The organism is Pseudoalteromonas sp. MMG022 (genome assembly GCF_021654245.1).
In the GTDB taxonomy this organism is placed as follows: domain Bacteria; phylum Pseudomonadota; class Gammaproteobacteria; order Enterobacterales; family Alteromonadaceae; genus Pseudoalteromonas; species Pseudoalteromonas amylolytica.
Map to the genome: position 1 here is coordinate 230,687 of NZ_JAKFZQ010000001.1, position 115,343 is coordinate 346,029.

The 115,343-nt window shown below is 42.7% G+C and carries 85 protein-coding genes and 2 tRNA genes (1 of these 87 cut by a window edge); 30 read left to right on the forward strand and 57 right to left on the reverse strand.

The window, feature by feature from the left end:
• Positions 1-53: 53 nt before the first annotated feature.
• Together L1070_RS00880 and L1070_RS00885 are read left to right on the forward strand one after the other, a co-directional pair.
• The gene (locus L1070_RS00880) at positions 54-1,682 is read left to right on the forward strand and encodes a M28 family metallopeptidase (protein WP_070985377.1); all 1,629 of its coding nucleotides are present in this window, start codon (positions 54-56) and stop codon (positions 1,680-1,682) included.
• Between the two features lie 72 nt (positions 1,683-1,754).
• A complete protein-coding gene (locus L1070_RS00885; RefSeq protein ID WP_237124116.1) occupies positions 1,755-2,891 on the forward strand; it encodes a putative manganese transporter in 1,137 nt (378 codons plus the stop codon).
• 3 nt (positions 2,892-2,894) lie between these two features.
• Here the strand turns inward: L1070_RS00885 and L1070_RS00890 are convergent, their stop codons facing one another.
• Complete coding sequence (locus L1070_RS00890) at positions 2,895-3,329, reverse strand: AAA family ATPase (RefSeq protein WP_237124117.1); 435 nt, start codon at positions 3,327-3,329, stop codon at positions 2,895-2,897.
• 326 nt (positions 3,330-3,655) lie between these two features.
• On the opposite strand from L1070_RS00890, the gene asnS reads away from it, so the two are divergent.
• The gene (gene asnS / locus L1070_RS00895) at positions 3,656-5,053 is read left to right on the forward strand and encodes an asparagine--tRNA ligase (protein ID WP_237124118.1); all 1,398 of its coding nucleotides are present in this window, start codon (positions 3,656-3,658) and stop codon (positions 5,051-5,053) included.
• 106 nt (positions 5,054-5,159) lie between these two features.
• Here asnS and L1070_RS00900 read toward each other — a convergent pair whose 3' ends face one another.
• The 4 genes from L1070_RS00900 to L1070_RS00915 all read right to left on the reverse strand — a co-directional run bounded on the left by L1070_RS00900 (position 5,160) and on the right by L1070_RS00915 (position 12,076).
• Positions 5,160-8,027, reverse strand: a complete 2,868-nt coding sequence (locus L1070_RS00900; RefSeq protein ID WP_237124120.1) for a TonB-dependent receptor — start codon at positions 8,025-8,027, stop codon at positions 5,160-5,162.
• Between the two features lie 515 nt (positions 8,028-8,542).
• On the reverse strand, positions 8,543-9,775 hold the full coding sequence (locus L1070_RS00905; protein WP_237124121.1) for an amidohydrolase family protein: 1,233 nt from the start codon (positions 9,773-9,775) through the stop codon (positions 8,543-8,545).
• A 12-nt stretch (positions 9,776-9,787) separates the two neighbouring features.
• Positions 9,788-11,170: an amidohydrolase gene (locus L1070_RS00910; RefSeq protein WP_070985371.1), complete on the reverse strand. Its 1,383-nt coding sequence runs from the start codon at positions 11,168-11,170 to the stop codon at positions 9,788-9,790.
• Between the two features lie 111 nt (positions 11,171-11,281).
• The gene (locus L1070_RS00915; protein ID WP_237124122.1) at positions 11,282-12,076 is read right to left on the reverse strand and encodes a hypothetical protein; all 795 of its coding nucleotides are present in this window, start codon (positions 12,074-12,076) and stop codon (positions 11,282-11,284) included.
• Between the two features lie 217 nt (positions 12,077-12,293).
• Here L1070_RS00915 and L1070_RS00920 point away from each other — a divergent pair, with 217 nt between their 5' ends.
• The gene (locus L1070_RS00920) at positions 12,294-12,653 is read left to right on the forward strand and encodes a DUF3718 domain-containing protein (protein ID WP_070985369.1); all 360 of its coding nucleotides are present in this window, start codon (positions 12,294-12,296) and stop codon (positions 12,651-12,653) included.
• A gap of 56 nt (positions 12,654-12,709) precedes the next feature.
• Here the strand turns inward: L1070_RS00920 and L1070_RS00925 are convergent, their stop codons facing one another.
• Positions 12,710-13,405, reverse strand: a complete 696-nt coding sequence (locus tag L1070_RS00925) for a DUF445 domain-containing protein (protein ID WP_237124123.1) — start codon at positions 13,403-13,405, stop codon at positions 12,710-12,712.
• A 183-nt stretch (positions 13,406-13,588) separates the two neighbouring features.
• On the opposite strand from L1070_RS00925, the gene L1070_RS00930 reads away from it, so the two are divergent.
• Both L1070_RS00930 and L1070_RS00935 read left to right on the forward strand, forming a co-directional pair.
• A complete protein-coding gene (locus tag L1070_RS00930; RefSeq protein ID WP_237124124.1) occupies positions 13,589-14,443 on the forward strand; it encodes a fructosamine kinase family protein in 855 nt (284 codons plus the stop codon).
• An 84-nt stretch (positions 14,444-14,527) separates the two neighbouring features.
• Positions 14,528-14,731, forward strand: a complete 204-nt coding sequence (locus tag L1070_RS00935) for a CPXCG motif-containing cysteine-rich protein (RefSeq protein WP_070985367.1) — start codon at positions 14,528-14,530, stop codon at positions 14,729-14,731.
• A gap of 47 nt (positions 14,732-14,778) precedes the next feature.
• On the opposite strand, the gene L1070_RS00940 is transcribed toward L1070_RS00935, so the two are convergent.
• Complete coding sequence (locus tag L1070_RS00940) at positions 14,779-15,411, reverse strand: riboflavin synthase subunit alpha (protein ID WP_237124125.1); 633 nt, start codon at positions 15,409-15,411, stop codon at positions 14,779-14,781.
• 161 nt (positions 15,412-15,572) lie between these two features.
• On the opposite strand from L1070_RS00940, the gene L1070_RS00945 reads away from it, so the two are divergent.
• The 5 genes from L1070_RS00945 (at position 15,573) to L1070_RS00965 (ending at position 18,388) form a co-directional block, all read left to right on the forward strand.
• Entirely contained in the window at positions 15,573-16,928 is a 1,356-nt protein-coding gene (locus L1070_RS00945) for an MATE family efflux transporter (protein ID WP_237124126.1), read from the forward strand.
• A complete protein-coding gene (locus tag L1070_RS00950; RefSeq protein ID WP_237124127.1) occupies positions 16,900-17,916 on the forward strand; it encodes a DUF3080 family protein in 1,017 nt (338 codons plus the stop codon). The genes L1070_RS00945 and L1070_RS00950 overlap by 29 nt, the downstream gene beginning before the upstream one ends.
• A gap of 97 nt (positions 17,917-18,013) precedes the next feature.
• Positions 18,014-18,090, forward strand: a tRNA-Val gene (locus tag L1070_RS00955).
• A 10-nt stretch (positions 18,091-18,100) separates the two neighbouring features.
• A tRNA-Val gene (locus L1070_RS00960) sits at positions 18,101-18,177 on the forward strand.
• 160 nt (positions 18,178-18,337) lie between these two features.
• A complete protein-coding gene (locus tag L1070_RS00965; protein WP_237124240.1) occupies positions 18,338-18,388 on the forward strand; it encodes a hypothetical protein in 51 nt (16 codons plus the stop codon).
• 290 nt (positions 18,389-18,678) lie between these two features.
• Here the strand turns inward: L1070_RS00965 and L1070_RS00970 are convergent, their stop codons facing one another.
• From L1070_RS00970 to L1070_RS00990, 5 genes are all read right to left on the reverse strand, one after another.
• Positions 18,679-20,568 (reverse strand): M6 family metalloprotease domain-containing protein, encoded by a 1,890-nt coding sequence (locus L1070_RS00970; RefSeq protein ID WP_237124128.1) that lies wholly within the window; start codon positions 20,566-20,568, stop codon positions 18,679-18,681.
• Positions 20,569-20,837: 269 nt separating this feature from the next.
• The gene (locus L1070_RS00975; protein WP_070985361.1) at positions 20,838-23,108 is read right to left on the reverse strand and encodes a S8 family serine peptidase; all 2,271 of its coding nucleotides are present in this window, start codon (positions 23,106-23,108) and stop codon (positions 20,838-20,840) included.
• Between the two features lie 311 nt (positions 23,109-23,419).
• The gene (locus tag L1070_RS00980; RefSeq protein WP_070985360.1) at positions 23,420-24,340 is read right to left on the reverse strand and encodes a DUF6363 domain-containing protein; all 921 of its coding nucleotides are present in this window, start codon (positions 24,338-24,340) and stop codon (positions 23,420-23,422) included.
• A gap of 56 nt (positions 24,341-24,396) precedes the next feature.
• Positions 24,397-25,149, reverse strand: coding sequence for a transporter substrate-binding domain-containing protein (locus L1070_RS00985; RefSeq protein WP_237124129.1), 753 nt, complete (start codon positions 25,147-25,149; stop codon positions 24,397-24,399).
• A 205-nt stretch (positions 25,150-25,354) separates the two neighbouring features.
• Positions 25,355-27,538 (reverse strand): OsmC domain/YcaO domain-containing protein, encoded by a 2,184-nt coding sequence (locus tag L1070_RS00990; RefSeq protein WP_237124130.1) that lies wholly within the window; start codon positions 27,536-27,538, stop codon positions 25,355-25,357.
• Between the two features lie 503 nt (positions 27,539-28,041).
• Here L1070_RS00990 and sbcB point away from each other — a divergent pair.
• Complete coding sequence (sbcB, locus tag L1070_RS00995) at positions 28,042-29,508, forward strand: exodeoxyribonuclease I (protein ID WP_237124131.1); 1,467 nt, start codon at positions 28,042-28,044, stop codon at positions 29,506-29,508.
• 39 nt (positions 29,509-29,547) lie between these two features.
• Here the strand turns inward: sbcB and L1070_RS01000 are convergent, their stop codons facing one another.
• Positions 29,548-30,432, reverse strand: coding sequence for an NAD(P)-dependent oxidoreductase (locus L1070_RS01000; RefSeq protein ID WP_237124132.1), 885 nt, complete (start codon positions 30,430-30,432; stop codon positions 29,548-29,550).
• 138 nt (positions 30,433-30,570) lie between these two features.
• On the opposite strand from L1070_RS01000, the gene L1070_RS01005 reads away from it, so the two are divergent.
• Positions 30,571-31,086, forward strand: coding sequence for a glutathione peroxidase (locus L1070_RS01005; protein WP_237124133.1), 516 nt, complete (start codon positions 30,571-30,573; stop codon positions 31,084-31,086).
• A complete protein-coding gene (locus L1070_RS01010) occupies positions 31,052-32,035 on the forward strand; it encodes a 2-hydroxyacid dehydrogenase (protein ID WP_237124241.1) in 984 nt (327 codons plus the stop codon). Before L1070_RS01005 ends, L1070_RS01010 begins: the two co-directional genes overlap by 35 nt.
• Positions 32,036-32,104: 69 nt before the next feature.
• On the opposite strand, the gene L1070_RS01015 is transcribed toward L1070_RS01010, so the two are convergent.
• On the reverse strand, positions 32,105-32,992 hold the full coding sequence (locus L1070_RS01015; RefSeq protein ID WP_237124134.1) for a DMT family transporter: 888 nt from the start codon (positions 32,990-32,992) through the stop codon (positions 32,105-32,107).
• Between the two features lie 180 nt (positions 32,993-33,172).
• Between L1070_RS01015 and L1070_RS01020 the strand changes: the two genes are divergently transcribed.
• The gene (locus L1070_RS01020) at positions 33,173-33,931 is read left to right on the forward strand and encodes a transporter substrate-binding domain-containing protein (RefSeq protein ID WP_237124135.1); all 759 of its coding nucleotides are present in this window, start codon (positions 33,173-33,175) and stop codon (positions 33,929-33,931) included.
• A gap of 9 nt (positions 33,932-33,940) precedes the next feature.
• Here the strand turns inward: L1070_RS01020 and L1070_RS01025 are convergent, their stop codons facing one another.
• The 8 genes from L1070_RS01025 to L1070_RS20390 all read right to left on the reverse strand — a co-directional run bounded on the left by L1070_RS01025 (position 33,941) and on the right by L1070_RS20390 (position 47,234).
• The gene (locus L1070_RS01025; protein WP_237124136.1) at positions 33,941-36,637 is read right to left on the reverse strand and encodes an ATP-binding protein; all 2,697 of its coding nucleotides are present in this window, start codon (positions 36,635-36,637) and stop codon (positions 33,941-33,943) included.
• A gap of 70 nt (positions 36,638-36,707) precedes the next feature.
• A complete protein-coding gene (locus L1070_RS01030; RefSeq protein WP_237124137.1) occupies positions 36,708-38,945 on the reverse strand; it encodes a TonB-dependent receptor in 2,238 nt (745 codons plus the stop codon).
• A 96-nt stretch (positions 38,946-39,041) separates the two neighbouring features.
• Positions 39,042-41,288 carry an NAD(P)-binding protein gene (locus L1070_RS01035; RefSeq protein ID WP_237124138.1) on the reverse strand — a complete coding sequence of 749 codons (2,247 nt, stop codon included), beginning with the start codon at positions 41,286-41,288 and terminating at the stop codon, positions 39,042-39,044.
• A 22-nt stretch (positions 41,289-41,310) separates the two neighbouring features.
• The gene (locus tag L1070_RS01040; protein ID WP_070985351.1) at positions 41,311-42,267 is read right to left on the reverse strand and encodes an acetoacetate decarboxylase; all 957 of its coding nucleotides are present in this window, start codon (positions 42,265-42,267) and stop codon (positions 41,311-41,313) included.
• A gap of 28 nt (positions 42,268-42,295) precedes the next feature.
• Complete coding sequence (locus L1070_RS01045; RefSeq protein WP_237124139.1) at positions 42,296-42,886, reverse strand: hypothetical protein; 591 nt, start codon at positions 42,884-42,886, stop codon at positions 42,296-42,298.
• A 340-nt stretch (positions 42,887-43,226) separates the two neighbouring features.
• Positions 43,227-44,609 (reverse strand): cytochrome c oxidase accessory protein CcoG, encoded by a 1,383-nt coding sequence (ccoG, locus tag L1070_RS01050; RefSeq protein WP_237124140.1) that lies wholly within the window; start codon positions 44,607-44,609, stop codon positions 43,227-43,229.
• 144 nt (positions 44,610-44,753) lie between these two features.
• A complete protein-coding gene (locus L1070_RS01055) occupies positions 44,754-46,196 on the reverse strand; it encodes a sigma 54-interacting transcriptional regulator (protein WP_237124141.1) in 1,443 nt (480 codons plus the stop codon).
• 75 nt (positions 46,197-46,271) lie between these two features.
• Positions 46,272-47,234 carry a helix-turn-helix domain-containing protein gene (locus tag L1070_RS20390; RefSeq protein WP_237124142.1) on the reverse strand — a complete coding sequence of 321 codons (963 nt, stop codon included), beginning with the start codon at positions 47,232-47,234 and terminating at the stop codon, positions 46,272-46,274.
• 97 nt (positions 47,235-47,331) lie between these two features.
• On the opposite strand from L1070_RS20390, the gene L1070_RS01065 reads away from it, so the two are divergent.
• On the forward strand, positions 47,332-47,751 hold the full coding sequence (locus tag L1070_RS01065) for an MAPEG family protein (RefSeq protein ID WP_237124143.1): 420 nt from the start codon (positions 47,332-47,334) through the stop codon (positions 47,749-47,751).
• Between the two features lie 112 nt (positions 47,752-47,863).
• A complete protein-coding gene (gene rsmF, locus L1070_RS01070) occupies positions 47,864-49,303 on the forward strand; it encodes a 16S rRNA (cytosine(1407)-C(5))-methyltransferase RsmF (protein ID WP_237124144.1) in 1,440 nt (479 codons plus the stop codon).
• A gap of 252 nt (positions 49,304-49,555) precedes the next feature.
• Here the strand turns inward: rsmF and L1070_RS01075 are convergent, their stop codons facing one another.
• The 3 genes from L1070_RS01075 to L1070_RS01085 are packed head-to-tail and all read right to left on the reverse strand — an operon-like array spanning position 49,556 to position 53,003.
• Positions 49,556-51,058, reverse strand: coding sequence for an aldehyde dehydrogenase (NADP(+)) (locus L1070_RS01075; RefSeq protein WP_237124145.1), 1,503 nt, complete (start codon positions 51,056-51,058; stop codon positions 49,556-49,558).
• A gap of 26 nt (positions 51,059-51,084) precedes the next feature.
• The gene (locus L1070_RS01080; protein WP_237124146.1) at positions 51,085-52,086 is read right to left on the reverse strand and encodes a 4-hydroxyproline epimerase; all 1,002 of its coding nucleotides are present in this window, start codon (positions 52,084-52,086) and stop codon (positions 51,085-51,087) included.
• A gap of 5 nt (positions 52,087-52,091) precedes the next feature.
• The gene (locus L1070_RS01085; RefSeq protein ID WP_237124147.1) at positions 52,092-53,003 is read right to left on the reverse strand and encodes a dihydrodipicolinate synthase family protein; all 912 of its coding nucleotides are present in this window, start codon (positions 53,001-53,003) and stop codon (positions 52,092-52,094) included.
• Between the two features lie 253 nt (positions 53,004-53,256).
• Here L1070_RS01085 and L1070_RS01090 point away from each other — a divergent pair, with 253 nt between their 5' ends.
• From L1070_RS01090 to map, 4 genes are all read left to right on the forward strand, one after another.
• Positions 53,257-54,501 (forward strand): FAD-dependent oxidoreductase, encoded by a 1,245-nt coding sequence (locus tag L1070_RS01090; RefSeq protein WP_237124148.1) that lies wholly within the window; start codon positions 53,257-53,259, stop codon positions 54,499-54,501.
• 8 nt (positions 54,502-54,509) lie between these two features.
• Positions 54,510-55,739 carry a Xaa-Pro peptidase family protein gene (locus L1070_RS01095; RefSeq protein ID WP_237124149.1) on the forward strand — a complete coding sequence of 410 codons (1,230 nt, stop codon included), beginning with the start codon at positions 54,510-54,512 and terminating at the stop codon, positions 55,737-55,739.
• A gap of 86 nt (positions 55,740-55,825) precedes the next feature.
• Positions 55,826-56,029: a ParD-like family protein gene (locus tag L1070_RS01100; protein WP_070985339.1), complete on the forward strand. Its 204-nt coding sequence runs from the start codon at positions 55,826-55,828 to the stop codon at positions 56,027-56,029.
• A complete protein-coding gene (map, locus tag L1070_RS01105; protein WP_237124150.1) occupies positions 56,022-56,810 on the forward strand; it encodes a type I methionyl aminopeptidase in 789 nt (262 codons plus the stop codon). Before L1070_RS01100 ends, map begins: the two co-directional genes overlap by 8 nt.
• A gap of 83 nt (positions 56,811-56,893) precedes the next feature.
• Here map and L1070_RS01110 read toward each other — a convergent pair whose 3' ends face one another.
• Together L1070_RS01110 and L1070_RS01115 are read right to left on the reverse strand one after the other, a co-directional pair.
• Positions 56,894-59,557: a TonB-dependent receptor gene (locus L1070_RS01110; RefSeq protein WP_237124151.1), complete on the reverse strand. Its 2,664-nt coding sequence runs from the start codon at positions 59,555-59,557 to the stop codon at positions 56,894-56,896.
• A 380-nt stretch (positions 59,558-59,937) separates the two neighbouring features.
• Positions 59,938-63,015 (reverse strand): error-prone DNA polymerase, encoded by a 3,078-nt coding sequence (locus tag L1070_RS01115; protein WP_237124242.1) that lies wholly within the window; start codon positions 63,013-63,015, stop codon positions 59,938-59,940.
• Positions 63,016-63,320: 305 nt separating this feature from the next.
• Here L1070_RS01115 and L1070_RS01120 point away from each other — a divergent pair, with 305 nt between their 5' ends.
• From L1070_RS01120 to L1070_RS01140, 5 genes are all read left to right on the forward strand, one after another.
• Positions 63,321-65,789: a TonB-dependent receptor gene (locus L1070_RS01120; protein ID WP_237124243.1), complete on the forward strand. Its 2,469-nt coding sequence runs from the start codon at positions 63,321-63,323 to the stop codon at positions 65,787-65,789.
• Positions 65,790-66,125: 336 nt separating this feature from the next.
• Positions 66,126-66,287, forward strand: a complete 162-nt coding sequence (locus L1070_RS01125; RefSeq protein WP_170829129.1) for a hypothetical protein — start codon at positions 66,126-66,128, stop codon at positions 66,285-66,287.
• A gap of 177 nt (positions 66,288-66,464) precedes the next feature.
• Entirely contained in the window at positions 66,465-67,427 is a 963-nt protein-coding gene (locus L1070_RS01130; RefSeq protein WP_237124152.1) for an MvdC/MvdD family ATP grasp protein, read from the forward strand.
• A gap of 124 nt (positions 67,428-67,551) precedes the next feature.
• Positions 67,552-68,562 carry a hypothetical protein gene (locus L1070_RS01135; protein ID WP_237124153.1) on the forward strand — a complete coding sequence of 337 codons (1,011 nt, stop codon included), beginning with the start codon at positions 67,552-67,554 and terminating at the stop codon, positions 68,560-68,562.
• Positions 68,563-68,581: 19 nt separating this feature from the next.
• A complete protein-coding gene (locus tag L1070_RS01140) occupies positions 68,582-69,748 on the forward strand; it encodes a hypothetical protein (protein ID WP_237124154.1) in 1,167 nt (388 codons plus the stop codon).
• A gap of 162 nt (positions 69,749-69,910) precedes the next feature.
• On the opposite strand, the gene L1070_RS01145 is transcribed toward L1070_RS01140, so the two are convergent.
• The 10 genes from L1070_RS01145 to sdhC form a co-directional block, all read right to left on the reverse strand.
• Positions 69,911-71,314, reverse strand: coding sequence for a DNA polymerase Y family protein (locus L1070_RS01145; protein ID WP_237124155.1), 1,404 nt, complete (start codon positions 71,312-71,314; stop codon positions 69,911-69,913).
• Positions 71,311-71,994 (reverse strand): translesion DNA synthesis-associated protein ImuA, encoded by a 684-nt coding sequence (gene imuA, locus L1070_RS01150; protein WP_237124156.1) that lies wholly within the window; start codon positions 71,992-71,994, stop codon positions 71,311-71,313. Before imuA ends, L1070_RS01145 begins: the two co-directional genes overlap by 4 nt.
• Before the next feature lie 240 nt (positions 71,995-72,234).
• A complete protein-coding gene (gene sucD / locus L1070_RS01155; protein WP_237124157.1) occupies positions 72,235-73,107 on the reverse strand; it encodes a succinate--CoA ligase subunit alpha in 873 nt (290 codons plus the stop codon).
• Positions 73,107-74,273, reverse strand: coding sequence for an ADP-forming succinate--CoA ligase subunit beta (sucC, locus tag L1070_RS01160; protein ID WP_237124158.1), 1,167 nt, complete (start codon positions 74,271-74,273; stop codon positions 73,107-73,109). Before sucC ends, sucD begins: the two co-directional genes overlap by 1 nt.
• 179 nt (positions 74,274-74,452) lie before the next feature.
• Positions 74,453-75,958: a 2-oxoglutarate dehydrogenase complex dihydrolipoyllysine-residue succinyltransferase gene (gene odhB, locus L1070_RS01165; RefSeq protein WP_237124159.1), complete on the reverse strand. Its 1,506-nt coding sequence runs from the start codon at positions 75,956-75,958 to the stop codon at positions 74,453-74,455.
• Between the two features lie 10 nt (positions 75,959-75,968).
• Positions 75,969-78,782 (reverse strand): 2-oxoglutarate dehydrogenase E1 component, encoded by a 2,814-nt coding sequence (locus tag L1070_RS01170; RefSeq protein ID WP_237124162.1) that lies wholly within the window; start codon positions 78,780-78,782, stop codon positions 75,969-75,971.
• An 85-nt stretch (positions 78,783-78,867) separates the two neighbouring features.
• Positions 78,868-79,587, reverse strand: a complete 720-nt coding sequence (locus L1070_RS01175; RefSeq protein ID WP_070985309.1) for a succinate dehydrogenase iron-sulfur subunit — start codon at positions 79,585-79,587, stop codon at positions 78,868-78,870.
• 10 nt (positions 79,588-79,597) lie between these two features.
• Entirely contained in the window at positions 79,598-81,370 is a 1,773-nt protein-coding gene (gene sdhA, locus L1070_RS01180) for a succinate dehydrogenase flavoprotein subunit (protein WP_070985306.1), read from the reverse strand.
• Complete coding sequence (gene sdhD / locus L1070_RS01185) at positions 81,371-81,718, reverse strand: succinate dehydrogenase, hydrophobic membrane anchor protein (protein WP_070990766.1); 348 nt, start codon at positions 81,716-81,718, stop codon at positions 81,371-81,373.
• Entirely contained in the window at positions 81,709-82,086 is a 378-nt protein-coding gene (sdhC, locus tag L1070_RS01190; RefSeq protein WP_070985301.1) for a succinate dehydrogenase, cytochrome b556 subunit, read from the reverse strand. The genes sdhD and sdhC overlap by 10 nt, the downstream gene beginning before the upstream one ends.
• A 399-nt stretch (positions 82,087-82,485) precedes the next feature.
• On the opposite strand from sdhC, the gene L1070_RS01195 reads away from it, so the two are divergent.
• The 3 genes from L1070_RS01195 to L1070_RS01205 all read left to right on the forward strand — a co-directional run bounded on the left by L1070_RS01195 (position 82,486) and on the right by L1070_RS01205 (position 85,505).
• Complete coding sequence (locus L1070_RS01195; protein ID WP_070985300.1) at positions 82,486-83,772, forward strand: citrate synthase; 1,287 nt, start codon at positions 82,486-82,488, stop codon at positions 83,770-83,772.
• A gap of 102 nt (positions 83,773-83,874) precedes the next feature.
• Positions 83,875-85,092 (forward strand): cysteine desulfurase, encoded by a 1,218-nt coding sequence (locus tag L1070_RS01200; protein ID WP_237124164.1) that lies wholly within the window; start codon positions 83,875-83,877, stop codon positions 85,090-85,092.
• A gap of 5 nt (positions 85,093-85,097) precedes the next feature.
• Positions 85,098-85,505 carry a SufE family protein gene (locus L1070_RS01205; protein ID WP_267894528.1) on the forward strand — a complete coding sequence of 136 codons (408 nt, stop codon included), beginning with the start codon at positions 85,098-85,100 and terminating at the stop codon, positions 85,503-85,505.
• Between the two features lie 35 nt (positions 85,506-85,540).
• On the opposite strand, the gene L1070_RS01210 is transcribed toward L1070_RS01205, so the two are convergent.
• The 7 genes from L1070_RS01210 to L1070_RS01240 form a co-directional block, all read right to left on the reverse strand.
• Complete coding sequence (locus L1070_RS01210; RefSeq protein ID WP_237124165.1) at positions 85,541-86,281, reverse strand: transporter substrate-binding domain-containing protein; 741 nt, start codon at positions 86,279-86,281, stop codon at positions 85,541-85,543.
• A gap of 131 nt (positions 86,282-86,412) precedes the next feature.
• Positions 86,413-87,213, reverse strand: a complete 801-nt coding sequence (gene tcdA / locus L1070_RS01215) for a tRNA cyclic N6-threonylcarbamoyladenosine(37) synthase TcdA (RefSeq protein ID WP_070985293.1) — start codon at positions 87,211-87,213, stop codon at positions 86,413-86,415.
• Position 87,214: 1 nt separating this feature from the next.
• On the reverse strand, positions 87,215-87,880 hold the full coding sequence (locus tag L1070_RS01220) for a TIGR01621 family pseudouridine synthase (RefSeq protein WP_237124244.1): 666 nt from the start codon (positions 87,878-87,880) through the stop codon (positions 87,215-87,217).
• 45 nt (positions 87,881-87,925) lie between these two features.
• Entirely contained in the window at positions 87,926-88,123 is a 198-nt protein-coding gene (locus L1070_RS01225) for a Trm112 family protein (protein WP_070985289.1), read from the reverse strand.
• On the reverse strand, positions 88,113-89,093 hold the full coding sequence (lpxK, locus tag L1070_RS01230; RefSeq protein ID WP_237124166.1) for a tetraacyldisaccharide 4'-kinase: 981 nt from the start codon (positions 89,091-89,093) through the stop codon (positions 88,113-88,115). Before lpxK ends, L1070_RS01225 begins: the two co-directional genes overlap by 11 nt.
• A gap of 2 nt (positions 89,094-89,095) precedes the next feature.
• Positions 89,096-90,832, reverse strand: a complete 1,737-nt coding sequence (gene msbA, locus L1070_RS01235) for a lipid A export permease/ATP-binding protein MsbA (RefSeq protein WP_237124167.1) — start codon at positions 90,830-90,832, stop codon at positions 89,096-89,098.
• A 145-nt stretch (positions 90,833-90,977) separates the two neighbouring features.
• Positions 90,978-93,245, reverse strand: coding sequence for a DNA internalization-related competence protein ComEC/Rec2 (locus L1070_RS01240; protein WP_343221721.1), 2,268 nt, complete (start codon positions 93,243-93,245; stop codon positions 90,978-90,980).
• Here L1070_RS01240 and L1070_RS01245 point away from each other — a divergent pair.
• Entirely contained in the window at positions 93,225-93,731 is a 507-nt protein-coding gene (locus L1070_RS01245; protein ID WP_070985280.1) for a DUF2062 domain-containing protein, read from the forward strand. The two genes, L1070_RS01240 and L1070_RS01245, sit on opposite strands and share 21 nt — an antisense overlap.
• Positions 93,732-93,782: 51 nt before the next feature.
• On the opposite strand, the gene L1070_RS01250 is transcribed toward L1070_RS01245, so the two are convergent.
• From L1070_RS01250 to pepN, 13 genes are all read right to left on the reverse strand, one after another.
• Entirely contained in the window at positions 93,783-95,528 is a 1,746-nt protein-coding gene (locus L1070_RS01250; protein WP_237124169.1) for a DUF3466 family protein, read from the reverse strand.
• Positions 95,529-95,539: 11 nt separating this feature from the next.
• On the reverse strand, positions 95,540-97,450 hold the full coding sequence (locus L1070_RS01255) for an ABC transporter ATP-binding protein (RefSeq protein WP_237124170.1): 1,911 nt from the start codon (positions 97,448-97,450) through the stop codon (positions 95,540-95,542).
• A gap of 1 nt (position 97,451) precedes the next feature.
• Positions 97,452-97,682 carry a glutaredoxin family protein gene (locus L1070_RS01260; RefSeq protein WP_070985276.1) on the reverse strand — a complete coding sequence of 77 codons (231 nt, stop codon included), beginning with the start codon at positions 97,680-97,682 and terminating at the stop codon, positions 97,452-97,454.
• Positions 97,675-99,786, reverse strand: a complete 2,112-nt coding sequence (gene rlmKL / locus L1070_RS01265) for a bifunctional 23S rRNA (guanine(2069)-N(7))-methyltransferase RlmK/23S rRNA (guanine(2445)-N(2))-methyltransferase RlmL (protein WP_070985274.1) — start codon at positions 99,784-99,786, stop codon at positions 97,675-97,677. Before rlmKL ends, L1070_RS01260 begins: the two co-directional genes overlap by 8 nt.
• 59 nt (positions 99,787-99,845) lie before the next feature.
• Positions 99,846-100,376, reverse strand: coding sequence for a cell division protein ZapC domain-containing protein (locus tag L1070_RS01270; RefSeq protein ID WP_237124245.1), 531 nt, complete (start codon positions 100,374-100,376; stop codon positions 99,846-99,848).
• A 122-nt stretch (positions 100,377-100,498) separates the two neighbouring features.
• A complete protein-coding gene (pyrD, locus tag L1070_RS01275; RefSeq protein ID WP_070985272.1) occupies positions 100,499-101,509 on the reverse strand; it encodes a quinone-dependent dihydroorotate dehydrogenase in 1,011 nt (336 codons plus the stop codon).
• Positions 101,510-101,605: 96 nt separating this feature from the next.
• Positions 101,606-106,444 carry an NAD-glutamate dehydrogenase gene (locus tag L1070_RS01280; protein ID WP_237124171.1) on the reverse strand — a complete coding sequence of 1,613 codons (4,839 nt, stop codon included), beginning with the start codon at positions 106,442-106,444 and terminating at the stop codon, positions 101,606-101,608.
• Between the two features lie 201 nt (positions 106,445-106,645).
• Positions 106,646-108,976 (reverse strand): MMPL family transporter, encoded by a 2,331-nt coding sequence (locus tag L1070_RS01285; protein WP_070985269.1) that lies wholly within the window; start codon positions 108,974-108,976, stop codon positions 106,646-106,648.
• Positions 108,976-109,974, reverse strand: a complete 999-nt coding sequence (locus L1070_RS01290) for a YCF48-related protein (protein WP_237124172.1) — start codon at positions 109,972-109,974, stop codon at positions 108,976-108,978. The genes L1070_RS01285 and L1070_RS01290 overlap by 1 nt, the downstream gene beginning before the upstream one ends.
• A gap of 103 nt (positions 109,975-110,077) precedes the next feature.
• Positions 110,078-111,445: a DUF1329 domain-containing protein gene (locus tag L1070_RS01295; protein WP_237124173.1), complete on the reverse strand. Its 1,368-nt coding sequence runs from the start codon at positions 111,443-111,445 to the stop codon at positions 110,078-110,080.
• Between the two features lie 11 nt (positions 111,446-111,456).
• Positions 111,457-113,574, reverse strand: coding sequence for a DUF1302 domain-containing protein (locus tag L1070_RS01300; RefSeq protein ID WP_237124174.1), 2,118 nt, complete (start codon positions 113,572-113,574; stop codon positions 111,457-111,459).
• Positions 113,575-113,811: 237 nt separating this feature from the next.
• Complete coding sequence (locus L1070_RS01305) at positions 113,812-114,033, reverse strand: DUF2835 domain-containing protein (RefSeq protein WP_083330491.1); 222 nt, start codon at positions 114,031-114,033, stop codon at positions 113,812-113,814.
• 8 nt (positions 114,034-114,041) lie between these two features.
• Positions 114,042-115,343 carry the 3' portion of an aminopeptidase N gene (gene pepN / locus L1070_RS01310; protein WP_237124175.1) on the reverse strand. 1,293 nt of this gene lie beyond the right edge of the window, so the window shows 1,302 of its 2,595 coding nt (coding positions 1,294-2,595); its start codon lies beyond the right edge, outside the window; the stop codon is at positions 114,042-114,044.

Consider the following 115,343-nt stretch of genomic DNA (forward strand, 5'->3'; position numbering starts at 1 on the left):
TGGATTTTTATGTTTATACTTACGCGTCTTAACTTAATAACAAAAGAACAGCTATGAAATTAAAAATGACTCTCAGCGCTTTGGCTGTTGCTGTACTTGCAGGATGTGCGAGTACAACTTCTAACACCAATGCGGATGTACAAGCAGCTTATGATAGCATCAATGCTCAGCAACTGGCTCAGCACATCAAAACTCTAGCATCAGACGAATTTGGTGGCCGTGCGCCCTCATCAAAGGGTGAAGAATTAACACTCGCCTATCTAAGCGAGCAATTTAAAGCACTTGGTTATCAACCTGGTAACGGCGACAGCTTCTTTCAAGAAGTGCCACTTGTTTCAATTGAAGCCGACGCCAACATGACCTTAGATATTGGAGGTAAGGCATATCAATATAAGAAAGACATGGTCATGGGCACCAGTCGAATCAGTCCATTAGAGTCAATTCAAGATTCTGAGTTAGTATTTGTAGGTTATGGTGTTAACGCGCCTGAATACAATTGGAATGACTACGAAGGTCTTGACGTTAAAGGCAAAACAGTTGTTATGCTAGTTAACGACCCAGGTTTTGCAACCAAAGACCCAAGTATGTTTACTGGTGAAGCAATGACCTATTATGGCCGTTGGACTTACAAGTTTGAAGAAGCGAGCCGTCAAGGAGCTGCAGGCGCTATCATTGTTCATGAAACAGCACCTGCATCTTACCCGTGGAGCGTGGTTGAAAACTCTTGGAGCGGCGAGCAATTTGGTTTCCAAAAAGCCAACAACAACATGGATAGAGTGGCTGTTGAAGGTTGGGTCACGGTAGATGTAGCTAAAGAGTTGTTTAGCAAAGCCGGTCTTGATTTTGAAACTGCCAAAGCGAGCGCAGCAAAAGGCGCGTATCATGTTGATATGGGAGATTTAACCGCCTCTGTCACCGTTAAGAGTAAGATTAAAACTTCAACGTCATACAACTTTATTGCCACGCTACCTGGCAGTAAAACACCTGACGAACATGTGATTTATTCAGCTCACTGGGATCACCTAGGCACAGATAAGAATCGTAAAGGTGACCAAATTTACAATGGTGCCCACGATAATGCGACTGGCACAGGGGGCATGATTGAAGTGGCCGAAGCATTCGCTAAGTTACCAACTCGCCCAGACCGCTCTATTACCTTTTTAGCAGTAACCGCTGAAGAACAAGGCCTACTAGGCTCTAAGTTTTACGCTGCTAACCCCGTGATCCCAGCGGATAAAACCGTTGCCAACATTAACATGGATAGCTTAAACCTACTGGGTAAAGTAAAAGACATCAGTGTGGTTGGTATTGGTAAATCTTCGTTAGACACCACGCTTGCAGATGCTGCAAAGCAGCAAGGCCGAGTTGTTTCAGGCGATCCTAAACCTGCCTCAGGTGGATACTATCGCTCTGATCACTTTGCATTTGCTAACATGGGTGTCCCTGCCATGTATGCAGGCGGCGGTACTGAAGCCCTTGATGAGCAAACCGCTGATTACCGTAAGCGAATGAGCCTTGTTCTACGTGGTTGTTATCACCAACCATGTGACCGTTATCGCGACGAGTGGGACTTAAGTGGTGCGGTGCAAGACTTGCAGTTGTTTTATAAAGTAGGCTATGAGGTTTCTCAACAACCACAATGGCCAACTTGGAACGCAAGTTCTGAGTTTCAACGCAAATAGATCTAAATGATATTGATTATCATTCAGATCTAAAATATAGTGTAACCCTATTGTTTTACTGGGTTACACTATATGCTTTCATCTTCTATAAAGTATCGCTTTTACTTCAACACCCTAGCTCGCCAGTATGTTTATAATAAACGCTTGATATTGCCGCTGCTACTAATCTGTGCAATTGTCTATTCGCCAACACGCACTACAACCATTACAACACTTGCAGACGCGTTCTTTCAGGTTGCTGTATTTGTGGCTGGTACTTTATATATTTATCACCGAGTAGTAGGTCGCCTTCCCCAGCTTGAATTACGCTATTTGAGTAGTAAGTCGCCCGCGCTTGAAGTCTCATTCGCTTCTGTTCTAGGCGCGTTACCTGGTTGTGGTGGTGCAATTATAGTGGTCACTCAATATACTCAACGTCAGGCCAGCTTTGGCTCTCTAGTGGCTGTATTAACATCGACCATGGGGGATGCCGCTTTTCTCCTACTGGCAAAAAAACCGCTAGATGGACTGCTGATGATCGCGCTCGGGATAGCAGTTGGCTTTGTCAGTGGGATACTTGTTAACACCCTGCCCGAGCCAGAATTGGAAGTTGCGCACCGCAGCCATACCCCAACTACACATAGCAGTGATGTTGTGAGTCGTATTGCCAGTAGATTGTGGCAATGTCTACTAATACCTTGCCTGTTGATTTCTCTATTACTGGCTGCAAATATACAACTCGGTGCAGTGTCTTACTTAGTACAACTCTTTGGCTGTTCAATGGCAATTTTTGCTACGCTTTGCTGGGCACTAGATGGCAACCTGCAATCGTCTTCAACACAAAACCTCGAGACCACTGACGATTTCACTTTAGCTGTCAAAGATACCCATTTTGTGAGTGTTTGGGTGATTGCCAGTTCTATGCTTTACGAAATCATAGTACTAGGAACGGGATTTGATATTGCAACTTGGTTTAGTTCTGTTGCCGCATTAACACCGATGCTAGGCATAATAATTGGTTTATTGCCAGGTTGTGGGCCACAAATCATTGTAGCCACACTTTATATACAGGGCGTGATCCCGTTCAGTGCATTGGCAGGGAATGCAATCTCCAACGATGGCGATGCGCTGTTTCCTGCCATAGCTCTCGCGCCTAAGGCTGCGCTTTTAGCTACCTGCTACTCTGTGCTGCCCGCTTTGTTAGTCGCTTATACGATTTACTGGTTCTAAAGATTACCACTCAAAGATATACGCCATTTTGCTGATGGTTTTAAGAGCAACGCCATGAGTATTGCGCTTTGCATAGAGGTGTTGCATTGACTTGTCTTTAACTTCACCCACTATCACTTCTTTGACTTGATAACCCATCGCTGTGGCCGCTGCGCTATAGGCAACAAATTCCCACTTTTTGATGTTAGTGTTATCTACAATTATCAGTGGGATCCCCTCGCTTAAGCCATTTATAAAACGTGCTAAATTGAGATTGTGGTACTGCGGCAGCTTGTACTTCTCAAAATGATATTCTCCGGCATCATTATAAAAGTAGTCATCGGTTGAGCAGATCAAATATTGGCTTTCATCGCCTGCTACCAGTTCATCAGCAAGCGTTTGCGCATAATGTGTCTTACCGCATCCGGGTAAGCCCCTCAAAATAAAAACTTGTTTCATCGACGATTAACGTTACCTAAGTCGTGAGCAATCCATAAATAAACGCGTATCATGACACACTTTTTAAATTTAATCATGAATTACATGAACAAAGTATGCGCGACATATGTTTCCAATCTCTAAAGTCATTAAAAATGCCACTTAATGCGTTTAAAAAAAGTACAAAACATCGCTTAAAAGGGCCGAATACCAATTAACTTGTAAAAGAGTTGCAATTGAGTGTTTTTTTATTGCTTTATCAAAGGTAAGATACGGTTCACGTGCCTGTTTAATCCTTACAGGTACAATCGAATAATTATTAGGTAACTTATATCATTGGAGTGAAGATGAGCCACATAGCGATAACGGAGCTACTCAAGGGCACCGTTGCGGTCGACAGCCAGGTAACAGTCAAAGGCTGGATCCGTACACGCCGCGATTCAAAAGCAGGTATTTCTTTCTTAGCCGTTCATGACGGTTCTTGTTTTGATCCTATCCAAGCAGTTGTTCCTAATTCGCTCAATAATTATGATGAAGTTACCCGCTTAACGGCTGGTTGCTCTGTGAAAGTAACAGGCGTGTTAGTTAAATCTGAAGGTCAAGGTCAGGCATTCGAAATTCAAGCCAACTCAGTAGAGGTATTAGGCTGGGTTGAGAACCCAGACACCTACCCTATGGCCGCTAAGCGCCATAGTATTGAATACTTACGTGAACACGCCCACCTACGCCCTCGTACTAACGTGATTGGTGCTGTAACACGCGTACGTAATTGCTTAAGTCAGGCGATTCATCGCTTCTTCCACGAGCAAGGCTACATGTGGATCAGCACGCCTATCATCACAGCGAGTGACTGTGAAGGCGCAGGTGAGATGTTCCGAGTGTCAACGCTTGATATGAACAACCTGCCTCGTACAGACAAGGGTGATGTTGACTACAGCGAAGACTTCTTCGGAAAAGAAGCGTTCCTTACCGTATCTGGCCAGCTAAATGGCGAAACATACGCAAGCGCTATGTCAAAAATTTATACCTTTGGCCCAACATTCCGCGCTGAAAACTCAAACACATCTCGCCACTTAGCTGAGTTTTGGATGGTTGAGCCGGAAGTCGCGTTTGCAGATCTAGAAGACGTTGCTAAGCTTGCTGAAGATATGTTGAAGTATGTATTCAAAGCCGTGTTAGCAGAGCGTCGTGATGATATGGAATTCTTTGCTCAGCGTATCGAGAAAACCGCTATCTCGCGTTTGGAAGAGTTTGTTGAAAAAGACTTCGCACAAGTTGACTACACCGATGCTATCGAAATTCTTAAAGATTGTGGTAAGAAGTTTGAATTCCCTGTTGAATGGGGTGTTGATTTGCAATCAGAGCATGAACGCTACTTAGCAGAAGAACATTTCAAAGCACCCGTTGTGATCAAGAACTACCCTCGCGACATCAAAGCCTTCTACATGCGTCAAAACGAAGATGGCAAAACGGTTGCCGCAATGGATGTGGTAGCGCCAGGTATAGGTGAAATCATCGGTGGCTCACAGCGTGAAGAACGTTTAGACGTTTTGGATGCACGTTTAGAAGAAATGGGCTTAGATAAAGAAGACTACAGCTGGTATCGTGATTTGCGTCGTTACGGCACTGTACCTCACTCAGGTTTTGGTCTAGGTTTTGAGCGTTTAGTGGCGTATGTAACCGGTATGGGCAACGTACGTGATGTAATTGCCTTCCCTCGTACAAAAGGCAGTGCAACATACTAAGCGTATATCAGCTTTATATTATAAAAATACCCAGCATTTGCTGGGTATTTTTTTGCCTGTTCTAATTGAGCGGTCAATCGATATGACCGCGCCAACAAGTTAAAACTTAGAAGCGTGCTATCCACTCTAATGAGTAGCTACGACCCATAACTGCTGTCGTTACAGGGTATCTTGCACGGTTAAACCAAGGATCGCCACCGATGTAACTCTCATCACTGCGTGCTTTAGAATCACGGAGGTTATTCACGCCAAACTTCACGTTGTGATTGTCGTTGACCACGTAAGTGATACCTAGGTTATACACCAACCAAGGCGCCATACGCGCAGCTAACGCACGACGATCATCGGCTGGGTTGCGGTCTGGATCAGGGTCTTCATAGTTCCAGCTTGAGCCTAAACGGGTTTGTTGCAGTTGAACAATCCAGTCATCTTTACGCCAACCAAATTTATTGTCCCAGCGTGAGCGGAAGTCATTGTTTAACCAGCTATCACGATATTCCTTGTCAATCTCATCTCCTGGGAACTCTTGGTTAACCACTTCAAGTACATGGGTATATTTTAAATCAATATCCAGCTGGCCGTAATCACCTAAATCAAAGCCTGCCTTAAGATTCATATCAAAACCGGTTTGTTCACTCAATGACTGGTTAATATAGGTGGTATGCGCCGTATTCACCGTTAAACCCACATTGGGCGCATCTGCATCAAAACGCTTGATACGATTGAGTACATCGTCACATAACGCTTGGTTGTCAGATTGACCGTTGCGACAAGCGGCTTCGGTTCTAAAGAAGTGATCCGTATCCCAGCTTTCTACTTTATCTTCAATACGGATACGGTATACATCGGCGATGAAATCGACCTCATCGGTGATACTCCATACAAAGCCAAGTGTGGCCGAGTAGCCCGTCTCTTCTTTAAGACCTTTGTTACCTGTTCGCGTACCTTGGTAGCGCTGTCCTTCTTTGAGTTTACCAGCACTGTCCATATCACACTGATAAGCAATCGCATCATTTTCTGCTTGCGACAGCCCAGTGTCTTGACCTGTTACTATCTGAACACACTTACTCTCAAGCCAATAGTCAGTAAAACCCTGATAGAAACCAGAAGGTCCAGCAAATACCTGATGGATATCGGGCGCTCTAAAGGTTGTGCCGTAATTTGCGCGAATTAGTAGCTCATCAAGTGGCCGGTATTCTAAACCTAGTTGGTAGGTGAATGCCCCATCCACGTCGGTTTCATCATCATAGTAATCATAACGACCCGCAATGTTTGCTTGTAGTTGTTCCGTAATTGGGACCCTAAATTCCAGTGCCATACCGTAACGGTCACGTTCACCTTCACCTTCTGTGCCCGTCAAGCCATTACCCCAACCACGGCTTTTATCCAATGTGCGTGGATCAAGCTTAATTTGGTAATCTTCAGAGGACCATTCTAAGGCAACCGCAAAATCAACCTCGCCTGACGGTAATTCAAATGCAGTACCAGTCAAAGACGCATTAATAGTAGTGACGGAGGCATCCGCTTTCGAGTCATTCACTTCAACAATAGCATTACGTCCCTGTGCATCCAAAGGACGCCAGAACAGGTCAAAGTCAGGATTGAATTCATTGGTCGTGCCTGCAACTGGTTGCCCTAAGAAATAATCCATCGCTTTATCTGATGCAATTAAGTTCTCATATTCAAAGTTGTCTGACGCACTATGAGAAAGAGACACTTCATAGCTCCAATCCTCTAATATCGTGCCCCTGAACCCTGCTGCAGCATAAAGCATTTCGTCTTCAAAATGACCATTTACATCTCCTACCTCTTCTTCAGAGAAGGTACGTTGCATAAATAGGTAGCGGTCATTGGTGGCATCCCACACCCATTGGTCTGCGATTGCTATACCCTCAGGTAGTCTGTCAGTTCCCCAGCTTATACCGTAACCACCGCGATTCTCCGCTTCACTATCCCAATAGAGCGCTTCTGCAAAAAACTCATGTTCAGCGTTTAGTTGCCAAGTTAAATTGGTGTATAAAGACAAGTGCTCACGGTCATTAATGTATGAGCCATCACCGGTGCTATCACGGCCACAGTAAAAGCCCCTAGAAGGTCTTTCAGATAACTCATAGCCACTCCATTGGTCACACAGATTGTTACCAAACTCATCAGGGTGTAAATAAGTGAACCCACCATCATAGGTTGCCGCCATTATAGAACGTGAATTAACCCTTTGATATTCTGGCTCTTCTTCTGTGGAAGGACCATCGTTAAAATCGTCCAACCAGTCGCGCTCATAGCCGCGTAACATATCTTGTTGGCTATATTCAAGTGCATAAGTCAGGCTAAGATCGCCCTCACTAAACCCACCCGTAATTGAGAACTTGTTACTATCACCACCACCTTGATCTGTGGTGCTATGGCGCAAACGTACCGTGGTATCCTCAACATTGGTTTTTGTGATGATATTCACAACCCCAGCGATGGCATCAGACCCATAAACCGCCGAGCTGCCACCTGTGAGGATCTCAATTCTTGAAATTGCAGCTGCACTGATAGTAGACAAGTTAAATACGTTATTCTCACCGTTAAATGCGCGTGGATAGTTGGCAACACGGCGGCCATTAAGTAACACAAGCGTTCGGTTTGCGCCCATACCACGTAAGTTCGCAGTTTCAGCATTCGGTGTGAAACTATTGGTGTAACCTTGGCCCTGTGTGTCTCCGGTTGCAGATGAAAGCGACTGAATCGCCTCAAATACGTTGCTAAACCCCTTCGCTTCAATATCTTCCGCGGTCATCACCACAACTGGCGATGGCCCTTCTATTTCGGCACGGCCAATACGAGAGCCGGTTGTAACAATACGTTCGATTTCTTTTTCGTTTTTTGCTTGACCACCCTCGTTTTCGGCTGCCATTGCAGTTTGACCAGATAATGCCAGACCGCCCATTAAAGCCAGTCTAATAGCATTACATAGCGTTGAGTTGAGCATAGATTTCCCCTAATTTATGAAACTCTATCGAAATGTTGATTTCGTTATGGATTATTGTTTTTATGGCGCGCATATAGAAACACACCATTAACAATATGTAAACATTAATGCGGCAAGATATGAAAACTTTCATCTCAAAAATACGTAGATTAGTCGCTTATGCAACATTGATTGCGTAAATTTATGCGCAGATGATCACAAAAACTTTATTCATACAAATTAGTTGCGCAGAAAATTACATGCACTAAAAAAACTGTGGAAAAGCTCAGCAACCCCCTTATAAAATTAGAAATACAACGAGAAACAAAGATTACAAAACATTTACACTGGTTATTCCCGAGCAGACAGGGTGATAGATATATACTGTCATAAAAGTGTAGTTTTGTAGCACCTTTATGCATATATGGCGCAAATTAGCAGTGAGTAATGCTAGCGAGAAGACAAACTTCTTGAGACCTATGAACGGGCAATAAAAAAGCCCAGCGAATAAGCTGGGCCCAAAAATTGAGAGTTTATTACTTGGTGTACGCGCGCGGTAACTCAGAATCCGTCGTATAACGTTCACGTAACTTATCATGGCGGGAGTCGGTCTTCACTTCTTCACCGTTAATCCACATTTTTTCTACCTTTGTGCTTAATTCGAATGGGTCTGCACTCCAAAGCACTAAGTCCGCAGGCTGACCAACTGCAATCTTACCGCCTTTAATATCAAACGCATCGGCAACGTTACTTGTTACTGCTTTAATTGCACTATCGAAACTCATGCCATTAGACACAGCGATACCAGCATCAAAACGCAGTTGATATAAGTTATGGCTACTATCGCCTGCAATCGCCAATAACACCTTAACACCCGCCTTTTCAAGCTTGCCGGCATTTTCTAAAGTTGCATGCATAGCATCAAAGTCAGAAGGTAAATTAGCGACGGCACTGACGATTACTGGGATCTCAGCTTTAGCTAATTCGTCAGCCAACAGTACCGCATCTGCAGCACCATTAATGATGATATCAAGGCCGTACTCTGATTTTAGCTTAATGATTTGCGCAATGTCAGCTGCACGGCTTGCATGAATTACAACTGGCATTTCACCGTTTAATAATTGGCTAAGTACACGCTCTTCACCGCTTGGCTTGGCACCTTCTTTTTTGTCGTCCTTTTTAGCTAGCTTAGCTTTTTGCCCTTCTAACTTTTCAATAAATTGCTGGAAAGCTAGCGCGCGTGAGCCTTTGCCCTTTGCACCAAGATAAATAACAAAAGCGGTATGTTTATCAGCAACGCTGTCAAACTCGCCGCTTAGGTTTGCTGTGAATGCAAGACCTTGGAACGAGCCATCGTAATTTATAGGGGATACCACACTTTGTGTGATCCCACCCTTTCTTGCGTAAGGGATCAAGCTTGAACGTGGGTTAAAAGCATAGCTTGGATCAAAATCTAAACCAGCCTTTTCATCCGAGGCATCGCGTGAGTTGGCTACAGCTCCCACTTCAACCAAGCCGAGCTGGTTCATTGAGCCAATGAACCCCGGTGTAAGTACTAAGCCATTTGCTCTGACTATTTCACTCGCGGTGACATTTTCAGGGTTGATTGCTTTGATTTTTCCGTCTTCGATCAGCACAGTTGCATTGTTTAGCGTCCCCTGCTCTGTCGCAGTATGAACAGTCGCTCCTGTAATAGCGGTAACTTGTGCAAATGCTGCCGAGCTGGCCAGTAATGCACCCGTGATCATAGATAAGTTAAATTTTGTCATGGTGTACGTTCCTTATCGTTGGCCTAACATGAAATCACTAACAGCTTGATATTTTTCATCTTTGCGGTCATATACTTTCGCGCCGTCGATGTAAACATGCTCAGCTTTTGCGTACACGCTAAACGGGTTTTTATCCCAAATAACGACGTCAGCTTGCTTACCTTGTTCAATAGAGCCTGTCTTGTCTGAAACGCCAAGCGACTTAGCAGCGTTATAAGTTATCCACTTGATAGCGTCTTGCTCTTTAAGATTGAAGCCTTTTTGATTAGCGGTATACATTACTTTACCCGCTTCTTGATTTAGGCGTTGGATAGTTGTATCTGAATCAGAGTGAACTACAGCACATGAATTCTTAACTGCATCTACAATTGCTACGTTCTCTTGCACCATGTCATAGGCTTCCATTTTAAAGCCCCACCAATCTGGCCAAAGAGCCGCACAGTTACCATTTTGCGCAAGTAAATCCGCTACTTTGTATGCTTCGATGCCGTGATGGAAAGTACCAGAGTGATAATTAAACTCTTTACCTAAGTCAATCATCATCGCCATTTCTTCTGCTTTATAACAATGGTTATGAATTAAGATTTCACCATCTAATACACCTCTAAGTGTATCGAGTCTAATATCACGCTTTGGTGCGTCAGGGTTCATTCCTGCAGCGTATTCTTGCTCATAACGTTCCCAAGCAAGTTTGTACTCAGTCGCTTCAATCCAAGCTTGACGATAACCGGCCATGTTCCCCATACGTGTGTAAGGTGCTACGCCCTTGCCACCGTATACACGTTTTGGATTTTCACCACATGCCATTTTCAAACCATATGGCGCATCAGGAAACTTCATACCTTGCATTGTGTGTGCAGGAACATTTTTTAACGTTACGCTGCGGCCACCAAATAAATTTGCAGACCCAGGTAAGATTTGTAGCGTAGTGATACCACCTTCGCGAGCTCTATTGAAACCAGGGTCTTGAGGCCACACTGAGTGCTCAACCCATACCTGTGCAGTATTTGGGCTGATCATTTCATTGCCATCCTGATGCGACTCAACCGCTGGGCTTGGGTATGCGCCTAAGTGAGAATGCACATCAATAATACCCGGTGTCACCCACTTACCTTGCGCGTCAACTGTTGTATCGGCTTGTACATTCAGATCAACACCAACCTGGCTGATTTTACCATCAACAATATAAACATCAGCGTTATCTAAACGCTCACCCGTACCAGTTAGTACCGTAGCATTGGTGATCAAAGTAGCGCTTGAAGGCATTGCTTTGTATGTGCTTGGGTAAGGGTTTTTATCGATATTTACTTTTTCTTTTTGCGGGCCTTTGTCTTGGCAGCCCGCCAGTGCAGCACTCAATGCCAGCACCAATATAGAAGGGGCAAATTTTTGCATTGTTTTATCTCTATTGTTTTTATTTCTATGGAACTGTACCTAAACACAACGAAAAATGCGAAGTAAAAACCTCTAATTGCATTTATACGCGATGAATGTTTGGTTTTCACACTAACGTGCAACGTAATCTCGATAAAGCTTAGCAAGTGCAGCGTCAATGTCTAACTTTGTATCTTGCTGCATCAGGCGTTCAGTCGCACGTGCTACAAAATCTGAGTTTTGTTTATGTTGTTTAGCAAAAACCTTAATTTTCTCCTTTGCAACATCAAGCACCCTAGGCGTGCTAAACCTGTGATGATATTGACTCAAGGCTTTATCAAAGTCACCCGCACACTCTTTCACTAACAAATCATAGAACTTACTTTTTTGTATGTTCAATACATCAAAACAGTAGTTCAATGCTTCATCAAACGTCGTGAACTCTCGATCATCTACAGTGAATTTTTCTCTTGGGGGCGGCATTATTTCGTTCGCATCATCACTTGATAAGACAAACGGTACAAACGCTAGGCGTTGCGCTGCTTCACTACCTAAAGACATACCTGCACTGATGCTTTGTTGGAACTCAGGGCTCATCTCATGAAGTTCCGCCTCGTGCCACATATGATAAACCTTCAAGGCTTTAGCATATTTTAATGCGAGTTTAGTTTTAAGCTTTTCAACTCTCTCTACCAGCGTCAACACTCGCTCGTTGTGAAGCAATGCATAACATTCATAACATGCAGGAACGCTTATAAAGTCTGCATTTTCAGAAAACTCCAGCACCAACTCAGCGTGAACTAAAGGGGGACAATAGTCAGTGTCGGTTGCTTCACATCCGCAATAATAACAGCGATTTGCATACTGTACTTGTTTTGCAAACCCGCGCTTATAGTAGCTTTTGAGTGTTTTATGACTGACAGCCATTAGATTTTCGCCCCCTTTACATTCTAAACTACAATGAAAAACATTGTAAAAACCACCTTACACTTATAATAAGTTTTTATATATTTTTCAGTACATTATAAAGAAATTGTAACACAATAATACTTACTTACATTGTTGCGAGTTTCCTTAACAACTACTCACAAATCTTTGGTCAATACTAAATGGGCACTTAACTTTAATTGAACGGAGAAGTACAATGAACAAATTAGCCCCTTTATGTACCATCACTTTGCTAAGTGGCTTACTCGTTACAACTGCACATGCAAAACAATTCGTCGCCGCTGACGACTCATTGGCAACAGAGTTGTGCATGGCCATTGCCAGTAATCACTCATTATCCCTAAGAAAAACGATGGCGGAGCACCATGTGAGTACAAACGTCATGCAAAACAGACTGGCCTGTAACGGTCAATCTACGACCAAGTTTGCATCCATACACAGGCTGAACAACACCGCTAAATTGCTTCGCTTGGATTTGACAACCCACACTGAGATCCGAGATTTGTCCGCAAGCACTACACAAGCCGATACTTTTGTCGTTTCTGGGTCTAAATAATGATTACAAAGACGCTGTAAACACTGTGCTAAGTTCAACATAGCACAGTGTTTCTATTAAGCTATGAGTGCAGCAACAAGTCCGAATAACCCACCAAACACACCACCCCAAACTACCAGCCAACCTAAATGCGTACGTATCATGTTTTGCACTATTTCTTTGACCATGTCAGGGGTTAATTCCTCCAAGCGCTGCTCTACTGCATTTTCTATTGTTGAAAACACCATTTCGGCACTGTGACCGCTGCTGAGCTCTTCGCGCATTAGCTTTTTGAACTTTTCTTCCTCGGTAATATCAATCAACGCATCTTGCATTTTTTCTACAAATGATGGTTTCATTGGCTGTAGTGCTTCATTTCCGCCAAACATTGCAAGCATGTTGCCAAATTGAGACGCTTCAATTACCTGTACGAGCTTGTCAAAAGCAGGACTCAAGTCGACCTTTTTTATCACCGGACTTAAATCTATTGATTTTTGCTGCTTATAAAGCAGCGCTGCAACTTTTTCCTGACTAAAAAACTCTTGCAAAATGAGTACGCTAATTGACTCTTTAAAATGTTGAAACTTGAGCTTGATAACGCCAGAGCCATACAAGAAAGGTACTTTTTCGAACAGCATATGAATTGCCAGTAGGTTTGTCATGGCACCGGACAGAGCAAATATACCAATTGAAAAAATAATGGGGAGCGATAAAAAGTGGCCAACAATAACGCAAAGTAACGCAAGTGAATTAGTAATATAACTTTTGTTCACTACTACCTCCTGATTAACGAACCGCAGCATTTTATACTTTGCGACCAATAAAATATAGCGTTCATCGCTTTCTTTAATAATGTCAGACAGTAAATAACACAATATTCGCTGTTTACAGTTGAGATCCACCATATTTCAACCATAGTTTGATTAAGGTATGTTTTTCTGATCAGGATGTCTGCGATGTGGAACGCCGTTAATCAACAAATATCTGAAGCTTTGCACCAACCCTTTACCCTGAGTTACAAAGAGCAACTTCGTGGTTGTGGTAATGAAAAGCGATTTTATATTGCCAACGACGAGCATAGGTATATTGTCAAAGTTGATTTACTTAGTGCGCTTGAGCGATTTGAGTCTGAGTCAAAAGTTCGCGACCTGCTGATTAGAGACAGCGATTTTTTAGTCGCAGATACTGTGATGATAGGCACGACACTAGAGTTTTGCTTTATGGTGCTTGAAGTCATTCCCAAGCAAAATGAACAAGAAAACTGGCATGAATGCGGTGTGTTATTGGCAAAAATGCATAACCGATTTGAGCAAAAAATGTTTGGCTTAGAGCAAGACAGCTACATTCATCACCTTATTCAACCCAATCAATGGCACAAGAAGTGGGAAACGTTTTTCGCAGAAGAACGAATCGGTTGGCAACTGCAGCTTCTCAAAGAGAAAGGTATTGAATTTGTCGATATTGACGATTTTGTCATTACCATCAAGTCACTATTACCACATCATAGTAAACCTTCATTATTACACGGCAATTTTTGGAAAGGTAATATCTACTTTAGTGGTGGTAAACCTTGTGTTGATAACCCCGCTTGTTACTATGGCGATCGCGAAGTTGACCTAGCAATGAGTGAATTATTCGCCCCATTACCAGAGTCCTTTTCTGAAGCCTATCAAGGCGTTTTTGAGCTACCGCTTGGTTATGAGTTAAGACGTCCAATCTATCAACTTTACCCCTTACTACTACATGCAAACTTATATGCAGGCGACTATTTAAATCAGGTTCAAAAACGCGTAAACGAAATATTAAAATAGCTGTAATAAAGCTTTCATAGTTGCATTAGGTGCTATAATTAAGCCAGTGCAATGGAGATAGGTATTTGCCTTCAGGAGAGCTATATGAAAGCGCTATATGAACAACGTATTACGTGTCCACATTGTGGCCACCATGTTTATGTGAGCCTTGATGCCAGTGAGGGCGATCAGGACTTTTATGAAGACTGCGCGGCTTGCTGCAACGCCATTCATTTTAACATGCATATCGATCAATCGAGAAATAAACTAGAGTTGCACATAGATAGTGATGATGAACAAATTTTCTAATTTACATTCTTTGTGACCTCACCGGCCCTATTCAGCTATCGGTAAAGTTATTTGCTGCTTTGCTTACGTAAATAACTTTCTACCGTCGTGACTATCGTATAAGTCTGCTGATCAACTTCAATATTGACCTTATTCCCTTCACGTAGACGCCCTAGATTTGTGATGTTTAATGTTTCAGGAATTAAATGCAGCCAAAACCCTTGTTCGTCAATTTCACCCACCGTTAGGCTTGCGCCGTTAACGCAAATAAAACCTTTGTATAGAATAAATTTCAACCATTGCTCAGGCAGTGTTAGATAGATCTTACAATTGTCTTCATCATTGATAATGTGTTGTGCAGAAGCTGTGCAATGCACGTGGCCAGATACAATGTGACCACCAATTTCAGTACCAAATGTAACCGACCGTTCGTAGTTTACTCTGGCACCTCGCCTCAATAAATCGAGGTTGGTTAATTTTAACGTTTCATCAATGACGTCAAAATAAACTTGGCCAACGACGTCTTGTCGATGTATTTCATATTTCACAACAGTAAGGCAGCAGCCATTAATCGCAATGCTCGCGCCTATATCTAAATGTGCTAAGTACTCAGTCCCTACAGATATTCCCAATCGCAGCACACCGTCTCTATACGCAGTACTAACTACTGTTGCTTGTGTTTGTACAATACCTGTAAACATAACCGACCTTCACATTTAAAAACGCGCTTATCATACAGGAATAATTAAGCACTCAGAAGCACCCTAACCATACAAAAAGAAGGTTTTTAATTTAATTCATCTCGTTCACTCGCTAATAGTCAACTCTATTGGTTACAATAATATTTTTATCGGTGATAAGTATGAAGTTTAGTCACTGGGAAAGTAAGCGTCTCTTGCAACTTGCCACCCCCGTATTTTTTGCACAAATTACCCTGATTTTGATGTCGGTGGTTGATACTATGATGGCAGGTCAGGTAGGCGCCAATGACTTGGCTGCACTGTCTATTGCAACGGGTGTATGGAACCCCTTAACTTTTTCCCTGCAAGGGCTAATACTCGCGCTGACTGGTATCGTGGCACACTGTCACGGAGCGAATGACCGAAGTGGTATTAAGTACTATTTTCAACAAAGCATCTATTTGGCATTGTTACTTACCCTTGCAGGCTTTGCTCTAGCTGAGTTCACCCCACTTATCTTCGAACGTCTAGGCACTACCGAGTCAATCACGTCACTCTCTCAACAATATATCGACTTTGTAAAATGGGGGGTAATGGGGTTCTTGCTTTTTTCGATTTATCGAAATGTAACAGAAGGCGTAGGCTTAACAAAACCAGCTTTTTATATCAGTATTGTAGGGCTTATCGTAAATGTATTTGCCAACTATGTATTTATTTATGGCAAATTTGGCATGCCAGCATATGGCAGTGCGGGATGTGGCCTTGCCACTGCACTCGTATTTTGGGCCATGGCTATATCGCAATGGATATATTGTAATCGCAGCAAAACTATGTGCGCGTTGTCTTTGCTTAGTGACTTTGCCAAACCCCAGCCGTCAGGTATAAGTTATATTGCTAGACTCGGTATTCCCATCTGCTTAGCAACATTTTTTGAAGTGACGCTATTTGCGTGTATTCCGCTGTTTATCGCCGATCTAGGCGCAATTGCCGTGTCCGGGCATCAAATTGCAGCAAACGTGACCGCAATACTATTTATGATGCCGTTAAGCCTTTCAATGGCTATAGCCATTAGGATTGGAAACTTGGCCGGACAGCAGGCCTATGAGCAACTCAGAACCGCTATCTTCACCAGTTTTTGTTTAGCCGCGATTATTTCAGTTTTTGTGGCACTTATCACACTCATAGGTAGAGATAGTATCGCTTGGCTATATACAAATAATGATGAAGTTGCCCTGCTTGCTTCGAGTATCATTGTCCTAGCATGTGTTTATCAACTACCAGATGCACTACAAGTTGCAGCACATGGCGTATTACGGGGCCTAAAATACACCAAACCAATTACTTATATCACATTTGTGTCATATTGGCTGATTGGCTTTTCACTTGGGTATATACTTGCTAAAACAAACCTCATAGTGCCAGCTATGGGCGCTATCGGGTTTTGGATTGGTATTATCGTAGGTTTAACTGTTGCAGCGGTGTTTTTATTACTCAGTGTGAGGGCTCGTCTTGCGTATATTTTGGCTGATAATCAGTAGCTTGATATGGGTGGTGGGTTGCACACCCGCCCCTACTGAAATCTATAACGAATACCAAAGCCGGTTGGCTAACGTCGTTGATAAAGCACCAGCGACCCAAGACGTGACATTACAAGTGCTTGAAACACCATCTTTGGATAAACCTGTTTCAAAAACAACCATTTCGTTTTTAGAACTTGCCAGCCTAGACCACTGTAAGCTCATGAACACCATTGCCAAAAACAATAATCAGCTTGGCAAGGTCAGACAGCCCAGTGAACAATTAAAGTACGCCTTACGGTTTATCAAACAAACTCAGAGTTGCTTGGCTGACTCAGAGCAATTAGATCCCGAATTAAAGGCCAAGCTCAATTCAGCATTAGACGAGAAGCGGTTACAACTACCACAGTATGTTGAGCGCATGATCTTTCATGAACGAGAGCTGGCGAAAATGTCGTTACTCAGTGGGCAAGAGATTGAGCTTGAGGATCATAAAGATGCCATGAATCAGTCATTAGAAGCTCTTGCTCAACTTGCAAATGCCTATAAGCAAATACGCTCTAGTGAGTTTGATATCAGTCAACTTGATGAGCCTGAAGAGTTCACTCGCTCATTGGCTAAACTCAATAACAATCACTTTGTTTCACGACTAATCAACTCCGCACGCAAACAAACCGCGTTAAACAATATCACCACACGCTGGCTCAGCACGTTAGATATCGACAACAATCTCTGTAAACCAGGTAGAAACCATGAGCAGGCTAACATTCTGAGTAATGTATTTAATCGATTCTACTTATCTCAGCTGCAAGCATATCAATCAAAACTAGCCAATATGTTACATAGTACCTCGATTCACCTACATGTACTTTGGCAAAGTAGTCATGAACTTAGTACATTGTTTAATGTAGAACTCCAACAATCATATTATCAACAACTCAAAGCAAGTACGGTTGAGCACGTAAAATGGTGGCAGGTCTTTTATAAAACGTGCAAAATACAGCCTTGATGCACAAAAAAACTGCAAACAAACAAAAATTTAGCGAACGCGCTTGATCCAATAAGCGAGTCGCTATATATTAGCCGCCGTTGCCTTGCAATACTGTACGACCGTAGCTCAGTTGGTTAGAGCACCACCTTGACATGGTGGGGGTCGGTGGTTCGAATCCACTCGGTCGTACCAAATCTAAAATACAACCGTAGCTCAGTTGGTTAGAGCACTACCTTGACATGGTAGGGGTCGGTGGTTCGAATCCACTCGGTTGTACCAATCTCCTACTCTTTAATGCTATTTATCTAAAAATACTTATATAGTTATCACTACCAATTTATTTTCGTTATGAGTGAGTAATGCAGGATTATTGTGCTGATTTACAATCTGCTTTGACGGCGGCTATCGACAGTACAACAGTGAACAGCTAAATCAGTTAATGTTCATTAAAAAAGCACGAAGTCTGGGCTTTTCACTATCTGATATCTAATAAAATTTCTGAGCTACAGCAAATGCAGTAAATGCGGCATGTGCTGACGAAGCTAGCGGATAGCTGCAAGGGGGATGAGAGTCCAAACTGCTGTATTCTAGAGCAACTTGCGCACGCTAGTATTTGAATGCCAATCAGGTCCAGTAAAGTTCAGTTTGTTTGCAATAATTGATTGAAATTATGTTGGTATCTGTTTCGGTTGGACCGCTATATTCTAAATTGAAAAAACGGTGTAAATTTTAAACGCATAATGGGCACGATGTTACGCGCACATTATGCGTTAGTGGTACTTACTTGCTTAAAGTCAAGCTGTAGTTACCCGCACCTGAATATGAATATACGGTAATTCTATAGTATCCACTTGATGCAGGGTAAGTGATAGACTCGTTAGATGTAGGTGACTCCGATATCGCGGCCTGTACCCAACGTCCACCCTGCCACACCTCTAATTTTAAATCAAAATCAGCGTTACTCGGCCCCTCTAAGGTCATATCCAAAGTGCCGCCCTCATAGTAAAACCAAGTACCATTGGGTACAATTGCTTGCTGTCCACTAGATAGGTAGCCCGTATATACATCTCCTTTGGGTGGGGTTGTCTGACCGATATCAAATGACATGGTTTGTGCTACATCACTTATATTGCTGATAGATAGACCAGAGTCACTGCCATTCCACCAAAGTGAATTAGTACCACGGCTACTTAGGCTGTTAGGAAACGTTGCAGAGAACTCCCCTGCTACGTCATACAAATCACCGTTGTCGCCTCGGTTTACTTTGTTTTCAGGATCTCGATTCCCATCAGCATGCTCCATTTGTACGTACGGATGCCATTCATCTGAATTATTACCAGCGCTATCCACATGCCAAATAGCTAACCCTTCATCTAATTGCTCCGAGTTTTGGCCTGAGCGATGAATTGCCTCAATATAAAACGCTTCATTGCGATTACTTGGGTTGGTCCATTTATAAGATGTATGACTGCCTGAGGTATGCGTCAACGTACCTGTAGGCGCATTGGGGTTAATAGCTGAATTAAGTTCTGTGACTGTATCCCAACCTGCAAGATTTCTAAAATGAGCAACAGGTGGGGTCGGCTTAAACTTATTAGTTTCTCCAATCGCTCCAAAGCCCATAACACCGAAACTAGCAACGGAGCCTTGAGAGCTGCCATCATAATCATAGAGATCCGGCCAGTTTGTGATCAAATGCCCTGATTCATGCACAAATGTACCAATCGCTAAACTGTTTCTCATATCTGTAATTTGATAGCGGTTGGTGCATACACCATCTGCACAAAATCTTGGGCTTAGGGTTGCCATGTGTGGCCAAAGCCCTTTAGACCAGCTGCTATCTGAATTGCCCGCATAAAAAATATTCAGACCTTTAATCTGGTTATTGCTATTTACTGACAGAGTAGAAAAGTCAAAACCTTGCGTGTACTCAAGCCAATTTAATGCCTCTTTGATAAGTTCTTGTGAGCGTACCGTTGAGCTATATCTATCGTCGGTATAGTAAGACTTGTTATTTTTAGCAGTATAATAAGTCGTCACTGTGTTGGTGTAATCCAACTTACCACCAGAGACACTTCTGAAATATCCCCTGACAGACTGAGCATTACCAAAATCCTGATAGTTTAAATCATTTAAAAATGACTCAACTTGCTGTTTACTGATTGTGCCTGCATGATCAGGAAAATCAATGATGATGGTCAACCCTTTGATATTTCCGCTAGATTGGCTGGTAAAACCTTCTTGAGTTGCTATTTCACTCTGAGTGTGAATTTGGCCAATTGACGTCTGTGCAGTGTCACCAAGCATTCTACGTTTAGCTGACTCTACTTTTCTCGCTATCGCTTCGGCATTCAAACTACGCTTAGTAGAACGCACGGATACCATTTTGCTTAACTTGTTGCTAACAAGTACACCTGTAGATATCAGCTCTTCTCCATCATCAGAAACGTTGGCGTAGGCTAAACCATTGAGATTTTCATCAAATACAACCAAACGACCATCGGATGAGCGCTGCATAGCAAAATAGTCATTACCATCAAGGCTAATGTTAACAACCTCGCCATTTGGTTGAGTATAGCTGTAATGGTGATCTTTATAAGGTATTGCACCATAGCTTAAAGACGTCATTAAAGCCAAAGGCGCAATCGCGAGTTTTGTTAATCGATACATGTTGTGTTCCTATTACGGTTTGAAGGAAACACATTTTTAACACCAAAAACACAATATATCAACAATCAAAGGACCGTGTTCGAGGTTACTTATAGAACAATTTGTTCCTATATATGCAACCTCTAGATCTAAACATAAAATACGCAATATTCAACAAGCCTATATTTAAAAACACCTAAGCGCATCAACGATCCATTGAGCAGCACCACTCTTTTATAAATAATAAAAAAGGTCGCACAAGGCGACCTTTGTTAAGGTTAATTAAATAATTACTTCGGTGTTGCAGTTACAGTCAGTGTTACACCACTTGCCGCTGAGTAACCGTATAGGTCGATGTACCATGTACCAGACTGTGGGTTCTGGAAGTCACATGACTCATTGTTACCACTCTCATAAGGGCGACAATCATAGTTTGAAGTCGTAGATTGAGCACCGTGAGTTACATATAGATCAGCATCACCGCTACCGCCTGAGATTGCTACGTTAAGGTCAGCATAGCCATCTACTAGGTCTAGCGTATAACGTGTCCAGCTTCTACGTGCAACGCTGATGTTGCTTTCAACTAGGTTGATTGGCTCAGCACCTGGTGTAGTTGTGTCACCGTCTGTGTAGCTCGCTACCAGTGATACACCAGAGAATGCACTATAACCTTTAACCATTACATGGTACGTACCGCCAGATTGCGTCAATGAACAGTTTTCATTGTTGCCACCAGCATATGGACGACACTCATAGTTTGAATCGCTAGGCTTAGAACCGAACTGTACGTATAGGTCCGCGTCACCTGTGCCACCGCTCATGTTCACTGTTACATCCGTCGCACCAGCTGGTACTTCGAAGGTGTAAAGTAGTTCGTCGCCTTTAGCACCTGCAAGACCTGTTTTAGCAACGCCATTTTCTAGCTCATTACCAGTTACAGGACCGCCATCGCCAGCACAGCCTTTCTCAGTGATATAGTCAATAGCCGCTTTTGTTTGTACAAGACCGTAACCAAATTTAACGTCACGACCAGCTGCACCTAAATCTTCAGCTGTGGCAGTTAATACAGTACGGATCTGCTGTGCTGTACAACTTGGGTGGTGGCTCCATACCAACGCTGCTACACCAGCAACATGAGGTGATGCCATTGACGTACCGCTCATTAGACCATAGTTACTAGGGTCAAGGTTTACTGAAGCAGTCATGCCAATGTTGTTAAGCATTTGTGCACCATCAGTATCGCTCACAGTTACTGCTGGGATTGTTGTTTGGTTAGTATCACCAAGCGTACCACCGAATGAACCAGCTGCGTTGTTATAGATGATTGCGCCAACACCGCCACTGTCTTCACAGTTTTTAACTTTGTCGTGGAAAGAAATGTTGCCACGTTGAATCAAACAGACTTTACCGCTTGCGCCACCGTCAACAGACTCACCTGTTGCAAAGTCATAAAGAGGTGCATTTGCATTACCTTGGTTCTCCATACCGTTTGAGTCATAAGATTGACCCGCAACGCTAAGGGATACAATCGTACCTAAACCTTCTGGGTAAGCTGAGTTTACGTCAACACCTGGTGCTGCGATCTCTACTTGGCTATTCTTTTGAGAGAAATCAGCCAATGCTTTGTTGCTATCGATAGCCGCTACAGACATTACTGAATCGTATGATGCTGGGTAGCTTTCTACGTCAGTTGTGTTTGTTGGAACACCATCATTACCTGCCGCTGCAATAAGTAACATACCAGCATCTGCAGCTGCTTGAATACCATTGCGTTCAGTAGTGCTTGAACCTTCGCCACCTAAACTCATGTTTACAACGTCAGAACCTGCTGCCTGACATTTGTTGATTGCATCGACTAATTCTGAAGAATAACCCCAACCATCAGCGTTAAATACTTTGATGATGTGCATTGAAGGGTCTGTGCCGATAACACCACGAACACCAATACCATTGTTTAGTGCTGCGATTGTACCCGCTACGTGAGTACCGTGAGGACCACCATGATCGTACCAATTTCCAGTACCAGAATCACTCGTACCAGAGATAGTGTCACCACGTGCACCCATGTCTTCATGAGGTAGGTCTAAACCTGAGTCAATAACACAGATTTTCTTACCACCGTTTGCAGCTGAAGCTACTGAATCGTCAACCAAATCAGCTTGAACCATCGCGATACCGTATGGCTGTGATTGTGACATTAGACGGCGAGGTAAATCTTCTTCTACATATTCAACCTGACTATCAGCACTCAAAGCAGCAATTTGTGCTTCGCTTAGTTGAGCAACTACTGCATTCAAACTTGCCTTAAACTGTGCATTTTGAATACCTAACGTCGCCATACGATTTGCTGCTGTTTGTGGCATATGCTCGCTAGCCATTGTTTCCATACCTGACGCAACAGAAACATCATTATTTTTGTATTTGATAATGTAGCGCTTTGGTAATGGAGACTCTGCTTTTTCAGCAGCTAGCTTAAGTGGAGACGCCTGTAATGATGCAGATACCGCTAGGGATAACATCGTAGTAGCAAATAGTGCTTTATTCGTGGTTACTTTCTTCATAAGGAATAATCCAGCTTGTTATTATTTTCGTAATGAAATGTATCAAAAAATAAAATAATTAACATAGCCAACAACAACGCTTTGTAAAGAATTGTTAATGATTCCTTCATAAAAATGAAAAAATAACATTAATTACAATGATTTAAAATTTCCATGTTGCAACATTTTAAACTAGAACAAATACTCGACATATTAGATAAACCGAAATTACGTCCCCTTTTGGTTAACAAAAAATACCTATAAAAGGAAATTATGCAGCAAGAAAATATAATTTTTCGTTATGGGTAACAATAACGTTAAAAGTAAATTTTTCATGTTATTGATGGTTCAAACTGATGATGCCAACGACGTAAAAAGTTTTTACCTTGTCGCAACCCTAACAAGTAATCATGCTGTAAGACCGCAGCAGACGATCCCAGTACCATACTTCGTAACGGCCCATTTGGTGCAATTTGAATAATTTCCAAATCACTTGGAGGATTGTTAATAAATTCCAGTGCTTGTGAGTATCTAGTTTGGTGATAATGATATAGGTCAAGCATACGCTTTGACTGTTTGAGGCGGCTGATAACGGGCTTCAATCTATCGAGTATTGGCATAGCGCCATTATGATGTGATTCAAATGTCCGGATCACTAGGATCTTTCTCGCTCCCTGTTTATAGGCCCACTCAACAGGTAGTGGATCTGCGACACCGCCATCCATGTAATTACGCCCTGCTATGTTTACACCACCTTGATACAAAAATGGAATCGCACTTGACGCTTTCAAGTGTTCAAGCATATTGTCATGCCATGTGTGCAGGTACGTAGGTTCCAGCGTTTGCGCGTCAGTCGCAACAGCATAAAAGTGATTATCCTTTGCTAAATAACCTGGATTGGTGATCACCTGTAACTTAGGCCGATGGTTTACCTGGGTAAAATACCAATCTAAATCAATCACTTTACCACCTGTGAAAAATTTACTTGGTTTGAAAAATGTTTCTGACGTTGTCAGCTCTTGGATAGCACTTCTAGCACACTGTCGCGCACGTGCCGAATAGGCTGCTAAGTTCTGTGCCCCTGCAGATACCCCTACCTTTAGATGGAATGGCCAAAAATCACCCTCTAAAAATGCATCTAATACCCCTGCGGTGAAGATACCTTTTTGTCCTCCTCCCTCGGCAACTAAAGCGAATTTGTGTTGCTGGGGAAGCGATGCTTGACTTGTATTTAAAGAGAGTTCTGCTTGCATGTTTGACCCTATACATTTCGTATTATATCCGTTCAAACGTCACACAAAAAAGTAACTTATTGAATATATTGGCTATTGCTACACGTAGTAATGCTATTCAAATGGGCGCCTTGTACTGTTTGTGCAGCTTCTATTAATTTTTTTACATATTTCTTTGGCGCATTTTTATTCGCTGCTAAATACAGCTGTGCGCTCAGCTTAGGAACTTCTAACACGAGCTCCCAAGACTGCTCCGTTCCCATTACATGGGCCATTTGCTCGACAAAGCTTTGTGCACCAAACAGAAAGTCTATTCTGCCTTTTTCCAACAGGCCTCCTGCTTGATTTAAGCTACTTAATGACACCAAATTTGATTTTTTAAACCCTTCATTTTTTAAATATTGCTCTGACGGCTGACCGGCTCCCACACCAACAATATAATGCTTGAGGTTGTTCAATGAATAATGAGGCTTAGGCGTTACACTACCCGCGCGCTGATAAAAGCCTACTTTCAATTCACACAACGGCATTATCCACTGATAATGCTGCTCTCTTTCGCTGGAACGAGCCAAAGAATACAAAAGTGCAGTGTTAGACTCATGAGTTTGTTGAACCGCTCTGAACCAAGGCAAAACATGAATTTGATAGTCAATCTGGGCCTGAGCCATCAAAAGCCGCACCATGGTTGTCGCTCCACCAGCGACTTCACCGCGTTCAGTTAAAAACTGATATGGTGGGAAATGTTCCGTGTAAATATCTATTTTTTCCTGCGAAAACGCACTATAACATGCCGAAATCATCCCTAATACAGCCCAACTAAGAGATTTCATCGTCTGGAATTACCACTGTACTTTCTTTTAAGTATAACTCAGCGTTACGATCTTGTTAGGTTGTAAGGCGTTTTTGCCACGCTAATGTGTTACGTGTTTGCAAGCGCATAGAATCAATGCTGTATAAAAGGCCGGTTAATCTGGCGGTTTTCACATAAAAAAGCCCAATGTGATTAACATTGGGCTTTTTTAGTCAAGTTACACATTAACCTTTGGCTTTTGCCGCGCGTGATTGGTGTAACTTCTTATAACTGTCAATCAGTCTTTGATGCTTCTCAAGACCGTCCAAATTCATATTTGTTGGTGTTAGACCGAAGAAGCGAACCTCACCATTTACTGAGCCTACCACATTATCCATGACTTCTTTGCTGAACATACGCTCAAAATTGACAATAAAATCTTCAAGCTCAAGCTCTTCATCAAGTACAACTTCCAGCACAGCATGAACCGCTTGATAAAACAGCCCTCGTTCTAGAGTATTATCGTTGTATTGTAAGAACGACTCGACCAAATCAATGGCCTCTTCGAGATCACCTAGTGCCAGATAAATCAGAATCTTTAGCTCAAGAATGGTTAACTGGCCCCAGACGGTATTTTCATCAAATTCAACCCCAATCAGCGTAATAATATCAATGTAGTTATCAAGCTGGCTTTCTTCTAAGCGTTCAACCAGATCGGCTAACTGTTCATCATTCAAGGTGTGAAGATTTAAGATATCGCTACGATATTGCAAGGCTTTGTTGGTATTGTCCCAAATCAAATCTTCTACTGGGTAAACTTCTGAATAATCTGGTACTAAAATTCGACAAGCGGTGCCGATATCTGAAAATTCTGCGACATAACACTCTTTACCCAGGTCTTTTAGAATACCAAACAGCGTTTCGCACTCTTGCTCATTGGTGCCTGAAAAATCCCACTCACAGAATTCATAGTCATGTTTAGCACTGAAAAAACGCCATGAGATCACACCTGTTGAATCAATAAAGTGTTCAACAAAGTTTTCTGGCTCTGATACCGCCATACTATTAAAGGTCGGTTTAGGTACATCATTTAGCCCTTCAAAGCTTCTGCCTTGTAACAGTTCGGTTAAGCTACGTTCAAGCGCCACTTCAAAACTGGGATGAGCACCGAAAGAAGCGAATACTCCACCTGTTTTCGGGTTCATTAAGGTGACACACATCACAGGAAATTGCCCACCTAAAGAGGCGTCTTTTACCACCACAGGAAAGCCTTGAGCTTCAAGTCCTTCAATCCCAGCAACGATACCAGGGTATTTGTCTAGTACTGACTTGGGCACATCAGGAAGTACGATTTCTTGCTCAATGATCTGACGTTTAACCGCACGTTCAAATATCTCAGACAAACACTGCACTTTTGCTTCATTGAGGTTATTGCCCGCACTCATACCATTACTGAGGAATAAGTTTTCAATGAGGTTTGACGGAAAGTAAACTGTTTGGCCATCCGAGTGACGTGTATAAGGAATCGAACAAATGCCACGTTCCATGTTACCTGAGTTAGTATCGATTAGATGAGAGCCTCTTAACTCGCCCTCAGGGTCGTAAATCTCACGGCAATACTCGTCCAAAATACCTTGTGGTAGTGCATCATCTTCACTGAGTTTAAACCACTTTTCATTTGGGTAGTGTACAAATTCAGCATTAGCGATTTCTTGCCCTAAAAACTGATCATTGTAAAAGAAGTTACAGTTAAGACGCTCGATAAACTCGCCCAAAGCCGAACAAAGTGCACTCTCTTTAGTTGCGCCTTTACCATTGGTAAAACACATTGGCGATGCCGCGTCACGAATATGTAACGACCACACGTTTGGCACAATGTTACGCCATGACGAAATTTCAATCTTCATGCCTAAGTTTGCCAAGATTTCCGTCATGTTTGCGATTGTTTGTTCAAGTGGTAAATCTTTACCTTCAATGAAGGTGCTAGACTCTCCGTCAGGCTTAACCATCAACATGGCCTGAGCGTCTTGGTCTAGGCTTTCAACCGTTTCAATTTTGAATTCAGGACCCGTTTGAACCACCTTTTTAACCGTACAACGGTCAATTGAGCGTAAAATCCCTTCACGGTCTTTATCGGAAATATTCTCTGGTAACTCTACTTGGATCTGGAAGATTTGGTTATAGCGATTCTCTGGATCAACAATATTATTTTGCGATAGCCTAATCCCTTCTGTAGGGATATCACGCGCATTACAGTATACTTTTACAAAATAAGCGGCACACAATGCTGATGAAGCTAGAAAGTAATCAAATGGACTCGGCGCGGAACCATCTCCTTTATAGCGAATAGGCTGGTCGGCAATAACTGAAAAGTCGTCAAACTTTGCTTCTAATCTCAGGTTGTCGAGAAAATCAACTTTAATTTCCATTACAGGATCCCATGTTTTCGTGCTGACGTGAGAAGGCATTTATCTAAGCTACGTCAGTCATTAAAATCTAATGGCGCTAATTATCTGCTTTTTCGCGCCAATAGTCTTGGGTAATTTGAAAAAAGCTGCACTTTATCGCCCTCAAAAGGCCAAAACCAGTTGTTTTGGCGCATTTCATAGGTGTTGATATTTGTATATGAGTATTTTTGGCTGGTGCTTGTGGCTCGTTTAGTCATCGAACTATTTCACAACAGAGCGATTTAAGGATGGAGCCAATATAAACACAGCTCTTTTATCCCTGTAGTTTGCAGGACGTTTTACCCTTACCCCTTCAGTGTGTGATAATATGCTTAGGTCGCTTTTTGTTTACAGGGTAACGTTTTGTATTCGACATTGTCTTGGTTTCAGCCATACACACATTTATCACGCTTGTTGAACATGATTACAATGTTTATCATTCACCAACAACAACCTCAATTCAGCTCAAAGGCCCTTTAATTACAATGAATAACCACAATCAAGGGACGCAAAATAATGACGCAAACATGCCTACTATTTTTTGGCATGATTACGAAACCTGGGGTGCGTCGCCGCAAAAAGACCGTCCAAGCCAATTTGCAGGCATCCGTACCGACTTGGATTTAAACATCATTGGTGAGCCACTGATTGAGTACTGTAAACCTGCGCCGGATTACTTACCACATCCAGAGGCTTGTTTAATCACAGGTATTACACCCCAACATGCGTTGAAGCATGGCCTCATAGAGGCCGAGTTTATAGCAAAAATTCATGCTGAATTTAGCCGCCCTAACACCTGTGTTGCAGGATACAATAGCATTCGATTCGACGACGAAGTCACGCGTTACAGCCTATATCGTAACTTCTACGACCCTTATGAACGCGAGTGGCAAAATGGCAATAGCCGTTGGGACATCATAGATTTGGTACGCGCCTGTTACGCATTGCGTCCAGAGGGCATCGAATGGCCATGCAAAGAAGATGGCTCACCAAGTTTTAAACTTGAACACCTGACCATCGCCAATGGCATCGAACATGGCGCAGCACACGACGCATTGAGTGACGTTACAGCTACCATTGCCTTGGCTAAACTCATTAAAGAAAAACAACCAAAATTATTTAAGTTTTTCTTTAGCCTCAGACATAAAAAAGCATTGCTTGATATGATTGATGTGTACAACATGCAACCTTTGGTACACACCTCTTCTCGTATCCCTGCAACGCAAGGCTGCACCACTTGGGTTGCGCCTATGAGTTTTCACCCAGTGAATAAAAACGCGGTGGTCTGTTTTAACTTAACTCACAACCCGCAAGTTTTATTAGACCTGTCAGTTGAGCAACTTCGTGAACGTCTTTACACCAAGCACAGTGATTTGGCAGACGGGGAGTTGCCCGCTGGCTTAAAGCTGGTACATATCAACAAGTGCCCTATTTTGGCCCCAGCTAAAACTTTGCTACCCGAAAATGCTGCGCGTTTGGGCATAGATAGAGAACAATGTCTTGAGCACCTAAAAGTTCTAAAAGCACACCCTGAACTTAGAGACAAAGTCGCACAGGTGTTTGCCGAGCAAGGTGATTTTAGTAGCACCACCAACCCCGACTACCAGCTATACAATGGCTTTACCAGTAAAGCTGATAAGGCAAAATTTGCCATTATTCGTGAGGCTCAACCACAAGCACTTGGATCTTTAGATTTAAGCTTTGATGATGCCAAATTTGTACCGATGTTGTTTCGCTATCGAGCCCGTAACTGGCCTGAAACACTCACCCCTCAAGAATTGGATAATTGGCGTAAGTATTGTCAAAACAAATTGATGCACGCAGAAGACAGCCCATCAATCAATGCAGAAGACTTTATGCTGACGCTAGAGAATTTGGTGCATGAGAATGAGGGCAATGAGCGTAACCTGAGCATTCTTAAAGCGCTTTATCACTACGCACAAAGCCTATAATCAAAAACGCCGAACTGGAGAGTTCGGCGCGATAAGCTATTATTTTTTATCGTGTATGGCATCAAGCCTTGCTAGTAAGCTGGACGTGTCATACCGTCCACCCCCTAGCGCCTGAACATCTGCATAGTATTGATCGACCATCGCCGTAAGCGGCAAAGAAGCACCATTGTTACGCGCTTCATCTAGGGCTATGCCTAGATCTTTTCGCATCCAATCAACTGCAAAACCAAATTCGTACTCACCCGCCAACATTGTTTTATAGCGATTTTCCATTTGCCATGAGCCAGCCGCCCCTTTTGAGATAGTCTCAATCACTTTTTCACCATCTAGACCCGCTTGTTTAGCAAAATGTAACCCCTCAGCCAACCCTTGCACAACCCCAGCAATACAAATTTGGTTCACCATTTTACATGTTTGGCCGCTGCCAACTTTTCCAAGCAATTGAGAAAATCGGCTATACGCAGACATAACTGGTTGTACACGGTCAAAAATGGCTTGTTCTCCGCCAACCATGACAGTCAGAACGCCATTTTCAGCGCCCGCTTGACCTCCAGATACAGGCGCGTCTAAAAACGCCACGCTCTGCTCAGCTGCTTTGTGTGCAACTTCAATTGAAACTTTGGCTGATGTGGTTGTGTGATCTACTAACACTGTACCTGCATTCATGCCTGCTAGTACACCAGACTCTGAGTAAACAACAGAACGTAAATCGTCGTCATTGCCTACACATAAAAATACAATATCTGCACCTTTAGCTGCTTGTGCGGGCGTCTCTGCATAGTCACCAGCATATTGCTGTGCCCAATCCTTGGCTTTGGCTGTAGTGCGGTTGTACACACACACTAGATGACCGGCATTGGCTAAATGACCGGCCATTGGGTAGCCCATTACACCTAGTCCGATGAATGCTAATTTCATTGACATAATTCTGTCCTATTTGACTGCTATGGTATCGATAATGGAGTTTTTATACCTAAGTAAAACAGGTATAGCAAATGAAAAGCATGAATTATCAATGAAAGATATGAACATTAGAACTAGCGAGCAAGGAGTCTAAACGCTATGGAAACTATACATCGTTACAGCGTTCAGCTTATTAATGGCGAAACGCTCGCGTTAAAAAAGCTGCAAGGCAAAACTATATTAGTCGTCAATATCGCCAGCAAATGTAGCTTTGCAGGTCAACTTAGTGCGCTGGAAAAACTATATCGGCAGTACAAAACATATGGCTTTGAAATATTGGCATTTCCTTGCAACCAATTTGGCCGCAATGAACCACTTGAAGGCGCCATGTTAAATGAGTTTTATAAGAGTCATTTTGGACTAACATTTAAAGTCTGCGACAAAGTTCAAGTAAATGGTCCTGATGCGCATCCTCTATTCAACTACCTGAAATCTAACACAAGAGGGATAGCACAAAACCGCGCAATAAAATGGAACTTTACCAAGTTTTTAGTAAACTCTCAGGGAGAGTTGGTTTCTCGATATGCACCGAGAACCAAACCTGACACCCTGAAACCCGTGATTGAGAGCCAATTAAATGATGAAAGTAGTCCTATTCAGTTCGCAAAACTATGAAAAACCTTTCTTCTCGCAGGCATTAAATGAACACCCAAACATAGACCTTCATTATGTTACTGAATCGCTGAACGAACAGACTGTTGCTTTATGTCAGGGCTTTGATGCCATTTGTGTTTTTGTTAACGACATCTTAAATGAAGCCGTACTGTCGAAATTGGCTGAGTTTGGTATTAAAGTTGTCGCTCTGCGCTGCGCTGGATTTAATAACGTAGATATAAAAATGGCTAATAAGCTTGGAATTAAAGTAGTCAGAGTTCCTGCATATAGCCCAGAGGCTGTCGCAGAACATTGTATTGCACTGATGCTCACCCTAAGTCGCAAGACCCATAAAGCCTATAATCGAGTGCGCGAAGACAATTTTGATTTAAATGGCTTATTGGGTTTTAACTTACACAACAAAACCGTTGGCGTCATCGGTGCGGGCAAAATTGGCCAAGCATTAATATCCATCCTTAATGGCTTTGGTGCCAACGTATTGGTATATGACCCAAATGTTGGAGAAGGCTCTTATACTCTCGCTTCACTGGATATGCTCTTAAAGCAAAGTGACATTGTCACATTACACTGCCCACTGACCGACAGTACTCACCATATGATTGATGACAATGCTTTTGCCAAAATGAAAAAAGGCGTTATGTTGATCAACACTAGTCGCGGTGCGCTTATCGACAGCGCAGCCTGTATCCGAGCATTAAAAAGCCGAACACTCGGTTATTTAGGCCTTGATGTCTATGAACAAGAGTCTGAGCTGTTCTTTAAAAACCGTAGTGAAGAGATCATCCAAGACGATATCTTTTCACGCTTAATTAGCTTTCCGAATGTGCTTGTCACAGGTCACCAAGGTTTTTTCACGCAAGAAGCACTAGAGCAGATTGCCGCCATTACACTATTTAATTTAAATGAAATAGCACAAGGTAATACACAACTCACAAATCAAGTGCTTTAAACAGTCATGTTCAATGAGCAAGACATTGCTCATTGAACATTGTATTTGTAAGGAAGCCGAAACCTTTCATTACCCAAGTAACAATACCGCTACACCAACTAATGCCAAACACCCACCGAGCACCATATTGAATGTAATAGGTTCACGCTTTGCAAAGCCTATTGTCATGACCATCAAAGGGGCTGTCGCAAAAATGGTTTGTGCAATAGCGGGGTCTGTATACTTGACCGATACAAGTTGTAACCACAAGCCGATGAAAGTACCAAAAAAGATAGCGACAAATAACCATCTTTTTCCTTCAACGCCACGCATTCGAATTGCTCTTCCCAGATTGTGTTCTCTCATCCAGGCGATAACCAAAGCCACGGCAAAAGTGCCGCTCAACAAACGAATAAGCGCAGCCCAAAGGCTACTAACTCCCTCCTCCTGCATTGCACCTTTTGACATCACTATGCCTGCAGCTTGGCATAGCGCAGCTAACAACGCAAAACTCAGCCCTTTGTAATATATTTGCTTTTCAACGGTCGGTAACAGCTGCTTTGGCTTGACCGCGATAAGCACGCCCACGGTTGTGATAACTATCCCTAGCCAAGCTTGGAGTGATAAATATACGCCTAGCATCAGAATATTCAGCAATCCGGCAATAGCTGGCGCAAAAGACTCAACGATTAAGGTTCTTGCTGCACCTACATTGCGTAGCGCCGCGAAATAAGCGCTATCACCTATCGCAATCCCCAAAATACCACTGGCTATTAGCCAGTACCAACTACTGATTTGTTGAGGAGATTGCCAGTCCTGCAAAGCTAGCATGGCAATCAGCATCATAAACCCAGCAATCATGCCTTTACACAAGTTTAACTCTAGCGGTGACAAATGATGGCTAAAGCGTTTATATAAAATTGTGGAACTTGCCCACACACCAGCGGCCAAAATTGCCGCACTTTCTCCAATCCCCATGAACAAAATCTATATTAACTTTTTGCGCAATTATGAAGCGGCCAGCTTGGATTACAAGTAAATCCGCCGAGCTGATCATAGCGACTAGCTACGCGTACATGAAATAAAACTAAACTTATGATTTTTATGAGATTATAAACTAGACTTAATTTACCATGTTAGACGAATGAGGCCTTTGTAGTGTCTGTATATAAATATTTCGGTATCTTTTTAGCGCTAACCGTTGGCGCCACAGTGCAGGCACAGCAATGTCGCTTGGACCTTAAACTCGGCATGGTGGATGATTGGCCCCCTCTGACCTATTTTGACAACGGAAAAGCTGCGGGACTAGATATAGAAATTGCAAAAAAGGTACTCGGTAGTATCAATGTATGTTTAACCTACGTGAAACTCCCTTCTAGTGCACGCGCGCTAGAACAAATGGATAGTGGCCAAATCGATATGGCTGTGATGGTCAGCTACACACCACAAAGAGAAAAGTATGGGTATTTTTCTATTCCATACCGCCATGAAAAGATGCGGCTTTTTAGCCTTTTACCTGCCCAGCCCATAGAAAATATTGCACAATTACTTGATGAGGCAAAAACCATAGGTTTAAGTATCGGCTCATTCTACGGCGAAGAACTTGCTTCTTTAGCGCGTTCGCCCAAATATCAGGAACAATTAGTGGGAATATCCAGCGCAAGTCGACGTTCCGATATGCTCGCTAAGAAACGTGTTGATTTTATTATCGACGACCAAATAACCGGTTTATACATTACAAAAACCCAAGGTCATGACCAAATCAAACTTTGGCCGTATGTGGTTCATGACAACGAAGTGCATATTTTACTAAGGCGAACACAACAAAATCAGGCGCTGATGAATGAGATTAATCTCGCCATTACCAAGCTAAAACCCGAGATAGATGAGTTAGTTACTAAGTACACACATAATTAATATAGCTCTTTAGATAACTACCTTATTGAAGTCGGAAGTATCAATCGCTCTATCCATTGCTAGAATCAACTCGCTCACCTGTTGCTCAAGCGCATCATCGTCAAAGTGCTCTTTGAGCATTTTATCGATTTGCGAGGCTATATTTTGGATCTCTGTACATTCAAACATTCCCGCTGTACCCTTAACAGCGTGTACAGAGCGGCATAAACCATCAATATCATGGTATTTCATCTGATTCTGGATCTGTACTTTTTGCTCATACAGGCCTGATATGTACTTACTTTTCAGCTGCTTAAATTCATCATTTGGAATATCAATATCATCAGATACTGAAATATTTAAATAGTGGCTAATCTTCTTACTAAACTCAGCTCTATCAATCGGTTTAGCTAAATGATCTGTGAAACCAAGTTTGAGGTATCTGTCCACTTCGTGCTGCATAGTGTTGGCAGTTAAGGCAAGAATAGGTGCTGTACAACCTGTCGCTTGTATAAAATTCAACGCCTGTTCTCCATCCATGACTGGCATTTGTATATCCATTAGAATCAAATCATAATCTTTGTCTAAAGCAGCTTGCACGGCCAACTGGCCGTTTTCCACAGCGGTCACGTTTAGTCCCATTCTTTCAAGGATACGCTGTATAAGTCGACTATTATCCCCATGGTCTTCAGCAAGTAATACATCGCCTTTAAGTTCGCGACCCTTTTCATTGCTATGAATGTCGCTGATGGAAGGTTGACTCTGAACCGCCTCTTCAAGGCTATTCACCCAGCGCGTATTTTCAGTTGTAAATAGTCCCAGCGTTAAGGTAAATGTTGTGCCTGATCCAACTTCACTTTCAACGGTGATATCGCCATTGAGTTTATTTGCCAAGTTTTTAGAAATGTTGAGCCCCAATCCCGTCCCCCCATATTTACGTGAGGTAGATGAATCCGCTTGATAAAAAGCACTAAACAGTTCTTTTTGTTCCGTCGATGTCATACCGATCCCGGTGTCTTTCACGGACACTTTCAACACATCTTCTGAGCACGAAACATCGAGCGTGATTTTTCCAACCGAAGTAAATTTCAATGCATTTGAAGTCAAATTTAACAAAATCTGCCGCAACCTAGTTGGGTCAATCACAATAAAGTCTGGTAGCGGGAAGGTATAATGTAGTTCAAACTCAAGTCCCTTATCCCTGATTTGTTTGCCTAATAAAGACTCAACATGGGCGATTGATTTAAATAAGTTAGCTTCAATAAGCTCAATCTCCAACCTATTCGCTTCTATCTTAGACATATCCAAAATATCATTTATCAAGCCCAGAACGTGTCGTGAGTTTTGCAAAATTACATTAATTGCGTGATTTCTCTCATGAGGTTTAATGTCGCCCAGAATAATGCCATCGGCATAACCAATGATTGACGTCATTGGGGTCCTGATCTCGTGACTCATGTTTGCTAAGAAGCGGCTTTTAGATTCACTTGCATCCCTTAGCTGAGATGCTAGTTGTTCTAGTTCATAAGTACGTTTTAGTACCTTGGTTTCGAGATTCTTGTTCAGTTCAATGTTTTCTTCATTTGTGAGCCTGAACTTATCGGCCACAGCAAATGCAAGTAACATTGCATCTAATGCCGTACCAACCAACCCCAACAAATATAGGTTAAGCGTAGATTGCGGTAAAATACCCAAATTGGTTAGATTACCAATCATGTTAGGCACCATCATTGCTATGTATGCTAGGACAAAATAGCGTGCAGGTTTAAACCCTTCTAATAGGCGCAGTACCCCAACATACATGCCTAAACACAGCGCACTCCCTGTCATCACTGTGGCCCACAAAAAACCAAACCCCGGAAATAGGATGCTAAACGGCAGTCCCAAAGCGGAGATAATCCCTAACCAGATTGACGCAACCGACAGGTTTGGATGTTTTTCTTTTAATTTCAATAAACTATTGTAAAAAAGGATATTTGTGATCGGCGCTAAGGTAAACCCTAGCCAATGCAAGTGCGCTGAGTACAAACCAAATAATTGGTCAGAAATATGAAAAAAATGGCTCCAGCTATATACCCAAACCGCGGCAAATAACGCAAAGTAGAGATGAGTTAAATCCTTTGAACCTATATAAATCAGCAGGTTATATATGCCTAGAATAATGCCCACACTGAAGCACAGTGTCATTAATAGGTTTTCTCTAATAACCAACTGGTTGAAGTCTTTTGTAGGCTTGATGACTAACTTAGTAGGTGTGTAAAAAAAATCACTTTCAAATACAGTAACTAAGTAATAGTTTGTGTTGGGTTTTAGATGAATGGTGTTGCCATAGTGAAAGGCAAATTCGTTTTGGTTCTTCCCCCCCGAGAAGTAGCGCTGGATTTCACCAGACTCACTATAAATTCTCGTTTCAATATTAGCCAAAACCGTATTGTATGGATAAAGCACTAAATCGTTTAGGTTCGATTTATTCGATATCTGTGTCACTAACCAATAACGACCAGAAAACAAGGCTCGAGATGGCAACGATTTTAAGCTACCAGCCCACTCTTCAACAGCATAAAAGTCGGAAGGAAAGCGAGTGCTTTCCTCAGAGACTAACAACTGCGCATGGTCATGCAAATTAACATCTTGTTTATCTATCGAATACTCAAACACATCAGCGGCACTATAGTTCGCAAAAACAGCGCCAATGATGACAATGAGTATTCTTATAAATGAACGCATAAGATGCCTTAGCTTTTTAAGTGCTTTAAACAAAAAGCACAGTTAAGCCTTAATAAACTTAACCTTTATCTTAAAATCGATAGCTCACATCAAGCCCGACCCGACGACCTTCGCCTTTAAAGTCTTCAAGCATACCTAAAAAATTGCGTAAATCGAACTTTAAATGGCTGTATTGCTCATCGAACAAGTTTTTAGCCCATAAATTTGCCTGCCATTTTTCTACTTCGTATTGGGCATTGAACCTCCACAAAACATAACCATCTTGCTTTGCATAGTCTGTTTGCTGTTGGTCAAAGTAGTACTCCGATTGGTAGTCAAAGCCGACACTTGTCTTTAATGTACCCGACGCAATATTGTGCGAATAGGACAATGCGCCACTAATATTCCACTTTGAAGTAAACGGAAGTCTGTTATCCGTTAGCGATACGCCCAAAGGATCAACAAATTGTTCAAACTCAGCATGCGGAATATAGCCAATACCAAGTTGTACTTCTAGCTGCTCCATTGGCTCATAGTAAAAGTCTGCTTCTGCACCATAGATCTTTGAGTCAGCAACATTTTCAAGCAGCTGTAACGGCACAGCACCTGGTACTACTGAAGGCTGATTCATAAATACCTGCTGATCTTTGTAATCATAGTAAAACAAAGCCGCATTAAATCTCATTGCTTGCTCGTCAAACAGCAACTTAGTTCCTATTTCATGCGCATTAAGCTTTTCAGCGCCATAGTCAGCTTGCAGGGCCTGTTCAGGACTCGACAGGAATCCGCCGTTGTAGCCACCACTTTTGACCCCATTTGCAAAGCTGTAATAAAGCATTTTATTTGGCTCAAGTGTGTAGTTAATAGCAAACTTACCCGATAAGTTATCGTCATCGTTGCGCCCTATCACATGATAAAATGGCAGCACTACATCAGTCATACTATTTGGGTCAACAATATTGATGTGCGAAAGTGAATCATACTCTATCGCTTCATCACTATACCTGAGCCCGAATGTCAACGTAGTGTCTGAACGCCATTGCCACTCATATTGCGCAAATGCAGCCAATACCTTAGTGCGGATTGCATTGTCATACATGAAAGTAGCTGAGTTTTGGCCGTTCTCGGTGCCTCTGAGAATACGAAGGATATCATTATAGTTATCTTGGTAGATACGTTCATCTAAGTGAAATAAGCCGGATATTAAATAACCTTGTTCATATTCCCTGTGATAACGCAATTCATTGTTGAGCAACTCAGTTTTTAATCCAAGGTTTCCTTCGCATGCCTGTAATGGTGAACCATCACAGTTGAAAGCATGCTCCCTGTCTAGGCGGCTAAAGGCATTTATCCACACCAAGTGAGACTGCTCACTTAGCTGATACTCCACTTCAGCCGTCCAGCCTTTACCTATGCTATGGTGGGGGGAGTCATTATTGACGTTAACGGCCCAAAAATCATCACTACCGTCATTAAAACCAAATACATCCGTGCATTGTCCTGATGCAGCCTCTTGTGCCGAACAGGACTCACCAGTCACAGGATTTTTTATAGTTCCAATGCTGCCCACTGGCTGCACTATCCCACTCCAGTGGCTGTAATTTGTTTTTAAATAAACACTTAACTTGTCCCACTGGCCAAAGTAACTGAGCCTAAGATCTGACTGTTCCATATTCGCTTCGGGTGCCGTTGGATGCAGGTTATATGTGGTGTAATCATATTTAACATGACTAAGCGCTGCTCTAACCGCCGACTCGTCATTAACAGTGGCGTTAAACATACCCTGTATCTTACGCCATTGGTCACTGCCATAACCAAGTGATACCTCACCATAAGTGCCTGCATCTGGACGCTTACTGCGGATCAAGACCGCACCGCCAGTGCTATTACGACCAAATAGTGTTCCTTGTGGACCCTTTAACACTTCTACTTGCTCGATGTCGAAAAAATTAACCAGTTGATTATTCGCTGACCCAACAGATGCCCCATCCACATACATCGCTACAGGTGATGTATTCGCTGTGTTGTAATCTAGCAGGCCAACGCCGCGTATGTTGATTGCAGGAGGTGTTCCCTCTGCGGCGTTTTGGCTCACCTTCATGTTTGTAACAAAACGGCCTAATTCTGTTGAATCTTTTACACCAGATAGGGCTAACTCGTCACCTTTGGCTGGCGTTATAGAGACACTCACATCGTTTAGGGATTGCGCTCGTTTTTGGGCATAAACTTCTATGACTTCAATTTCTTGATCATCAGCAGCAAATACAGGTAAGTTAATCACGCCTAAGACTGCACAACATACAAGGCTCAATGGGAGAGTCTGTTTCATATCCTTACTCTTTTATACAATTCATTAAGTTAGTGCAAAAAAGTATAGTCTATTTACAGATCCCCCACCAAGAATATATGGGAACATCTTCACTTTCTATGCCCCATCGGGTTCAAAGCCATTTTCTCCCGATATTTCATTGGGTAACCCACATATTGCACGAGAAGTTTGCATACCAGCCATGACTGCAGCTTCAACGCATCCTGCGTTAACTCCGGTTTTGATCCAATCTCCGGTCAGGTATAGATTAGCAAATATACTACCGTCCGTTGGTAGGCGATATTGGCTACTTCCCGTCACCGATAACACATAACGCTCACTAGGGTCCACATTGACACGCCAATACTGGTAGTTAAACCGCGCTGTGTTCAATTCTCCTACAGGAGCATACAAAACAGACCAATCAAATTGATTATTATCGTTATATGCATTAGGCCAAAGTGGCTTCATCTCTCTTTGTAGCTTCTCTATCGCGTTTGCTTTAACTTTGGCTGTTTGTTCATGAATAAAGTTGTGTTCATTACGTGCTGGATAATCTGAGCATGTAAATGCACTGCAAAAATAAGCGATGTTATCTGGCCCATCACCGGGCCAATCTTCCACATTCAGCAAATTCGACATTGCCGCCCAAGTATCAAATGGCTGCGAAAACCCGCTTAAAATAGCCCTTTCCTCGCTAGGTGGTGAGTAATTGAAGCCTAATTGTTCATCCGTTTTATTCAACCATAGTTGGAATGCCTGTGTTGCTACAGTCTTGACTTTTGTCGCTTGGTCTTTCAACTTACCATCTAGTTGTAGTAACTCAGGACATATATGTTCCAATGCTGCGACTGAAATACCGAATATCACTTTGTCAAAATCAACACCACGTTGCAGTGTTTTAGTCGGTAGTGGTTGCCCAAACTCCATTTGGTAAACACTCGGCCAATCTGACCAGTAAGACTCCAGATTAATATCATGATCACGGATTAACTGAGCTTGCTCAGGTAACACTTGATCTAACAAAGGTTTACTAGGCCAACACGGCAAGCCTTTTACGAATACAAAGGGCTGGTATGATTCGTCCACCAGAGTCACTTGCTCTGTAATGTGGATTTGCTCTACCACATCTTTTCCCTGCTCATTAAGGCCCGGACGCAGTGCACTAACTTCATTAAAGAACTCAAACTTGACGCCGCGACTTTTCAGTAACTCATAAATGGGAGCAAAAATCACATCCCCCATTCCAGCTTGCATCTTCCACATGACTCCACCGTGGTAGCACAGCATTAACCGCAACATCGCGAGTGTAGCCACACCGGCTTCAACATCGCCTTTGGAAAAATCACCGTCAACATACCCAAATACTAGATCGTAAAAACCTCTGACTGGCGCAGACTCAACAGTATACTGCTCATTCGCGCCATTTTTTGCTAGCCACGCTTTGAAGTCGATGTCATTAATACTGCCAAAGCCGTTCTCAAAAACTCGGTCTTTTAAAAGGCCAATCACGACCGCAATACCAAGATCGGCACAAATATAAGCTCTGCGAATATTGGGGTTTTCATCCAGCAACTCTAGCGCTTCACTATTAAGCCAACGTTTTAGTTTTCTAACCACATACCAAACCACTAGTCTATCTTTACTGTTACTCAAGTCTTTGTCTATGGCACGCAATGTAACTAACCGCTGTAGCTGTTGGCTCAAAAGGCCGGGTGTTGACCAAATCTCACTTAACTCATCGTGTGCGCTTTGGAAAAAATCATGAACATCATCTTCGATATCATCAAAGGCGTGACTAACTTGAGAGGCAAGATGTTGCAGCAAACTGCGATCTCGGCGTTTTCGGGTTTGCAAGCGGGTTTGTTTATGATGCTTTGATATTTCTGACTCCAACGTCCCTATAAATTTTCTTAACCAAGCAACTGCAAGTTCGATAAACTGCCAAAAATGCAGATCTAACGTGCCTTCGGCTGGATTGCCGTTGATCACGGGAAAATCAATTGGCCAGGTCTCCCATTCGTTATCTATGTATTCTTCAAGCACAACAAAGCTGTGGGGTTTAAATGCATCTTGCCAAGTGCTCAATGGCATATCACTTGGTCTGTTCAAACTGTTGTAAACATTTTCAATTGCACGAAACGAATTGACATATGCCCCAAACCACACGTGTAAACCATGCTCTTCAATACGCTCACCAAAGTCGGAGTTACGACCACTGGCACCTTTGCCGCCTAAACGCCACCCCAGTTGGTAAACAGTGATATCATACTTTTGTTGCCAGTCAGGTTGCTCTGTTAAATAGACTGCAGCGGTCATTGCCGATACTCCGCCGCCGAGTATCGCGATTTTTTCTTGACTCATGATTCTTATCCTTGCTCAACAATTACGCACCACTGACGATTTCATAGGCACCGTCTTGATCAAAGTCCATAGACACATAGTAAGGAAGCTTTGCCATTTGCTCGCCGATATTGATACCAAACATATCGTTAAGCGGAAAAGCGTCCAATCGGTTAATGGTCACTTTAAACTCGTCCTTCAAAAACCCCATTTTATGAATACGCTTTATTTCTGAAGGAGAATGTACAACGGCTTTATACACAGCGTTTTCAGCAAAGCCATCAGGAAATTGTTTAAACAGAATTTGGTCCATTTGAGGGTGCGTAAAGCCAGAGAGGAACTGCTTTAGTAAATCTGCACTAATGTTAATTTCATCACAGCTTGAGTGTAATAAATCCGCTACTTCATGCCCAATTTCAAACAACTCTTCAAACCAACTATCGTCATCCGAGTGCCTGGTGATGTTTAGCAACTCATGCCAAGCCATTTTTGTATCTGGGCTGAACGGGTTAAAAGTTTCCATGCTCAACGAGAAATAGTCCGCTTTTTTGTGCGAATCAGGCATCTCATAGCGGCATTGGTACTTATTATAGCCCCATGTTTCTCTACCATTTACGAGGGCGTTTATGTTATTTACTGTGATAAATGCGGGATACCAATACAGGTGGGTCATTTTGTTAGTTGCACTATCTATTTGCGCAACTGGCAACCACACGATAATGTCTGTTTCTTGCATCCAGCCGTAGCTTCTAAATGGCTCCACTTTGGATGCAATATTTTCAATATCGGTAAACGTGAGCAAGCAATACGAGGATAAAGCCTTAAAATGAAACTCGCTATTACTTATGCTATTTAGCGTGTTATCAATGTAACTTTGTATAGAAACATATGTGCCTTTAATGAAAAAGCCATACATCATGGCATTAATCATTCTACAAGGCGGTTTGGCGATTGGGTTTCCGTAAAAATGCTGGTAGGTGCCGTATTGCTCTTCGCTCATAGTTTATTCCTTCATTTTGTACCTGTTATTACACTTCAAGCTTCTCCTGTTCATGTGAGTGCTGAAGCATGACAATTTGTTGTTCACACAGGTGAGTATAGTGAAGGTATGCATATTTGTTGAACTGATTGGACAATGCGTTCATAAAACCATGGTTGTAGCGCGTCCGAGTACAACTGACATTATTCATTTTTTTTAAAACTTGTATCACAGGGGTGAGCTCAAAATGCGCCTCTTGTTGTGGAAATAGCAAATCTACTTGACATTTTGGCTGAACATCAATGTAGTTTCTAATTTGCCCAGGATAAAACCCTATCAGCTTAGCAGGCAAATTAGTTTGCATATTTGCTATGGCTCGCCATGCCGCAGAAGCACCTGCGCTGAAAGCTATAACAAGCTGTGGGCGGTGTGATACGATGGCCCTTTCGACTTTGCTCATATAATTGTCATGACCAACCGAATTGACGAACTGTGCGTATACATCCTCTTCGTTACGTTGTCGTATAGACTGTTTTGTTTCATATGGGGAGCAAATGACGATATCACCGACTAGTTCATTTGCGAAGGCGTCTAAATTGGCTGTATGACCATATATATCACTGACGATTAGCGTTACCATATCGATCTATCCTTTTAGTAAGTAGGTATGGCTGATGAAATGTTACGCCAACTCTTCATTTTACCTGATAGAGATATCATTGTATAACAAACTAAACGCCCATTATTACTTGCATGTCCATTGTCAACGGGCTCAAAATATCTTATCTATTATTATAGTTGGCTATTTAAATCTAGCAGCGTGATTACTTTTGTAAACACTTTTAAAACGAATATTTTACACGCAGATTGATGGTTGAAATATGACTATTTTAAGATGCGTTTAGTGACGTAGACATACGTCACTAAAAGTATTGTTGAAAGGCGTTCACAAGCACACAAGTTAAAGTGTGCTGTTTTGTTTATTCACTGTAGAAGTAACTTTGTTTTTCAAGATAAATAGTACTATCTTCAAGCGCACTGACGATAAAAGTAACTTTATGAACTCGATGCTTTAAATCGTTCTGATCCGCGCTAATAGTCACAGGCACCAATACCATTTGACCAGCTGCAACTTTTATATTGCTCGGTGCCACTAAACTGGCCCCATCAAAACCGTCCAACGCGATATTGTAACTCAAGGTTTGCTGGGTTTTATTAATAACACTCAAGGTATATGGATTCTCCACTATCCCCTGATAATCTAAACGATAAAGGGCGCTGCGGTCTCTTATCACTGACACTTCTAACGGCGTTCTCAGCAATAGCCATACTATCATCGAGGCGATGACAGCCACGGTTAAAATGGCATAGCCGAAGAGTTTCAATCTCATCGGTTTTGCTTGTTTCCCTGCCATTTGTTGCTCGCTTTTGAAGCTTATTAGACCTTTTTTGTAGCCAAACTTCTCCATGGTTTGATCACAAGCGTCTATACACAAGCCACAGTTAATACACTCGTATTGCAAGCCGTTTCGAATATCAATGCCTGCTGGGCAAACTTCTACACACAAGTTACAGTCAACACAATCACCCAGGCCAAGTGATGCAGGATTATCCTTTCTCTTACGACGTCCACGGCGCTCTCCGCGCGCGAAATCATAGCTTACCACCAGTGTATCTTTATCAAACATCACTGATTGAAAACGCGAGTATGGGCAAGCCACGGTACACATTTTCTCTCTTAAAAAGCCAGCATTACCATACGTACACAAGGTAAACAAAAACACCCAAAAACAAACTAGCCCTGACCACTGCAAGTTAAACATCTCGGTGTAAAGTGTTGACGCAGGTATAAAATAGGTCATAAAAGATGTGGCGGTGAATAGCGACATAAATAACCAAATACTGTGCTTGGTGAGCTTCTTTTGTATCTTAGTTAAATTCCACTGGCCTTGATCTAGCTTGATACGCTGATTTCGGGTGCCTTCAACCTTGTGTTCCACCCATGTAAACATCAGCATCCAAACAGTTTGTGGGCACACAAAGCCGCACCAAACGCGGCCCAGCCAGTTGGTAACAAAAAACAGCGCAAAGGCTCCCGCCATAAATACGCCTGCCAGCAACATAAAGTCTTGCGGTAAGAAGGTCGCACCAAAAATCTTAAACTGTTGATGTGCAACGTCAAATAAGATCGCTTGCTGTCCTTGATAAGTGATCCAGGGAAGACCAATAAAGACCAGCATAAGAAACCAGCTTAGGTAGCGCCTGATGCGTTGAAAGTATCCCTTTTGTTCTCGAATATAAATTGGCCCAGCGTGTTTATAGGGCTTGATGATGAGATCTTCTTCTTTAATGTCAAACTTCATAATACTTCTGCTTGTATTGGTTAATATCGAACACAAGCAGAATTGCAACTTTCAGACCATGCTGAAAATAAGTTTATCTTATTGATTTTAAATAACTTCAAGATAAACAACAAACCAAATTTAGCGATATATCACGATGTAACGCTAAATATCGCGATTTCGCTTAATACCCAGTTTTTTCATTTTTGACCTTAAAGTGCTTTCGTTCAATCCCAGTATATTTGCCGCACCATCGCCGCCAGCGACTTTCCATCTACAACTTTCCAACACATACAGAATATGCGCTCGCTGAGCGTGCTCTAAAGATAAGTCCGTCTTAGCTTGGCTCGGTGTTACACTTGTTTGCGCTGATAGCGGTTGTGATAGCTGTAAGAGGTTGGACGTACTTAAAATTGCTTCTCGCTCTAATACATTCTGCAATTCGCGAATATTACCAGGCCAATCATAGCGCTTTAGTTTATTCAAAGCATTTTTTGACACCCCCTTAAAATGCTTGCCTAGTCGCTTATTTAACTGCTTAATGATATTGGCACATAGCACAGGAATGTCTTCTTTGCGCTCTCTCAGCGCGGGTACTTGGATAGGAAAGACATTTAGCCTGTAGTACAAATCCATACGAAAATTGCCCTGTTCGACCATCTGCCACAACGCTCTGTTCGTTGCCGCTATAATGCGTATATCTACTGAGATCGTTTGGCTGCCGCCTACGCGTTCAAACTCTTGCTCTTGAAGCACACGTAATAGCTTGCTTTGCGCTTCTTGTGACAGCTCACCCACTTCATCTAAAAATAACGTCCCTTTATTTGCCAGTTCAAAACGGCCTTTGCGTCGTTCATTGGCCCCAGTAAAAGCCCCTTTTTCATGACCAAACAGTTCAGACTCAAGCAAACTAGGCGTAAATGCTGCGCAATTAACGCGAACAAAGGGTAGTTTAGAGCGTGCACTTAAGCGGTGTAAATTTCTGGCCACTAGCTCCTTGCCTGTGCCATTCTCACCTTGGATCAGCACTGTGCTGTTGGTTTGGCTGACAAGCTCTATTTGTGCCAGCATGGTTTTAAATATGTGGCTGCTACCGACCAAGCCTGAATCTTGCCAATTTTGATTCAACTCGGCGAGTAGGTAGGCGTTTTCATCTTGAAGTTGCTCACTTAATTGTTGCACTTTGTCGAGCGCCCTACGCAATGCTTGTTCGGTTTCATGCTGTTTTGACACATCACGAAATATTGCCACGGCACCGATTAACTTACCTTCTCTATAGATAGGTGTAGATGTGTACTCAACCGGAAAGCTTGAGCCGTCTTTGCGCCAGAATACTTCATCTTTGACGTGCCGACGTATGCCATCGAACATGGTGCAATAGATTTGGCACTGATCGGCTGGGTAAGGTGTGCCATCAGCGTGGCTATGGTGATGATACTGATGAATTTTCTTCCCCAGTAACTCCTGTGCTCGCCACCCAGTCATGCGCTCAGCCGCAGGGTTAACAAACACCGCATTACCAGACAGATCAAAGCCGTAAATCCCTTCGCCAACCGCGTTTAATAACAGTTCAGAATCACCTAGAAAATGATTAACTACACTAGCCATAAGTTACCTCGTGAAATATCGCGAAACACTATAGCACGACTCACCTAACAAAGCTCTGGCAAAGTATCTGATCCCTTAGCAAAATTGTGCCCTGTATTCGTTAAGTGTTTTACCATACTGCTCCTTAAATATACGATTAAACGAGCCAATATCCTGATAGCCAACTTGCTCCACTACATCACCAGTATTTATTCGCGTTGTACGCAGTAGTTGCTTTGCTTTTTCTAACCTAGCCAGCCTAACGTAATTTGACGGTGTCAGGCCTATTTGTTTTTGAAATCGTCGTATCAAAGTTCGCTCGCTAACACTCAACTGCTTAGCCATTTGCTCTACGGTTAATGGTGCTGATAGGTTGTTTTTTATATAGTTTTGTAGCGCGAGTAAACGTTCGTCCTGATGCAGTTCAAAGGCGCCTATTTGCATATAAGGTTGTTGCGATGTGGTCAGCTCAGGAATAGCAAGCCACGATGACAACTTATCCGCCAGCTCAATGCCACAAGTTTGGCGAATAAAGTGGAGCATCATCGTAAAATAACATTGCGCCGCACCTGAAGTGATCACCTTACCATCTTGCAAATACACTTTCTCTTGAGAGACTTTCAACTGTGGAAAATGTCTCTGGTAGAAAGCCTTAAGCCACCAACTGCTGGTAACATGATACGGGTCTAAAAACCCACTGCTTGCTAAGTAGCAAACGGACGTGCAGGTTGCAATCGTATACTCACTGCTTCGGGCTAATTCATTAATATGCTCACGGTAAGGAGTGAATACCCTACATGCTCGCCATAACTTTTGAGGCCCCTCGAATTGACTGCCAATCCACAGCATAACATCCGTACTGTGCAGGTCGGCTAGTTTAAGGTCGCAAGCGATTGTCAGCCCTTGACTCGTTTTGACGCTTTGTGTTTCGACCCCGACCAACTGCCAGCTAAACATTGGTTTTTTCGCCAAAATGTTAGCAACATTCAAGATATCTATTACTCCCGTGATACCTGTCGCTAAGGCACCCTCAGGACAAATAATAGCGACGTTATACACTTGTCAGTTTTACCTTTAATAATGTCATCAATGACACATTAACGCGAATGATAACTCAGGTAAAGTGACGTTAGTATTTCAACAGGAGGCCAATAGCATGTGGGTTCACTATCCAATTATGTTTTTAATTTTACTAATGTGTTTTTTATGGTTACTGACGACTGCGTTACGGATTTCAGCGTTCAAACGTAAGCGTGTTTCCGCATCTGATATTCAGTTTGTTCATAAAAATAACTTCGAAATAACAACGACTCTAGCGGGTAATAGTTATGACAATCAGTTTCAACAATCAACATTGTTTATTGTATTGCTGTGTTTGTTACATCAACAGCACATTGAGGGACATTTTTGGTTTGTAGTGAGTACCTTCTTTGTTGTTGCGCGTTACTGGCATTGCTTTGAACATATCGTGTGTCGAAATCTGTTAATGCGAACCATCGCTTTTGCGCTTGCTAGTAGCTGTTTATTTATCGCTTGGTTTGCATACTTATATGTCAATATCATGGGCAAGGTTTAGTTTCAGCCTCCACTCGAATCATTAAGCGCAGGGCTTTAAAAGAACTTTTAGCCCTGCCCCAAACAGTGATAAAATAATGCTTTGCTGTGAATTCATCGCCTAGGTTATATTTTTGAATACTTCTACTTATATTCCAGAGTCCTTTTTAGCAGACGTAAAGAGCTATATTCCTGATCACCTTAACATCGAAGATTTTGTGACGGCCTGTCAGAGCCCTTTGCGCCGTAGCGTACGCGTCAACACCTTGAAAATGTCAGTAGCAGCGTTTGAACAATATTGCCAACTCAATGATTGGCAGATTGAGCCTGTACCTTGGTGCGAGAATGGGTTTTGGTTAACGCGCCCTGAAGACGAAGAGGAAAATTTACCCATCGGTAATACCGAATTACATCTAAGTGGTTGTATTTACGTACAAGAAGCAAGCTCTATGTTGCCACCTATGGCTTTGGCTGACGCGCTTGAACATAGCCTGTGTGTATTAGATATGGCAGCAGCCCCTGGTTCTAAAACGTCGCAACTAGCAGCGATGATGAACAATCAAGGCGTTCTAATTGCCAATGAGCTATCATCATCTCGTGTTAAAGTGCTTGCAGCCAATATGAAACGCATGGGTGTTGCCAATTGTGCGCTATCTCATTTCAATGGCACGATTTTCGGCGACTATATGTTTGAGTGTTTTGACAGTATTTTGCTTGATGCACCCTGCTCTGGTGAAGGCACGGTTAGAAAAGATGCCGATGCATTAAAAAACTGGTCCCTGCAATCAAATATCGATATCAGTGAGGTTCAAAAGCAGTTGATCCGCAGCGCTTTTTTTGCACTCAAGCCCGGTGGAACGCTGGTGTATTCTACTTGTACGCTCACTCCTATCGAAAACCAAGCTGTGTGTACATATTTACTGGAACAATTTGCAGGACACATAGAAGTAGAACCTCTAGATGAACTGTTTGATGGTGCCCAAAGAGCAACTACTGAACAAGGGTACTTGCATGTTTGGCCACAGATTTTCGACAGTGAAGGTTTTTTTATCGCGAAGTTTAAAAAGGTAGGATCTGTCGAAAACCCCGAGCAAAAGTTTAAAAAAGGTGCTTTCCCGTTTATTGCCACCGACGCTAAGCTGCAAGTCTCATTTCTTGGGTATATCAAAAAGCACTTTGGCATCAAGTCATTAAACGGCACGTTAATGACCCGAGATAAGGAGCTATGGCTGTTTCCTGATGCTTTAGAGCAACTGCAAAATAAGATTAAGTACGCCAGATTGGGCATACAAATTGGTACAACCCACAAAAATGGGGTACGTCTTGAGCATGAGTTTGCAACCGCCCTTGGTCACCTTGCCGCAGACAATACTCTGGCGATGGACCAGCGACAGGCGTGTGATTATTTTCAAGGAAAAGACATCCGTCTTGCACAACCCACAACAAAAACAGGGGAAGTTATTCTAACCCTTTGCGGTGCGCCTGTTGGTTTAGGCAAATGGCAAAAGAATAAAGTCAAAAATAGTTTACCACGGGATCTGGTTAGCAACGCCCAGTTGATAACTTGGGTATAACTTGAAGATATCTTTTGATTATTTTTAGACTAAATAGGAATATAAACAATAACACGCTGTTTTTTAATGACTTTAAAAATATTTCATATGTTTGTAAGTTTTGTGAATTGTTAACTACACTTAAATTACTTTCTACTTCTCCCTAATGTATAGAAGGTGTTTTCAAGTAACGCATTGGCTCATACGAGCCATCCCCTAAACCCAGAGCATCCCTTTGCTCTGGGTCTTTTTTTGCTTAACATTTATCAACAATCAGTTTGCTCTTTGACGGCATAAAGGCCTTAAAAAGCGCTGCATCGCATTGAGGCCAACCGATGTACTCCTTACATCCGTGCTTGATGGAAATGGGCCGCCATGATTCATCGACGGGCACACCTCAACTCCTGTTGGCATTTGATTTTCAATCAATCTTCCAACTTTATACTGTAGTGATTCGATCACTTGATGATGGTTTGTGAAGTCTCCTTCTGTACCATGTATAGACGCCGTTAATTGCCCTTGTAAGTTATCCACAAGCTCAGAGAGTTGTGTTTCGTTTTCATACGTCACCAACATTGCACACGGCCCAAATACTTCCTCATGTAATTCACTATTTGCCAGATAGGTGTCGGCATCAGTCGCAAATAGATGCGCATTGGCGTGAAACGACTCCAGCAAATGCCCTTGTGCCAACAATGAAACACCCGAAGTTGCTTTGAGGCGCTCAATACTTTGCTTATAGCTGTTAACAATATTCGGGGATAAAAGCGTATCTGACTGACTGCCGTTGATCTGCTGCTTAACAGTTTCAATAAATGTTTCGCTGCCTGTTGGCACGATCCACAACCCTGGACTTGTACAAAATTGACCATTGCCCATCAATAAAGACTGACATAATTGCTGCGCCAGCGATTCGCTCTGTTGTACTAAACGCTCGTCGAAAATCAACTGTGGATTTATACTGCCCAGTTCACCGTAAAATGGGATACGCTCTGCGCGCTTTGCGATAGTATCCATTAGCTTTTGAGCAACGTTAAACGAGCCTGTAAAGCCAACCGCCTTGACTGACGGTGCAGCCACCAACTGGTGTGCGATATCGTAGCTTTTCGCTTGGATCATTGAAAACACCCCAGCAGGCATGTTGGTCTTACTAATTGCTCGGTCAATGGCTTTGGTCATAAGCTCACTGGTTGCAGGATGTGCCGTATGACTTTTCATGATAACCGGACAACCCGCTGCAAGCGCTGACGCTGTATCGCCACCTAGTGTTGAAAACGCATAGGGGAAGTTTGATGCGCCAAACACCGCCACAACACCTACAGGTAAATAATTCAACTGTGTATAAGGCTTTGGCAAAGGTGAACGGCTGGGATCTGCCAAGTCTTCCTGAGCTAAGTCTAAAACGCCATTACGACTTTGCTCCAAAGCTTGGGCAAAAGCGCGCAGTTGATTGAGCGTACGCCCTCTTTCTCCTTGCAATCGAGCTATGGGCAAGTTTGTTTCTTCATGTGTCACATGGATGAGGGCCTCGCCAAGCGCTTCTATTTCATCTGCAATTGCAAATAAAAATGTGGCACGTTGTGCAAAACTTGTTTGTCTGTAGCTTACAAATGCTTTTGCCGATGCATCAATCGCCTCTTGCAGCATTTGTGATGTCGCTTCATAGATAGGGGTTGTTAATGGCTGGTCGTGCTTTGGTGAAAAGCCAAAGAATGCCTGTGCATTTTCGGCTATTTGCCATTGTCCAGCGATATAACTTGCACCACTTATCTCCATGGTTTGCTCCTGTTGTTTCATTTGGTTTAAATCACTTGGAAGCCAAAAGCATAAGGATCACTGTCATCCACGCTAATGTTGCTAGTACCTGTTACTTTTGACCACCCTCGGATACTCGGTAAAATTGCTGGCTTTGTAGCCACTTCCGTTACGCCTTCTATACAACCTACAAACTGGCTGCCAATATAGCTCTCATGAACAAATTCTTGTCCAATGCTGAGCCTGCCTTTTGCAAATAGCTGTGCCATTCTCGCACTGGTGCCTGTGCCACAAGGTGAACGGTCAATCGCCTTATCACCATAAAACACCGCATTGGCAGCACTAGAATTGGCATGTTTTGGCTGTCCAGTCCAAAGTACGTGCGATGCTCCGTTGACCGTTGCATCCAATGGGTGAACGCACTGTAGTGTCTGGTTAATTACTTCACGTACTTTAGGGCTGTGTTTTAATATTTGGGCGGCACTCCATTGTTCGATTCCTGGAAAGTTTGGCTGAGGTTCAACGATGATGTAAAAATTACCGCCATAGGAAATATCGACTTTTAGGCTGCCTAATTCAGGCACCTCTATCATGACATTTTCATATGCAAGATATGCTGGCACATTAAATAGCTTGACCCATTGTACAAACCCATCTTCCATTGAATATTCAACATTTACTCTGCCGGCTGGCGTATCGAGCTTGAGTTGACTATTGTGCGTTGGTTGAATAAGGCCGTGCTCTAAAGCGAATGTCACCGTACCTATCGTGCCATGACCACACATAGGTAGGCAGCCAGATGTTTCAACAAACAAAATGCTCGCATCGCCATCATCGGTTGTGGGCGGATAAATAAATGAACCAGACATCATATCGTGACCTCTAGGCTCAAACATTAACGCCTGACGTACCCAATCAAACTCGGCCATAAAATGCTGACGCTTTTCACTCATTGTGTCACCCCGTAAATTGGGGTGACCACTAGTGATCAGGCGCACAGGGTTGCCACAAGTGTGACCGTCAATACATGAGAATGTCCCTTTGCGCATACATATTAATCCAGTTTAAATTTACTAAGATCAATACGCGTTGTCATCGCTTCGTCGTATAAACGATTGATCATCGCTTTTTCATCTTCAGGCAGACTTAATCGCGGTGCACGGGTTACTTCTGACCCTCTCCCCGCCAATTGCTCCGCGTATTTAATACATTGTACAAGTGTTGGGATAGTATCTAGACGAAGCAAAGGTAAGAACCAACGCCAGATCTCTTTGGCTTCTTCATAACGTCCTTGACGCGCCAGCTCGTAGATAGCCACAGACTCTCTTGGGAACACGTTGGTAAGGCCTGAAATCCAACCTGTTGCACCCAACATCAAACTCTCAAGCGCGATATCATCCACACCACCGAAGATGATAAACCTGTCAGCAAAAGCGTTTTGTAGCTCCGTGATGCGCCGTGTGTCTGTCGTCGCTTCTTTAATCGCTACAATATTTTCCTCATTCGCCAGTACCTTCATGCCTTCGATTGAAACATCAACACCGTATGTTATTGGGTTGTTGTAAATCATCACTGGCAAAGACATGCTGCGCGCTATTTGTTGATAGTGGTAAATCGCTTCTCGCTCTGTTGAGCGGTACACCATCCCTGGAAGTACCATAAGGCCATCAACGCCTATTTCTTCTGCATCTTGGCAAAATTCAATAGCAAACTGAGTCGTCGTTTCAGCAACGCCAGTAAGTAGAGGAACGCGGCCTGCGACTACTTCTTTTACAGCTTTTAAAACTTCGCGCTTTTCTTGTGCACGTAGCGAACAGTTTTCTCCGACAGTACCCAATACGATGATGCCATGTACACCTTCATTGATCAGTGCATCTATCATGCTCTTTGTTGTATCAAAGTTAATACTACCGTCGTCATAGAATTGAGTGGTAACTGCTGGGTAAACCCCTTGCCATTCGATCATTTTATTTGTTCCTCATTGGTTTTTGTGTTTACCATCTTAGGTATATTGTATACAATAATCAATATTCAAATATAAAAATTATTTTTGTTAACCTTAGAAAGAACACAGAAAAAACCTTAACTAGATGATTATTAAAGAATTAAATAAATTTGGTGAAGCACAAAAAATTCTTCTCTAAGGTTAAAATACACAGATACAATTTGAGAAATTTGTATACCAGACTTCCAAATTGTGTCCTGCAGAGGAAAAATGCATGGCCCAAAAAAAACAACATATTGCAGTCATTGGTGCTGGGATCATCGGCTTATGTACCGCCAAGAGGCTTCAGGATTTAGGCTTTTCAGTCGCGTTATTTGACCCAGAAGGCATTGCGCAACGCTGCTCAAAAGGCAATGCTGGGCATTTTGCAACCGAACAAGTGTTTCCACTTGCCAACGCAAAGTTGCTCCCCAATTTGCCGAGCATGCTCTTCAACCCACTTGGCCCACTAAGAATTGACTGGCGCTACGCATTGAAAATGTGGCCTTGGTTTTTACGCTTTCTTTTAAATATGCGCCCCGCCTCATTTAAAAAACACACGCTAGCACTGAGAGCGCTCAATGAATCAGCATTAGCGGCTTACCAAGAGCTATTACCTGATGGCGACTATGATTCGCTCATTACTAAAAATGGCTCATTACTTACGTTTGAAACAAGCCCAACACAACAGGTCGAGCAGGTGTATCTGGCGTTTAAAGCGCAAGGTGTCTCGGTGAAGTGGTTAAAAGGGAGCGAAATCCAAGCTCTTGAGCCCTCTCTAAATGACAATGTAAGACATGCCTTGCTGTTTTGCGATGTGGGCCACAGTGTTGACCCTCATGCTTTGTGTATGCATATTTATCAACGCTTTGTCGAAAACGGTGGTGTTTTTGCCCGCACAGGGATTACTGAGATCTTACCCAGCTCTGATCAAGTCAGGCTATTGACCGAACAGGGAGAAAGCCTAGCGTTTGAGCAAATCGTATTGTGTACCGGTGCTTGGAGCAAAACCCTCTCAAAGCAACTAGGTTTTAAAGTTCCCCTAGACACTGAACGTGGTTACCATGCCATGTTGAATGAACAAGGTGCTTTGTCTCGTCCAGTTGCATCTGCCGAGAGACAGTTTATCATCACCCCTATGCAATCGGGGTTACGATTAGCTGGTACTGTTGAGTTTGCAGGGCTAGATGCACCAGAGCGCCAAGAGCGAGCAACCATGTTACTTACCCATGCTCAGCAACTTATTCAGGGCATTAAACAAAGTAAAGTGCATCAAACTTGGATGGGTTGCCGCCCTTCATTACCGGATTCTCTGCCCGTTATCAGCCAGTCTCCAAAGCACAACAATGTGATATTTGCGTTTGGCCACCAGCATTTAGGCCTAACTCAAGCTGCTATCACCGCAAAACTCGTTGGCCAATTATGCATGGGTGAACAACCCATGCTTGATCTAACCCCCTACCGAATCGATCGATTTTAGGAGTAAACATGACAACAATAGGTATAGGTACACATTCACAGCAACAAGCGCTCGATACATTAAAAGATATGACTCAGGGTGTGCAAGCCATTCAATATAATGAGTATTTAACACGTATTGAGAAAGCGCAAAGTTACATGCAGCAACATGGTATCGATGCTATCTATCTCAATGCGGGTACTAACTTGAAATACTTCACAGGAATGCAGTGGTATGCCAGTGAACGGATGGTTGGTGCCATTTTACCCGCCTCTGGTGCCGTTGAGTTCATCGCCCCGACGTTTGAAATTGGCTCGCTACTTGATTATCAAGTTGTGGAGGGGCCAATTAACGATTGGCAAGAGCATCAAAGCCCTTATGCGCTATTTGCCCAAGTGTTAGAAAAAATGGGGATTAGCGCCAACGCCACCATTGGTATTGATGAAAGTACCGCATTTTTTGTTGCCGATGGTATTCAAAAAGCCGCCCCCGAACTTAATTTAGTCAATGCCCAACCAGTGACTGCACATTGTCGTATGCATAAATCAGACAACGAGCTGGCACTTATTCAACGCGCTATGGATATGACTTTGGCAGTTCATAAAGCAACTGCGAGCATGTTACATGAAGGGATCACCACAACCGAGGTAGAAGCTTTCATCAATCAAGCTCATAAAAAAGTAGGCGCATCAGGAAGTTACTTCTGTATTGTATTGTTTGGTAAAGCCAGTTCATTCCCACACGGTGTGAAAGAGCCACAGGAGCTTAAAAAAGGCGACATCGTATTAGTTGATACCGGCTGTAAGCTGGAAGGTTACCTCTCGGATATTACCCGTACTTATGTTTTTGGTGAAGCAACTGAGCGTCAACGCACCATGTGGCAACATGAGAAAAATGCCCAAATCGCCGCTTTTGAAGCTGCTCAAATCGGCAAATCATGTGGTGATGTTGACCACGCAGCCCGCAGTTACCTAGCCTCTGTTGGTCTTGGCCCTGAGTACGATTTACCAGGCTGCCCGCATCGCACAGGACATGGCATTGGTATGGATATTCACGAATGGCCATATTTGGTTAAAGACAACCCACAACCACTGGCCAAAGGTATGTGTTTTAGTAATGAACCTATGCTCGTGATACCCGATGAATTTGGTGTGCGTCTTGAAGATCACTTCTACATGACAAGTCAGGGAGCAAAGTGGTTTACACAACCAAGTCATAGTATTGATGATCCGTTTGGATTGGCTCAGTCAGATAACTAATTTGTGTAAAGGGGCCAATGTGCCCCTTTTCTTTCCTCCACCATAAATATATACTTTATATATAAAACATATATAAGGCGTATATTTTGGGTATTGTTAAAATTTCCGAAGAACTTCATGAAGAGCTGCGCACTGCATCGCATGTGATGTCTCGTTCAATCAACTCTCAAGCTGAGTTTTGGATTAAAATGGGTCGTTTAGCCGAGCTCAACCCAGACAAAACATTTTCTCAACTTATTCAAGATGAGCTGACACAACACCTAAAACAGCAAGGTGTGGTCAATGAATGATGTAATCATCAAAAGTGATGAGCAAATTGCCTTGATGCGTGAGTCGGGCAAGCTATTAGCACAGGTGTTTGTCATGCTTGATGAGGTTGTAAAGCCCGGTATCTCTACCATGGAAGTAAACAACCTCGTTGATCAATTTATCACGCAAGAATTGAATGCACGCCCCGCTTCAAAAGGTCAATACGGCTACCAGTTTGCGCTTAATAGCTCTGTCAATAATGTGGTTTGTCATGGTGTACCAAGCGACGCTCAAGTGCTATCAGATACCGATATTGTTAACTTTGACATTACCCTTGAAAAGCATGGCTTTATTACAGACTCCAGTAAAATGTATGTCATGCCCAATGCCAGCGAGGCTGCTAAGCAACTGGTCGCCGTGACACAACAGGCAATGTGGCAAGCAATCAAGCTGGTTAAACCCGGTGCCAGATTAGGCGATATTGGTCATATTATTTCGAAACTGGCTCACCAAAATGGTTATAGCGTGGTGCGTGAATATTGCGGTCATGGTATCGGTGAGCAAATGCATGAAGCACCCAATGTTTTGCATTACGGTAAACCCAATACCGGCATGAAACTACAACCAGGTATGACATTTACCATTGAACCTATGATCAATCAGGGCAGCGCAAAGATTAAAACAAAATCCGATGGCTGGACCGTGGTAACCAAAGATAAAGGCCTGTCTGCACAGACTGAGCATACTATTTTGGTCACTAATACAGGCTTTGAAGTGCTTACCCTGCGTCCTGAAGAAGCGGCATTGATAACAAACGAATAACGATAGTCAGTAAAGCGAAACGTTTGTCAACACACAAAAAAGCCCGGCTATACCGGGCTTGTTACTTTTTGGTTGTTTAGTAATTAGAACTTGTAGTCAAACTTAAAGTAAGCCTGACGACCAAGGGTGCTGTGCGTTTTAGCATCGATGCCCATCGCATCCGAAGGCACAAATGGCGCTTCTTCGTTTAACAAGTTAGCCGCACCCAGTGTCAAAGTTAAGTCTTTGAAACCAATGTAGCTTACCGTCGCATCAAACGTTGTCCACGAGTCAATCTTAAACTTGTTACCGTCGCTGTCCGCCAAGTCATTGTATGAATCAATGTAGTTGGCGTTCAAGGTTGCTAACCAATCATTGTTTGCCCAGTCGACACCCGCCGTCCAACGGTATTGTGGATGCTCATGTTCACCATTTAAGTCTTCTACCACAATACTGGTGTTACCTGCATCATCACTTTCAAAAGACTGCTCTTCAAAGTTCAGTGCATAGGTCAGGTTATAGGTAAACTTGAATTCACCCATGCTTTGCGTGGTTAGCGCATAAGCTAGGTTTAGGTCAAAGCCATCTGTGTCTCGGCCACCGATGTTTACGAAGGTATCATTGATTCTTAAGATACGGCCTAAAGTGCTGCCCTGCATTGGCGCACGAACCACTAAGTTAGGATCAGTACCACAACAATCTACTAGTTTTTGTGCGCCGATTTTCTTGATCAGATCGTCTTGATCGTAGTTCCAGTAATCAACACCAATACTGAAATCATCCGTCGCCTGCCAAACTACACCTAAGTTGTAGTTTTCAGATGTCTCTGGCTGTAACTCTTTGTTACCTGCAACCACAGCTGTGTACTCTGTTGGTTCACAGTCTGCTTCTGCGCCAGTTTGACGACAACGTTCTTTATCTATAACCGAAGGTGATTCGTCTGTACGGCCTAAATGAAGCTGTACAAGTGATGGTGCTCTAAATGCTGTACCCCATGAACCACGTACTACTAATGAATCAACTGGTGCCCAGCGGAATGCCACTTTGGGGTCTGTTGTTGTACCAAAGTCACTGTAGTCTTCATGACGAACAGCTAATTGCAGCTCTAAAGTGTCCAGTACTGGTACACTGAATTCAGCAAATACTGCGGTGTTATCTCTATCACCGTTCGCTTGCGTTGCTTCAGTACCAAAAATTTCACCTCTTAGGTATTGTGAATCTGGATTATCTTCAATTTTTTCACGGCGAGACTCAAAACCAAATGCCGCTGAAACATAACCTGCGCCCAGCTCAAATAACTCACCAGAAATCGTACCATCAACTGATTGCATAGTAGATGAGCCATAACGCGTTGTGGTTGTTTCAAAATAAGCTAACCCTTCGGCAGTATTTGTGCTTGGTTCAAACGGGTTCCATAAACCCATATCGATTGCTTCTTGTGCTAAGCGCTTGTTAGGGAAACCATCAAAACCTTTTTCAACCGCGCTAGAACGGATAGTTGAATACGCAACTTCCCAATCCCAGTCTTTAAAGTTACCACGTGCACCGATTACGGCGCGGTAGTATTCTGAATCCACATCTTTTTTACGATTACCGATATCAACAGTACGACGGCGCATTGAAATATCTACACCATGTAAGAAGTGTGACGGATCACTCGCCAGCGGATGATTTGGGTTATCACCCATCATAGTCAATTCAGTAAAGCTTGGGCTGCCCGCACCTTGAATAAATGTTGAAGCATGCTGTGCTGCAAACTCTGCAAAACCTTCAACGCCGTCAGTGAGTTCCTGTACACCGTTATAGCTAAAGCTAACACGCTCCGTAGATGGGATTAGGGTCATGTGCGGTGCATAATCATAGCGGCAAATATCACCGATAATCATTTCGTCAGGACAGGTGTCATTGCCCCACACATCAGCAAAAATAGTTTGGCGAATTGGGGTGCCGTCATCCGCAGTACCAGTCACTGGCAGTCGTGCCCACTGCTCATCAGTCAGCATGCCTCTAACCACTTCTACACTACCTGGAAAACCTGAAGAACTCAGAGAGTTATTACCGCCTCTAAAGCGCTGATCCGCAGTAGCTGTATAGTCTCTATCACCATAAAACACATCACCACGCTTGAAATAATCCAATGCAAAGTTGTGCTGGCCTTTATCAGTCGATGAGCCCCAAAGTAATGTGAAGTTCTGCTCTTCGCCACCGCCATCAGCGGTGTCTGATACTTTACCGGATAGTTCAAAGCCATCGATGTCATTACGCAAAATAATGTTGATAACCCCAGCTACGGCATCCGAACCATACGTTGCCGATGCACCATCTTTTAGAATATCAATGCGTTTTACGGAAGAGACTGGAATGGTATTTAAGTCAACGAATGATGTTTCGATATCTTTGGCGAATGGGCTCACAGCCACACGGCGACCATTAATTAAAACCAAGGTTGAAGACGCGCCTAAGCCTCTGAGCGCAACACTCGAACCACCGTTTGCTGTATCGTCACTTGAGTTGCCTTGCGTACTAAATGTACCCGCACCTGATACAGGTAACTTTTGTAGCGCACCGATGAGGTCTGTTGAGCCAGTCGCGGCTAGGTCGCCTGCTGAGATTGATTGAATTGGAGATGGACCTTCCATATCCGTACGTTTAATGTGAGAGCCGGTAACTTCGATGCGCTCAACTTTTTCTTCTGCTGCCACTGCCAATTGTGTTTGACCGAGTAACATGGCCGCTGACAATGCACTTAATGTGAATATTGGTTTCATTGTTTGCTTTTCCCTGTTGTAGTGTAAGTTATTGTTTTAATTAACCAGCATTGTTCTATCACATATTTACGCGGTGTACAATTCGACACTTTTCTAACATTTTCCTGCGTATAATTTCCGTTTTCGCAAGCAAAATTAAAAATAAAAATTTAAAATCAACAAGTTATTTACTACACCAAATGCTTTTCTAAATTTTTTTTAGACAGACAAATTAATGACCAATCTCATTTTTTTTACGACCAAAATGTTACATTTGATGTCTGGCACACAAAGCTGGGCTAATGGCCACCTCAGCATTTGAAAGTACACTGTCAATCATTTGCTCTCGGCAAGTTGTTTATTATTTAGTTTTTAAAAACAATAAAATGAGACTTTATAGACTAATGAAATTGCCTAGAGTCACTTTTTAAATCCTGTAATAAATCACTGCGGTCAAGCAGCCGACCAGCGATAACATGAATTACTTCGCCACTGCGCTCTAACACCCCTTTTACCTCCAATATCTTGGCGCTCAGATAAGCCTGCTTCTGCGCCCGTGCAGTTTCTGACCACACTACCACGTTGATATTGCCAGTATCATCTTCCAATGTGAAAAATGTAACTCCTGCGGCGGTGCCCGGTGCTTGTTTTCCCGTCACTACGCCTACCACTGTGACAAGCTGTTGATCCGCTATACGGCTAAGTTGCGCCATACGTGTAAATCGCCCTAACCGCCCAGCTTCATCCAATAGTGTAATTGGGTGCTTATGTAGCGTCAGGCCCATTACCGCGTAATCCTCAAGCACATTATCCAGTTCACTTCCCTCACCCTGTGGTGCTAACACAAGCTCTTCGAAACAATCGCTATTGGCAAACAGGGGTAAGTCCATATCTTTATTCATCAACTGCCACCTTGCGCTATAGCGGCCACCAGCAAAACACGCCAGAGCATTGCTTGAAGCCAGTAGTTCCATACTATGTGAGTCCACCCCTGCTTTGCTTAATTGCTGAATATTTTGATAGCCCCCTACAGGGCGGCGCTTTAGCAGTATTGTGATCGCGTCTGTTTTCAATCCTTTTATCATTCTTAGCCCCAAACGAACTGCAAAACTGTGTTCATATTGAAGAACTTCATGATCATGATGAGAGGCATTGACACAAACAGGCAATATAACCACACCATGACGCCGTGCGTCCTGAGATAATTGCGATGCACTATAAAACCCCATTGGCAGGCTATTTAACAGTGCAGTATAGAAAAACGCCGGAAAGTAATATTTCAACCACGCTGAACTATAGGCCAATACAGCAAAAGAAGCCGAGTGACTCTCAGGAAAACCATATTCGCCAAAACCACAGATTTGGGCAAATATTTGCTCAGCATAGCGCTGTGAGTAACCCCTTTGCTGCATACCGCTTAGTAATTTATCTTTAAACTGTAACAGCTCTCCCGTTTTCTTCCATGAGGCCATTGCACGTCGCAACTTATCCGCTTCTCCGCCACTAAACCCTGCCGCAACCATAGCCAATTTAATGACCTGCTCTTGAAAAATAGGCACTCCTAAAGTACGAGATAGAACAGACTTCACATCATCAGAGGGGTAGCTCACAGGTTGCTCCCCTGCGCGGCGTTGCAAAAACGGATGTACCATACCTCCTTGGATTGGACCTGGGCGTACAATCGCAATTTGTATTACTAAATCGTAGTAACAGGCGGGTTTTAACCTTGGTAGCATGCTCATCTGGGCACGGGATTCGACTTGAAAAATGCCTACCGTATCGGCTTTTTGCAACATGCCGTAAACCTGAGGGTCATCCCCTAAACGGGTAATATCCACAATGTTCCAAGCGTAGCCAAAGTGCTGTTCAATGGAGTCAAAACACTTTCTTATTGCACTCAACATACCCAGCGCTAAGATATCTACCTTCAATAAAGACAAACTTTCTAGGTCGTCTTTATCCCATTGGATCACGGTACGCGCTTCCATGGCTGCATTTTCAACAGGCACCAGTTCATATAAAGGCCCTGATGAAATAACAAAGCCACCCACATGTTGAGAAAGGTGTCTGGGGAATCCCAAAATCTCATTCACCAATTCAATAAAAAGCTGCCCTTGATAAGAGTTTGCATCCAAGCCCAACTCATGCAATTGTGATTGCCAAGATACCAACCTGTCGCGGCGATTTACTTGCTTAATAAAGTAATCCAGCTGTGTGCTATCCATCGCTAAGGCCTTGCCAACGTCTCGCACAGCACTTTTAAACCGATAAGTGATCACCGTTGCAGCCAGTGCCGCCCGCTCCCGACCATATTTTTGATAAATATATTGGATCACTTCTTCACGGCGTTGATGTTCAAAGTCCACATCAATATCGGGTGGTTCGTTACGCTCTTGACTGATAAAACGCTCAAAAAGTACCGAGACCTGACGAGGGTCAACCGCTGTAATTTGCAAGCAGTAACACACCACTGAGTTAGCCGCAGAACCTCGGCCTTGGTATAAAATACCTTGTCGCTTAGCAAACATCACGACATCGTGAATGGTTAAAAAGAAATAGGGATAATTCAGCTGTTCAATCAGTGTAAGCTCTTTTTCAATCAACGCTTCAATGTCATCGGGCACACCATCAACAAAGCGCAGCTGTTTACCCTCATTCACCAAGCATCGCAAATAGCTCATTGCAGTATGGCCTTGCGGCACCAACTCACTCGGGTATTCGTATCGCAAACGCCCTAAATCAAAAGTGCACCGTGCAGCAATGTCACACGCAGTATTTAACCACTGAGCGCTAAACAATTTGCTCAGTTTAACTTTGCTGCGCAGCGCTCGCTCAGTATTTGATAGCAGCTTTTCACCAAGTTCTTGTACCGCACAGTTGTGCCTAATCGCGGTGAGTGTATGTTGTAGTTTTTGCCGCTCACTAACATGCATCAATACACCGCCACAGGCTGTTATTGTGATGGCATATTGCTTCGCAAGCTGCTTGCAGTGATTAATATAAGCTTTGTCGTTATGCTGGAGGTGGCGCTGCACTCCTAGCCAGACCCGCTCTTGGTGATACTGCTTAAACCACGCCCCCCAGTGAATGTCTTGTTCATCAAACGTAGGAAGCCAAATGATGAAACACTGCTTTATCGACATAATATCCCACAGGCTCAACTCATAACTTCCTTTATCACAACGCTTTCTCGCATTGCTTATCACGCGACATAACTCAGCATAAGCTTGGCGGTTCGGACTCAGTAGCACAAACTGTAAAGATTGATATTGAAAAAAGCTCCCAACTATCAGCTTAATTGTGAGTTTATTATCTTTTATAGCTCGATGGGCTCGTACCACTGCCGCCACGGAACATTCGTCGCAAATAGCCAACGCATCATAGGCCAAAAAGTCGGCTTGCTTGATAAGCTCTTCTGGATGAGAAGCGCCTTGTAAAAACGAAAAGTTACTTTGACAAAATAGTTCGGCATAGCGCATAAACGACAAGAACAAAATACTGTACATAAACACAGTATTCAGTATTTAAGCGCAAAGATCAATGATCCTCAAGCAAGGTACGATGAACCTTCTATGGCTAAAATATAACCATGCTTAAAACCACAGAAAAAATTATTAAATATTTCTGATTTAAAAACAAAGTCATTGCACCGCATTTTTTTTTATGACACCGTGCTGTCGCAGCAAATTAATTAAGATAAATAATAATCAACAGAGTAGTAGTTATGACAGGACCTATTAAATTTTCTCCAGTGGCGCTTGCTTTATTTGCAAGCACCTGCGCGATGGCCCAACAAGCCAATGACGAAAACATTGAAACCATTTCCGTACTTGGTTCCAAAGTGTCAAACCGTACCGCCACCGAATCCACCTCCCCAATCGATATTTTAGATACTAAACAGCTCAATAAAGGCGGCTTTACCGAACTGGGCCAAAGCCTACAATCCATTGCGCCATCATTTAACTTTAGTCGAACGCAAGTCTCTGATGGCTCGGATCTATTCCGCCCTGCAACGCTGCGCGGTTTACAGCCAGATCAAACCTTGGTGTTGATCAACGGGAAACGCAGACATACACAAGCAATATTTGGCCTGTCAGGCACCGTAGGTGCGGGTGCTGCTGGCACAGATATGAACTCTATCCCATTAATGGCGCTTAAAAATGTTGAAATTTTAAGAGATGGTGCTGCTGCACGTTATGGCTCAGATGCGATTGCGGGTGTTATCAACTTATCACTGAACGATAGCACTGGGGTGACCACTGGCTTCTTCCAAGGTGGTGCAACGGGTGAAGGTGATGGTGACACTTACTCATTCGGCCTAAACCGAGGTTTTGACATTGGCAATGAAGGTGGATTTGTTAACCTCTCATTAGAATACCGAGACGGCGATGGTACTAACCGAGCTGAACGCGACACGGGCGGTTCATCAACAATCGCACCGGGCGAGTTATCAGATGAGGTACGTTGGCGTCAGGGTAACTCAGACACCGAGTTTGTGTCTGTGTTCTATAACGCCGCACTGCCTGTTGGCAACAAAGAGCTTTACTCTTTTGCGGGATTCTCGAATCGCACCGCTTTTGGTAATGGCTTTTATCGCGATTTTAACCGCGCTGAAAGAAACGTCCCACAGGTTTACCCAGATGGTTTCTTGCCAAGAATCGACAATGAAGCGCAAGATATTTCTTTTTCCGTGGGTTTCAAAGGCGACATCAATCCTGATTGGACCTTTGATCTATCAAGCGTATATGGTGAAAACCAATACGATTACTCATCGTCAAATACTATTAATGCTTCATACGCTGCCCAATACTTAGCAGACAACCCAAATGCCTCGGCGCAAGATATTGCCGACAACGCGGGGCCTAAGGGTGGTTACTCGGGAGGCTTTAGATTTGACCAATGGACAACCAACTTAGATATCACAGGTATTATTGATAGATCGGGTGCCGAGCCGATTTACCTTTCTATTGGCGCTGAATACCGCAAAGAAAACTACGAAATTGTACCAGGTGAAGTTGCCTCATACGCCTGTGGTCTCGCCAATGCTGACCGCTCATTCCCATCAGTTATCGACCCTGAAGTCTTCGCGGACTGCGGTTTTCAAGCTTATCAAGGGCTTAGACCAGATGCAGCCAATAAAGCAGACCGCTCAAGCTATGCGGTATACGTTGAAGCTGAAACGCTGTTAAATGAAGACTGGTTAGTGAGCGCTGCGCTACGTTATGAAGACGTTTCAAACTCAAATGATGACACGATTTGGAAACTGGCAACTCGCTATGAAGTCACCGAAGATTTTGCTGTACGCGCGGCAGCATCAACAGGTTTCAGAGCACCTTCGCTACAACAATCAGGTTATACGGCATTTACCACCACCTTAGGTGGCGACGGCTCATTGGCTACCTCTTACACCGCCACTGCAGGTTCAGCATTTCCGGCGGCGCTGGGCGTTGATGGCCTAAAACTTGAGTCATCAGATAACTACAACTTAGGTTTTGCCTGGGATGCTAGTAACGATTTATCTATTACCTTAGATTTTTATCAGATCAAAATCTATGACCGTATAAACCTAGGTAGCTTTATCGGTGTTGACAGCGAAGAGTTACAAAACTTCCCTGCGGCTAATGCGGCATTAGCTGCAACAGGTGCTGTACAGGGTAACTTCTTCTCTAACTCGCTGGATTCAACAACAACTGGGGTTGATTTTATCGCCTCTTACTCCATGGAACTGGCCAGTGGTGATTTAGACATTGCCTTTGCTGCCAACAAGAACAAAACAGAGATTGACAAAGTAAATTCGCCTGCGGGGATCCCTGAGGGTATCGCGCTGGATGAACAACGTCGTTCTTTCTTGACTCATGGGCAACCACAAGAGCGCGCCACACTGACGTTCGATTATCAGCAAGATAAGTGGAGTTCATTACTTAGATTCAACTACTTTGGTGAAACTGAGGTGACCTACTTTGCAGGCAAACACATTGCACTGCCCGACTTCCTATCTCCCACCAACGACTGGCGAGATACCAGTGTCGTTGAATCAGCAGTGCTAGTTGATGTGAACATGGGCTACCAGCTCAATGACAGCATTAACCTGTCTGTTGGTATCGACAACCTATTTGATGAAACCCCTGATGAATTAGGCGAAGATGAAGTACTTAACTTTATCACCAATGGCGCGATGCGCTATCCACTTCGTGCATTGCCCTACGGCTTTGATGGCATGACCTACTACGCGAAAGTGAATTTTAGTTTTTAACTAACTACATTAAGCGGTGAAGCTCACTTCACCGCTTAATAATAGCAACTACTCAAACAGCTAAGCGCTTGCCGTTTAGCCGTTTTTTATACTCTCCCATCATAGTTATCTGCTCACAATACCTCTACAACACCAATGTGAAATTAAGATTACCATTTTGTTGACTAAAGGTTAATTTAAGGCTTAAATTGATCTTAAAGCACGGCGCTGCGCTTTCAGACACTATGAACAGATGTATAGTGTTTATCGTTTTCGAACAGATGTTCACTTGTTCTAGCTTTGCAACATGCAAAGAGTGTCATTTCAACCATATTAGTTTTAATAAGGAATATTAAGATGACAGAGAAAACCACGCCTACTACTTTTGAACCCATCGATTCTGAAGAGCTACTCGCTCAAGTATCGGGTGGCAACTTAGCTCCTTCAAACACAGCAACCTTAACAGACAGCTGCGATAAAAGCGTCTGTGATACTGAATGGGATAACGGGCACCTCTAAGTGATTTGTTAACCCTATAAAGAATGGAATTGTATGACCGAGCACCATTTCTAGATTATACCGTTCCATTCTTGTTCTGGGCTTGCTCAGCGTAACACCTTGAAAAGTAAGCCTACATCCTATGCCAGTAGTATTTATCGTACTGCTTTTTGATACTGATAATGAGCATAACACACTATGATCTTGATTCTTTCTCAACTTATTGAACCCAATACTTCTGAAATTATAGATATTCTTAATTTCTATAATAAGCCTTGGTTTCGTTTAAATGGTGAAGATATTCCCACCAATATTCATTTTGAATATGATTTAAATAATGGTTCAAAAATAGAAGATGTATCAGGGGTAAACAGTATAAGTGTTGTAGAACTCGATAAAGTCACCTCCGTATGGGCTCGCCGTCGAGGTGCGATTACACCCAGCAGCCAGTTACCTGAGAATCAACAAAGATTTATTGTTGATGAATGTTTAACCTTATATAAAGGGTTAGAAAGCCTCACCGAAGCGCAATGGATGAACAATCCATGGAGTGACGACAAGGCAAACAACCCGATTGTTCAATTGAGCACAGCGAAAAAGGTTGGACTAACCATTCCTAGCACCACCATTACACAGAGCAAAACCAATGCTGATAAGTTCTATAGCGCTTGTAATGGCGATGTTATAACCAAAAGAATTATGAAAGCACCCATTTCTCATTATGGGTTTGCTATGGTTTTTACCAGTGCTATCACTGATGAACACACTCAGGATTTTACTCACCTAGCGCTTTGCTCAACCCTACTGCAAGCTAGAGTAGATCGCCTGTTGGAACTTAGGATCACTGTGGTAGGTAATACACTGTTTAGCGCTGCCACTGAAGTTGACTTACACCACCAATACAAAGTCGATATTAGAGAATCTGATTTACAGAAAATCAATTATTTCCCCTATCAACTCCCAGAGGATATTCAACAAAAAATACTGAACTTCATGGCCGAGTTAGGCCTAGTATTTGGTGCTATCGATATGATATTGACCAGAAAAAATGAATATGTATTTATTGAATTAAACCCTATTGGACAATGGGGCTGGGTAGAAAGTGCAACGGGCCTGAAAATTACCGAAGCCGTTGCTCATTGGCTGATGCAAGAGGATTAACATGCCATTTATATTATTATTTCAAACAAAACCTATCTCCCGTGTACATCCATTAACCTACTATGATTGTCTGTACGCAGGGAATATAGCGAAGAAACCATTCACATTTTAAGGGGGTATTATAATGAAAATAATAATAAACCCCGCTGTGACATGGTGTAAAGGATATAAAAAAGCCCTTCTGATGCACCTACATGATGAAAAAGTACAATCCGTACCGTTGAGTGTTATAGAGGTTATTGAATATATCGCCACCTGTAAAAAGACCAACTATCAAGACATACTGATCCGATTTAGTGCACATGCTGATGTCGTAAAAAGTTACTTGGACTTTTTGCGCCATAACAAATGGCTATTAGAAGTCCCGTCCTTCGTAGCATATCAACCCATCAGCATTGAGCCAAGCCCCGTGTTAAAGACCAGAAACTTCTATATCGAAATCAGCGAGAATACTCGTTTAGACTGGTTTGAGAACATTGCTAAGTGGTTAAGAAAGCACAGGGCAACGCATAGTTTAATTGTTAGTTTTGCCAACGATAGTAAACAAGCGTATGAAAACGCGTCCGATATATTCAATAGTGCTAAGCGTCACGGCTTTAACCAATGCGGTATTTTGCTTCCGAAACACCTTAAAAATGAAAATGTTTACTTTGGGATTCGCCATAACCTAGACTTCTTTTTAGCCCAGCCAAATAGTGACTACAAAACAGAAATTAATGGCGTTGAAGTTATTACACTTCCAAATGATATTGTTCATAAAGGCAGTCACTTACAATCAAACTTATATAGCTGTAGACATAACAAACTTGGTACCTATCGCGCAGATAATATTTTCATCAATAAAAATAAATATGTTTACCCTCACCCTTTTGATCTATATTTATTTGGTAAGGCAGAAAACAGTTTTGATTTGAGCAACGTTATTAATAGTCCCAAGGCAAAATCCTATTTTTCTATGAGTAAAGATAAAATAGATAAATGCCGTATTTGCGAATATCGCCTAAGTTGCACAAACTCTTTGTGGAATAGGCAGGATAAAGATATTTTAAGTTCTGCACCAAACAATTGTACTTATGACCCTACAGAAGGGATTTGGCACGACACCACTGTTACAAACACAACTTGCAAATTATAATCATAAGAGAGCAAAAATAATGAACAGAGTCGTTTTACTACTTTTAATATTGTTTACCACCTTAGATGCTAACGCCATTAAGCTGCACCCTGAAGTAGTTGCGATTCAAAAAGATTTAGTTAACTTAGGTATGAAAAAGAACGTTGGTGAGGTGTTCGAACGTCATAAAAGTGTGCTTATTGAAAACGAGCTAAACACGCAATCTAGAGATTTAATCCATCAATTTATTGCGACCTATTTTTCTTTCGTTGGCTTACACGAGCATGCTGAGCAACTGTACCAATTCGGTCAGGCTATTTCACAACAGCAGGATTTATATAACTTTACCGCCTACGATGCGCTTAATGAGATCACAACACTTGCTAAGCAACGTAAGTTGCTTATGGTCAATGAGGCTCATCATATTCCAAAGCACAGATGGCTTACCAAGGAGCTGCTGAAACGCCTAAAAAGCGAAGGCTATTCATATCTGGCACTTGAGGCTCTGGCTCAAAAGGACGAGTTGCGTATTAATAAACAAGGTTATGCGACCAATCAAAGCGGCATTTATCTGCGTGACCCAGCATTCTCTGAGTTGGTAAGTGTTGCTAAAGAATTAGGTTATACTCTTGTCAGCTACGATAAGTATATGTATGACAGAGAAAAAGAAGGCGCTGAAAATATCATCAATAAGACGTTTGCGCTTGACCCCTATGCCAAAGTTATTGTTCATTGTGGTTATAGCCATATTGACGAGAAACACAAACTAGCAAGCATCTTGGCAGAGAAGCTAGATATCGACCCACTAACCATTGACCAAACAGCCCTATTATCCACCCACATTGCTGATGTACATTACTGGGCTCCCGTTGTCTTTAAATCTGAACAAGAACAATATTGGCAACCTGCAGAAAGCCACTTTGATATTGCCGTTTACTGGCCGAAGCAAACAAAAATTGCTAATAGACCCGCATGGTATATGGCCAATCATAAAAGCCAAAGGTTAGATGAGAAATGGTGTGACAACACTTATCCATGCTATGTTGAGGTGGGTAAGAACATCGATAATAGCATCCCATTTGACAGATATTTATGGCTAAATCCTGCCAAGCCTGCTTATGTACGAGTACGCTCTGGTGACTCTATTTTTGTTTATGATAAAACCGGACATCTACTTAAACAATTAAACACAGCGATTAGCAATTAAGAACATTTATAATCTGAAACTTTTATATAGAAGTGGTAATTATCATCTTTGCCAGTATTCATATATCAGTGATTCCTGCCCATCATTTCAGTCATATCTGAGTGTTAACACACAAAATGAATCACGTTTTAGCGGCTGCGCCCTGCTGTGTAACCGTATTCACTAGCAGAACACTCCCTGTACAAACCATTGTTGTGATGGTTCTTTGAAAATCCATAACCACTTTCCAAGCTCGCTACGAGCAATATAGTAGTCACGAGTGACCGCTTGATTATCCCACCAGCCAGTACAGATCCGCTCGGGTCCAAAATAGATAGTCACCTTTTCTTGTAATGGAGCAACTTTGGGCAATAACATGCTGGGCCGCTGCAATCCTTTTATGCGCACGGGCTGTGTATGCGAATGTAAGGGCTCCACAAAGTGAAAGGCTCGTTCTGGCCTGTGATCTGAGTCAATTTCAACCCCCTGCACTGAACGTTTACCTAACTTGGCTTGTAGCTTTGCAATTAAAGTGGGCCGTGCTGATTTATCTTGCTGAATTTGAAACAAGTCATTATTTACACATTGATTATCCACTAAATACTCAGCAGACAAAGTAATTGCTTGAATAGGCGCATCAAGTGACACATTAGAAAGCTTTAATTCAAGCAAAGAAAGCCATGTATGTGCACGGCTTTCTCCTACGGTAGAGCCAACCTGTATCGATACAGGCTCCTCATCTCGCAATTGCAACATCAATGATACTTGCTGAGCCTGCTTATTACGTTGTTGCAAAAACAATTCTAGCTGTTCAAGTAGTTTTGTAATCGGCTTTGTAAGCCATTGCAGATTTTCAAGCTCAAACAATAAGGTAAGGTGGCGGGAAAACTGCTCCTCTGGTACATAAAATATTAAAGGATATTTTAGTTGTCCTTGTAACTGGCCCACATAGTGTACCAGTTCAATATCAAAACGTTTTGCCAGCTCACTCACCGGAATACACAATAATTGTGAAAGCTTAGTAATTCTAACTCGCCTTAGCTGCTCACAAATACGCTCAGACAAGTCTGTTTGCGATAAATTAAAATCATTCATACTGCTTTGCAATAAAGAAGCATCATCCGTTATGATGTCTGTTCCCCCCTTTGCAAGCAGCCTTGCGGCTTGCGCCGAATAGCCCGTCGCATAATGATAATCAAGGCCCAAATGTGATAAATGTGTTTGTATATGCTGCCAATACGCAGACAACCCCTGATATAACGACAACATATTACTCACCTTAAGCAAAATACCATTAGGTGGAAACAGGCTAATATCGGCCGTAACGAGATATAACCACTGCGCAATCTCTTGCAAACGCGCCTCTTCCGCTTGCTCATCGTAAGCGATAACCTGTAATCGTTCAGATAAACTGGCTGCACTGGCTAAACCCATGCCTAGCGTGATGCCTGACTGTTTAGCTAATTTGCAAAGCTGTACCACTCTATTACTATGGCCGTTCACAATCACCACAGGATCAGGGTTATCTGATAATGCCAAGCTATCCAGTTGTAGATGTTTAAAATGTAGGTATAGCCATAAAGTCATTTTGCGTACCGTATAGGCGTTGGGAAAAGCGTTACATTACTTGCTTCCCCTTGTTCTGCGATTAACTGTGGCCAATAATCAGCCAAGCTAAGCATAAAGCTTTTCTGAGGCCAACCCCCCCTTTGCTTTTTAATTTGCACAGCAATGCCGTGTGGATGCCCTGTCAGTTGCAAACACAACACAACAGGTAATGAAAACTTTTGTTCACATCGAGGCCTGTATAAAAACAATGTACACCCACCTTGCTCCGATGCGAGCTGTAATCGCTTAGCCTGCGCGATACTTAAAGCACTCTGCCACAATAGCACTACACTACAAGCGCTGCTCTTCAAACACTGTTCAGCAGCCCATAACGCATCAATCTCAGTGCCAGTATTTATGACCAATAACTGTTTGTGCTCAAACCCTAAATGATAAAACTGATGCGCGTTGACGCACCCTGGAGGGTTGATGAATACAATTAAATGTTGATGCTGCTGTAAATAAGGCAACCAGATCTGTAATTCACCAATACCGTTATCCGCCTGAACTTCAACCATTCCCCGCTTAGGTAAACCACCTTGCAGCTTAATATCTAACAACGGAATACAGGTGCTAACGCGCTCTGGCGGCTGATGAGCCTGACTACTCCCCTGCCATACCCACTGTCGATGCTGTAATAGGTCAATGATCTTGCTCATGTCACATAAAACAAATTATACTGTATATATAAACAGTATAATTATTCATAGGTAAACTTCAAGATCAAAATACCTACAGTATTGCGCCTTAAATCTATATCCAGTTTATGTACAAGTTTCGTGAGTGAGCTTAACGAAAAGGAAGGTCTGCATGGGTGCTCGAAAGAGCTGAATATAAAAACAAAAATGCCAGTCATAAGACTGGCATTTGCTATTCACTTTAAAAAAGCTAGGCGGTGATTACCAACCCGCTTTTTCTTTAAGTGCTGAACCGATATCAGCTAATGAACGAACAGTCTTAACGCCTGCTTCTTCTAGTGCTGCGAATTTCTCATCAGCAGTACCTTTACCGCCTGCGATGATAGCACCAGCGTGACCCATACGCTTACCAGCAGGTGCAGTTACACCAGCAATGTAAGATACTACAGGCTTAGTTACGTTGTGCTTGATGTACTCAGCCGCTTCTTCTTCAGCTGTACCACCGATCTCACCAATCATTACGATTGCCTCTGTTTGAGGATCGTTTTGGAACATCTCTAGTACGTCGATGAAGTTAGTACCAGGAATTGGGTCACCACCGATACCAACACACGTAGACTGACCAAAGCCAGCGTCAGTAGTTTGTTTAACCGCTTCGTACGTTAAAGTACCTGAGCGAGAAACGATACCTACTTTACCAGGCTTGTGGATGTGACCAGGCATGATACCAATCTTAGTTTCACCCGGAGTGATAACACCTGGGCAGTTAGGGCCGATCATACGAACACCAGTTTGGTCTAGCTTAACTTTAACGTCAACCATGTCTAGTGTTGGGATGCCTTCAGTGATACAAACAATAAGCTCGATACCAGCATCGATAGCTTCTAAGATTGCATCTTTACAAAAAGGTGCTGGAACGTAGATTACTGATGCAGTTGCGCCAGTTGATTCTACAGCTTCACGTACTGTGTTGAATACAGGTAGACCTAGGTGAGTTTGACCGCCTTTACCAGGAGATACACCACCAACCATTTGCGTACCGTACTGGATAGCTTGCTCAGAGTGGAAAGTACCTTGACCGCCAGTGAAACCCTGACAGATTACTTTAGTATCTTTATTAATTAATACAGACATTATTTGCCCTCCGCAGCAGCAACAACTTTCTGTGCAGCATCTGTTAGTGATTCTGCAGCGATAATGTCAAGGTCAGAGTTAGCTAGCACTTCACGACCTAGTTCAGCATTAGTACCTTCTAAACGTACAACTACTGGTACTTGTACGCCAACTTCTTTAACTGCACCGATGATACCTTCTGCGATCATGTCACAACGTACGATACCACCGAAGATGTTAACTAGTACTGCTTTAACATTGTCATCAGAAAGGATGATCTTGAATGCTTCAGCTACACGTTCTTTAGTCGCGCCGCCGCCTACGTCTAAGAAGTTAGCTGGCTTACCACCGTGTAGGTTTACGATGTCCATAGTACCCATCGCAAGGCCCGCACCGTTAACCATACAACCTACGTTGCCATCTAGAGCAACATAGTTAAGCTCGAAGCTTGCCGCATGTGCTTCACGTGCATCTTCTTGTGAAGGATCGTGGAATTCACGAATTTTAGGCTGACGGAACAATGCGTTACCGTCTACACCGATTTTACCGTCAAGACAGTGAAGGTTGCCTTGATCAGTGATTACTAGAGGGTTGATCTCTAGTAGTGCAAAATCGTGGTCGTTAAACATAGTTGCAAGACCCATAAAGATCTTAACAAACTGTTTAATCTGTGCTGGGTTTAGACCTAGTTTGAAGCCTAACTCACGACCTTGGTAAGGCTGAGGGCCAACTAGTGGATCAATTTCAGCTTTATGAATTAGCTCTGGTGTTTCTTCTGCAACAGTTTCGATTTCAACACCACCTTCAGTAGATGCCATGAAAACTACTTTGCGAGTTGCACGGTCTACTACAGCACCTAGGTATAATTCGTTAGCGATGTCTGTGCAGCTTTCAACTAAGATTTTAGCTACTGGCTGACCTTTTTCGTCTGTTTGGTAAGTTACTAAGTTTTTACCTAACCAGTTCTCAGCGAATGCGCGAATTTCTTCTTTGCTGTCAGCAAGCTTAACACCGCCTGCTTTACCACGGCCACCGGCGTGTACTTGACATTTAACTACCCATTTGTCGCCGCCGATTTTAGCAGCTGCTTCTACCGCTTCTTGAGGTGTATCACAAGCGAAACCCTCAGATACTGGCAAACCATAGTCGGCAAATAGTTGTTTTGCCTGATACTCATGCAAATTCATGATGCTTTATCCAATTTCTTATACTAAAAAAGCTGAATATTTATGCAAATAATCAGCTATCCCAAATTGCGCTCCTAGTATAGATCCCAAGGCTTAGGATGAAAACCCTAGTTAGACCAAAGGCGCAAAAAAAAAAGCTGTATGAACGAACATACAGCTTAATATCTAATCAATTATGATTATACGTCTAGTAATAGACGTGTAGGATCTTCTAATAGCTCTTTAATTGTCACTAAGAAGCCTACTGATTCTTTACCATCGATTTGACGGTGGTCATAGCTCAGCGCCAAATACATCATAGGTAAGATTTCTACTTTACCGTTGACAGCCATTGGGCGGTCTTGGATTTTGTGCATACCTAAGATTGAAGACTGAGGTAAATTGATGATTGGCGTTGAAAGTAGCGAACCAAATACACCACCGTTAGTGATAGTGAAATTACCACCTGTCATATCATCTACAGTTAACTTACCATCACGGCCCTTGAGAGCCAGCTCACGAATACCTTTTTCAATTTCGGCAACTGATAGCTTGTCACAGTCACGTAGTACCGGTGTTACAAGACCACGCGGTGTAGATACAGCGATGCTGATATCGAAGTAGTTGTGATAAACAATATCATCACCATCGATTGACGCGTTAACTTCTGGGAAGCGCTTAAGAGCTTCAGTTACCGCTTTCACATAAAAAGACATGAAGCCTAAACGAATACCGTGACGCTCTTCAAATACATCTTTGTACTGCTTACGAAGGTCCATGATAGGTTTCATGTTTACTTCGTTGAAAGTAGTCAACATTGCTGTTGAGTTCTTCGCTTCAAGTAGACGATTCGCAATTGTCTTACGCAGGCGAGTCATTGGTACACGCTTTTGTGTACGCTCACCCAATGGTGCAGCTGGTGCAGAAGCCGTTGCAGCAGCAGGTTTTGCCGCAGGCGCTTTTAAGAATGCATCAACATCTTCTTTAGTGATGCGACCACCCTTACCTGAACCTTTGATTTTTGAAGCATCTAAGCCTTTTTCAGCGATAAGACGACGCACTGATGGCGTTAACACATCTGAACTTTCATCTGAAGAAGCTGGTGCAGACTCTGATTTAGACTCTGTTTTTTCGCTTGAAGATGCAGCTGGAGCAGCACCGGCTTTAAGCTTACCGATCACTTGCTCTCCAAGTACAGTGTCACCTTCTGCATGTAGATGTTCACCCATTACACCATCTTCTGGTGCAACAACTTCTAATACTACTTTATCAGTTTCAATATCAACCAGATTTTGATCGCGGCTTACCGCTTCACCTGGTTGAACATGCCAAGTTGCGATTGTAGCGTCTGCTACTGATTCTGGAAGTACAGGTACTTTAATGTCCACTTCTTTACCTTCTGCTGCTGGCGCCGATGATGACGCTGCTGGTTGTTCATTTGATTGAGCAGGCGCGCTGGCTTTCTCGTCAGCGGCACCTAAAATTGCGATAACTTGCTCACCAAGCACTGTCGCACCGTCTGTTTCCTTGATCTCAGTGATCACACCATCTTCAGGCGCTACAACTTCTAATACAACCTTGTCTGTTTCAATATCTACAAGGTTTTGGTCACGAGTTACTGTATCACCAACGCTAACGTGCCAAGTTGCTACAGTAGCGTCTGCAACTGACTCAGGAAGAACAGGAACCTTAATTTCGGTTGTCATCTCTTATCCCTTATTTCTTAATTGTTAATGCGTCAGCAACTAACGCGTTTTGTTCTTTGGTATGTGTTGACATGTAGCCACACGCTGGTGCTGCCGATGCTTTACGGCCAGCATATGTTAAATTCGCACCTGCTGGGATTGCATCCCAGAAATGGTGTTGCGAGCAGTACCAAGCACCTTGGTTTTGTGGCTCTTCTTGACACCAAACGAAATCTTTCACGTGCTGATAACGAGCCATAATCTCGTCCATCTCTTGATGTGGGAACGGATACAACTGCTCTACACGTACAATCGCAACATTATCCAGTTCTTGCTTACGTCGCTCTTGTAACAGTTCGTAATACACTTTACCACTACAGAACACTACGCGCTTAACATTAGCTGGATCGATATCATCGATTTCGTCAATCATATTGTGGAATACACCATCCGCTAATTCTTCTAGTGAAGATACCGCTAACGGGTGACGCAGTAATGACTTAGGTGTCATAACAATCAAAGGACGACGCAGTGGACGAACCGATTGACGACGTAACATCGCATAAACTTGTGCTGGTGTTGAAGGCACACACACTTGCATATTATGGTCTGCACACAGTTGTAAATATCGCTCTAAACGCGCTGAGCTGTGCTCTGGACCCTGACCTTCATAACCGTGAGGCAATAACATAGTTAGACCACACAAACGACCCCACTTTTGTTCACCTGAACTTAGGAATTGGTCAAACACAACCTGTGCACCGTTGGCGAAATCACCAAACTGTGCTTCCCAAAGTACCAGTGAAGTAGGTTCAGCCGTTGCGTAACCATATTCGAATGCTAATACCGCTTCTTCAGATAGTACTGAATCATAAACTTCGAATGAGCCTTGATTTTCACTCACGTTTTGAAGTGGTAAATAAGTCGACGCATCTTTTTGGTTATGAACTACAGCATGACGGTGGAAGAACGTACCACGACCAGAATCCTGGCCTGTCATACGAATATCTACACCTTCGTCAACTAACGTTGCATAAGCAAGTGTTTCTGCCATACCCCAGTCTAATTGCTTATCGCCTTTGGCCATAGCTTGACGATCGTCATAAATTTTCTTAACGCGAGACTGAGCTTTATGCTCTTCAGGGTAAGTGGAAACTTTTTCTGCTAATTGTGTTAGCTTTTCTACAGACAGTTTCGGATCGTACGCAACATCCCAATCATGGCCAACAAATTTAGACCAGTCAGATGAGTGTTTGGTATCAGGCTTAATTTCTTCAACCACACACACACCTTGATCTAAACCATTGCGATACATGTCGCTTAGTGCTTTTGCGTCATCTGTTGTGATAACGCCTTCAGACACTAATTGGTCTGCGTATAGCTGACGCGGTACAGGATGCTTTTTAATTTTCTGATACATCAACGGCTGTGTTGCATTAGGCTCATCAGCTTCGTTGTGACCGTGGCGGCGATAACACACTAAATCAATAACCACATCACGACGGAACTGGTTACGGAAATCTAGAGCGATTTGCGTCACAAAAGCAACTGCTTCAGGGTCATCAGAATTGACATGGAAGATAGGTGCCTGAACCATTTTAGCAATGTCTGTACAGTAATCTGTAGAACGCACATCTTCTTGTTTTGATGTGGTAAAGCCAACTTGGTTGTTTACTACGATACGAACTGTACCACCTACACCAAATGCTCGGGTTTGCGACAAGTTAAATGTTTCTTGTACAACACCTTGTCCTGCTATCGCAGAGTCACCGTGAATGGTGATTGGTAGTGCTTTAGAACCAGTCTTACACCCTAAGCGGTCAAGGCGTGCTCTCACTGAGCCCATAACTACTGGGTTAACGATCTCTAGGTGAGATGGGTTGAATGCCAACGCCATGTGGACGTCACCACCCTGCGTTGCAAAGTCAGACGAATAACCCATGTGATATTTTACATCACCAGAGCCTGCTAATTCGCCGTACTTACCAGCAAACTCGTCGAACAGTACCTGAGGATTTTTACCCAATACGTTAACTAGTACATTGAGACGACCACGGTGGGCCATACCAATAACGGCTTCTTGCTGACCACTTTCACCTGCACGATGAATTAGCTCTTTAAGCATAGGCACTAGCGCATCACCACCTTCGAGTGAGAAACGCTTAGCACCAGGGAATTTTGCCCCTAGGTACTTTTCTAAGCCATCTGCCGCTGTAAGGCCTTTCAAAATACGAAGCTTAGTTTCTTTGCTAAATTTAGGCTTTGAGAAGGTTGATTCTAGGCGCTGCTGTAACCAACGTTTTTCTTCTGTAGAAGTGATGTGCATATACTCAGCACCCACTGAACCACAATAGGTGGTTTTCAATGCTGAATATAAGTCTTTAAGCTTCATCGTCTCTTTGCCACAGGCGAAAGAGCCAACGTTGTATTCTTTTTCTAAATCCGCATCGGTTAACTCGTGGTAGCCAAGTTCTAAGTCACGAACTCGCTCACGTTTCCACAAACCAAGTGGGTCTAGATTAGCGTTTTGGTGGCCTCTAAACCTAAATGCGTTAATTAGTTGCAGTACGCGTACTTGTTTAGCATCACTTGTGCTGTCCGCTGCAACCACTACTTCTCTGTGTTTATTTTTTGCAAGATCAGCAAATTGCTGCCTTACTTGTGAATGCTTTACATCGACATCCACACCGTCAACTTTTGGAAGTTGATCAAACACTTCTCGCCACTCTTCTGGCACTGAAGTCGCATCATCAAGATACGCTTCATAAAGCTCTTCTACATAAGCTACGTTTCCGCCGTACAAATGCGAAGATTCTAGCCATGCCTTCATCACACCTTCGTGCATTTATTAGCCCTTTTCTTTAGCGCAGAAATTTAATTAATAACAAGATGGCATGCGTATGCATGCCATCTAAGGATTTAAATATGTATTAAACCGAACGATTTAACAACATAGATTTAATCTGACCAATGGCTTTAGTTGGATTCAAGCCCTTTGGACATACGCTAACACAGTTCATGATACCGTGACAGCGGAATACGCTGAACGCATCGTCAAGGTCAGCCAAACGCTCTTCAGTCGCTGTATCGCGGCTATCAGCCAAGAAACGATAGGCGTGTAGAAGACCGGCAGGACCGATGAACTTGTCTGGGTTCCACCAGAACGAAGGACATGACGTTGAACAACACGCACATAAAATACACTCGTACAAACCATCTAGCTCTTCACGTTCTTCAATTGTTTGAAGACGCTCTTCGCCACCCGTTGGCTTGTCATTGATAAGATAAGGTTTAACCTTCTCATACTGAGTGTAAAACTGGCTCATATCAATCACTAAGTCACGAATTACTGGAAGACCTGGTAATGGACGTAAAATGATTTTACCTTTGCCATTTTTCTGTAGTGCTGAAATTGGAGTAATACATGCTAAGCCATTTTTGCCATTCATGTTTACACCGTCAGAACCACATACACCTTCACGACACGAACGACGGAAAGATAAAGTTGGATCTTGCTCTTTAAGAAGTAAAAGCGCGTCCAACACCATCATGTCACGACCTTCTTCTACTTCAAGCTTGTAGTCCTGCATACGTGGCGCATTGTCCACATCAGGATTATAACGATAAACAGATAATTCTAAAGTTGCCATCGCTGTGCTCCTAGTAAGTACGTGCTTTAGGTGGGAATGCTTCACGAGTCTTAGGCGCGTAGTTAACTTCACGCTTGCTCATGCTTTCCGTTACTGGGTTATAAACCGTGTGGCATAACCAGTTTTCATCATCACGATCTGGGTAATCAAAACGTGAATGAGCGCCACGACTTTCCGTACGGAAGTTAGCAGCAACAGCTGTTGAATACGCAGTTTCCATCAGGTTATCAAGCTCTAGGCATTCGATACGCTGAGTGTTGAACTCAGTAGACTTATCATCAAGACGCGCATGCTGTAGACGCTCACGGATCTCTTTAAGCTGCTGTAGACCTTCTGCCATTGAGTCACCTTCACGGAATACCGAGAAGTTAAGCTGCATACACTGTTGTAGATCTTTTTTGATCTGAACAGGATCTTCACCCTGACCTTTTGCTGAAGTTTCCCAGCGATTGAAGCGTGCAAACGCGGCATCAACATCGTCACTAGACGCTTGCTTAGAAATTTGCGCATCAGCAAGATATTGACCCAAGAAGTTACCAGCAGCACGACCGAATACAACTAAGTCTAGCAATGAGTTACCACCTAAGCGGTTTGCACCGTGTACAGATACACATGCAATCTCACCTACTGCGAATAAACCTTCTACCAGCTTGCCGTTACCATTTTCATCTACGCTCAATACTTGACCGTTAACGTTAGTTGGTACACCACCCATCATGTAGTGACAGGTTGGGATAACTGGAATTGGCTCTTTTGCAGGGTCAACGTGTGCAAATGTCTTAGACAGATCACAAACACCAGGCAGACGTAGATTCAACGTTTCTTCACCTAGGTGATCAAGCTTCAGCTTAATATGTGGACCCCAAGGACCATCACAACCACGTCCTTCGCGGATTTCAGTCATCATTGAACGAGCAACAACGTCGCGTGATGCTAAATCTTTAGCATTTGGAGCATAACGTTCCATGAAGCGTTCGCCGTCTTTATTTAGAAGGTAACCACCCTCACCACGACAACCTTCAGTAACCAGCGTACCAGCACCAGCAATACCTGTTGGGTGGAACTGCCACATTTCCATATCTTGCATCGCAATGCCTGCGCGAGTCGCCATACCAACACCGTCACCAGTGTTAATGTGAGCGTTCGTCGTAGATGCGAAGATACGACCTGCACCACCCGTTGCTAATACAACAGCTTTAGATTTGAAGTAAGTTACTTCACCTGATTCGATATCAATGGCTGTACAACCAACTACATCACCATTGTCATTTTTTACCAAATCCAATGCATACCATTCAGAGAATACGTTAGTTTTGTTTTTAACGTTCTGCTGGTATAAGCAGTGAAGCAATGCATGACCTGTACGGTCCGCCGCAGCTGCTGTACGCGCCGCTTGTTCACCACCAAAATTCTTTGATTGACCACCGAAAGGACGCTGATAAACGCGACCGTTCTCGAAACGAGAAAATGGCAGACCCATATTTTCTAATTCGGTGATTGCTTCAGGACCAGTTTGACACATGTATTCGATGGCATCTTGGTCTCCGATAAAGTCAGAACCTTTTACCGTATCGTACATGTGCCATTCCCAGTTATCCTCGTGCGAGTTACCGAGCGCTACGGTAATACCACCTTGCGCTGATACTGTGTGAGAACGAGTTGGGAAAACCTTTGAAATCAAAGCACAAGTTTTACCAGATTCAGAAATCGCAAGCGCTGCACGCATACCAGCACCACCGGCACCGATTACTACAGCATCAAATTCACGAGTATTATATTTCACTTAAACACCCCACAGAACAAACAGACCAATTGCTACGTAAGCAAGAGCCATTAGGTTTAATACGAAGCCAAGTACTGAACGCATTGTTGAGCACTTCACATAGTCTGTTAATACCTGCCATAAGCCGATACGAGTGTGTACCATAATGCACACTAAAGTAACGATTGTCGCAGCTTTAACAGCTAGATTTGAAAACAAACCTTGCCACGCTTCGAATGTAAGTTCTGGTGTTAGAAGTAAATAACCAACAATAAATACTGCATATGCTGCAATTACTAATGCGGTTGTACGCAATGAAACGTAATCTTGTACGCCGTCACGCTTGAGAGTTGCTTGATTTAAGACCATATCCACACTCCTGCTAGAATTGCTACAACCACAGAAAGTGCAATTGCAATTTTAGCGCTGCTATTGCCCGACTCTAATTCTTCCCAATGACCCATGTCTTGGATCATATGACGAATACCACCAATAAGGTGATACGCCAATACGCTGACGGTGCCCCATGCAATGAACTTTGCAATAAAGCCACTAAATAGGCCCTTTACAAATTCAAACCCTTCAGGAGAAGAAAGAGACTCAGACCAAGCCCAAATGACAAAAGTCAAAGCGAAGAATAATGCCACACCAGTAACACGGTGTAGAATCGACGCTTTAGCCGTTGCCGGCATAGATATAGTCGTAAGATCTAGATTTACAGGTCTTTGCTTTTTCACAGTTACTTGCCCATCTTGCCCACAAAGGAGCTCATCTACTTGTTTTTATAAAATCCATTTGCGCGACATGCACAAATGGCACACTCTAAATAAACCTGTTTTTCCAAAAGACTCATCCGTTTTTCGTAAAAATAGGTTTACCCACAGACGATACGGTATAAAACCTTTGACAGTATATAAGGCCGTGAGTGCTTTTACAATTCTTGTTTAGATTGAGACGCTTGCGAATTAGCCAATGGTATAATATTTAAACTGGCCAGAATATTTATTATACATATTTGCATAATTCTCAGAAAAATTGACTTTCCACCCCAGTTTTACGTTAAAATGATCAGAATTTGCTTAACATTAGAATCACAACATAACAATCAGAATTGTTATTTCATAGGAGATAAATAGATGGCAGATAAGAAAGCCACAGTACATATTGAAGGTCACGATCCGATCGAGCTACCGATATACTCAGGCACAGCGGGCCAAGATGTAATTGATGTTCGTACCCTAGGTGCTCACGGCCATTTCACATATGATCCAGGTTTTATGTCTACCGGTTCGTGCGAGTCATCTATCACCTACATTGACGGCGGGAAAGGCGTATTGTTACACCGCGGCTACCCCATTGAACAGCTTGCTGACAACTCTAACTACATCGAACTTTGTTATCTTTTACTAAAAGGTGAGTTACCGACAGCTGAACAACACGCTGAATTTGCAGATGAGATCACACGCAACACCATGTTGCATGAGAAAATCGCAGTATTTTTCCAAGGCTTCCGCGTTGACTCGCACCCAATGGCCATGCTTTGTGGTGTAGTTGGTGCCTTGTCGTCGTTCTATCACGATGATTTAGATATTTCAGATGCAGATCAACGTCATCGCAGCGCGGTTCGTTTAATTGCTAAGCTTCCGACAATTGCAGCTATGGCGTACAAATACAATGTAGGTCAGCCGTTCGTTTACCCTCGCAACGACCTTAGCTACGCAGAAAACTTCCTACACATGATGTTCTCTGTGCCTGCTGAAAAGTACGAAGTAAACCCAATCCTTGCTAAAGCGATGGACAAAATCTTCATGCTTCATGCTGACCACGAGCAAAACGCATCAACATCAACGGTACGTTTAGCGGGTTCTTCTGGCGCAAACCCATACGCTTGTATCGCTGCGGGTATCGCTTCACTTTGGGGCCCTGCTCACGGTGGTGCAAACGAAGCTTGCTTGAACATGCTAGAAGAAATTGGTTCGGTAGATCGCATCGACGAGTACGTTGCCAAGGCAAAAGACAAAAACGATCCATTCCGTCTAATGGGTTTTGGTCACCGTGTTTATAAGAACTTTGACCCTCGTGCAACGGTAATGCGTGAAACTTGTCACGAAGTACTTAAAGAATTAAACATTCAAGACCCACTACTAGATGTTGCAATGAAGCTTGAGCAAATCGCTCTAGAAGACCCATACTTCATCGAGAAGAAGCTTTACCCTAACGTAGACTTCTATTCAGGCATCATCTTGAAAGCGATTGGTATTCCTACCAGCATGTTCACGGTTATTTTCGCGATGTCGCGCACTGTAGGTTGGATCTCTCACTGGGATGAAATGCTATCTCAGCCAGGGCACAAAATTGGTCGTCCTCGTCAGCTATACACTGGCTACACGAAGCGTGATTACACGCCTACATCAAAAAGATAATTCTGTAATTATCGGATTAAGGCCGCCATGTGCGGCCTTTTTTATTGGCATTAATGTAAAATCTAATTAAAATCGCCGCTCGATTTAGCTAAGGACCTTTGCATGAGTGATATCGCACAGCTGAGAAAAAACTTCCCAACTCTAAAGCAGGCCATCGAAGGTCATCCTTTAGTCTATTTGGATTCGGGAGCCACCAGCCAAAAGCCTCAGGCGGTGATCGACGCGATTAACCTGTTTTATACTAAAAATAACGCGAACGTACACAGAGGTTTACACACTTTAAGTGAAATCGCCACAACCGAATACGAAAACGTGCGTGAAAAATTGGCCCATTTTCTTAATGTAAATGCAACTGAATGTGTTTGGACCAGTGGTGCAACACAGAGTATAAATCTAGTTGCTGCGGGTTTGACCTCACAACTGAATGCAGGCGATGTCATTTTGATCAGCGCGCTTGAACATCACGCAAACATTGTTCCTTGGCAGCAGTTAGCTGCACGCACTGGTGCCAAATTAGAAGTCATCCCGGTTAATGAGCTCGGTGTTATCGAGCCAGATGTAGCATTGGCGACGATAAAAAAGTGGCAGCCAAAGGTATTTGCTTGCTCACACGCATCCAATACACTTGGTAATATCCAAGATGTACAAACTTTTGTTGCCCAAGCAAAAAGGTTTGGAGCAATTACCTTGGTAGATGGCGCACAAGCATTTTTGCATTTGCGTCCTGACTTACGTCAGCTGGATTGTGATTTTTATGTGCTGTCTGCACACAAGGCACTTGGCCCTACTGGGCTGGGCGTATTGTATGGTAAATACGCGTTGCTCAATGCGCTACCCGTTTACCAAACGGGTGGAGAAATGATCCAATATGTCAGTTTTGAAAAAACCACATTTCGAGACGCGCCAGCTAAATTTGAGCCTGGTACGCCGAACATTTCTGCTGTTTTAGGGTTTGGTGCAGCATTAGAGTATTTGAATGCCATCGATTTTCAACAGATGCATCAATATGAACAAGCATTATTCGTATATTTAGTCGAACAATTATCCGTGATTGAAGGTGTTAGGCTATATGGCGACTTGGTTAATAACATTGGTACGGTGAGTTTTTCATACAAGTCAGAGCATCACTATGATCTGGCGATGTTGCTTAACAGTTATGGCGTTGCCGTGAGAAGTGGCCATCATTGCACGCAACCACTTATGCAAGCACTCAATTTAAATGGCACCATACGGGTTAGTTTAGCTTTTTACAATAACAAAGACGATATTGATTGTTTTATCAGTGCATTACAAAATAGTATTGAACTGATCGAAGGATAAAATTTGTGACTTATCAAGAAATATATAACACACTCTCTAACACATCAGGCTGGCAACAAAGCTATCGTGAAATCATGTTGCTTGGTAAACAGCTTCCTGCTTTGCCTGAAGTTTTAAAAACAGAGCAAGCCAAAGTCACTGGCTGTGAAAGTAACGTGTGGTTACACATTGAATTGGACGAGCAGCAGCAAAACCTATTGTTAGTTGGCGATTCCGACACGCGTATTGTTAAGGGACTGCTTGCTATTGTACTGGCTATGTACAATGGAAAAACGCCTACAGAAGCGAAACAGATTGACGCTTATCAAGAGTTTGAGTCTCTGGGATTAATTAAACACCTCAGTCCATCCAGAGGCAATGGTATTAAAGCAATTGTAGACAAAATTCAGAAGCAAATTGCGCAATTGACCTGAAGCGGCGCGTGTCAAACGCGCGTTTATTTTTAAATTTAAGGTGACCTTGCATACCAGTCTCTTTTTATACGACGCAGTGCTCCTGTGCTATCCAGTTGTTGAAATGCCTCTTTGTATCGCTGGATGAGCAAAGGATTGGATTTTTTATTAAAGGCAATGCCTATACTCACATTCAATTCTGTCAACTCTACGACTTTAACTAACGAAGCAGGATCTACGCTTTCGTTTTGTGCATGATTTCGTATCGAGTGTTCTGTGCCCATGATAAGCGCTACCCGTTCTCGTACTAACAACTTTAAGAGTTGTTCTTCATAACTGACAGGGACAAGATGTTTAAAGTAATGTGACTGTAGATATTGCGCAGTATTCGAGCCTCTGATCACCGCAGTTTCAAAGTACTTAAATGAATGAAGTGAACTGAGTGAATTACGTTCTTCGGGAAAGTGACTTTTAAGCCCCCATAGAAAAATAGTATCTCTAGGCACTTCACCAACCCATTCAAAATGCTGATCACGCGCCCTAGTATGCACAATTGAATAAATTAAAACGTTTGACTCATGTAAAGCCGTTTCATAGGCCCTCGCCCAAGGCATAACTTCGATGTTGTAACTATCACCAGTCAAGGAAAACATCGCCTTGACGATCTCAGTCATGAAACCGCCTAATTCGCCGTTCTTTTTCTGCGCCTGATAGGGTTCCAAATGTTCTGTCACTACTCTGATGTGCTCGGCTCTTGCCATCGACACAACCAGCATAGAATATACAATGAACAACATGAAGAAATATGGCATTTGCTTAGCGGTGCAACATTGAAGAAAATAAGATCATAGCACACCGCTCATTGTTGTTTTTATTTGTGTAATTACCCCACCAAAAAATTAAAATCGACCTAGTGATTCCAACTTAATCACTCACAGGTTTGCTTCACTTTTTTGTCCAAATACTTACGGATAGCCCTTGATGCAGCGAAAAAACCAAATGTGCCTGTAACCATAGTCGCAGAGCCAAATCCGGTGGCACAGTCCATATTCTTGCTTCCATCGGCCTGCTGTTTAGCCATACAAACTTCACCGCTTTCAGTTGGGTAAACTAGTTGCTCTGTCGAGTACACACAATCAACACCAAACTTACGTTTTGGATTAGTAGAATAATTGTAGTTTTTTCTAAGTAGATATCTGACTTTAGCCAACAAGGGATCTTGAGTCGTCTTAGCCACATCGCCAAACTGGATCTGACTTGGGTCAGTTTGGCCCCCTGCTCCACCCGTTGTGATTATAGGGAGCTTGCGGCGTTTACAGTGGGCGATGAGTGCGGCCTTTTCCTTTACCGCATCAATACAGTCAATAACATAATCAAAACCTACAATATGCTCAAAGATGTTATCTAGGGTGATAAAGTCATCAATCAATGAGACTTCACATGCGGGATTGATTTGCTTGAGCCGCTCGGCCATCGCCTCTATCTTTTGCTCACCTATCGTTGACGATAATGCATGAATTTGACGATTAACATTGGTCACGCAGATATCGTCGAGATCAACTAAGCAAATTTTACCAACTCCCGTTCGTGCCAGCGCTTCAGCGACCCAACTACCTACACCTCCTATGCCGACAACACAAAAGTTTGCCTGCGCCAGCCACTCACATTGTTGCTCTCCATATAAACGTTGGATACCGCCAAAACGCAACTGGGTCTGTTGATCAGTCATATTACCACTCTAACTGCCAAGGATTTTGCCATTTAGCAAAATCCACATGATTAATTAATTTTGAAAACTGCCCCATAGGTTGAGGCAATGCATAATAAGTTTTACTGTCACCTTGCCACATAAAACGTAAGGCATAAGCATGAAGGTACACCCTATCGCTCGGCATTGCACCATAAAGCTCATCACCCAAGATGGGGGCTGACAAGCTTTTTAGGGCGACTCTGAGCTGATGTGTTTTACCTGTAAATGGCTTCAAAACACAAGCCCTTAAGCCACTTTCTAAGCTCATGCTATAAAAACGTGTCACAGCTGGGTTATCTGTAGATTTTAACAACTTATAAGCACCGCGTCTGGATTTGCTCATATCACCTTTGATCCAGCCTTGCTTTTTCTTTGGTTTATCAGTTATTAACGCCAGATAAGCCTTATCAACCGCCCTAGTTGCAAACAGCTCACTCAGTTTATTCGCTGCAGCACTTGATTTCGCTAAGATCAGTAAGCCAGATGTTACTTTATCCAAACGATGCACTGCATAGAGCTTAATATCAAGCTGTTGCTCAAGCTGAGCAACAAAGCCAATTCCACTCTCACTGTGAAAACTAACACCTGCTGCCTTAATTGCAACAACGTACTCAGGCTCATCAGCCAATAACTGAATGTCACACATAGCCATGTTAACGAAAGACAAAGTTAAGTTTTAAATAGAAAGTAATTATGAGTGCCACTTTTCAACTTCATCTGAACTCAATTCTCGTGCTTCGTTTTCAAGCAATACTGGGATGTCCTCTCGAATTGGATACGCAAGTTTAGCAGCGGTGCTGATCAGCTCGTTATTTTCTTTATCGTACTGTAGCTTTCCTTTGCAAACTGGGCAGGCAAGGATCTCTAAAAGTTTTCTGTCAAACGCCATGATAAATCTCTTTTTGTATTAGCAGTTGTTTTAATCTTGATTTCAATGCTTCGCTTGGCTTAGCATCTACCCGTAAATAGTACCAATTGTCTTTGCAAAAAGCCTGACATTTCACGGCATCTTTCTCGGTCATAAAAATGGTGCTGTCAGCATATTTGCTAAAATCTTCAAAACTGTACGCATGGTGGTCCCTAAAATGTACGCAGTCATTTAGCTCAATGCCGTATGCCTGCAAACTCGATTCAAAACGTTGAGGGTTACCAATTGCACTCACAGCAACCCCGCTATTTTGATAGTCATCACACGATTGCTTATTTTTTACGCTGTAGATACCTGAATTGTGTAACTGATAACTAAGCTTAGTCTGTCCGCCATTTTCTATCACAAGATCTACCTCAGATAAACGGCTCGGTAATTCTCTGAGCGGCCCCGCTGGTAACAAGCAACCATTTCCGAAACGACGCTGCGAATCAACAATACACAGCTCTAAGTCTCGGTGCATGCTATAGTGCTGTAAACCATCGTCCGAAACTATGACATCTACATCACAGTTTTGTTTAATATAGTCACAACTGGCTTGTCTATTTGCGCCAATTACAACTGGACAATGCAAGCGAGATGCGAGCAAAAACGGTTCATCACCGGCCTCTTTCACCGTGCTTGCATGACTAACCAAATACGGGTACTCGGGTGCACAAGAACCATACCCTCGGCTGATCACCGCGACTTTTAAGCCCAGTTCTTGTAGGTAAGGTACCAACCATAACACAAATGGTGTTTTGCCATTGCCACCAATACCTATATTACCAACAATAATGACGGGAACATGAGCCTTAAATACCTGACTACGCCCAGACTTGAAGCGCCAACGACGATATGAGCTAATCAGCCAAAACAATGCGCTCAAAGGCAATAAAAGATAGGTAAGCAGGCTTTTGGGTTTGTACCAACTACGTTCAATAACGTTCACATTTAAGCCCCGTGTTGCATTTTGCAAAGTGCTGCATAAATACCTTCAGACGCTAGCAATTGCTGATGCGTACCTTGTTCAACTATCTGGCCCTGTTCAAGCACATAGATGCGATCTGATTTCTCAATGGTAGATAGACGATGTGCAATCACAATTGAAGTTTTTCCCACCATCAACGAGTCCAATGCGTCTTGAATAAGACGTTCAGACTCTGTATCCAATGCAGAAGTGGCTTCATCTAAGATAAGAATAGGTGCATTTTTCACAATCGCGCGGGCAATAGCAATTCGCTGGCGCTGCCCGCCTGAAAGCATAACGCCATTTTCACCCACTAGCGTATTAAGTCCCTCTGGCAAAGACTCCACAAACTCCCAAACATGAGCCTGCTTGGCTACTTCGATTAACTGCGGCTCTGATAGTGGCGTATCTAAACCATATGTGATGTTATTGGCGATAGTATCGTTAAACAAAACAACCTGTTGAGATACCAAAGAGAACTGACGGCGTAACGCTTTGAGTGTATAGTCCTGAATCGGGTGCCCATCGAGTAAAATACTGCCCATTTCTATGTCGTAAAATCTTGGCAATAAGTTAGACAATGTTGATTTACCAGAGCCTGAGCGCCCAACTAAAGCTACTCGCTCACCAGGCTTGATATGCAAAGATAAACCTCTGATAACTGGCTCTTTTTTTGTTGGATAGCAAAAAGTTACACCCTCAACCACAATTTCGCCTGTGCACGAGGGCAATTCTAGCGTGCCAGTATCTTTCTCAAGCTGTGTATCTAAGATTTCAAATATACTTTGCGCGGCCGCGATACCACGTTGTAATTCACCGTTCACATTTGCCAACTGCTTCAAGGGTCTTAGCATCATCATCATAGAAGAAAGCAACGCCACAAACGTACCCGATGTGATTGTATCTATCATCGATGGCATCGCTATAATTGCAAGGATCAATGCCATTGCACTGGCGGCGAGTATTTGAATGACAGAGACACTAAGTGCTCTGGTTGCATCCATCTTAACGCGTTGCTGGCGATTGTGATTATTAACCTGAGCAAAACGCTCTATCTCTTTATTGTGCCCCTCAAAACCGTGGATAACTTTATGCCCTGCAAGCATTTGCTCCGAGCCCCGAGTTACTTCTCCCATTGCATCTTGAATGTTCTTGGATATCTTACGAAAACGCTTTGAAACAACATTCACGATAAGTGCAACAATCGGAATAATAATTAAGAAAATAGAAGATAACTGCCAGCTAGCATCAAACATAACTACGAGTAAAAAGACGACAAACGCCCCTTCTCTTATCATCACTTGTAACGCACGAGTTATTGCTTGTTGAACCTGCTCGGTATCAAAAGTGATTTTTGAGATCATGTCACCATTGGAGTGTTGGTCATGAAATGACACAGGCAAAAACAACAGATGTTCAAACAATTGCTGCCTAAGTTTTCTCACAACTTGAGAACCGACATAACTCAAACAGTATGACGCCATATAGTTGAAGATACCCCGCCCAAGCACCAAAGCGATTACCACCAGCGGTGCCCATGTGAGTACTTCAGTATTGCGCTGCGTCAGTCCGTCATCAATAAAAGGCTGCATCAATTTGATAAACAGAGCATCCATGGCGGCGTAGCCCAACATCCCTACGATGGAAAGTATAGCGACCGCTTTATAATCGAAGGTATACTTAAGTAGCCGTTTGTAGATCTGCTTGGCACTTTGCTGCATATGAACTCTCTGATATAAAAAAACCCGCCCATTGTACTTGCGCACTGTACAAAAACAAAATGGTATGTGGCTAAAATCAATTGTTTGACTTCAAAAGCATAGCCTTGTCGCTGTTTTGGTCAACATTCATCCGATTTACCGTGTGTTAGAGAAACCAATGAGGGTGTAATGTTCTCGCCGACTCTAAGTACAGGTTGGAGTGACTAATTTGTACTCGAATATGTCCCTCTGTTGCAGTGTCTATCAGTTTAATCTTCTGCTTGTTATATCGCTCAACGACGGAAGCATGTGGGAGGGGCCACATGGAATAAAAACTTCTAGATAAAATCGCGATATTGGGCGAAACAGCCTGAATTAAGGCCCAACTTGAAGATGTTTTACTACCGTGATGCGGCACCAATAAAATGTCACTACGTAATTTTTCTCCATAGTGCTCTACTAGAGCGCGCTCAGCTGCGTGTTCAATATCACCGGGTAACAACACAGAAAATCGTCCATCTGTAATCCTTAGCACACACGAGTTGTTGTTATCACTATTCATTGTTTGCACGGGCCACAAAGATTCTATCGTCAGCTTATTGAACGTGATTGACTTAATATTGCAGTGCGAATGAGGGTCTAAATTATGAAATGCTTCCAAAGGCGCGTAGCCACTGTAGTCAATAAGCTCCTTAAGACCACCAATATGGTCTTGATCCGAATGACTCAAAATTACATGAGAAAGCCGTAGCTGGTGTTTTTGCAAATAAGGTTTTACAACACGTTCAAACAAGGAGAAGCTATTAAAATATTTTGCACCTAAATCATATAACACTCCCTGACCGTGGTGTGACACCAAGACTGAGGTTCCGTGCCCCACGTCAAAAACATCTATTTGCCAAACAATATCAGGTTTCAGGGCACAGCTTAGGGCTCCTACAAGCACTGGGATAGCCCCAAGCCAGCGCCACAACACAAAGTGTACGCCCAATAACATAGACAGATAAAAGGTAATTAAAAATGGCCAAGTAAAAGGTACAGTCTCCAACCAACCTGAATTGGCAAATAAATTTATGCATTGGGCCAGTAGCCAGTCAACCGTTAGATCAAAAAAGTGATACCAGGATATGTCGAGGTTAAGCCACAGAATAACAAGCACAAGTAACAGTGCAGGCAACATCAGAAAAGTCAGTAGTGGAATAAAGATTAAATTGGTTAGTATTGCCCCCAAACTGACACCATAAAAATAAAAGCTACTTAATGGCGCAAGAATAACGCCAAGAAGCAACTGCAAAACCAGTAGCTTAAAAACAAAGCCACGAGACTTTAAGTGGCTATCAGTACTAGAATTGGCTATTACGAAAATCGCGTACACTGCGATAAATGAAAAATACAAGCCAGGATTTAATAATGAAAAAGGGTCCACAAATAGCACAATACAAAGCGCAAAAAGCAAACTTCGATAATTTGCCACACGCCAGGCATACACATAAGCGGCCACCAACACCGCCAACATTGTAAAAGCTCGCAATGCTGAGACACCAAAACCACTTAACAGCACATAGCAGCCAGCTCCAAACAAACCAGTTAGAGCATGAATACCATTAATATCCCATTGTTGTTTATTTACTTTGAAACAAAAGCCAACCGAAAAAACCAACAACTTGCTAGAGTAGAAAAATAGACCATATACGATCCCCACATGTAGCCCTGATATGGCTAACATGTGGCTCAACCCTAAGCGCTGCATAGTTTGCTTATCTTCATAAGAAATATGAGATTTGTCTCCACTGAGTAAGGTGTAATAAAGCCATCCTAGTTTAAAATGGCTAATTCTTTGCCATAGCCACCTTCGATATACCTCAGTGAAACCGAGTGAAGTTGCTTCACTTAACACCACCTCCGAGAGTCTCCCTTTAAACTGAACGTGACGAGTAAAGGCATACAACTCATTATTAAAGTTATCGAAGTTGCTGCGGCTTCTATATGGCTTTAACTTGGCGGAAGCGGAAAAAGACGTACCAATGAGCGAAGAGTGATGAGGCGAAGGTATAGAAACATTAGCTCTTACAATACGAAACTTAGCGATTCGATGATTTGAAATTTGAGTCAACTGCACTTGAAAGTAATCACGGCCGAGTTGTTTTTCGACAAAACCTCTTACATTAACTAACTGAGAATCTGTGGCTTTTACATCAATCTGTTTATAAAACAAACTGTAATGTACCTGAACTGCAAAAATAGCGAAAATAAACCCTAACAAAACTAACCAAAACGGCTTAAAATAACGGGCAACGAGCAAAAGAAACAAAACGCTGCAAAAAAACTGCCACCGTCCATAAAAAAATACGGTAAGCAAGCAGCCGGATGTAAACCCATACCCCAAGAGAACTGAAGTATATGGTTGCAAACTATGGCTAAGAAAACGATCCAACGCTTTTTACCTGATCACAATAAGATCAAACAGCAAAAGTCATTGAAAATTTTTGGTCGTTTATTACATGACGCCAATTTATGGCACTTAAATCGCCGCTCAGCTCGGGGGGCATTCTCCGTGGGGTTATTCTTTGCGTTCATCCCTGTTCCTTTTCAAATGGTTCTTGCGGCTGCATTCGCGATTCCATTTCGCGTAAATTTACCGCTTTCTGTGGCTTTGGTTTGGCTAACCAATCCATTAACGATGCCACCTATTTTCTATTGCTCTTATCTAGTTGGTGTACTCGCATTAGGCCAAGAAACCCAGCCTTTCCATTTCGAAGCAAGTTGGGAGTGGCTATCACAAAGCCTATCTACCATTGGGCCTGCATTTATCGTTGGCTCTTTGATTTGCGCGAGCATCGCCTCTGTTATTGGCTATTTTGGTATTGATTATTTGTGGCGCCGCTCAGTTAACAGAGCCTGGTCATCAAGGCGCTCTTAACAACAAAGCATAGACAATAAAAAAGCCCTTTCGGGCTTTTTTATTGTGAGATTAAGATGAAGCTCTAGTCAGAGTCAGCTTACGTCGCCTTAACCATATAAGCGGTAACGCGAACAAACTTAAAGCCGACCAACTACCAGACTTACGCTCATAAGTTTCGGCCTCAGGAGGTGCACACTCCTCAACTTGCCCATCTGGATTTGGCGTCAATAGTACCGGCAGCGTCACTGTCTCATACTCAATTTCACCGTTGCTGTCTTTGGTGACGTTACCTAGCCTATCTCTTCGCTCTACCGTCTTAGTGGCAATCGCATAGATGTGGTTAGATTCAGTAATTTTTATCGCCTCGGCTATCGTATACGGATAGTTTTCGCCATTACTATCTTTACAGGGTAATAGGTCGTTTATATTGGTGACTTTTTCGTCACCTATTTTATAAATGAAGCCTTCTCTACGGCGGTTGCTACTATTCTTCTCTATTTCCGCTTGCCCGATGATGTAGCCCGCGTCGTTGATATCAGTCGCTACAGTTTTTGAACCTTTGAAAAAGTAAGGTAACTGCACATATTTGCTCTCATTTAAATCGTAGTAAAATGCATACTGGTCAAGGATAGAGCCCCGCACATTCTCTGCCATGTAACCAACAGCAATATTATTGTTGTTGATATCTGTTGCTTTACCTAATTCATACCAATTTTCTAATGTCTTAAATGGTTTGAACTCACCACCGTCAAAGTAGCCTGCTACACCATACGGATAGAGATCATCGCCCTCACGATATGGAGAGTAACCTACTGCCACACCTGATTTATTAACAGCCAAAGCAGCACTAACAAAAGCATCATTTTCATCATCTTTGGGTGTTAAGCCTAAACCTAGGTCTGTGGTACTTAATACTGCAAAGTTCTCATCTAGCTTCCACTGAAATGCTCTTAGGTCATAAAATTGGCTAGACAATTGTCTCTGCCAAGCACATACCGCGATTGGCTCGTCTTTTCCATCACAACTGTCATCGTAGTTAGTTTGACGGTTCTTAGGAATGCCAATGCTACTTTGACCCACAACTAAATAACCACCGTCATCTAATTTTTTAATATCGGTCGCCATGCTGAAACCACCGTGCTCAGAAAACTCTGGCGCCAAGGTGATTTTTTCACCTTGTGTGGTGATCACAATACCTCTCGATGCCCAATCACGAACAAAGAATGTCTCAGCGTCAGACTCTCCCTCCGGCGTAAATGTTTCTTTAGAAAAAGGTGCAGAGCCCCATCCAACAATCACACCATCTTCACTAATTGCTGTTAGGTAGTTTGATACTGAGCGAGTTAAACCGTTGGTCGCTTGAGTTTCCACATCAAACAAAACTTGTTCTTGTGCAGACACAGCATCGATATGTAACGCTACACGGTCCTGAATTTTCTGATATTTTGCATTGTTGGTACGAGCGCTTAAGAAGTTCAACATGAAAGCGTTTGCATCTGCATTTGTTGCCGCAGCACCATTTTTAATATCGTCTAGTGTAAAAGAAATCTCTTCATCAATCGCTTCAAAGCTTTCTTTTGTATTGTCATAGGCATTTTTGAGATCAACGTCTTCAAAGTCAATATACGATATATCAATCGGTAGGTTAAAATTACTCGATGCCGCACCGATGATTTCACCTTTATTGTTCACATCTGAAATAAATGTGTACTTCGCTCCCTCATAGCGAGGAAGCTCAGATAATGTATATGTTGCTCCAAGGGCTTGACCACTTAGGCCAGCTAAAATGCTTGCAGCTAAAACTGTGTGCTTCATTTTTATCCTTACTACTGATTCTGTAATGCTTCTAATTCTTCCCAACGCTCAAACGCGGCCTCAAGCTTCGACTCAAGCTCCGCCAATTCGTTCAACGCACCTTGTGTAGTTTGTGAGTCTTGTTTAAAAAAGTCCGGCGCATTGACAACTTCTTGCTGTTTTTCCAATGCTTGTTCGAGTTCTTCTACTTTACTTGGCAACTGTTCCAATTCAAGTTTTAATTTGTAACTCAACTTAGTTGTTTTGTTACTGGCTTTTGTCTGCTTGACTTGTTTTTCAGCTTCTTGCTTATGCTGCTTTTCAAGCTCTTTGGCTTGCGCCTGACGGTGCTCAAGATACTGCTCGTAATCCGTATAGCCGCCCACAATATCAGTAATTTGTCCGCTGCCTTCAAAGGCCCACACTGAGTTACAGGTGTTATCAATAAATTCCCTATCATGGCTGACAATTAATATTGTGCCTTGATACTGATTGATAATATCTTCCAGCAGCTCCAATGTTTCGATATCTAAATCATTTGTTGGCTCATCTAAAACCAACACATTTGATGGCTTTAAAAATAACTTAGCTAACAATAAACGGTTCTTCTCGCCCCCTGATAGCGCCTTTACTGGTGTTCTAGCTCTGGCTGGCGGGAATAAAAAGTCCTGTAAATAGCCTAATACGTGACGACTGCGGCCACCCATCATGACCTCTTGCTTACCCTCTGCAACGTTATCTTGTACGGTCGCTTCTTCATCAAGTTTTTCGCGGTATTGATCAAAGTATGCCACTTCAAGATTAACGCCCTGCTTAATTTTTCCTTGGTCTGCAGCTAACTGACCAAACAGTAACTTAAGCAAAGTGGTTTTACCAACACCGTTAGGGCCGACCAAACCAACCCTGTCACCGCGCATCACCAACGTAGAAAAGTCCTTTGCAATAACTTTGTCTTTAAAGGCATGGTGAACATGCTGTGCTTCAAATACCAGTTTGCCTGAGCGTTCTGCAGTTTCGATGTTAAAGTCAGTTTTACCAACTTGTTCAACGCGTTGCTTGCGCTCGTTTCGTAATGCTTTAAGGGCTCTAACACGCCCTTCATTACGGGTTCTGCGAGCTTTGATTCCTTGTCTGATCCAAGCTTCTTCTTCGGCGAGCTTTTTATCAAATAAGGCATTTTGTGTTTCTTCGACTTTTAAATCGTGTGCCTTTTGCTCTAAGTACTTTGCATAATTTCCTGGGTAGGAAACTAACTTGCCACGATCTAGATCTAGAATGCGTGTGGCCACAGCGCGTATAAATGCCCTATCATGCGATATAAATACAATCCCGCCTTTGAACTCTTTTAAAAACTGTTCAAGCCAGATAACACTGTTCATGTCTAAGTGGTTAGTAGGCTCATCAAGTAGCAGTAAATCCGGCTCACTGACTAACGCTTTGGCCAGAGCGACTTTTCGTAACCACCCACCAGATAACTTTTCAAGACGCATGTTTGGTATCAATTCCAATTGACTCAAAACTAATTTAATACGGCTTTCAAAACGCCACGCATCGGCCGCTTCAATCTTGTTAGATAGCCTCTCTAACTTATTCAAAAGCGATGGAGATTGATCCGTTTGTAGTGCGTCACTTACGTGGTTAAACTCGATAAGAAGCTCAGCAATATCTGGTAGTCCATTCGCCACATAATCAAACACGGAGCCTTCAGCCCCTTTTGGTGGGTCTTGCTCTAAGCGCGACACCTTCAACTCACCGACGCGGTTAATTTCACCATCATCTAACAGCACTGCGCCGTCTAGTACCTTGAGTAAAGTTGATTTGCCCGCACCATTACGGCCAACAATACACACCCTTTCCCCGGCTTCGATGACGGCATCTGCATCATCTAGCAATGGGTGTGTGCCAAACGCTAATTGCGCTTTTGATATTCTGATTAAATCCATATTATTCTGCGAGTTGTTGAATTTGTTCAAGTTCGAACGGCCAATAAAGAGTCTGACCGTCACGTGTTCTTTTTATTACTGGGATTGAAGTTTGATAAGCTTCCATTAGCACAGTGTCATCAACGATATCAACGTGCTCAATATCACTTTCGTTTAAAATTTGTATTGCTAACTCATGGGCTTGTTCACATAAATGGCAGCCTTGCGTAAAATACAGAATATATTTAGCCATGAGTTATCAACCAACTGTTGTGTATTTGCTTATTTCTCTTAAAATCAGGTGATAGCGTCTGCTGTGAAATATTCTCCGCCTTTAAGCCCAACCCCATCAAGCCAACTTCATCCATTTTAAAACCACGTTTATTATTGGAAAAAATAAGGGTGCCTTTTGGACTTAAGATCTTTTTAACCCAAGTTAATAGCTGAATGTGATCTCTTTGCACATCAAATACTTCTTTCATTCTCTTAGAGTTTGAAAAGGTAGGAGGATCTAAAAATATTAGATCGTACTGGCCCTGAGCGTGCTCTAACCATTTTAAACAATCGGCCTGTTCAAAACGGTAACGCGGATTTTTTAAATTATTCAAGGCAAAGTTTTCTTCAGCCCACTTTAAATACGTTTTCGACATATCTACAGTCGTAACTGATTTTGCACCACCTAAAGCAGCGTGTACTGATGCAGAGCCTGTATAAGAAAACAAGTTTAAGAAGCGCTTGTCTTTGGCATGTTGCTGAATATAGCGACGCGCGAGGCGATGATCCAAAAACAATCCAGTATCTAGATAGTCAAACAAGTTAATCTTAAATTTGGCTCCAAACTCTTCAACCGTGTCATAGCGATGTTGCTTATCCATCGCTGTATATTGAGACTCACCTTTTTGCTTTTTACGTACCTTTACCGCTATATCTTCTGGTGCAATACTCAGTTGCTCTGCCGTTAGGGTAATCACGTCTTGTAGGCGCTTTTGTGCAACCGCATCGTCTATTTCTTTAGGTGCAGCATATTCGAAGATCACCGCAGAATTATTGTATACATCTACAGCGACATTGTATTCAGGAATGTCTGCATCATAAACGCGATACGCATTGATCTGCTCTTTTTTAAGCCAGCTCTTCAGTGCTTGTCTGTTCTTCTTTAAACGGTTAGCAAAGGCTTGAGAACCTTCGAAGTTGAGCCCTGTTTTTTGTTCATTTTGCGAGACTTGGCGTTCGTTCAATTCGTATAAATTTAACTCTACATCGATCGGACCATTTTTGAACTTGTAGCGCTTATCTCGTGACAGTTTAAGTAGTTTGAATAGACTGTCGTCAGTACCGAGTAAAGCCAAGCGCCAATCTTGGAAGTGCTTCTTAAAAGCAATTCCCATATTTCGGTATAAATTAACCAGTTCCGCCATCGAACCTAAACGTTCCCCGTATGGCAAGTTGCTCAATATCACACCCGGACGCTTTGCAACCTTATTTAAGGCATTGGCATCCTTTACAGAAAATTTAATATACTCACCAACACCGGCGCGTTGCGCATTTTGCTGTGCAATATTGATGACTTTATCATCTAGATCCGATCCGATGATCCAAAGCGTGTTGTCTACTTCAGAAGCTTTTACCTGCGCCTTAATCTCATCGAACTTAGCTTTTCTAAAGCTTGGTAAGCGCTTAAAAGCAAACTCTCTATTGATGTTAGGATAGATATTATTCGCCATACAAGCCGCTTCAATTAGCAATGTACCTGAGCCACAGCATGGATCAAATAATGGCCGAGACGCGTCGTCTAACCAACCGCTTCGTTTTACCAGCGCAGCGGCTAAATGTTCTCTAATCGGCGCTTTACCTTGGCGAGTACGATAACCTCTATCTGATAAGCGCGGACCTGAATAATCTATATACAGTGAACAACTTTGCCTGTTGAGTTTGGCAATAACACGAATGTTAGGCTCTGTTTTGTCGACATTTGGACGCTGTTCATATAAGTCATTAAAATAGTCTACGATACCATCTTTAATCACAAGACCCGAAAACTGCGTGTTTTTAAGTTCGTTATTGGTGCCATTAAATTCGATAGCAAAAGTCTGAGTGGGACCAAACCAATCTTGCCAAGCTTGAAATCGTGCAAACTTATACAACGCTGCTTTGTCTTTGATATCTTCACTTTCGTCGATCAATAACATCACGCGTGTGGCAAAACGCGTTGTTAAACAAAACTTTTGAGCTGCTAGATTATCAGCATTGAATCGAACTGAACCAACACTTTGCTTACCCAATTCAAGGCCTGCTTGTTGAATTTCTTCTGCTAAGAGATGTTCGATACCAATAGATGTGAGCGCGATAAATTGCAATGTACTAACCCTTTATATTCAATTACCCGCGAGTATAACATAGGTTAGAGATAGCTTGATCACGCCATTTGGGAAATTTTATTGCAACTTATCAATGGGTGGATGCGATTATTTAGAACTTTAATAGCTTGGAATTGTTCAAGCTCTAGGTTTTCATCTAAAGCAAACTGTGGACTCAAGCTGATGCACAAACAGGCCCCGTCTACTTGTTCAACAATGAAAAAGTCACCTTCTTGTTGAGGTGAGCGTAAACGCACAATGGCTTCGGTACAAGGCTGATCACCTGTATATGACTCAAAAAACCAACTCTTTGCCTGTACTGGCAATAAATAAAATTTGGCAGCTGTGGCGTTTAATGCAATTTGGCAGCATTGCGGTTCGGACCAAATATTAAAGCCACGTAAGTAAGTAAAAACGTTTTGGTAATATGCAGCTTCGTTGATACTTAGATGTGGGTCTGAATAGGCGTCTTGAGTTAACTGACGCAAGCGAAAAGGGGTGCAGAGAATTAACTCTTCACCTAAATCTACAAGCAAACGATTTCTCTGGCGACAACTAACCCATTGCCACTCTTTAGATGCTTGCAAAATTGACCTCCTGCCTACTATTTTCTTTTCTTGAATAGTACGCAGGAGTATAACGAAAAATTTCAAACTGTAAAAATATTTATAAGAACAATTTGTTTACGATCATTTGGTTATATAACGGATCCTTATAACCCGTTAATGATCCTTTTTACCAATGCAGGGCCTTCATAAATAAAGCCTGTATAGACTTGCAGAAGTGAGGCACCTGCGTCAAGTTTTTCCTTCGCCGACTCGGCTGAATCTATCCCGCCCACACCAATAATAGGTAGCTTTCCTTCAGTGATACGCTTTAGTTCACTCACTACAAATGTTGATTTTTCTCTCACGGGACGCCCTGATAAACCACCCGCTTCTTGAGCATGCTGCTGACCTTGCACAGCCTCACGCTCTAGCGTAGTGTTGGTTGCAATGACCCCGTCTATACGGTTTTTTACTAAAGATTCAGCAATTTGCGCCACTTGAACAGCATCGATATCAGGCGCAATTTTCACAAGCATGGGGACAGATTTACTATGCTTGGCAATGAGATCCATTTGCTCGTTCTTCAAGCTTTGTAGTAAATCGTCCAACGCATCACCATATTGTAAATCGCGAAGCCCTGGAGTGTTTGGCGAAGAAATATTTACGGTAATATAAGAAGCATGTTCAAATACTTTACGCATACAGTGGATATAGTCATCCTTGCCCTGCTCATTTGGCGTATCTTTATTTTTACCAATGTTGATCCCTAAGATCCCATCATATTTAGCCGCTTTTACATTAGCCACTAAATTATCAACACCTTTATTATTGAAACCCATGCGGTTAATTATGGCATGAGCTTGTGGCAATCTAAAAATTCGAGGTTTATCATTACCGGCTTGTGGTCGTGGGGTTACCGTACCAACTTCAATAAAGCCAAAGCCCATTTGCGAAAATGCATCTATACATTCAGCATTTTTATCTAAGCCAGCCGCAAGGCCAACTGGATTTTTAAATTCTAAACCAAGGAAGTTTACTGGTTTATCAGCAACAGATTGCGACCACGCCATACTAAGCGGTGTGTGTGCAAAACGGCGCAAATTATCTAATGCAAATTCGTGCGCCCACTCGGCATCACGGCTAAACATATAGCGACGCGCAATATCATAAAACATGAAAACTCCTTAAAGATCCTAAGTAACATACATCTGCAACAACAGGCAGATAAAAAAATACCCCAGCAAGGCCGGGGTATTTTAACGATTTAAAAATTATTTGGTAGTGTCACAGTTGTGGCTTAGTAACATCAGCTCACGTAGTGCCACCGAGAACTTAGCAAAGTCATGACTCTGTGAGGTCTTGAACTCCTGCAGCATTTGCTGCCAACGATGTAACAGTGCAGACTGGGATTCCATCCATTGTTCAATAAGTGCATTAACATCGTTTTGTTCGCCATCAAAGCTGTTCAACACAACCTCTGACAATGAACGCTGTTGCCAATCCAACTCCTCACGATATGATGCACGAGCAAGCGCTTGCCAGTGGTTAGATACAGGTTGTGCAGTAATTTGATCCAAGAACCAATGTAGGCCCATACTTGCACCAAGTTTAAAGTAGGTATGTGACACAACATCCACTTTGCGACCTGAATTATGTGCTACTTCTGCCAAATCCATCACTGAGAATAGGCTTGAAAGTGACACGATGCGCATTGCGATATCACTTGGTACGCCCTGCTCCTCAAGCTTCTTAGCATTATCAAGAATCGCAGCACTTTCGCTCTCAACCATGTAACTATGCAAGTTTTTGCTAACATCTTTGAACACTGGCGCAAAGAACTCGATAGTCTGTTCAATTGTCAGTGCTTTATTGCGATGGCGTAAGAACCAACGTGTCGCACGACGAACCGTGCGACGCAGCTGATACAACATTTCCGTTTGGACAGATGCTGGGATCTTGTTATCCAGTGCTGCAATCGCGCCCCAAGTGCTCTTCATTTCGAAGATTGCGCTGGCAATTGAGTAACATAATGCAATTTCACTATCAGTTGCACCTGTTTCTTCATTCATGCGAACCATGAAATTCAGACCCATATCGTTAACAATGTTGTTTGCTAACTTAGTGGCGATAATCTCTTTTCTTAGAGGGTGATTATCCATCGCTGCGTTAAACTTCTCACGCAGTGGTACTGGGAATGAATTCACCAATAATTGACGGTAGTACGGGTTTTCCGATACATCATCAACCACTAACGATTCTTTCAATACCATTTTCGAGTATGAAACAAGCACCGAAAGCTCAGGACGCGTAAGATCTTTACCTGCTGCCGCACGCTCTGCTAACTCTTCATCCGTAGGTAAGAACTCGATGGTACGGTCTAACTTGCCTTCTTTTTCTAGGGCATGAATAAAGCGAACTTTTTCTTTAAGTGTTGCAGGGCCCTTTGACTTAGTAATAGACAGAGTATGAGTTTGACGATAACAATCCGCCAATACCAGCTCTGACACTTCATCGGTCATTGAATAAAGTAATTCATTACGCTGCTTCTTGGTTAAGTCGCCCTCTGCAACCAAGCCATTTAGCAAGATCTTGATGTTAACTTCGTTATCTGAACAAGCCACACCACCCACGTTATCAATAAAGTCAGTATTGATACGGCCGCCTTTACTAGCAAACTCAATACGGCCAAGTTGTGTCGCACCTAAGTTACCACCTTCACCGAATATTTTCGCTCCCAATTCAGCGCCATTGATACGTAACGCGTCGTTTGCGCGGTCGCCAACATCAGCATTGGTCTCTTTAGAGTGTTTAATGTAAGTACCGATACCACCGTTCCAAAGTAAATCAGATGGCATCATCAATACCGCTTTAATAAGTTCATTCGGGGTCATGCTGGCTTTTTTAGTGCCAAGCATTTTCTTCATCTCTGGTGTTAAAGTGATCGACTTCGCCGCTCGAGAGAAAATACCACCGCCCTCTGAAATTAAAGACTTATCGTAGTCTTCCCAAGATGAACGTGGCAACGCGAATAAACGCTCGCGCTCTTTGTAAGAGCTTGCTGCATCTGGATTTGGGTCGATGAAAATATGTAAGTGGTTAAACGCAGCCTGTAAACGAATATGTTTTGACAACAGCATACCGTTACCAAATACGTCACCGGCCATATCGCCAATACCAACAGCAGTGAAATCAGTAGTTTGGCAATCAATATCCATTTCACGGAAATGGCGTTTTACAGACTCCCAAGCACCTTTTGCGGTGATACCCATTTTCTTATGGTCGTAACCAATAGAGCCACCTGAAGCAAATGCATCACCTAACCAGAAGTTATAATCTTCAGCAATACCGTTAGCAATATCAGAGAACGTTGCTGTCCCTTTGTCTGCTGCCACTACTAGATACGGGTCATCTTCGTCATGGCGAACAACATTTAACGGCGGCACGATATCGCCGTGAACAATATTATCTGTGATATCTAATAAACCGCGAATAAAGATCTTGTAACATTCCTGACCTTCTTTGAAGAACGCTTCACGGTCTGTAGGTAGTTGTTTACATACAAAACCACCCTTCGAGCCAACTGGCACGATAACGGTGTTTTTAACTTGCTGTGCTTTAACTAAACCCAGTACCTCGGTACGGAAATCTTCACGTCTGTCTGACCAACGTAAGCCACCACGTGCAACTTTACCACCACGTAGGTGAACACCTTCAACGCGCGGTGAATAAACAAAGATTTCAAAGGCAGGTAGCGGCAATGGCATATCTGGAATGCCACTTGATTTGATCTTAAATGATACGTATGACTTGTTGCTGCCTTCTTGCTCTTTTTGGAAGAAGTTGGTGCGCAGCGTTGCATTGATCATATCAACGTATAAACGAATGATTCGGTCATCATCTAGGTTTGCTACGTTTTCAAGCTCTGCGTAAATATCAGCAATCGTTTTATCGATTGTTTTTTGAGCTGCTGGCTTAGTTGGTGAAAACTTCTTAACGAATAAATCAACTATTTGAGCGGCGATGTGCGGATAATGGTCAAATGTACTTTCTATATAGCTTTGTGAGAAAGTCACACCTATCTGACGCATGTATTTAGCATATGCTCTTAGAATTGACGCTTCACGACCAGTTAAACCACCTAGTAGTACCAAGCGATTAAAGCCGTCGTTTTCAAGGCGGTTATGCCACACGTTAGTCAAGGCAGCACGAAAACGTGCAGATACTTTGTTAAAGTCTGAAATACCTTTGCTGTCTAACAGCATTGAGAAGTCCATGATCCAGTTAACTTGACCATCACTCGACTTAACCGCATAAGGCGTTTCACCAATTACGCGTAAGCCAAAGTTTTCAAGCATAGGCATAACATCAGATAAATGAATTGGTACATCTTTGTGGAACAAGCTCAGACGTACAATTTGTGAGTTTGCTTCTTCTTGAGGACGGTAGAACAACATGTCTAATTTGTTGTCCTCATCAAGCTGCTCTAGTTTTTCAATATCGACTACTGAAGCGCTTGGTAAAACTACATCTTTGTAGGCACCTGGGAATGCTGTTGAGTACTTTCTAAACAGCTCGTTACCACGCGCTTCGCCTGCGCTTTCAAGTAACGCATCATGCAATTTATCTTCCCACGTACGAGCGGCTTCAACTAAGTTATTTTCGATGTCTTTCACGTTATATTCAATATTGTTGTCAGCTACGCGCACTGTGTAATGCGTACGTGCAAGCGTAGACTCAGAGAAATAAGTAGTGAATTCAACTTTTTCTTTTGATTGGAACGCATTGGCCAACAATTGTTGAGTTTCACGTCTAAGTGCTGTGTTGTAACGCTCTCTTGGAACGTAAACCATACAAGAGAAGAAACGACCATAAGTGTCTTTGCGCACAAATAAACGACACATGTTTCGTTCTTGAACTTGCAGTACACCAGTAGCCACTTCTAAAAGCTCAGACTCACGAGCTTGTACAAGTTCGTCTCGTGGATAAGTTTCTAGAATATTAAGCACAGCTTTGTAGGCATGCGTTCCTTGTGCAAAATCACACATTTGCATGATTCGGTCGATTTTGGTTCTTAATACAGGCACGTCTGCCGCGCTGTTATTGTAGAAGCTTGATGAGAATAAACCGATAAAGCGGTCTTCACCTACCACATTGCCTTTATCATCAAAGCGCTTAATGCCAACATAGTCAACATACGCTGGGCGATGTACACGAGAGAGCGAGTTTGTTTTTGTAAGGATAAGCAAATTATTGCTACGTGCTTCTTTACGTGCAACTTCAGGAAGTTCTGACAATAGTCGACCGTGATCATCAGATGACTTTTTCATCAAACCTAGACTCGTATCAGCAACATGCTTGAGTTCATAGTCACCCTGAACTGGACACAAATCATATTGGCGATAACCCATAAATGTAAAGTTATCTTGTGTCAGCCATTCTAAGAATTCTAGTGTTTCGGTTACTTCACTTTCTTCACATTGGAAATGACGCGTTGGAAGTTCTTTTATCACTGACTTTAACTTGTCACGAATAGGCAACCAGTCTTCAACCGCTAACGACACGTCTTGTAGAACAGATTCAAGCTCTTTGGTAAAAGACTCAATATCTTTTTTATCTGTTTGACGGTCTATTTCAATAAAGAACACAGTTTTTGTCGAACTCGACTCCTGTTCAGCCTTTAGGTTAGAAATAGCAGTGATTTTTCCGGCATCATCACGTTGGATCTTCAATGGGCAATGTAACAATAAGTGTGAAACGATATTTTCACGATTCATTGCCATGCGTACGGAGTCAACCAAGAAAGGCATATCTTTGGCAATAATCTCTACGATTGTGTGAGATGACTGCCAGCCATCTTTTGCAACCTCAGGGTTGAATACACGGATAACCGCATCATCTGAGTTGTTCTTCTCGAGAGAGTTCCAAAGACTAAGTGCAGCACCATACAGGTCACTATCGTTACGTTTAGCCAAGTCCTCTTTAGACATATTGCTGTACAAGGCTTTGGCAAATGTTTCAACGAGTGACACGTTCTCTGCATGAACTTTCTTGTGGATCAACTTACATACGTTATCTAGGATAACTGATGCTGGACCTTCATTTTGTGTCATATGTGTTCCTTAATCTATACCACCTTTGAACGGTAGATTATTTGTACAGCTGTTTATTAGCGTGGAGTCAGTTGAATTTTAACCTTTCTGACGCTAATAAACAGCCTTTTCGATGAAAACATTTTAAGCTTTTCAGCTATTTGCTCATCTATTCACAAAATATAGATATAAATGACCATTCATGGTGATTTAGGAGCACATTTATTCACGATTTTTTTTCTGGTCGGTCCAGAGTAAAGTGCCAATCGCGGGTAATAACAGTACTGCGCCGAGCATATTTACCAAAAACATGAACGTTAGCAGGATACCCATGTCAACTTGGAACTTAAGCGCGGAGAAGATCCAGGTACTCACACCTATGGCCAAAGTGATACCGGTGAACAAAACTGCGCTACCGCGTTCCGCTAATGCGTTACGATAAGCAATCGCCAGTGGTATACCTTGCTTCAACTGCCCCATCATTGATGACAAAATATAAATGCCGTAGTCAACACCAATACCCACACCAAGCGCTATCACAGGTAATGTAGATACCGTCAGGCCTATTTCCAATTTAACCATCAATGCCTGCGCCAACGTTGACACGATGTACAATGGCAAGACGACGGCAATCGTGGCTTTTACACTTCTAAAGCTTAACAAGCATAAAATAATGACTGCACCGTACACATAAATCATCATAGGCAATTGCGCCGCAGAGACAGATTCATTGGTTGCAGCCATCACGCCAATTGGCCCTGATGCCAGTTTGAATTTTACATTGTCTGTGTTTTCTTCTGTTGCAAATAACTTAATGTTAGAGATTACATGATCTATCGTTTCGGCTTTGTGATCATCCATAAAGATGATAATCGGCATGACAGAGCAGTCACCATTGAGTAATCCTGTGCTGGTCTCAACACGCGACGTTGCTTGCACCAAAGAGGCACTATTTCTAGGTAACATTTGCCACTTTTGGTTACCTTCGTTGTAACCCGCATTGACAGCTTGAGCTACTGAACTTAGCGATACTGCCGATTGCACGCCTGACAAGTTTTCCACGCGCCACTGAAAACGACTGATGCGCTCCATCGTGTCATGCTCGGTACATGCCGCTGGGTAGGCCTCGACAATCACTTTTAATATATCTGACGAAATTGCGTAACGATCCGAGATCAAAAAGGTATCTTGGTTATAGCGCGCATCCTGATGTAACGCTGGCGCTCCAGCATGTAAATCACCTATACGCATATTTTGAGAATACCAATAACCAACCGCAAACAGCACAGCAGAGACCAGTAATATCACACGTGCCCACTTTTTGTCTGTAGTACACACCAGCGCTTCTCGTAACTTCGTAAATACCGCGTGAGAAGTAGAGTTGCCATCATCTAAGCGCTTGATTTTGCTGGAGCTCACGTAAGAGGCTAAAATTGGTAATAGCAATAAGTTAGTGAAGATAATCACCGCTACACCTAAACTGGCAGTAATTGCAAGCTCTCTGATAATGCCAATATCTATGGCGAGCAGCGTTAAAAAGCCAACTGTGTCAGACAACAAAGCGATACCACCTGGGATCAACAGCGCTTTGAAACTTGCTTCAGCCGCAACTTTGCTTGAAACGCCCTCTGCGACTTTCTTACCAATGGAGTTGATCATCTGCACGCCATGGCTCACACCAATCGCAAACACCAAAAATGGCACCAAAATCGACATTGGATCGAGCCCAAAGCCAAGACTAGCAAGTAAACCCATCTGCCAGACAACTGCAATAATAGAACAAACTATTGGCAATAATGTCAGCTTGAAGCTCTTACAAAATAGCCAAACCATCACAAATGTGAACGCTATCGCTAGTGCAAAAAACAGCACTACACCTTTGGCACCATCTGCGATATCGCCTGCCATTTTTGCAAAGCCGATGATATGAATACTGACTTTATCAGTGCTAAGCGGTTCGCGGATCTGCGACTCTAACTTTTTTGCAAACGCCAATGTGTCGAGCTTTTCTTGAGTTTGAGGGTCTATTTCCATAAGCTGCGCACTGACCATAGCACAGCTATAGTCGCTGGCTATCATGCGCCCTACTACATTGGCTTTCTCGATATTTTGTTTTACAACTGCAAGGCCTTGCTCTGTTGCTGAAAAATTAGCAGGAATGATTGGGCCACCAGCAAATCCATCCTCAACCACTTCGACAAACCTAGCGCTGGGTGAGAAAATCGAGTTAACCAACGGGCGATTAACACCGGGAATAAAATACAATTGATCATGCACAGCTTTCAATTGTGTGAAAAAGTCTGGGTTGAAAATATCTCCATCTTTGTCACAGACAGAGATTAAAATGCTATTAGCGCCACCAAATTGCTTTTCATGTTTTAGATACAACTGCATATATTCATGCTGCAGTGGAATATTTTTATTAAAAGACGCATCTAGCTGGATCTGAGTCGCTTTATACCCTAACAGTCCCGTCAGAATAGTAAACAGAAAAACAACGGCCAGACGATGACGGAACACTACATATTCCAATTTATTTAAAACGGCTTTCATTACTTCTTAGCCTCCCAAATTTTTAGCCCTTTCTCGGTGGCTAAAACTAACTTATTCTTAAATGTAACGGCTGATAGAATGGCATGTCCGCTGCTTAACTGTGATCGTTTGACCTGCCCGTTGTCATAGCTAAACAAGAAACCGCTATTAGCAAGTAGATACAAGCTACCATTGAAGTTTACGATTGAATTAATTGTGGCTTTGACTGGCACGTCTATTTGACTAAATTCTAATTCTTCACTGTTGGCAATGAAAGCATTACCCCGTAAGCCAGCCACGACGACTTGCTCATTACCATACGGAGCCACTGAGAAAAATGATCCAGGGTAAAATTCATCTAATCTTTGCCAGCTTTTGCCCATATCTTCGCTATATGCCACCAACCCCATTTCACCAGCTAGATATAGATGTCCTTCATGAATTAGTAAACGGTTAAAATGCGGTAGGATAAACTTAGTTTCTTCTTCGTAAGCTTGAAGGTCATCCTCTTTAAGGCCTTGTAAATACTCTTTATCATCAGGGTGAACAAAATCATCGATGAAACGCTTTTTCCAGCTCTGGCCACCATCGTTGGTTTGATAAAACATGCCATACGCACCAATTGCAAACCCCGTGTTTGCATCAACAAACTCTATATCTAAACAAGGTTTTTGTTGCTGTGGTAAATATTGTTGGATTTGCCAAGTTTGGCCATGATCACTGCTAAACAAAATACTGCTATCGTGGCCACATGCCCAAGATTTATCACTTCCTAACGATGTAACAGCTGTTAGCAGTGATTGCACAGGTACTTTGGCCTGCTGCCAAGTTTCGCCATCAGTACTGGTTACCACAGTACCGTGCTTACCTACAGCGATTAATGTGCCCTCGCTGTTCACAATATCAGTGAACAATGTTCTTTGTGGGTGTTGAACTTGTAGCGCTGGCTGAGGGGTGATTTGTGCACTGGCAACGCCACCAAACAGTATTAGCGCACTCGCTATCGTTGTTTTTAACATGCTGAAACTACTCAAATAAAGGTGACTGGTGACGAGAACTCGTCGAAAATACAGAATTGCTAGCGATCCAAAGACCGCTAGCAATAGTTGGCTGAGAACCAGATTAGCGTTTACCCTCACGGCGCAGCGCACTTTGTGTAAACTCGTTATCTTGGAATGACTGACTGAAATCGTACATCTGTTCTTCATTATCCAAACCAATCGCTAAATAGCGACGTGAATTTAGATCGTAATATACGTCTAATGTACTCCAGTGCGTAGGCACTTCGTAATAGTTAAGTCCATGCGCCATCGCAACACGATACATTTGATCGCGATTGTCATATAGGTCCGCAATGTGAATTTGCCAGCTATCTTCATCAATGTAGAAAACACGTTTTTTATAAATATGACGCGTTCCTTCTTTGAGGTTAGCTTCAACAACCCATACACGGTGTTTTTCGTACCTAACATGTTCAGGGTTAATATGGCCTGGCTTTAAAATGTCATCATACTTTAGCTTATCACTGTGCAGCTTATAGCTATTGTATGGAATATATAGCTCTTTCTTGCCTTTTAAAGTCCAGTCATAACGGTTTGGCGAACCGTTAAACATATCGAAATCATCGGTAGTACGTAAGCTGTCTGATGCTGTTCCTGGTGCATCATATGCTACGTTTGGTGCTCGACGAACTCGGCGCTGTCCAGTGTTGTAAGTCCAGGCTTGGCGTGGAGTCAGGATTTGGTCCATCGTCTCATGAACAAGCAATGCAGTACCCGCCAATCGTGCAGGTTCTGTTACTTTTTGCTTGAACTTAAACAGTACGTTCGACTCTTTGAGCTCTTCAGGTGTCGCGTCCGTCGCTGAGTACTTAACCAATAACTTCTCATCAAAGCCGATCAAGTTATATGCACCAGATTCAGTTGGCATTGCTTGGCCACCAAAGCGCGCGATAGAAAGGCCACGATAGCGTAACAAGTGGTTCCAGATAGCTTCTAAACCGTCTTTTGGAACCGGAAACGGAATACCAATTGCGGTATTTTTGATTCCATTACCACCTTCGATAAGCTCCGCTGTAGAAGCATATTTCTTAGTTGCGTCATAAACAAACTGTGGGTATGAGGCACTACGGCGAGTTGGGTAGATGTTCATCTTGAACGTATCTGGATACGTTTCAAACATCGCTATTTGCCCTGGGCTTAAAAATTCTTTGTATTTATCTACATTTGACTTATCAATTGTGAAAAGAATTTTATCATCCGCGAACGGATCTGGGTGGTGCATACCTGGTTTGTAGTTCGCTGGCGGCTTTGTAATACCACCGTCCCATGCAGGGATAGAACCATCTTTATTACCTGCTTTTTCAGCACCAATTGGCGTTAAATCAACGCCTAAACGTGCTACTTGTTCAGCCGACATTTTCGCCATCGCGCCTGTTGTCGATAGCATTGTTATCATTGTTGCGGCAATGAGTGTAGGTTTTCTAAACATACTGAAAGCCCTTAAATTGAATACTTGATGTTAAAAGAGACAAAATCACGATCTGCGAATGTATTAGTGGCACCACCACCCCAGAACGTGTTGTAGCCTACGTCAAACGACCACGCATTTTGATAGTTGAAATTCAAAGTCACACCTAACGATTTACGATCCTCGATAAATAGGAACATAGGATCAGGTGTAATACCGTTTACATCGTGCGAGAAAACAACTCTCGGTGAGAAGTTAACACCCGAAAACAAGTTGTTGTACTCCGCTTTAGCGATTAGTCGATAGCCCCACGCTGATGAAGTTGGGAATGGATTGACCTCAGGCCCGTTTGATACAGCTTGGTGCAATAAATCATAATCCTTGCCGGAAATACCTTCTATCGTGCCGCTTCGACCCGTACCTGAGACGTTTAAGCGGAGCTGATCATAAGTAGGCATCTCTTTGATAGTTACAGCACCCACTTCACCAACAACTGCCCAGCTATCTGCACCAAGTGATGGACCAAATAGATGAGTCGCTGTAAATTGGCCCTGTAAGGTATCTCTTAAAATATACCCTTGCGCCACTTCACCTGCGCCTACATACGCAACTGTATCGCCTTCACTCAATTGAGATAAGCCAGCGAAATCGTCACGGCGTCCCGCTGCAGCTAACTGTTCAACCATACCGGCGTATAGCAACTCTACGTCATCGATTTGAAGAGGTTCATCTTTACGAAATGCAAATTCGCCAGAAAATGCCGTTTCGCCTATCGCGGTATTGAAGCTTAAACCATAAAGTTTGATGTCTTCTGGATAAACAATTTGTGCTTGCGTGAAGGCATTCAGATTGGTGATGTTATCTTCAGTAATTGTATTAGATGCGATATAAGCCAAATCTTGAGCAACACCTGCATTGGTAAAATCTGAGGCCTTACCAGAGATGAGTGGTCTGCGGCTATGATAATTGATGTAATACAATGCGAATTCAGTGTCGTTTAGCTCCGGAGAGTAAATACCTAAGCGCAAGCCATACTGTCCGCCATCTTCTGGCTCAGTTATACCCGCTTCACCTTTCCCCTTGAGGGCCACTTTTGTAGGATACGCCAAATACATCTGTGCTAGTAGCTTTTGTGCTGATTGACTCGTTGTCACACCTTCTTGAGTCACATCTAGACCCTGTGCAGTCAGTGCGCCTAACCAAGTTGTTTGTAAGGCGTTAAGAGAGTCTGTTAAATGCTGCAAGTCTATATCAGGGTTAGACGTAAAACCTAACTGAACGTTTTGAGAAAATCCGTTCGCAGATGCGAAATCGTTGGTAGAAAAATAGCTTCCCGTCGCAGGCAGCCGTGTTTCATGCCAATCGTACTGGTAAAAACCTTCCAACGTAATATTTTCTGTGATGCCCAATGAGGCCCAAAGCATACCCACAGGGATAAATGCTTCTTTAACTTCTGAACCTGGCGCTTTTAAGCGATCAATATCCACTGGGTTTACGTTGATACCATGACTAATTAAGGTACTTTCACCCCAGTTTACTACCTGCTGACCTAAACGAACAGATAAAGGGTTCTTACCATCATTTAGATCAAAGTCAGCCCATACAAACGCGTCTAGTAAACGGAAGTCTGAACAAACTTGCTCTTTTGTTTCATCAAAAGCGCATGGGTCAACTTTTGCACCTGACACAGGGTTGCTGTACGCAAAATCGCCGTCTTCCATCGCAAAGTCATAGAAATACATGAAGCGCGAGAAGAAACCATAGTTATCTTTACTAATCGCTAAGTCGTGTGTTCCTTTAACAAGTTGCGAAAAGGTCTCGCCTGAATCAAAATTTAAATTACCTGCGTCACCATTATTTGAATAAGCACCAGGGTTAGCCCAAACTTCACTTGAGCTATAGATGGTGTTCCCAGTCAAAGCGTTATAGCCAGACCAATCAAATCGAGGGTGATTGCTCTTACCTATGTATTGAAAATCTCTATCTTCTACACGAATACTCTGTCCGTAAGAAAATGTTGAATCAAACGTGATGTCAAAATCACCGACTTGAAAGCTTGCAGCAAGTAAAGGTGCACTGCTCATAGACAAAGCAGCTGCACTAAGACCGAGCATGATTTTGTTTTTCACAAAAAGCGATCTTTTTATCATTATTTCTCCCCCTTCTGGCGGGTATTTTTTAATCAAGTTGTTGTTTTTTGTTGTCGTAACGATAGAAGCGAATTATAAAAATTACAAATGGAACGCGTTCAATCGGTGCTTATTTAGCGTTTAGGGCGCTATTTTACTCTTGGTAAGACGTCCTACCAGATAATTTATAACACGTAATTTAAGTTTATAACAAACCCATTTAACAAAAATACAATATGACAGTGTTAAATTTTCGGATTAAGCAATTTTTTCAAGTGAAACAAAGCCATTTTGGCCATCTAGACATAATCTAAACCGTCCTCTAATACCTAACGATGAAACAAACTTACGAATATGGACCGCAGGAAAGCGGATTGTTTTTCCGCCATCCTCGACTACTTGAAGATATTTATAATGCCCTTTGTAATATTCCATACATTCGTCATATGTCAGATACATTGAAAAAAAATACTCTTGCATTTTTAAGTTTAGCTCAACGCTTTCTCTACTTTTTCATATAAGTCATCACTTAAATCACTCATGGCAGCAAGACGTTGCAATTGAGATTTCATTAGTTGCTGACGTTTCGCATCAAATCGCTTCCATGACATAAATGGCGTTATCATACGTGATGCATTTTGCGGATTAATCGCATTGAGCTCTACTAACAGATCTCCCAATAGTTCGTAGCCCTTACCATCTACCCGGTGAAACTGTTCAGGGTTGTTTCTTGCGAAACTACCAACTAAGGCCCTCACCCTATTAGGGTTTCCTTTGTCAAAACATGGATGTGAGTATAAATCATAAATATGCTTAATCGCATCATCACCTTTTTGAGTCGCTTGCAACGCAAACCACTTGTCCATGACTAACAAATCATGACGCCAACACGAGTCAAACTCATTCATTGCAGCGGAAGAAGATGCCAACTGTGCACTAAGTGAAGCCTTCAAAGCTCCCAATATCAATGTCATATTGTCTGACGTTCTTTGCGATTCAAGCCATTCATGTACTTGTTCATCCGCACATTTTGCCAGATAGTACAGACAAGTGTTTTTCAAGGCGCGAGCTGATACAGCTTCGTGATCCAGTTCGCCATTTTCTACACATGCTGTGAATGTATCTTTTAACGTACTACGAAGGCCGCTGGCGATAGCCAGTTCAAATTCAGCGATACTCTCATTTAACGCTTCGACTGGCACTTGCTCAAATGCTGTTGCTAAAGTATCAAAGCTAGGTACTCTGATCAGCTCTGCCAAAAGTGCTAAGTCGCCCTTACGCTCACTTAATAGCTTATCGAACGTTTCAATTAATGCGTGAGAAAGCCTGATCGGCTGACCTTGTTCAAATTGTGTAACAGCTTCCCTCATTTGCAATGTAAACGCTTGTTGTGCTGCCTCCCACCTAGCATAATCACTGCTTGCGTGTGCAATAATGTGAATGAGCTCTCCAAGTTGGTAATCATAATTGACAATAACGGGTGCAGAGAAGTCTTCAAGCAATACAGCCACTGGGCATTCCTTGATTTGCTCAAAAGTGATCGTTTGTTCCTTTTCAGTTAAATTAATAACCTTCGAGATGCGCTCACCATTGACAATAAGTGGCAATGCTTGCCCTTCTTTGTCCAACAGCTCAATCGCAAAAGGAATATGCAATGGGCTTTGTATCGGATCATGTTTGGCATTTTGCTGAGTGATAGTACACACATATTGGCTAAGTTCTGCGTCAAATGATGTGACAACTTTCAAGCTAGGCGTGCCAACTTGTTCGTACCACAGTTTAAACTGAGT

Coding starts and splice junctions, on each gene's coding strand:
- L1070_RS01130 (WP_237124152.1), top strand. CDS start 66,465: ATGATCTTGATTCTTTCTCAACTTATTGAACCCAATACTTCTGAAATT.
- L1070_RS01005 (WP_237124133.1), top strand. CDS start 30,571: ATGGAAACTATACATCGTTACAGCGTTCAGCTTATTAATGGCGAAACG.
- L1070_RS00910 (WP_070985371.1), bottom strand. CDS start 11,170: ATGCAAAAATTTGCCCCTTCTATATTGGTGCTGGCATTGAGTGCTGCA.
- L1070_RS01285 (WP_070985269.1), bottom strand. CDS start 108,976: ATGAAAGCCGTTTTAAATAAATTGGAATATGTAGTGTTCCGTCATCGT.
- L1070_RS01090 (WP_237124148.1), top strand. CDS start 53,257: ATGGCCCAAAAAAAACAACATATTGCAGTCATTGGTGCTGGGATCATC.
- L1070_RS01000 (WP_237124132.1), bottom strand. CDS start 30,432: ATGTCAATGAAATTAGCATTCATCGGACTAGGTGTAATGGGCTACCCA.
- L1070_RS00985 (WP_237124129.1), bottom strand. CDS start 25,149: ATGAAATCTCTTAGTTGGGCTGTATTAGGGATGATTTCGGCATGTTAT.
- L1070_RS00900 (WP_237124120.1), bottom strand. CDS start 8,027: ATGCTCAACTCAACGCTATGTAATGCTATTAGACTGGCTTTAATGGGC.
- map (WP_237124150.1), top strand. CDS start 56,022: ATGAATGATGTAATCATCAAAAGTGATGAGCAAATTGCCTTGATGCGT.
- L1070_RS01045 (WP_237124139.1), bottom strand. CDS start 42,886: ATGGTAACGCTAATCGTCAGTGATATATATGGTCATACAGCCAATTTA.
- L1070_RS01260 (WP_070985276.1), bottom strand. CDS start 97,682: ATGGCTAAATATATTCTGTATTTTACGCAAGGCTGCCATTTATGTGAA.
- L1070_RS01115 (WP_237124242.1), bottom strand. CDS start 63,015: ATGCGCTATGCCGAACTATTTTGTCAAAGTAACTTTTCGTTTTTACAA.
- L1070_RS01135 (WP_237124153.1), top strand. CDS start 67,552: ATGAAAATAATAATAAACCCCGCTGTGACATGGTGTAAAGGATATAAA.
- L1070_RS01010 (WP_237124241.1), top strand. CDS start 31,052: ATGAAAGTAGTCCTATTCAGTTCGCAAAACTATGAAAAACCTTTCTTC.
- L1070_RS01025 (WP_237124136.1), bottom strand. CDS start 36,637: ATGCGTTCATTTATAAGAATACTCATTGTCATCATTGGCGCTGTTTTT.
- L1070_RS01210 (WP_237124165.1), bottom strand. CDS start 86,281: ATGTTGTTCATTGTATATTCTATGCTGGTTGTGTCGATGGCAAGAGCC.
- L1070_RS00915 (WP_237124122.1), bottom strand. CDS start 12,076: ATGGCTGTCAGTCATAAAACACTCAAAAGCTACTATAAGCGCGGGTTT.
- asnS (WP_237124118.1), top strand. CDS start 3,656: ATGAGCCACATAGCGATAACGGAGCTACTCAAGGGCACCGTTGCGGTC.
- L1070_RS01255 (WP_237124170.1), bottom strand. CDS start 97,450: ATGGATTTAATCAGAATATCAAAAGCGCAATTAGCGTTTGGCACACAC.
- L1070_RS00890 (WP_237124117.1), bottom strand. CDS start 3,329: ATGAAACAAGTTTTTATTTTGAGGGGCTTACCCGGATGCGGTAAGACA.
- tcdA (WP_070985293.1), bottom strand. CDS start 87,213: ATGACTGATCAACAGACCCAGTTGCGTTTTGGCGGTATCCAACGTTTA.
- L1070_RS01030 (WP_237124137.1), bottom strand. CDS start 38,945: ATGAAACAGACTCTCCCATTGAGCCTTGTATGTTGTGCAGTCTTAGGC.
- L1070_RS00905 (WP_237124121.1), bottom strand. CDS start 9,775: ATGACAAAATTTAACTTATCTATGATCACGGGTGCATTACTGGCCAGC.
- L1070_RS01095 (WP_237124149.1), top strand. CDS start 54,510: ATGACAACAATAGGTATAGGTACACATTCACAGCAACAAGCGCTCGAT.
- ccoG (WP_237124140.1), bottom strand. CDS start 44,609: ATGAAGTTTGACATTAAAGAAGAAGATCTCATCATCAAGCCCTATAAA.
- L1070_RS01040 (WP_070985351.1), bottom strand. CDS start 42,267: ATGAGCGAAGAGCAATACGGCACCTACCAGCATTTTTACGGAAACCCA.
- L1070_RS01225 (WP_070985289.1), bottom strand. CDS start 88,123: ATGGCGTTTGACAGAAAACTTTTAGAGATCCTTGCCTGCCCAGTTTGC.
- L1070_RS00970 (WP_237124128.1), bottom strand. CDS start 20,568: ATGTATCGATTAACAAAACTCGCGATTGCGCCTTTGGCTTTAATGACG.
- L1070_RS01055 (WP_237124141.1), bottom strand. CDS start 46,196: ATGGCTAGTGTAGTTAATCATTTTCTAGGTGATTCTGAACTGTTATTA.
- L1070_RS01110 (WP_237124151.1), bottom strand. CDS start 59,557: ATGAAACCAATATTCACATTAAGTGCATTGTCAGCGGCCATGTTACTC.
- L1070_RS01195 (WP_070985300.1), top strand. CDS start 82,486: ATGGCAGATAAGAAAGCCACAGTACATATTGAAGGTCACGATCCGATC.
- L1070_RS00885 (WP_237124116.1), top strand. CDS start 1,755: ATGCTTTCATCTTCTATAAAGTATCGCTTTTACTTCAACACCCTAGCT.
- L1070_RS01125 (WP_170829129.1), top strand. CDS start 66,126: ATGACAGAGAAAACCACGCCTACTACTTTTGAACCCATCGATTCTGAA.
- L1070_RS00930 (WP_237124124.1), top strand. CDS start 13,589: ATGTGGAACGCCGTTAATCAACAAATATCTGAAGCTTTGCACCAACCC.
- L1070_RS01200 (WP_237124164.1), top strand. CDS start 83,875: ATGAGTGATATCGCACAGCTGAGAAAAAACTTCCCAACTCTAAAGCAG.
- L1070_RS01085 (WP_237124147.1), bottom strand. CDS start 53,003: ATGATCGAATGGCAAGGGGTTTACCCAGCAGTTACCACTCAATTCTAT.
- sbcB (WP_237124131.1), top strand. CDS start 28,042: ATGAATAACCACAATCAAGGGACGCAAAATAATGACGCAAACATGCCT.
- imuA (WP_237124156.1), bottom strand. CDS start 71,994: ATGAGCAAGATCATTGACCTATTACAGCATCGACAGTGGGTATGGCAG.
- L1070_RS00940 (WP_237124125.1), bottom strand. CDS start 15,411: ATGTTTACAGGTATTGTACAAACACAAGCAACAGTAGTTAGTACTGCG.
- L1070_RS01140 (WP_237124154.1), top strand. CDS start 68,582: ATGAACAGAGTCGTTTTACTACTTTTAATATTGTTTACCACCTTAGAT.
- L1070_RS01305 (WP_083330491.1), bottom strand. CDS start 114,033: ATGCAAGAGTATTTTTTTTCAATGTATCTGACATATGACGAATGTATG.
- msbA (WP_237124167.1), bottom strand. CDS start 90,832: ATGCAGCAAAGTGCCAAGCAGATCTACAAACGGCTACTTAAGTATACC.
- L1070_RS01295 (WP_237124173.1), bottom strand. CDS start 111,445: ATGTTTAGAAAACCTACACTCATTGCCGCAACAATGATAACAATGCTA.
- L1070_RS01080 (WP_237124146.1), bottom strand. CDS start 52,086: ATGCGCAAAGGGACATTCTCATGTATTGACGGTCACACTTGTGGCAAC.
- L1070_RS01075 (WP_237124145.1), bottom strand. CDS start 51,058: ATGGAGATAAGTGGTGCAAGTTATATCGCTGGACAATGGCAAATAGCC.
- L1070_RS00990 (WP_237124130.1), bottom strand. CDS start 27,538: ATGGAAATTAAAGTTGATTTTCTCGACAACCTGAGATTAGAAGCAAAG.
- L1070_RS00980 (WP_070985360.1), bottom strand. CDS start 24,340: ATGCAAGCAGAACTCTCTTTAAATACAAGTCAAGCATCGCTTCCCCAG.
- L1070_RS00975 (WP_070985361.1), bottom strand. CDS start 23,108: ATGAAGAAAGTAACCACGAATAAAGCACTATTTGCTACTACGATGTTA.
- L1070_RS01170 (WP_237124162.1), bottom strand. CDS start 78,782: ATGCACGAAGGTGTGATGAAGGCATGGCTAGAATCTTCGCATTTGTAC.
- L1070_RS01035 (WP_237124138.1), bottom strand. CDS start 41,288: ATGAGTCAAGAAAAAATCGCGATACTCGGCGGCGGAGTATCGGCAATG.
- L1070_RS01065 (WP_237124143.1), top strand. CDS start 47,332: ATGTGGGTTCACTATCCAATTATGTTTTTAATTTTACTAATGTGTTTT.
- odhB (WP_237124159.1), bottom strand. CDS start 75,958: ATGACAACCGAAATTAAGGTTCCTGTTCTTCCTGAGTCAGTTGCAGAC.
- sdhD (WP_070990766.1), bottom strand. CDS start 81,718: ATGGTCTTAAATCAAGCAACTCTCAAGCGTGACGGCGTACAAGATTAC.
- L1070_RS00920 (WP_070985369.1), top strand. CDS start 12,294: ATGAACAAATTAGCCCCTTTATGTACCATCACTTTGCTAAGTGGCTTA.
- L1070_RS01120 (WP_237124243.1), top strand. CDS start 63,321: ATGGCCCAACAAGCCAATGACGAAAACATTGAAACCATTTCCGTACTT.
- L1070_RS01220 (WP_237124244.1), bottom strand. CDS start 87,880: ATGTGTGACATTCAGTTATTGGCTGATGAGCCTGAGTACGTTGTTGCA.
- L1070_RS01145 (WP_237124155.1), bottom strand. CDS start 71,314: ATGACTTTATGGCTATACCTACATTTTAAACATCTACAACTGGATAGC.
- L1070_RS01175 (WP_070985309.1), bottom strand. CDS start 79,587: ATGGCAACTTTAGAATTATCTGTTTATCGTTATAATCCTGATGTGGAC.
- L1070_RS00935 (WP_070985367.1), top strand. CDS start 14,528: ATGAAAGCGCTATATGAACAACGTATTACGTGTCCACATTGTGGCCAC.
- L1070_RS00945 (WP_237124126.1), top strand. CDS start 15,573: ATGAAGTTTAGTCACTGGGAAAGTAAGCGTCTCTTGCAACTTGCCACC.
- L1070_RS00880 (WP_070985377.1), top strand. CDS start 54: ATGAAATTAAAAATGACTCTCAGCGCTTTGGCTGTTGCTGTACTTGCA.
- L1070_RS01245 (WP_070985280.1), top strand. CDS start 93,225: ATGGCTAAGAAAACGATCCAACGCTTTTTACCTGATCACAATAAGATC.
- L1070_RS01015 (WP_237124134.1), bottom strand. CDS start 32,992: ATGGGGATTGGAGAAAGTGCGGCAATTTTGGCCGCTGGTGTGTGGGCA.
- pyrD (WP_070985272.1), bottom strand. CDS start 101,509: ATGTTTTATGATATTGCGCGTCGCTATATGTTTAGCCGTGATGCCGAG.
- L1070_RS01290 (WP_237124172.1), bottom strand. CDS start 109,974: ATGTTAAAAACAACGATAGCGAGTGCGCTAATACTGTTTGGTGGCGTT.
- L1070_RS01300 (WP_237124174.1), bottom strand. CDS start 113,574: ATGATAAAAAGATCGCTTTTTGTGAAAAACAAAATCATGCTCGGTCTT.
- L1070_RS01280 (WP_237124171.1), bottom strand. CDS start 106,444: ATGACACAAAATGAAGGTCCAGCATCAGTTATCCTAGATAACGTATGT.
- sucC (WP_237124158.1), bottom strand. CDS start 74,273: ATGAATTTGCATGAGTATCAGGCAAAACAACTATTTGCCGACTATGGT.
- sucD (WP_237124157.1), bottom strand. CDS start 73,107: ATGTCTGTATTAATTAATAAAGATACTAAAGTAATCTGTCAGGGTTTC.
- L1070_RS01250 (WP_237124169.1), bottom strand. CDS start 95,528: ATGAAGCACACAGTTTTAGCTGCAAGCATTTTAGCTGGCCTAAGTGGT.